The following is a 115343-nucleotide window of genomic DNA, read 5'->3' on the forward strand; positions in this document are numbered from 1 at the left end:
CCCACGAAAAAGGTGCGGCGTTGTGGATAAGCGGATGGCGATTGCGGAAAGCACCGGAAAACGAAACGAAAAAACCGGAAAACGCCTTTCCCAATTTCTGTGGATAACCTGTTCTTAAAAATATGGAGCGATCATGACACCGCATGTGATGAAACGAGACGGCTGCAAAGTGCCGTTTAAATCAGAGCGCATCAAAGAAGCGATTCTGCGTGCAGCTAAAGCAGCGGAAGTCGATGATGCCGATTATTGCGCCACTGTTGCCGCGGTTGTCAGCGAGCAGATGCAGGGCCGCAACCAGGTGGATATCAATGAGATCCAGACCGCAGTTGAAAACCAGCTGATGTCGGGTCCATACAAACAACTGGCTCGTGCTTACATCGAGTACCGTCACGATCGCGACATTGAACGTGAAAAACGCGGTCGCCTGAACCAGGAGATCCGTGGTCTGGTCGAGCAGACCAACGCCTCGTTACTCAACGAAAACGCCAACAAAGACAGCAAGGTGATTCCAACCCAGCGCGACCTGCTGGCCGGGATCGTGGCTAAACACTATGCACGTCAGCACCTGCTGCCGCGTGACGTGGTGCAGGCACATGAGCGTGGCGATATTCACTATCACGATCTCGATTACTCACCGTTTTTCCCGATGTTCAACTGCATGTTGATCGACCTGAAAGGCATGCTGACCCAGGGCTTTAAAATGGGGAACGCCGAGATTGAACCGCCGAAGTCGATCTCAACGGCAACCGCGGTAACTGCGCAGATTATTGCTCAGGTTGCCAGCCATATTTATGGCGGCACCACCATTAACCGTATCGATGAAGTGCTGGCACCGTTTGTCACCGCCAGCTACAACAAACATCGCAAGACCGCAGAAGAGTGGAGCATCCCGGACGCAGAAGGCTACGCTAACTCTCGTACCATTAAAGAGTGCTACGATGCCTTCCAGTCGCTGGAGTACGAAGTAAACACCCTGCATACCGCCAACGGTCAAACGCCGTTTGTAACTTTTGGTTTTGGTCTGGGCACCAGCTGGGAATCGCGCCTGATTCAGGAATCTATCCTGCGTAACCGTATCGCAGGTCTCGGTAAAAACCGTAAAACTGCGGTGTTCCCGAAACTGGTGTTTGCGATTCGCGATGGTCTGAACCATAAAAAAGGCGATCCGAACTACGACATCAAACAGCTGGCGCTGGAGTGCGCAAGCAAGCGCATGTATCCGGATATCCTGAACTACGATCAGGTAGTGAAAGTCACCGGTTCGTTTAAAACCCCGATGGGCTGCCGCAGCTTCCTCGGCGTGTGGGAAAATGAAAACGGCGAGCAGATCCACGATGGTCGTAACAACCTCGGCGTGATCAGCCTGAACCTGCCGCGTATTGCTCTGGAAGCAAAAGGCGATGAAGCCACCTTCTGGAAGCTGCTGGATGAACGTCTGGTGCTGGCACGTAAGGCGCTGATGACCCGTATCGCTCGTCTCGAAGGCGTGAAAGCGCGCGTGGCCCCGATCCTCTATATGGAAGGTGCTTGTGGCGTGCGTCTCAATGCTGACGATGATGTTTCTGAAATCTTCAAAAACGGTCGTGCGTCTATTTCGCTGGGTTACATCGGCATCCACGAAACCATTAACGCGCTGTTCGGCGGCGAGCATGTTTACGACAACGAGCAGCTTCGCGCGAAAGGTATCGCCATTGTTGAACGTCTGCGTCAGGCAGTGGATCAGTGGAAAGAAGAAACGGGTTATGGTTTCAGTCTCTACAGCACGCCGAGTGAAAACCTGTGCGACCGCTTCTGCCGTCTCGATACTGCTGAGTTTGGCGTGGTGCCGGGCGTGACCGATAAAGGTTACTACACCAACAGTTTCCACCTCGATGTGGAGAAGAAGGTGAACCCGTACGACAAGATCGACTTTGAAGCGCCTTACCCGCCGCTGGCGAACGGTGGTTTCATTTGCTACGGCGAGTATCCAAACATTCAGCACAACCTGAAGGCGCTGGAAGATGTCTGGGATTACAGCTATCAGCATGTACCGTATTACGGCACCAATACACCGATTGATGAGTGCTACGAGTGTGGCTTTACCGGTGAGTTCGAGTGCACCAGCAAAGGCTTCACTTGCCCGAAATGTGGTAACCATGACGCCTCCCGTGTGTCGGTAACTCGCCGCGTGTGCGGATATTTAGGTAGCCCGGATGCACGTCCATTTAACGCCGGTAAGCAGGAAGAAGTTAAGCGCCGCGTTAAACATTTGGGAAATGGGCAGATAGGTTAATCTTCACTCTACGTTAAGCAAATGCCGGATGCGGCGTAAACGCCTTATCCGGCCTACATTTGGCAACTGCTCCAGGCCTGATAAGACGCGACAGCGTCGCATCAGGCATTGATTACCGGATGCAGCCTACACGCGGACTGATAAGCCAGGCGAAATAATGAATTATCATCAGTACTATCCTGTCGACATCGTCAACGGCCCCGGCACTCGCTGCACCCTGTTTGTCTCCGGGTGTGTTCATGAATGCCCCGGTTGCTATAACAAAAGCACATGGCGGGTAAATTCTGGTCAGCCATTTACCAAAGCAATGGAAGACCAGATCATTAACGATCTGAATGACACTCGTATCAAACGCCAGGGGATTTCCCTCTCCGGCGGCGATCCGCTGCATCCGCAAAACGTGCCGGATATTCTGAAACTGGTAAAACGCATCCGCGCCGAGTGTCCGGATAAAGACATCTGGGTGTGGACAGGCTATAAACTCGACGATCTCAACGCTGCGCAAATGCAGGTTGTTGATTTGATTAACGTACTGGTCGACGGCAAATTTGTGCAGGATTTAAAAGACCCTTCCCTGATCTGGCGCGGCAGCAGCAATCAGGTGGTGCATCATTTGCGATGATAAGTTCCCTGTTACCTGAGTGCAGGCAACAGGGAAATGAGGAATTAACGATACTTCTGGTGATAGGCGTTGCGGGTCGTTTTCAGTTGCTCTGCGGCAGCCTGCGCTTCTTTTACTTTACCTTCATTTGCCAGCTTCAGCGCGTCGTCAATCTGACCAACCAGAATATCGAAACCGTGACGGAAGTCTTTCATTTCCGGGCTGTCCGGTGATTTATCTTCGAGCTTCGGCGGCGTTGCTTTTTGCGCATCCAGCGCTGCGGCGCGCATCTTCGTTAACGCGTCTTTGACTTGCGCCGCGTTATCGGCTTTTTCGACCACTTTTAAAGTGTCGTTGAGGGTTTCCATATTGTCTTCAAGATCAGCGGCAAACGACGCCGAACTGAATACCAACGAGGAGACTGCAAGAATAGCTAACAGGCTTTTACGCATTGCTCACTTCCTTTTTTATTTACACTTCATCCTTCACACTGCCTCATCGACGGCTACGCTCATTCGCCCGGGTCACGTACTGCGAGTACGCTCCCCGGCCCTCATTCACTTTCCGTCTCGATGCAGTGCGAATGATTTTGTGTAATTTTTTAGTTTATAGCGCGGCAGGTCGCGCCAGTTTTTTACTGCCCGGCGATTTTCATCTCCGGCAACAGCACAGAACCACACTGTATATTACTGCGTGTTTCAATATCGTTACCGACGGTGACAATATTGCGCCACATATCTTTTAAATTACCTGCGATGGTGATTTCGCTAACCGGATACTGAATTTCGCCATTCTCTACCCAGAAGCCCGCTGCACCACGGGAATAATCACCGGTAATGGCACTCACGCCCTGGCCCATCAGCTCCGTCACCACCAGCCCGGTACCCATCTCTTTGAGCATTTGTTCGAAGCTTAGCCCTTGTCCGGCAATCCGCCAGTTGTGAATACCGCCCGCATGTCCGGTGCTTTTCAGCCCCAGTTTCCGCGCCGAGTAGCTGGTCAGCAGCCACTGAGTCAGGATGCCATCTTTAATAATATCGCGACGCTCGGTGCGCACACCTTCGCTGTCAAATGGCGTCGATGCCAGCCCTTTCAGCAGATGCGGATGCTCTTCAATGGTCAGCCAGTCCGGCAGAATTTGTTTACCCAGCGAATCCAGCAGGAAGGTGGATTTACGGTAAACCGATCCACCCGCTATCGCCCCCACCAGATGGCCAAAAAGCCCGGTTGCCACTTCATTGGCAAAAATGACCGGCGCTTTCATGGTGGAGAGTTTACGCGGTGACAGGCGCGATAAAGTACGGCGAGCACAGTCGGCCCCAACCCACTCTGGCGTTTGCAGATCGCTCATCGCACGACCAATGGTGTAGGCGTAATCACGCTCCATATCGCCATTTTCTTCGGCAATTACACAGCTGGAGAGCGAATGACGCGTTGAGCAGTAACCCTGCAACATGCCGTGGCTGTTGCCAAAAACTTTGACACCGTAGTGGCTGTTAAAGCTGCCACCTTCGGTATTGGTGATGCGTTTGTCCGCCTGCAATGCCGCCTGTTCTGCGCGGGCCGCCAGTTCAATGGCTTCATCCGGGGAAACTTCCGCAGGGTGGAACAAGTCGAGATCTGGTGCGTCAAAGGCCAGCAGCTCTTTGTCTGCCACGCCGGCACAGGGATCTGGCGAGGTATAACGGGCAATATCCAGCGCCGCCTGTACAGTACGGGCAATGGCCTGCGGGCTTAAATCGGTGGATGATGCGCTACCTTTGCGGTTCTGGTGATAAACAGTGATCCCCAGCGCGCCATCGCTATTGAATTCAACATTCTCCACTTCACCATAACGCGTGCTTACGCTAATGCCGGTGGTCTTGCTGACGGCAACTTCCGCACCGTCCGATTTGCCTGAGGCCAACTCCAGCGCAGTGGAAACTGCTTCTTCCAGAATCTTGCGCTGCGCTTCAACTTGAGAGATTACTTTCATTGCAAGTGCCATAATGTAGAGAGTTTCTCTGAAGTCTAACAGAGAACCGTTTTTCAGTGCGCATCTTAACTGGTAACATTAGCCTCTTTTTTTTAAGGAGCCTGAGATGACTAAGCAGCCCGAAGACTGGCTCGACGACGTTCCCGGTGATGACATCGAAGACGAAGACGATGAAATTATCTGGGTCAGTAAAAGTGAAATTAAACGTGATGCCGAGGAGCTAAAACGCCTTGGCGCGGAAATTGTTGATCTGGGGAAAAACGCGCTGGATAAGATCCCGTTAGATGCGGATCTGCGCGCGGCTATTGAGCTCGCCCAGCGTATTAAGATGGAAGGTCGCCGCCGCCAGTTGCAGCTCATCGGTAAGATGCTGCGCCAGCGCGACGTAGAGCCTATTCGTCAGGCGCTGGATAAGCTGAAAAACCGTCACAACCAGCAGGTGGTGCTGTTCCATAAACTGGAAAACCTGCGCGATCGTCTGATCGATCAAGGTGATGACGCCATCGCTGAGGTATTAAATCTGTGGCCCGATGCCGATCGTCAGCAACTGCGTACTCTGATCCGCAACGCGAAGAAAGAGAAAGAAGGGAATAAGCCGCCGAAATCCGCACGCCAGATTTTCCAGTATCTGCGCGAACTGGCGGAGAATGAAGGGTAATTTTCGTTGTTGATGTGAGTATGGTTTGCCGGATGCGGTGCACCTGTAGGCCTGATAAGACGCATCAAGCGTCGCATCAGGCACTATGCTCAAATGCCGGATGCGGCGTGAACGCCTTATCCGGCCTACGCACACTATATCAGGCTAAGGCCGAATTACTGCGCGGCTTCCGCCTTCTTCGCCAGACCATCCAGCAGTTTCTGATGGATCCCACCAAAACCGCCGTTGCTCATCACCAGAATATGGTCGCCAGGCTGAGCGGTTTTCACCACCATATCTGCCAGCGTATCCACATCGCCACTCCAGTGTGCAGGCTGAACGCAGGCTTCTGCCACTTCTGCCACCTGCCACGGAATATGCGCCGGTTGCAGCAGGAAGACTTCATCGGCACGACCTAATGAAGGTGCCAGATCGTCTTTGCAGATCCCCATTTTCATGGTATTCGAGCGCGGTTCCAGCACGGCAATAATGCGCGCCGTACCGCCAACTTTGCCACGCAGCGCCGCAAGCGTTGCCAGAATCGCCGTTGGGTGATGGGCAAAATCGTCATATACCGTGACGCCATTCGCTTCACCACGCAACTCCAGACGGCGACGAGCGTTAATAAACGAACCCAGCGCGTTAGCGGCATCTGCCGGCGCTACACCAACATGGCGAGCCGCCGCAATCGCCATCAGGCCATTGTGCATATTATGTTCGCCTACCAGCGACCATTTCACTTCGCCCACTTTTTCGCCATCCAGCAAAACTTCCCATTCGGAAGCATCGGTGGTCAGCTTTTTCGCCTGCCAGTGCCCCTGCTCACCCACCAGCTCCTGCTCGCTCCAGCAGCCCATCGCCATGGTCTGTTTCAGGTTGATGTCGTTTTCTGGCCAGATAATACGGCCCTGCCCCGGAACGATACGCACCAGATGGTGGAACTGTTTCTGGATCGCTTTCAGGTCGTCAAAGATATCGGCGTGATCGAACTCAAGGTTGTTGAGGATCAGCGTACGTGGGCAGTAATGGACAAATTTAGAGCGTTTGTCGAAGAAGGCGCAGTCATACTCATCCGCTTCGATAACAAAGAAGTCGCTTTCGCCCAGACGCGCCGAAACCTCAAAGTTCCCCGGCACACCGCCGATCACAAATCCCGGTTTGTAACCGCACTGTTCCAGAATCCAGGTTGCCATTCCCGCGGTGGTGGTTTTGCCATGTGTACCGGCAACGGCCAGCACCCAGCGGTCGCGCAGCACAAAATCGTGCAGCCACTGTGGACCTGACATATAAGGGATGTTTTTTTCCAGTACCGCTTCCACACACGGATTTCCACGGGTCATGGCGTTGCCAATAATCACCAGATCCGGCTGCGGATCGAGCTGGCTGGCATCGTAACCCTGAATCAGTTCAATGCCTTGCTTCTCAAGTAAGGTGCTCATCGGCGGATACACATTGGCGTCCGAACCCGTTACTTCATGGCCTAACTGGCGCGCCAGCATCGCCAGACCGCCCATAAACGTGCCACAAATTCCTAAAATATGAATGCGCATACGTCACTATCCTTTTTTAATCTGCCGCTCATTTTACGCATATGTCGGGCAAGTGAGAAACGCATTTCAGGATAATCCGCAATTTGCTGGCGCGATTCACCTGAGCGCAACATTGAGATTATTTGTTAAGATTGTTGCGGTCGCTTTACTCCATAAACATTGCAGGGAAAGTTTTATGAAAACGTTAGGTGAATTTATTGTCGAAAAGCAGCACGAGTTTTCTCATGCTACCGGTGAGCTCACTGCTTTGCTGTCGGCAATAAAACTGGGCGCCAAGATTATCCATCGCGATATCAACAAAGCAGGACTGGTTGATATCCTGGGTGCCAGCGGTGCTGAGAACGTGCAGGGCGAGGTTCAGCAGAAACTCGACTTGTTCGCTAATGAAAAACTGAAAGCCGCACTGAAAGCACGCGATATCGTTGCGGGCATTGCCTCTGAAGAAGAAGATGAGATTGTCGTCTTTGAAGGCTGTGAACACGCAAAATACGTGGTGCTGATGGACCCACTGGATGGCTCGTCCAACATCGATGTTAACGTCTCTGTCGGTACCATTTTCTCCATCTACCGCCGCGTTACGCCTGTTGGCACGCCGGTAACGGAAGAAGATTTCCTCCAGCCTGGTAACAAACAGGTTGCGGCAGGTTACGTGGTATACGGCTCCTCTACCATGCTGGTTTACACCACCGGATGCGGTGTTCACGCCTTTACTTACGATCCTTCGCTGGGCGTTTTCTGTCTGTGCCAGGAACGGATGCGCTTCCCGGAGAAAGGCAAAACCTACTCCATCAACGAAGGAAACTACATTAAGTTTCCGAACGGGGTGAAGAAGTACATTAAATTCTGCCAGGAAGAAGATAAGTCCACCAACCGCCCTTATACCTCACGTTATATCGGTTCACTGGTCGCGGATTTCCACCGTAACCTGCTGAAAGGCGGTATTTATCTCTACCCAAGCACCGCCAGCCACCCGGACGGCAAACTGCGTTTGCTGTATGAGTGCAACCCGATGGCATTCCTGGCGGAACAAGCGGGCGGTAAAGCGAGCGATGGCAAAGAGCGTATTCTGGATATCATCCCGGAAACTCTGCACCAGCGCCGTTCGTTCTTTGTCGGCAACGACCATATGGTTGAAGATGTCGAACGCTTTATCCGTGAGTTCCCGGACGCGTAATCTCCTGCGCCTCTCCACACGGAGAGGCGTTTTTATCGCTGCGCAATGTTGACTCTTGTCACAGGCGAACTCTGACGATTCTCCCACAGCACCGTTAATCCACGCTGTAATGCTATAAAAATAAATAACAAAATACCGATGGCGATTTTCGTCCACCATGAGCTCAGCGTGCCATCAAAGTTGATATAAGTCTGTATTAGCCCCTGAATCGCCACGCCAAAAAGCGTCCCTAATACCGTTCCAACGCCACCGCTCAGAAGCGTACCGCCAATTACCACTGAGGCGATAGCATCCAGTTCCACACCTACGCCCGCCAGCGCATATCCGGCCTGGGTATAAATCGAGAAGACAATCCCCGCCAGCGTTGCCAGTCCGGTGGAGAGCATATAAATGCGAATAGTGGTGCTGCGAGTGGAAATCCCCATCAGGTTCGCCGACGTTGCGTTGCCGCCAATGGCGTATACCTGATTACCAAAACGGGTACGATGCGCGAGGAAAATACCGATAACCACCACCGCCAACATCAGCAGTCCCATCGCACTTAAGCGACCGCCGCCAGGGATTTTCCACGCAAGGCTTGAGAGCGTGTCATAAATGGGATGGTTTATCGGAATCGACTCTTCCGAAACGAGATAGCTGACACCGCGCAAAAAGAACATCCCCGCCAGGGTAATGATAAATGCCGGGATCTTCAGGGCGTCGATCAAAAGCCCCATAAATGCGCCGAAGGCACAGCCCATCACCAGCACTAGCGGAAACGCCAGTAGCGGCGAGAGGCCGAAATCGCCAATCACTTTTGCCAGAAACACGCCAGTAAAGGCGATCACCGAACCGACGGAGAGATCGATCCCACCGGAGAGGATCACAAAGGTCATGCCAACGGCAATGATCCCAAGAAAGGCGTTATCGGTCAGGATATTGCAGATCACTCTTGTGGAAGCAAAACCGGGAAACTGGGTCAGGCAGTAAAGATAACCCAACACAAAGACGCCGATGGTGATCATCAGTGGCAAATTACGTTTTATCACGGCTACGTACTCCTTTAATCAGACTGATAAAGCGTTGCGACTGGACAATCAGCACGCAAAGAACCACCACCGCTTTTACAACCTGGTTCATCTCTGGCGGAAAGCCCGAAAGCAAAATTCCGGTGTTCATCCCCTGAATAATCAGCGCCCCCACCACCGAAAGCAGTAGGTTAAAACGTCCGCCCATCAGCGATCCGCCGCCAATAACCACCGCGAGAATGGCGTCCAGCTCCAGCCATAACCCGGCGTTATTGGCATCGGCACCGCGAATATCCGCCGCCACGATAATGCCCGCAATCGCCGCACACAGCCCGCTCAACACGTAGGTAAGCATGACGATGATCCGCGTGTTTACCCCGGCATTTTTTGCCGCCCGAATGTTGATACCAACGGCTTCGATAAACATCCCCAGCGCCGTTTTGCGGGTCAACAGCCAGAACAGGATAAGCGTCAGCACCGCGATAATGACCGGCGTTGGCAGGAACAACAGCGATCCACTGCCAAACCATGAGAGATCCGGCGAGTTAAACGTGACGATCTGTCCGGAGGTGATCAGTTGCGCCACGCCGCGCCCGGCGACCATCAGGATCAGGGTGGCAACAAACGGCTGAATTTTGAGGATCGCTACCAGTATGCCGTTCCACAATCCCGCCAGGATGCCAGTGCCCAGGGCGCTTAACAAAACAATCGGCAGGCTGAATCCCGCGACCGTCATCGCAGCCGTTGTGGCTCCGGCGATAGCCATCACCGCCCCCACGGAGAGATCAATCCCACCTGTTGCGATCACCAGCGTCATTCCGATAGCCAACAGCGCAACGGGGGCCGCACGGTTAAGAATGTCTATGGGGCTACCGAATAAACGCCCATCCTGGAGCACCACCTGCCAGAAATGCGGGGCCACCAGGCTATCGACCAGCAGCACCAGCAACAGTGCCGCCAGCTGCGGCATTCCCGTTGGCCAGCGAAAGCGCCTTTTCGGCGGCGTAGTGTCCGGGAGAGATTGAGGCATCACACTGTTCTCCTTACGCCGCAATGGCGTTCATGATCGCCGGAACGGAAAGCTCTGCCAGCGGGATCTCCGCCACCTGTTTGCGATCGCGCATGATGATCACCCGGTCGGCATAGCCCACCAGTTCTTCCAGTTCGGAGGAGATCACCAGCAGCGCCAGACCATCGGCGCATAGCGTTTCAATCAGGCGGATGATCTCGGCGTGGGCACCAACATCAATGCCGCGAGTTGGCTCATCAAGGATCAGAAATTGCGGTCGGGTCAGTAGCCAACGTGAAAGCAACACTTTTTGCTGATTGCCGCCAGAGAGAAATTCAATCGGTTGTTCAGTTGAAGGTGTGCGAATGCCAAGCTGGCGGATAAAGCGTTCGGCAATCTCTTGCTGTTCTTTGCGGGAAATGGGACGTAGCCAGCCGCGCTGGGCCTGGAGAGCGAGGATGATATTTTCCCGCACCGAGGCGGCAGCGATGATGCCATCGGTTTTCCTGTCTTCCGGGCAGAAGCCAATGCCCAGTACCGAAGCCTGATGTGGCGATCGCAGGTTTTGCGGTTTGCCTTTGATCAACGCCGTGCCGCTGTCAGCAGGTTTGATACCGAAGATCACTTCGGCGGTTTCGGTACGTCCTGATCCCAGCAATCCAGCCAGACCGACGATCTCGCCGGGGCGTACTTCGAGATCAAACGGTGCGATCGTTCCTTTTTTGCCGTAATTTTTGAACGCGGCAACGGGTTTGTCGCTCAACAATGTTCGCCCGGCACGCTGTAGCGCGTGGGTATCCAGCTCGCGCCCCAGCATCATTTTTACCAGTTCGATCTGCGGTAGCTCGCACGTTTCCCGACAGCCTACGAAACTGCCGTTGCGTAAGACGGTGATCCGATCGCTGACCTGATAGACCTGATCGAGAAAGTGAGTGACAAAAATCAGGCTGACGCCGCGATCGCGCAACTGACGCATCAGGTCAAACAGTAACTCCACTTCCTGGGTGTCGAGACTGGCGGTGGGTTCATCGAGGATCAGCACTTTGGCAGAGAGATCGATAGCCCGGCAAATAGCGACGATTTGCTGCATCGCGACTGAAAAGCGGTTGAGCGGTTCGCGCACGTCGAGGGAGAAACCGTAAGATGCCATCAGTTCGGTGGCGCGCTTTTCCATCTCTTTGCGGCGTAGAAGGCCGAAGCGTTTGGGTTCGCGGCCTATAAATAGATTATCAGCGACCGACATATTGGGTAGCAGGTTTACTTCCTGATAGACGGTGCCGATACCGAGTTGTTGTGCATGGGCGGTATTTTTCGGTGAGATAGCCTGGCCTTCCAGCCAGATGGTGCCGCGATCGGCGTGGTATACACCAGTTAATGCTTTGATTAGCGTTGATTTTCCTGCCCCGTTTTCACCGAGCAGCGCCATGATTTCGCCGCGGCGCAGGCTGAAATCAACGTTGTCTAACGCTTTGACGCCGGGGAAAAATTTACTTAATCCTTCGGTGCGGAGGATCTCCTGGTGTTGGTTAGTCGTCATGGTTTCCCCCGGTGTAAAGCGTGCTCCCAGTAGGCATGATAAGACGCGGTAAGCGTCGCATCAGGCTTCAGCGCACCACCGCCGGATGCGGCGCGAGCGCCTTATCCGGCCTACGAATCGGCATCAGGCATAGCAACCCTCAATACCCCATATTTTTCTTCTTCTCTAACTCTTCTTTTGCGGTATCAGGCAGATAAAGGGTGGATTTGGTCAGCGTCAGCTTTTCAGGCATGGTGCCGTCTTTTTTGTATTTCTCCAGCGCGTCGAAGGCGGGACCTGCCATATTCGGCGTCAGTTCAACACTGGCGTTCGCTTCGCCATCAATCATCGCTTTGTAGATATCCGGTACGCCGTCGATAGAACCTGTCAGAATATCTTTGCCTGGTTTCAGGCCCGCTTCTTTAATTGCCTGAATTGCACCAATCACCATGTCGTCGTTATGGGCGTAAACCATGCAGATGTTTTTGCCGTTGTTTTCCGCTTTGATAAAGCTCTCCATGACTTCTTTGCCTTTACTGCGGGTGAAGTCACCTGACTGCGAGCGGATAATTTTGATATTTGGCGCATTCTTAATGGCTTCGGCAAAGCCTTTCTTACGGTCAATGGCGACGCTGGCCCCAACAGTGCCCTGCAGCTCCACCACGTTGCATGGTTTGCCATTCACTTCTTTTACCAGCCAGTCACCAATCAACTTGCCTTCGAGAATGTTGTCGGCAGTGACGGTGGTCATATAGAGAGATTTGTCTTTCACATCAATAGAACGATCGAGCAAGAAGACCGGGATTTCGGCATCTTTCGCCTCTTTTAATACCGGTTCCCAACCAGTCGCAACCACCGGAGCGATAAAGATCGCATCCACCCCTTGCGCGACGAAGGAACGTACCGCTTTAATCTGGTTTTCCTGCTTTTGCTGACCATCGGCAATTTTCAGCGTAATTCCGCGTTTTTCGGCCTCACTTTTCGCCACATTGGTTTCTGCGGCGCGCCAGCCAGATTCCGATCCGACCTGCGAAAATCCTACGGTTAATGGAGCGGCCAACGCCATAGACGACATGGCTGCCGAGACTGCAGAGACTACAAGTAAGCGTTTCCACATAGGGTTGTCCTCGTCGGGGTAATTATTATTGGTGAAAAGATGTTCGCGAAAAAACTATAGACAATTCGTTATGTAACGGATTGCGTTACATCACACTTCAAAGAAGTAAATAAAACGTTAATCACAAGTTTGTAATCGCTTTCATCTCACTATGAAAAATGCGGCTACGGTTATGGATTTTCCTGCTCTGTATACCGTCTTAAAATTGGCGAAAAAGGAAAATGAAGACGAAAACAAGCGAAGACATTCGGCGCGAGTTGGCTATAATACTCGGCACTTGTTTGCCACATATTTTTAAAGGAAACAGACATGAGCTTACTCAACGTCCCTGCGGGTAAAGATCTGCCGGAAGACATCTACGTTGTTATTGAGATCCCGGCTAACGCAGATCCGATCAAATACGAAATCGACAAAGAGAGCGGCGCACTGTTCGTTGACCGCTTCATGTCCACCGCGATGTTCTATCCGTGCAACTACGGTTACATCAACCACACCCTGTCTCTGGACGGTGACCCGGTTGACGTACTGGTCCCGACTCCGTACCCGCTGCAGCCGGGTTCTGTGATCCGTTGCCGTCCGGTTGGCGTTCTGAAAATGACCGACGAAGCCGGTGAAGATGCGAAACTGATTGCTGTTCCGCACACAAAGCTGAGCAAAGAATACGATCACATTAAAGACGTTAACGATCTGCCAGAGCTGCTGAAAGCGCAGATCGCTCACTTCTTCGAGCACTACAAAGACCTCGAAAAAGGCAAGTGGGTGAAAGTTGAAGGTTGGGAAAACGCAGAAGCCGCTAAAGCTGAAATCGTTGCTTCCTTCGAGCGCGCAAAGAATAAATAAGTTCTTCTAGCGCAATAACCCTGAACGCCGGGCTTCGGTTAGTAAGGGTTTTTTTATGCCCGCGATAAATAAACTCTCTATTCCACCATCATTATTCTCAGCGGTTGCAAGGCTTGAACGGTAAGAACAAGCAAACCCGACCACCATTTTGCTGTTCATAGCCACTTGCTGGAAGTTAGCCGACCTCACTCATACTCACCGTTCAAAGCGTGCCCCCGTTTTACCCCTGCACATTTGTGAACGCCAGCAGAGTTTTTTATGCGATTGCAGATATGGAAAGCGGCTCGGAGAGAAAAGCAAAAGATGGAAAAGTTACAAAAAAAAATCGCGAGATACATCGCATAAAACAACGCCACCCGAAGGTGGCGTGCTTTTATTATTACTTATCCCTGTCTAACCAGTCGCCGCTTTCAATTAGCTTTAATCCATCGACGGGTCGTTGATAAACGTACATCCATGCACTCCCGTACGGCGTCTGAATCAACTGGCGCGCGTATTCACCGCCCCTGGTGCGCAAGGCATCAAGTTCGGCCAGCGTGGCGTTGTCAATACGATAAACTTCACCGTGTACTGTTCCGTTCCCCGGAACTGCGCCTGGATAGTGGCCCAGGCTATACAACTGGTAGTTATCGATACTGAAATCGCCCAGTAACTGGGCATTGGTCATCCAGTGACTGTTGCCTTGTTTGTGGCGTAAACTGCCGTAGACAAATATTCGCATTGCTAAAACTCGAACTGATAGAGCAAATCCAGTGCCTGGTCTACACCAGACACGGCTTCCAGATATAGCTTAGGCATCAGGCGATAACGTAACGTGAGTGTTGCTATAGAGTCAAATATACCCACGCCGTATTTCACTTGCAGACCTGGCAATACATAGCCGCTGACCACTACCTGGGAGGAGTCGCCTACTCCCTGGGTGTCGAGCGCTAAATTGCTTACGCCAAACGTCTCGCCGATTTTACCCACAATCTGGCCACTTTGCGCAACCCCCAGACCAATCAGCATCGAGGTCATTGCCGCACTGTCGCTCTGATCGCTCTCCAGCCCTTGTCCACGTAGCAAATAAGACAATGCAGCTTGTTGCGACATCGCCGGGTCAGAGAAGATCTCCGCTTTCGGTTCGTCCGCCAGACCAGTGACGCGAACTCCGGCGATTACGTCGTCTTCTGTAGCATCCGGGTTACGAATAGCTTCAATATTAAGATACGGTTGATCCGGCGGACCAGAGAACAGTAACTCACCTTTACGCACAATCAGATCCTGACCATAGGCATGGAAGCGCCCTTCAGGGATGTTGATCTGCCCGTTCAGGCCCAGCCCTTGTTTGTCCTGAACGACGTTAAGATCGCCCGTCAGCCGCGCTTTCAGGCCAAAGGCGTCAATGCGCACATTGTTGCCAACGTGGACAATCAGGTTACTGTTAATCGGAATCGACGCCGTTTTCGGCTCTTCCGGTTGCAGGTTATCGTTAAGCATCACCACATCGCTGGAGACGCCTACTGCGCTTTCCGGCAGATCGTGCACCACGATGCGCGCCCACGGGACATCCACGCGACCATCGAGGGTAAACAGGTTTGGTGTAGCCTCGAAGACAACATCTGGCGATACATCCATTCGTACCATCGGCGGCACGGTGATCCGCACTTTACTGCCTTTCGCCGTTACCCGCGCCCGCCAGTTTTCAATTTGGCTCCAGTCGGCATCACCGTTCAGGTAGATTTCACCCTGCTGGGTCCGTACTGTACCGGCAAGCGTCGAGCGCATACCATTAAAGTTGACCGCAAGCTGGCTCGGTTGCATATCAAACGGCATAAAGTTGCCGTCGATATCCACACCCGTAACCTGAAGCTGACCAAACAACTGCGGGCTTTGCACATCACCACCCAGACGCAAGTTGGCACTCACCATCCCCGCTGCTTTTTCCCCACGGGTAAAGATGGGGTTTATCATCGCAAGGTTGAAGTTACGGATATTGACGTTGCCACCAAGATTACGGCGGCCTTGCGGATCGGTCACCTGCACCTGTCCATCAAACTGGCCGTTATTGGTCAGGCGGATGGTCCAGCCCAATTCGGCACGGTTGTTACGCAATTCCGCCGTCAGATTCAGTGTCTGAAACGCCACGGGCAGCGCCGCATCGTTGACGGTTTGCGTTACCTGCACGTTACGCCCCGAAAGGGTGATACTGCCCTGCGGCAGCCCCTCTTTGGTGGTGTCCCAGGCAACGTCCGCTTTACCCGTGAAGATACCGCTGGCCTGAGTGGTTTCTGGCATAAATGGTTTCAGCATGGCCAGGTCGAAGCGGTTGAGATTCACCACCGCACGCCCTTCGGCACCCGCATCGATAGTTTGCGGCACGCACAGTTCCGCATTCGGGTTAAGCCAGCAGTGTGGCCCGATGCTGATTTTTTGCTCCTTATTGCGGTAATCCAGCGCAATATCGCGGGTCAGCGACCACGGGCCGACCGGCGTCTGGAAGCGGGTATTGCTAAGAGTTCCCTTCCAGCGTTCTTCTTTGCGATCAAAACTTCCTGCCAGATTAAGCTGCCCGGAGACAGGCTCGCCCTGAATCCGCAACTGTAACTCGTGCTGTTTTTCGCTGCCTTTGGCATTCAGGGTGACGAGGTTGATATTTACATCCGGCTGCGAAATTTGCTCAACGCGTACGTCGAGTTTCCCGGCGATCTGATCGGTGGATTTAATGTCGCCTTCCACGCGAACCTGCGCCACGGAAAGTTCCTGCCAGCGCAGGCCGCGCGCGGTGATATCTGCCAGTAGTTGTGGCGCTTCCACCGTGCCGCGTACTTTCACCAGCCCTTTCGCTGTACCGCCAAGCCCCGGCAGCGCGTTATCCAGCCCCGGCGCGTTGATGGTGGCATCAAGATTGAGATCTTTTACCCCCAGCTCGCCTTTCACTTCGGCACTGTTTGGCCCCAGTTCCAGATGAAGCCCTGGGATCATCCACTGCATATAACTGTTGCCTTTCAGCGTGCCGTCAACGTTCACTTTGTTCTGTTTGACGTTACCGGTCAGCTTCAGTTCTGGCACCTCCATCTGCCAGGTGCCGCCGTACAGGCTACCGCGGGTTTTAATCAAGCCATTGAGTTTCGACGGCCACTCTGGGATCTCTTTGGCGGTGTTAATGCCGTTAAGCGTTAGCTCACCGCGCCAACTAATGGCCTGCTGCCAGTCGAGCAACGCCTTGAGTTCAGTTTTCCCTTCCAGCGCCGCGACGGTGAGTTTGTCGAGATTGACCTGCTGTTCATTACCTTTGGCATCAAGGGTAATGGTGGCTGGCGGGATCTCCAGTCCCTTCACTGCCGTACGCATAGAGAGCGTGTAATCGGTCATTTTGCCGGTAAGTTTCAGTTTCAGATCATCCGCCTGATACTGCTTCTCACCAGTGAACGGCCAGTAAATCTGTTTGCTGTTCACTTCCACGTTGAGCGGCAATCCGGCTTCCGCCAGTCGCGTCTGGGCGCGTAAATCCATATCCACCGGACCGGAAAGATTAACGCCAATCTCCAGCTGTTCGCGCAGCGCGCCGCCCACTTTCAGCTTCACCTTTTCACCTTTCAACGGCTCCACGTTCAGTGTACTATTGAGAGTGATGTCCACCGGCCAGTTGTCTGACAGCTGCGCCGTGCCGCTGGCGTTGACGATCCCTTGACTGGAATCGATATCCAGGGCGTCCAGTTTAGTATTGCCGTCAATGCTGCTCACTTTCAGCAGCATGGTGCGCACGGTGATGTCCGTGTCGCCCGTCACGCGTAACTGCTCGCCTTTAAACTCTTCAATGTTCAGGTTAAGCGGCAAATGCACGTCGGTCATTTCCGGCAATACCGGGCGAGAAAAGAGATCTTTCAGCGTTTCGCCGAGCGGCTTTTCCTCCGGCTGCGGATTTTCAATTTTCGGTTCGACAACTTCTTCCTGCGCCACTTCCGCCACTTTCGGCAAAGCAATCAACAGGCCTTTCAGCGACGTCGGTTTCAGAGTCAGGGTTTTCTCCTGCCAGTTCAGGCCGGAGGTGAAGTCCATCACCGATACCGTGGTGTCATCAATCTTGATGTTGACGTTATCCAGCGCCACCCGTGTCAGGGTGATGGGATACGGCGTAGAGAGATCCAGCGGACCGCTATCTTCCTCTTCTTCAACCTGTTCAGAAGGAGGCATTTTTTTACTGTCGATGTTGACCTGAATGTCTTTCAGCGCCAGGTCATTAATACAAACGCTACTGTTCCACAGGCACTCAAGCCCGACCGCCAGATGCAGATTGCCCGCTTTTACCGCCACGCCTGGCTGCTCATAACGAACGTCAGACAAGGTGAGATCGCGCCAGCCGCCGGTGACTTTGCCAATATCCAGTCCTGGTACCCAGCGATCCGCCGCTTTAAATACCAGATGCAGGCCGCTGGTGGTGCCCACCAGAAACGCCACCGATCCCAGCAACAGTAAGATAACGATAACCACGCCGAGGCTGATTTTTTTCCATAAACTCATAATTCTGGCCCCAGACCGATGTAAAACTGTAACCCGTGTTCGTCTTTATCCGCGACCGGTACGGCAAAATCGAGTTTGATTGGCCCGACCGGCGATTCCCAGCGCACGCCGACCCCGGTACCGGTTTTAAAGTCGCTGCGGCGAATATCGCTTACCGCTTCGCCACTATCGACAAACACCGCGCCCCACCATTTTCCGGTCACGTTGTACTGGTACTCCAGCGATCCGGTTATCAACTTCGAGGCCCCTTTCAGGTCACCGTTGGCGTATTTCGGGGCGATAGATTTGTATTTGTAGCCGCGAATACTGCGATCGCCCCCGGCGAAGAAACGCAGATCCGGCGGTACTTTGTCGAAATCACCCGTTTCAATCCAGCCCAGCGTGCCGCGTGTCACAAAGCGATGGCGGTCGTACAGTGTGCGGATCCAGACGTTTTGTGCCTGGAAAACGGAGAAATCGACATCTGAGCCCCAGGCCGTGTTGGAGTAGTCGATAGAGTAACGTTGCGAGTCGCCCCAGGTTGGCATCAGGCCACCACGAGAACGCGTGCGGCTAATCATCACCCCCGGATAAAACAGCATCGTGGTGTTGGTAATTTCACCCTGGGTAAAGTGGTCGAGACTCCAGCGCAGGTTAATGGCACGCTGCCAGCCGCTGGAAAGATCCCAGTAGCGAGAAGCCACCAGCGTAGTGGAGTCAGACTCGGTATCGTTCAGGTCAGTGCGCTTAAAACCGCCCTGCACCAAATAATATTGTTCCAGTGGATTCTTCAGCAGCGGCATTTTATAGCTGAAGTCGAGGGTCTGTTCCGGCGCGGAAATACTGGTACTGGTGGTCAGACTGTGACCGTATGAGTTCATCCACGGCTTTTTCCACGTCGCTTTCACGCGCGGTCCCACGTCCGTAGAGTAACCGACACCGGTTTCGATGGTGTTTTCTGTGCGCGGCGAAACCACGCCCGTCAACGGTAATACTTTCGTTTCGCGCGCTTTATCAAATTGTGGTGCCACCACCACCGAATTAAACCAGCCGGTGGCAGAGAGTCGGCGGTTTAGTTCCGCCAGATCTTTCGATTCGTACTCATCGCCCTCTTTGAACGGCACCAGATTTTGCAGGTATTCATCGCGGATTTGTGATCCTTCAAAGGTCACATGCCCAAAGCGGTAGCGTTCGCCACTGTTATAATCAATATCCCAGAAGGCTTTATGCAGGCCGAGCGCGATGCCCAGCTGCGCTTTGGTAAATTCGCTATCGAAATAACCTTTACGCAACGCAATGCTGGTTAAGGACTTTTTGAAATTTTCATAATCGCCCTGGTTCAGTACCGTACCAATAGCCGGGCGAGTATCGAGCAATTTCAAATAGTCTTTATCGGTCCGCGCGCCGCCGCGCAATACCACATCTGTGCCGCCAATTAACACCGGCACGCCTGGCGTGACTTTGGCGATCAATACCTGCCGCCCTTTCTTTGGCGGTGGACGGAGATCAAATTCAATGGTCGGCTGGTAATAACCCAGCGCTTTCAGACCTTCGCGGATGGCATCATCGACGCGTGCGCGAAAGCGACGGTCTGGCGTCACTTCATCACTTTCAATCGTAGAAAGCTGCGCGCGAACGTTCTTTTCCAGCTGTCCCGATAACCCCTCGACCTGTAGACGGACGTTCGCGGCGACGGCAGATCCGCTTAAGCAGAGTAAGCTTACACAGCATAACTGTCGGATATAGCGCACATTTTCTCCTGAATATCCTTTTTTCCTGCCCCTGGAACGCCGTTAAACGGCTTAACAAAAATCCAGTAATATGGATTAAAAAGCAGACTAAACCCCAAATATTTCTTATGTTTTACTTTAGACCTATTCACGGTGGTTATTGTGTGCAAATACGCCTCTTGTTACAACCTTAACCCCAATGACCGATTTTCGGGAGAGCGACACCATGAGTTTATTCGATAAAAAGCATCTGGTTTCCCCCGCCGATGCCCTGCCTGGACGTAACACCCCGATGCCCGTAGCCACACTGCATGCGGTCAACGGTCACTCAATGACCAATGTACCTGACGGAATGGAGATTGCCATTTTTGCGATGGGTTGTTTCTGGGGTGTGGAGCGTCTGTTCTGGCAGTTACCCGGCGTTTACAGCACCGCCGCAGGCTATACCGGCGGCTATACGCCAAATCCGACTTATCGGGAAGTGTGCTCCGGTGATACGGGTCATGCCGAAGCGGTACGCATTGTTTACGATCCTTCCGTCATCAGCTATGAACAGTTGCTACAAGTATTTTGGGAGAATCACGATCCCGCCCAGGGAATGCGTCAGGGCAATGACCACGGCACGCAGTATCGTTCAGCGATTTATCCGCTGACCCCAGAACAGGATGCCGCAGCTCGCGCCAGTCTGGAACGTTTTCAGGCGGCAATGCTTGCCGCCGATGACGATCGTCGCATCACCACGGAAATCGCTAACGCCACACCGTTTTATTATGCCGAAGATGACCACCAGCAATATCTGCATAAAAACCCGTATGGTTACTGTGGAATTGGCGGAATTGGCGTCTGTCTGCCGCCGGAAGCATAGCGTTACGGGTACAAATGTAGATTGTTGATAAAGTGCGTTTTGTTTATGCCGGATGCGGCGTAAACGCCTTACCAGGTCTACAAAATCGTCCAAATTCAATATATTGCATGGACTGCGTAGGCCTGATTGGCATAGCGCATCAGGCAGTTTTGCATTTATCAGCAGTCTGAATTTTAACCCTCTGGCGGCTTTACAGTACCTTACGCTATACTAGCCACTGAAAATGCCGGTTCACTTTCTTCGAATCGGCTTTCAATGTGTATTTCACACAAATTAATCAACTTCCCCTTCCGAGGATCTGGCCTGAAAGGTCGGATAAGATATGTTAAACAGTATTTTAGTCATACTCTGCTTGATCGCTGTAAGTGCGTTCTTCTCGATGTCTGAGATCTCGCTTGCCGCTTCACGCAAAATCAAACTTAAACTGCTGGCTGATGAAGGCAATATAAATGCCCAACGCGTTCTGAATATGCAGGAAAATCCCGGCATGTTCTTTACCGTGGTCCAAATCGGTCTGAACGCAGTGGCGATTCTCGGCGGTATCGTCGGTGATGCGGCATTTTCTCCAGCTTTTCACAGCCTGTTCTCCCGCTATATGTCGGCAGAACTCTCTGAGCAACTGAGCTTTATTCTCTCTTTCTCGTTAGTGACTGGCATGTTTATCCTGTTTGCGGATTTAACCCCGAAACGCATCGGTATGATTGCGCCAGAAGCTGTGGCTTTGCGTATCATCAACCCGATGCGCTTCTGCCTGTACGTTTGCACCCCGCTGGTGTGGTTCTTCAACGGCCTGGCGAACATGATCTTCCGTATTTTCAAACTGCCAATGGTACGTAAAGATGACATCACTTCTGATGATATCTACGCGGTAGTGGAAGCCGGTGCGCTGGCGGGCGTGTTACGTAAACAGGAACACGAGCTGATTGAAAACGTCTTTGAGCTGGAATCTCGTACCGTTCCGTCTTCAATGACACCGCGTGAAAACGTGATTTGGTTTGATCTCCACGAAGATGAGCAAAGTCTGAAGAATAAGGTGGCGGAACATCCGCACTCTAAGTTCCTCGTCTGTAATGAAGATATTGACCACATCATCGGCTATGTCGATTCTAAAGACCTGCTGAACCGCGTGCTGGCTAACCAAAGCCTGGCACTGAACAGCGGCGTACAAATTCGCAACACGCTGATTGTGCCGGATACGTTAACCCTTTCAGAGGCGTTGGAAAGTTTTAAAACCGCAGGTGAAGACTTCGCGGTGATCATGAACGAGTACGCGCTGGTGGTGGGGATCATCACCCTCAACGACGTGATGACCACGCTGATGGGCGATCTGGTCGGTCAGGGGCTGGAAGAGCAGATTGTCGCCCGTGATGAGAACTCATGGCTGATTGACGGCGGCACTCCGATTGACGACGTCATGCGTGTGCTGGATATTGACGAGTTCCCGCAGTCGGGCAACTACGAAACCATTGGCGGCTTTATGATGTTTATGCTGCGTAAGATCCCGAAACGCACCGATTCGGTGAAATTCGCCGGCTACAAATTTGAAGTGGTGGATATCGATAACTACCGCATCGACCAGCTGCTGGTGACCCGGATCGACAGCAAGGCCACCGCCCTTTCGCCAAAACTGCCTGACGCTAAAGATAAAGAAGAAAGCGTCGCGTAACCCCCAGAAACATCAACGGCTCCTGAATCAGGAGCCGTCTTATTACTGCATAGCACTTTGGTTAAGCCATCTCTGTTTGCAGACGCATAACCTGACGGTTAACTTCGGACATCACTGACAAATGCAGCTTATCCTTCACTTTTGGGATAAGAATCTTACCCTTATCAAATTCAAAAGCGCCAACGTCCTTGATGTATAACCGTCCACGGAACAGGATCTTTACGTACTTCGCCACCTGAAGTGGGTTGTACCGTTGGAAAATTTTCATTGTTATCTCCTGCTGAGTATTACGCCTGTGCGGTGCCACAATCGGCCCAACTATTATGAGGCGCAAATTTTAATGCTTAGTGACTATAGACTATCCGGGCAATGTTTCCACCGCGTATAACTTTTTTTACCTAAAGGTTACAATTATTCAGAATTATCTTTTTACCGAAGCGCGGTCTTCAGTATAAGCATTCATTTTTCATATGATTTGTGCGCTTGACCGCAAACTGGCATCACACTTGCGGGAAATTCGATAAATAGCACATATGATTAAAACTCAGACCCAAGTGGTCGGATCACCTGCATATCATAAGAAGGAAACACCATGACCCTACGCAAGATTCTGGCACTCACCTGCCTGCTGTTGCCGATGATGGCTTCCGCACATCAGTTCGAAACCGGTCAGCGAGTGCCGCCGATTGGCATTACCGATCGTGGCGAGTTGGTGCTTGATAAAGATCAGTTTAGCTACAAAACCTGGAACAGCGCGCAGTTAGTGGGAAAAGTGCGAGTACTGCAACATATTGCTGGTCGCACCTCTGCAAAAGAGAAAAACGCGACGCTGATTGAAGCGATTAAATCAGCAAAGTTACCGCACGATCGTTACCAGACCACCACCATTGTTAACACCGACGACGCAATTCCGGGTTCCGGCATGTTTGTGCGCAGCAGTCTGGAAAGTAATAAAAAGCTTTATCCCTGGTCGCAGTTTATTGTCGATAGCAATGGCGTCGCGCGCGGTGCCTGGCAGCTGGATGAAGAAAGTTCCGCTGTAGTGGTGCTGGATAAAGACGGTCGCGTGCAATGGGCCAAAGACGGGGCGCTCACACAGGAAGAGGTGCAGCAAGTGATGGACCTGCTGCAAAAGTTGCTCAAATAATGGCAATAACATAAATTCTGCAAAATAATTTTCCCCTATCGTTATCTATGGGATAGGGGAATTAAGCCTCTGAGTTCTTACGCTGAACTCATACTGGTAACGCTAGTTGCTTTTTTTTAAACGCCTCAATGGTCGATTTATATTTCTCGCAAATCTTTTCTTCGGTAATATCACTATCTGCGGCCAGATTCGCACTTACTATCGCATCCACTTGTTCGGCTAATTCGACTTGTTGGCAACCTGCATTAACCAGAAAATTATAAATAAGAGAGTAATCTTCATCCTCCAAAACAACAGAGGAACCATTACGAAAACGTTCATCCCCTCCATAGATTTTAAGCGCAAAGCCCAAAGATTCTATGACTATGGCAAAATTATCATCAATTATTTTTTCGTAAATATACCATCCATCGCATTCTTTAATTCCACCTCCTGGTATTTGGATGTCAAATTTACCCCGTTTTAATTTACTTACTATATCATCCAATACAGCATAACCTAAAGACACGTCACCAAACGCCTGGCGAATATAACCTTTAATCCTTTCCGGTATGTCAGACTGTTTTTTCTGCAGAATATCCCAGGCATACAATCTTCTGTTTTGTTCTAACGGAAACTCGCGGTTTTTGAAATCCATGAATGAGTTATACTCATTTATTGTTATGGGAATTTCTTCGTATTCAAATCCACTGCCTCGCAATGTCATTATATATTCGGTACCGTTATCTTTAAGGCTGAAACTGATAAGAAACTTATCCATGGCGTTAACAGTTTCATTTTTTGATGAAAGTACCTGATAACTATTTTTATCAATCTGAGTTGCGCAACGAAAGAACTCCCTCAAAGTTAACAGGCTATCATAATTTGAAATCCAATCTTTTTTATTAAATGCATGCTGGATATTGTTAAAAAAATTGTTTGAATGTGTTTTTGTATGCGATGATTTTACGAATAACTCCACCGCACCAATAAAATTATTGTGTCTGATCCTGGGTAACATATGGCTACCTTATTTTATTTGGTTATTTTATGTCGCCATTAAATATCTCATTATAGAAGTAAACTATCAAAAAACGCTCATTATTAAAATATAACTTATTAGCAATTGAATTTTTGCACTTTAAATACAATCTCTTTTTATTTATAACTTTTTAGGTTGGGAGAAATCAGGATGGCAGAATCAGGAAATACACTGTTTCTGCCATCTGAATTTAGTAAATAGACACTCTGAACCCCGGATTCAGGAACGACTCGCGCGGAGTGTAATCCAGCGGTTTACCCTGCCAGTCGTGAACGTGCGCTCCGGCAGCTGCGGCCACAGCATGTCCAGCGGCGGTGTCCCAAATATTCGTTGGTCCGAAGCGCGGGTACAGCTGCGCCTGCCCTTCCGCCACAAGGCAGAATTTCAGCGAAGAGCCGATGGACGTGGTCTGATGTTCGCCAAGCTGTTGCAGATACTCTTTCAGCTCCGCATCTGCATGGGAACGGCTGATAACCACCAGCGGCGGGCGCGCATCACGGACCTGAATCTGCTTGCGCACGCCGCACTCTTCTTTCCACGCTTTGCCTTCTGCCGCGCTGTACATTACGTTCATTACCGGCGCATACACCACACCTAAAATCGGTTTGCCGTGGTCGATGAGCGCAATGTTAACGGTAAATTCGCCATTACGTTTAATAAACTCTTTAGTACCATCCAGCGGGTCTACCAGCCAGTAACGCTGCCAGTGCTGACGGACTTCCCAACCGGGAGGATCTTCTTCAGAAAGCACCGGAATATCCGGTGTCAGCGTACGTAAACCGTCCATGATAACGGTGTGTGCGGCAATATCCGCTGCCGTTACCGGAGAATTGTCCGCTTTGCTGACGACGTCCATCGGTTTCGTCCCGTCGTAGACCTGCATAATGGCATCGCCTGCATTCCGTGCAAGCTGGCATACTTGATCTAACATTTCTCCACCTCGTCTCTGTGAGCGGTGTTAACTTATTGTTTTACTTATACCCTATCGTTAATGAATGCGCCAACTGTGATAGTGTCATCATTTTCAAAGCGTAAAATTGTGGCATTCTTCACTGTTCTATAAGTAAGACGTTTATTCTCCCTTTTCTTTCGTATTCCCGATGATAAAAGGATGTCCCTGATGATTAAGTTTAGCGCAACGCTCCTGGCCACGCTGATTGCCGCCAGTGTGAATGCAGCGACGGTCGATCTGCGTATCATGGAAACCACTGATCTGCATAGCAACATGATGGATTTCGATTATTACAAAGACACCGCCACGGAAAAATTCGGACTGGTACGTACCGCAAGCCTGATTAACGATGCCCGCAATGAAGTGAAAAACAGCGTACTGGTCGATAACGGCGATTTGATTCAGGGGAGTCCGCTTGCAGATTACATGTCGGCGAAAGGTTTAAAAGCAGGCGATATTCATCCGGTCTATAAGGCATTAAATACGCTGGACTATACCGTCGGCACGCTTGGCAACCACGAGTTTAACTACGGTCTGGATTACCTGAAAAATGCGCTGGCGGGAGCGAAATTCCCTTATGTAAATGCCAACGTCATTGACGCCAGAACCAAACAGCCAATGTTTACACCGTATTTAATTAAAGACACCGAAGTGGTCGATAAAGACGGAAAAAAACAGACGCTGAAGATTGGCTATATTGGCGTCGTGCCGCCGCAAATCATGGGCTGGGATAAAGCTAATTTATCCGGGAAAGTGACGGTGAATGATATTACCGAAACCGTGCGCAAATACGTGCCTGAAATGCGCGAGAAAGGTGCCGATGTCGTTGTCGTTCTGGCGCATTCCGGGCTGTCTGCCGATCCGTATAAAGTGATGGCGGAAAACTCAGTTTATTACCTCAGTGAAATTCCGGGCGTTAACGCCATTATGTTTGGCCATGCTCACGCCGTTTTCCCAGGTAAAGATTTTGCTGATATCGAAGGGGCTGATATCGCGAAAGGCACGCTGAATGGTGTTCCGGCGGTAATGCCAGGCATGTGGGGCGATCATCTTGGTGTGGTCGACTTACAACTCAGTAATGACAGCGGTAAATGGCAGGTGACGCAGGCGAAAGCGGAAGCACGGCCGATTTACGACATCGCGAATAAAAAATCCCTCGCGGCGGAAGACAGCAAGCTGGTAGAAACACTCAAAGCCGATCACGATGCCACACGCCAGTTCGTCAGCAAGCCAATCGGTAAATCTGCCGACAATATCTATAGCTATCTGGCACTGGTGCAGGACGATCCGACCGTGCAGGTGGTGAACAACGCGCAAAAAGCGTATGTCGAGCATTACATTCAGGGCGATCCGGATCTGGCAAAACTGCCAGTGCTTTCAGCTGCCGCACCGTTTAAAGTTGGTGGTCGCAAAAATGACCCGGCAAGCTATGTGGAGGTGGAAAAAGGTCAGTTGACCTTCCGTAATGCCGCCGATCTTTATCTCTATCCCAATACGCTGATTGTGGTGAAAGCCAGCGGTAAAGAGGTGAAAGAGTGGCTGGAGTGCTCCGCCGGACAGTTTAACCAGATTGATCCTAACAGCACGAAACCACAGTCACTCATCAACTGGGATGGTTTCCGCACCTATAACTTTGATGTGATTGATGGTGTGAATTATCAGATTGATGTTACCCAGCCTGCCCGTTATGACGGCGAGTGCCAGATGGTTAATGCCAATGCGGAAAGGATTAAGAACCTGACCTTTAATGGCAAGCCAATTGATCCGAACGCCATGTTCCTCGTTGCCACCAATAACTATCGCGCTTACGGCGGCAAATTTGCCGGTACGGGCGACAGCCATATCGCTTTTGCTTCACCGGATGAGAACCGCTCGGTGCTGGCAGCGTGGATTGCTGATGAGTCGAAACGTGCGGGGGAAATTCACCCGGCGGCAGATAACAACTGGCGTTTAGCACCAATAGCTGGCGATAAGAAACTGGATATCCGTTTCGAAACCTCTCCATCAGATAAAGCCGCGGCGTTTATTAAAGAGAAAGGGCAATATCCGATGAATAAAGTCGCGACCGATGATATCGGGTTTGCGATTTATCAGGTGGATTTGAGTAAGTAATACACTTCTTTTTCGGCCTACAAATCATCAACCGCATCCGACACTTTTGTCGGATGCGATGCTGGCGCATCTTATCCGTCCTACAAGTCATACACCGTAGGCCGCGCATCCTGCAGTTACGCCGCACGTTCATCCCGCACCGCCAACACCTCGGGCAAATTCAACTCAATCCAGTCCGCCAGTGCAGCAACCTTTTCGCTCACCTGCTCGCCCAGCGGCGTGAGGCTATATTCCACATGCGGCGGCACCACCGGATACGCGATACGGTTAAGAAAACCATCCTGCTCTAGCGCCTGTAACGACTGCGCAAGCATCTTTTCACTCACCCCGCCCATTTTGCGCCGCAGGTCGCTAAAGCGATGAGTACCTTCGCGTAGCGCCACCAGAATCAACACCCCCCAACGGCTGGTGACGTGTTTCAAAACCTCGCGCGACGGACACTGTTCAGCGAAGAGATTTCCCTCTTTCAGTTGTTGCGACAGGCTAACCTGACTCATCTCATACTTACCTTTTTGTATGTACTTACTAAAAGTAAGTTTAGGTGTTAGCGTATTTAAACACAAGACAAAACGATGGAGACTTCCCATGATCGCTATTACTGGTGCCACTGGCCAACTTGGTCACTATGTTATTGAATCCTTGATGAAAACGGTTCCTGCCAGCCAAATAGTGGCTATTGTTCGTAATCCGGCAAAAGCCCAGGCCCTGGCAGCACAAGGCATTACCGTGCGTCAGGCTGACTACGGCGATGAAGCCGCACTGACATCTGCACTTCAGGGAGTGGAAAAACTACTGCTGATCTCTTCCAGCGAAGTGGGTCAACGTGCCCCGCAGCATCGTAATGTTATTAATGCCGCAAAGGCGGCTGGCGTGAAATTTATCGCTTATACCAGCCTGCTACATGCAGATACCTCCCCGCTCGGCCTCGCCGATGAGCACATCGAGACGGAGAAAATGCTGGCTGATTCTGGCATCGTTTACACCCTGCTGCGCAACGGCTGGTACACCGAAAACTACCTCGCCAGCGCCCCGGCAGCACTGGAACACGGCGTATTTATCGGTGCGGCGGGCGATGGCAAAATCGCCTCAGCAACGCGGGCAGATTATGCGGCAGCTGCGGCACGCGTGATTAGCGAAGCCGGTCACGAAGGCAAGGTTTACGAACTGGCGGGCGATAGTGCCTGGACGTTGACACAGTTAGCGGCAGAGCTGACCAAACAGAGCGGAAAATCCGTTACCTATCAAAATCTGAGCGAAGCCGATTTCGCCGCGGCACTGAAAAGCGTCGGACTGCCCGACGGACTGGCGGATATGCTGGCGGATTCTGACGTTGGCGCATCGAAAGGTGGTCTGTTTGATAACAGCAAAACGCTTAGCAAATTGATTGGCCGCCCAACGACAACGTTAGCCGAAAGCGTAAGCCATCTTTTTAATGTTAATAACTAGTTAATTAAAGTGGCATCCTCCCGCATCCTCTCTGATAATGACGGGATGCCGGGAGCAATCATATCTGCTTCCTGAACGTTTCTTCTGACAGACCAATGGATGCCAGTAATGATTAGCGGCGTGCTGTACGCCCTGTTAGCAGGGTTGATGTGGGGGCTTATTTTTGTCGGGCCGTTGATCGTGCCGGAATACCCGGCGATGTTGCAGTCTATGGGGCGTTATCTGGCGTTAGGGTTAATTGCGCTGCCCATTGCCTGGCTGGGGCGCGTGCGTCTGCGTCAGTTGGCGCGTCGCGACTGGCTTACCGCCTTGATGCTCACTATGATGGGCAACCTCATTTATTACTTCTGCCTTGCCAGTGCCATTCAACGTACTGGCGCGCCTGTTTCCACGATGATTATCGGCACCCTGCCGGTGGTCATTCCTGTCTTTGCCAATCTGCTTTATAGCCAGCGCGACGGCAAACTCGCGTGGGGAAAACTCGCCCCGGCACTGATTTGTATTGGCATCGGCCTGGCGAGTGTGAATATTGCTGAGTTAAACCACGGACTCCCCGATTTTGACTGGGCACGTTATACCTCTGGCATCGTGCTGGCGTTAGTTTCCGTGGTCTGCTGGGCATGGTATGCCCTGCGCAACGCCCGCTGGCTGCGGGAAAATCCCGACAAACATCCGATGATGTGGGCGACGGCGCAGGCGCTGGTCACGCTGCCGGTTTCGCTTATCGGCTATCTCGTCGCTTGTTACTGGCTGAATACGCAAACGCCGGACTTCTCCCTACCTTTTGGCCCCCGTCCGCTGGTGTTTATTAGTCTGATGATTGCAATAGCCGTGCTTTGCTCATGGGTTGGCGCACTCTGCTGGAACGTCGCCAGCCAGCGATTACCGACAGTGATTCTCGGGCCGCTGATTGTTTTCGAAACGCTGGCAGGTTTGCTGTACACCTTTTTGTTACGCCAGCAAATGCCGCCACTAATGACGCTGAGCGGTATCGCACTGTTAGTGGTTGGCGTGATCATTGCGGTCAGAGCAAAACCAGAAAAACCTTTAACTGAATCTGTCTCAGAAAGTTGACACGCTGGCAGTGAGTTAAATAAGCCTCTGCTACGTAAGGGTTATAGCTTTTGCCTTAAAGATGCATTTAAAATGCATCTTATCTTATTAAGAATGAGGTATCAGCTATGGCTTATCGCGACCAACCTTTAGGTGAACTGGCGCTCTCTATTCCTCGCGCTTCGGCTCTGTTTCGTAAATATGATATGGATTACTGCTGCGGCGGTAAGCAAACGCTGGCGCGTGCGGCGGCACGTAAAGAGCTGGATGTTGAGGTCATTGAAGCTGAGCTGGCAAAGCTCGCTGAACAACCGATTGAGAAAGACTGGCGTAGCGCCCCGCTGGCAGAAATCATCGACCATATCATCGTGCGCTACCACGATCGTCACCGCGAGCAACTGCCGGAGCTGATTCTGCAAGCCAGCAAAGTCGAACGCGTTCACGCCGACAAACCGAGCGTGCCAAAAGGGCTGACAAAATACCTGACTATGCTGCATGAAGAGCTTTCCAGCCACATGATGAAAGAAGAGCAGATCCTCTTCCCGATGATCAAACAAGGCATGGGCAGGCAGGCAATGGGGCCAATCAGCGTAATGGAAAGCGAGCACGATGAAGCGGGTGAACTGCTGGAAGTAATCAAACACACTACCAATAACGTCACACCGCCGCCGGAAGCCTGCACCACCTGGAAAGCGATGTATAACGGCATTAATGAACTGATTGATGACCTGATGGAGCACATCAGCCTGGAAAATAATGTGCTGTTCCCGCGCGCACTGGCGGGTGAGTGAACTAAAAGCTGGATGGCATTGCGCCATCCAGCATGATAATGCGGTTATTTCCGCAGTTCAGCAGCCCGCTTCTTACCAATAAACAACCAGCCCAGCCCCAGTGCGATAAACCACAGCGGGGTAACCAGCAGCGCCTGGCGGGTATCATCTTCCAGTGTCAGCAGCACGACCACGAACACAAAGAATGCCATACATACCCAGCACATCAGCTTGCCGAGCGGCATCTTGTAGATTGATTTCTCATGCAGGTGCGGACGCTGTTTGCGATACACCAGGTACGAGCAAAGGATAATCGTCCAGACGAACATAAACAGAATCGCGGAAACGGTCGTGATCATCGTGAACGCACCAATCACGCTGGGATTCACATACAGCATCACCACGCCGCCGAGCAGGCAGATGCAGGAGAAGGTCAGCCCTTTCGCAGGTACGGCGCGCTTAGAGAGTTTAGCGAACGCTTTCGGTGCCACACCTTCCTGCGCCAGACCAAACAGCATACGACTGGTAGAGAAGACGCCGCTGTTAGCGGAAGAAGCGGCAGAGGTCAGCACCACAAAGTTAATCACGCTGGCGGCAGCAGGCAGACCCACCAACACGAACAGTTCAACAAACGGGCTTTTCTCCGGGACTACCGAACTCCACGGCGTCACGGACATAATCACAATCAGCGCGAAGACGTAGAACATAATGATACGGATCGGAATGGAGTTAATCGCGCGTGGCAGTGATTTCTCTGGATCTTTGGTTTCCGCAGCTGTTGTACCTACCAGCTCAATCCCTACGAAAGCGAAAACCGCTATCTGGAATCCGGCAAAGAAGCCACTTAAACCTTTCGGGAACCAGCCGCCATCATTCCACAAATGCGCGAATGACGCTTCCACACCGGTCGGTGACTGAAAGTGCATCGCCACCATGACCAGGCCGACGACAATCAGCGACACAATGGCGACGATTTTGATCATCGCAAACCAGAACTCCATCTCACCGAACATTTTCACGGTGGCGAGGTTGAGCGTCAGCAGCAGCACTATCACCGCCAGCGAGGCGACCCAGTCGGAGAGATCGGGGAACCAGAACTGAGCATAAGCCGTGATCGCCACCACGTCTGCCATACCGGTTACAACCCAGCAGAACCAGTAAGTCCAGCCAGTGAAATATCCTGCCCACGGCCCGAGTAAATCGGAAGCGAAGTCACTAAAAGATTTGTATTCCAGATTCGAAAGCAGCAATTCCCCCATTGCCCGCATCACGAAAAAGAGCATAAAACCGATGATCATATAAACGAAAATGATCGACGGCCCGGCAAGGCTAATCGTTTTGCCGGACCCCATAAACAACCCTGTACCAATGGCACCGCCAATGGCAATAAGCTGAATATGTCGGTTTGTGAGATTGCGCCGTAGCGACTGTTCAGCCGGAGCCTGATCATCGGCAACGACTTTTACCTGATCTACCATGTTTTTTTCTTCCTGTACCTGTCTGTGTTGTTCAGGCTCTACGGCCTTTAGTCAGTCTATGATACGACGAATCTGTATCGGGACTCATCGATATTAGGTAACAATACGCGGGATGAATACTAAGATTTAGATCTAATGTTAATTTTATGTTTAAAATGAGTGTCATATCACGGTGATAACGCGAAACAGCTCACAAAAATACACGCTTACAGGGTCTTTGCAACATAAAATAGCGCCGTTTGGCAAACTGAAGGGTTTATTGCTGAATGCCTGCTCCCCTCTGGCTCGAGGGGAACAGAATGCGCTGCTTAGAGGATTTCCAGCAGTTCGACTTCAAACACCAGGGTGCTGAACGGAGGGATGGACGCGCCAGCGCCGCGCTCGCCATATGCCAGTTCCTGCGGGATAGTCAGTTCCCATTTAGAACCTACCGGCATCAGAGTCAGTGCTTCAATCCAGCCAGGGATCACGCCGTTAACCGGGAATTCAGCTGGCTCGCCGCGAGCAACGGAGCTGTCAAACACGGTGCCGTCGATCAGTTTTCCGGTGTAATGAACACGAACGCGGTCGGTACGTGCCGGAATTGCGCCTTCGCCCTGGTTGATCACGCGGAATTGCAGGCCAGATTCGGTGCTATTTACACCTTCTTTTTTGGCGTTTTCTTCCAGGTATTTCACACCTTCAGCAGCCATCGCCTGGAAACGCTGACGACGAACGGCATCGGCGCGTTCGTGGATTTCACGCAGCGCGCGGTGCACCACATCAACCGGAACAGCCGGATGTTTGCCTTCCAGCGCATCAGCAATGCCTGCAACCAGTGCTTCTGGCAGCAGCCCTTCCAGGCCAGATTCACTTAGTTGTTGCCCTACCTGCAAACCAATGCCGTAGCTTGCTTGCGCTTCGATGGTGTCAAAAGTTGGGGTGGTCATCGTATTTCCTTTCTTAGGGTATAAAGTAGCGGGCAGCATATCAGCCACACTTCTTTGGGTAAAACTTTGTCGCGGGAATGATGACAAATCCCGGGGAAAAAGAAACAATAGCAATATCCCGTATGAATATAATAAAGGCGGGTTTACCACGGACATCATAGCGTTAGCTTATTCATAGGCTATGATTGAGGAACAAGACGCGGAGCAGGAGGAAACCATGCCCGGGCGCTTTGAACTAAAACCAACCCTGGAGAAAGTCTGGCACGCGCCGGACAATTTTCGCTTCATGGACCCGCTGCCGCCGATGCATCGTCGGGGGATCATTATTGCCGCCATTGTATTGGTGGTCGGATTTCTGCTTCCATCTGATGATACGCCCAACGCGCCGGTGGTGACGCGTGAAGCACAGTTAGATATTCAGTCGCAATCACAACCACCGACAGAAGAACAGCTGCGGGCGCAGCTAGTTACGCCACAAAATGATCCTGATCAGGTGGCCCCGGTCGCTCCAGAACCAATACAGGAAGGCCAGCCAGAAGAGCAGCCGCAAACCACCCAAACGCAACCATTCCAGCCAGATAGCGGAATTGATAATCAATGGCGCTCTTACCGTGTCGAACCCGGTAAAACGATGGCGCAGCTGTTCCGCGACCACGGACTGCCCGCTACCGATGTCTATGCAATGGCGCAGGTTGAAGGCGCGGGTAAGCCGCTGAGTAATTTGCAAAACGGGCAGATGGTGAAAATCCGCCAGAACGCCAGCGGCGTGGTGACGGGCTTAACCATTGATACGGGGAATAATCAACAGGTCTTGTTTACCCGCCAGCCGGATGGCAGTTTTATTCGTGCGCGGTAGATGAAGGGTCAACCAAAAGCCAGCTAAGGATTGTCTCTTTGATGACCTTACGTCTGGCTTCCAGTGCCTGGGGTGAAACCATACTGATGTGTTGACATCCTCCACGCCCTGAAGGACGTGGTTCCCTGCTACGTTCAGGCTGTCGCCTGAATTATTTCGGTGGGTTCCTGCTTCAACGAGCGGCCTGACTGCACCATCTCTCCACAGGCAAGAACGGCGTGTCCCGCCGCTAAAATGTTACGAGCGCCGTTTACATCGGCGTTCGCTGTATATCCACATACCTGGCATCTGAATTGACTTTGTGACAGGCGATTTTCTTTCGCTGTATGACCACAGCACGCGCAACGCTGGCTTGTGTACGCTGGCGGAACAGCAAGCACCTGACCGCCACTCCAGAGCTGCTTGTACTCAAGCTGGCGGCGCATTTCATACCAGCCCTGATCCAGTATCGTACGGTTTAAACCTGATTTTGCCCGGACATTGCGCCCCGGCTGGCTGACCGTACCCGCTGCTGACTTTGACATGTTGCTGACCTTCAAATCCTCAATGACTATCATTGCGTGGTTTTTGCTGACGGTCGTTGTGACTTTGTGAAGGTAGTCCCTGCGGATATTTGCGATACGGGAATGCAGTCGCTGTATTTTGCATTTCTGCTTCTGCCAGTTGTTGCTGAATTTGACCTTGCGGCTTAACTGCCGCTGAAGTCTCGCCAGCGTCTTCTGGTTTTTCTGAAAACTGTTTACAGGCCCAAAGACTGTGCCATCTGACAGCGTGGCGAGTTTAGCCACGCCAGCATCCAGCCCGACCATTGATGCTGAAGGGTGAACCGGAGTTGATACTTCATTTTCAGTCTGAATACTGATGTACCACTTACCGCAGGACTGGCTGACCGTGACATTTTTCACAACACCCGTGACCTGACGGCTATTCCGGTAGCGCATCCAGCCAAGTTTCGGCAGAAAAATACGGCTGTTTTCCTGATCGAGCTTAACGCCCTGCGGGTAGCGGAATGCATCATTCTGTCCCCGCTTTTTGAATCGGGGAAAAGCAGCCCGCTTCTGGAAGAAGTTTTTGTAAGCCCGCTCAAGGTCTTTCAGTGACTGTTGCAATGGCTGTGACGGGGCATCTTTAAGCCATTGCGTTTCAGTGGCATTTTTCCACTCAACCAGCCAGGAAGCCATTTTCCCGTAAGGGATGTATTTATTACCGGCCTCATGATTCTCATTCTGAAGCGCCAGAGCACGATTGAAAACGAAACGACATGCGCCTGCGAAGCGCCTCATTTCACACTCCTGTTGACCACTTGGTCTTAACTGGAATTTAAATGCCTGTAATCGTTTCACAGGTCAAATGATACTTTGGTCTATGAAAAAAGAAACCGATATCCGGCGTGGAAAGCATTGTGTTTTCCTGATGCATGTTCACCTGGTCTTTGTCACCAGATACCGACGCCAGATTTTTGACCATGACGCGAAAGAAAAACTACGCACTTACTTTTCAAAGGTATGTGCTGATTTTGAAGCTGAACTGGTTGAAATGGATGGCGAACCAGATCACGTCCATTTGTTAATTAACTATCCTCCCAAACTGGCGATATCCAGTCTGGTAAACAGCCTCAAAGGCGTATTGGGTAGGTGACTGCGACGAGATCGACCAGATATTGCAGTCAGGTATTACTACAAAGGCGTTTTGTGGAGTCCTGGCTATTTTGCCAGTAGCTGCGGAGGTGCGCCAATATCCGTCATCCGCCAATACATTGAACAACAGCAAACACCTGGTCAGGTGGAAAACCGCGCCTTATATCCCCGCCCTGAAGGACGGGGTTTTACGGCGCACCGGATAAACCAGGCCAAGCGTATGCTGGTTGATCAAATAATATCCCCCAAGCGCAGCAATATTAATATACACCTGCAATGGGTCGATATCTGGCTTAAAAATATTGTGTTTCTTCCCTTCATCCAATAAGGATTCCATTAACTGCAAGTGCGCATGATTAATTTCTAAGAGACGCTGTGATTTTGCATAATGCACACCTTTACTTTGGTTTTCACTATGCACAATTTTTAAAAACCAGGGATTAGCAATATAATAACCCCAGGTAAAATCGATGATTTTTTCAATGGATTTTTGTGGCTGGTTAACCTGCTGATTAACGAACGCACCGATACCGACAGCGTAGAATAATTACATACCGCACAACAAGAATGTATGGTGTAAGGCGTTGTCAGTCATCTCCCTCCCTGGGTGCATCATTATATCCGTGATGAGCGATTTTTGATATTAATATCTTTTACTATCCGCTATTTTCACCACTTCAGAAAACAAACTTATTTTTATTAATATCAACTCTTTTTCTTTGAACATTCAACTGCGATATTTGTAAAAATATTAAACAGGCAACAATAAAATGACATTACCAACAACTATTTATTCATTTCCTGCATATTCACCCCGTTTTTCGTCCACCGACAAACCAGTAAAATTAAAATTTCATCAATACGCACGCGCTACATTACTTTCAAATCGTGGAAGAGACCATAATTGCGATGGCAGACATACTGTTGAGATCCACAAACTAGATCTCTCAGACTGGCAAGCATTCAATAAGTTAGCGACGAGGTGTAATACTTACGATGGAATAACAATGAATGGTGATAATTCTTTTGGATGGAACCATGAAGCTACATTAGATAATATTCACGCCCAGAAATACAATAAAGCTTACGCGGGTGCGAGGTTAACCGCAGAACTGAAATATTTATTGCAAGATGTCGAATCCTTCGAACCCAACAGTAAATACACAATACACGAGGTTGTTTTGGGTCCAGGTTATGGTACTCCAGACTATACCGGCCAAACGATAGGATACGTTGTAACCCTTCCTGCCCAAATGCCTAATTGCTGGTCATCTGAACTACCAACAATCGATCTTTATATCGACCAACTTCGCACTGTTACAGGCGTTTCTAATGCCCTCGGATTCATCATTGCTGCATTGCTAAACGCGTATTCTGATTTACCCCATGATTTGAAAATTGGTCTGCGTTCCTTATCAAGTTCAGCAGCAATCTACTCGGGTTTGGGTTTCGAGCGAGTGCCGCAGGGCCGAGACATAAGGTGCGATCATATGCATCTAACGCCAGCAAACCATCCTGAATTATGGACACAAGAGAATGGTGAATGGATCTACTTGCGAAACTAATACCTGACGAAAAATAGAAAGCAAAACGCCGACCAGTAGTCGGCGTTTTTACGTCTCGTTGAATAACGAATTATTCAGCTACTACGTTTACGATCACTTTCGCGAATACTTCGCTGTGAACCTGGAAGCTCACTTCGTGTTCGCCAGTGGTACGCAGAACGCCGTTCGGCAGACGAACTTCGCTCTTAGCCACTTCAACGCCAGCTGCAGTTACAGCGTCAGCGATGTCGCGAGTACCGATGGAACCGAACAGTTTACCTTCGTCGCCAGCTTTAGACGCGATGGTAACAGTTTCCAGTGCATTGATTTTCTCAGCGCGAGCATTAGCAGCTGCCAGAACTTCAGCCAGTTTAGCTTCCAGTTCAGCGCGACGTGCTTCGAAGAATTCAATGTTTTTCTTGGTAGCTGGAACAGCTTTACCCTGCGGTACCAGGAAGTTACGAGCATAGCCCGCTTTAACGTTTACCTGATCACCCAGGCTACCCAGGTTTGCTACTTTATCAAGCAGAATAACTTGCATTACCTTATCCTCTCAAAGTCGTATTAATGGACCGTGACCGATTACTGATGGCGATCAGTGTACGGCAGCAGGGACAGGTAGCGAGCGCGTTTGATAGCGCGAGCCAGCTGACGCTGGTATTTTGCACGGGTACCGGTGATACGGCTTGGGACAATCTTACCGCTTTCGGTGATGTAGTTTTTCAGCGTAGCGATATCTTTATAGTCGATCTCTTGAACGCCTTCCGCGGTGAAACGGCAGAACTTGCGACGACGGAAATAACGTGCCATATGGCTAGTCTCCAGAATCTATCAATTCAATCTGCTCGGCATGCAAAACCATTTTGCTCAGTCCGTTCTTTGCCTTGTGGCATGAAATGAACCCCTGAACGGTTATGCGACTGCCGACCGTTATACTGTGAGTAATGGCCTGGTTTTCGTGTCCGCTAACAATAACGGGCATTTGGCACCACGCCTGCCGGTGAAAACCGGCTTCCTCCTGCACAGAACGATGCTCAAGCACGAACTGGCAGTGAGGAATTCCTGATGGACTGACCTTTCGAAGGGGAGTCCTGCACACGGTGCCGGACAACACCAGACGGTTGGTCATCAGAAATTACTCTTCAGAATCCCCAGCTTCAGCATCATCAGCGGTTTCGTTTGCGAAATCATCGCGACGCTCACGGCGCTCGTCTTTCGCTTTAACCATCGGAGATGCTTCGGTAACAGCGTGCTTGGTACGCATAACCATGCTGCGGATAACGGCATCGTTGAAGCGGAAGGTAGTTTCCAGCTCATCGATCACTTCCTGCGGAGCTTCAACGTTCATCAGAACGTAGTGTGCTTTGTGCAGTTTGTTGATCGGGTAAGCCAGCTGACGGCGGCCCCAGTCTTCCAGACGGTGGATCTTGCCTTCTGCACCAGTGATGGCAGCAGTGTAGCGCTCGATCATGCCCGGAACCTGTTCGCTCTGGTCAGGATGGACCATAAAAACGATTTCGTAATGACGCATCGAATTGCTCCTTACGGATTATTCAGCCTCCTGTCTGGGTCAGCCGAATCCCGGGGAGGCAAGGAACGTGTTAAAGGTCGGCTGAAAAATGACGCGTTATAGTACTGACATACCCCGCTAAACTCAAGGCCAGCCGACAAATAAATCTCATCTTTCACCAAATCGTACTAACACGCTGATTTGAAGTTCATCACACTTCATCATGGTGTTTTTTTGAACAACTGCATCAGAAATGGTCACCATCAACTTCTTTATCATTGATTAAAATTAAATCAGAAGATCATCACAGAGGAGAGCACACAAAGTCAGCCGTTGAGGAGGTATCTATGTTCAGTCGTGTTTTAGCCCTTCTGGCTGTGCTTTTGCTAAGTGCAAATACATGGGCAGCCATTGAAATTAATAACCACCAGGCCAGAAATATGGACGATGTGCAAAGCTTAGGCGTGATTTATATCAACCATAACTTCGCCACTGAAAGTGAAGCACGTCAGGCATTAAATGAAGAGACAGATGCGCAGGGCGCAACGTACTACCATCCGATCCTGATACGGGAACCGGGAAGTAACGGCAATATGCACGCCAGCGCGGATATTTATCGCTAGCACCAGGTATAACCAACGAAACATTGCCATAGTTTGCTTTGCCCCCTTCGCAGGGGGCTTTTTTTGAAAAACGGCTGCGGAATTAGACCAGTTATCTCCCGAAGAAGGAAATTTCCGCAGCGCGTGTTTTACTTCTGCCCGTAATAAGCGTTGGGACCGTGCTTACGCATGAAGTGTTTATTCATGAGGTAGCTGTCGATGTGATTCAATTGTGGGTTAATGCCGCGGGCAATCCACGCCATTTTTGCCACTTCTTCCATCACCACCGCGTTATGCACCGCATCGTGAGCATCTTTCCCCCAGGCGAACGGCCCGTGCTGGTACACCACAATCCCCGGTGTATGCAGAGGCTCGGCGTTGCCCAGCGTTTCGATAATCACTTTGCCGGTGTTCAGTTCGTACTCACCCTGCACCTCTTCTTCGCTTAATCCGCGCGTACACGGGATATCACCAAAGAAGTAGTCGGCGTGCGTAGTGCCTAACGCCGGGATCGCCAGCCCCGCCTGCGCCCATGCGGTAGCATGAGTGGAGTGGGTATGGACAATGCCGCCAAGCGACGGATAACGACGGTAGAGTTCGAGATGCGTCGCGGTGTCGGAAGACGGGCGATATTCCCCTTCCACCACCTTGCCGCTCATATCAACCACCACCATATCGGCCGCTTTCATGGTTTCGTAGGCAACGCCGCTGGGCTTGATCACCACCAGCCCGCGTTCGCGGTCAATGGCGCTGACGTTGCCCCAGGTAAAGGTCACCAGCCCGTAGCGCGGCAGATCCATGTTGGCTTCAAATACCTGCTGTTTTAGCTTTTGCATTATGCCGCCTCCACCATGCCCGCTTTCGCCATGCGCGCTTTCACCCAATCACGCGCTTTCGCCACTTCTGCCGCCGGGTCTTCCGCCGTTTCGCTCCACATCTCAATCAGGTACGGCCCGCAATAGCCACTCTGTTTGAGCGTTTCGAAGCAACGTTCGAAATCCACCACACCTTCGCCAAACGGCACGTTTTTGAAGACGCCTGGTTTGGTGTCTTTCACATGCACCGCGACGATATGCCCAATTCCGGCCTGCAATTCCATCTGCACGTCGTTGTCCCACGCCGACAGGTTGCCGATATCCGGGTAGAGCTGGAACCACGGGTTGTTGAGATAGTGCGCGTAACCCAACGCCTTACTGATGGAGTTCATCAACGGGTAATCCATGATCTCCATCGCCAGCGTCACCTGCGCGCGGCTTGCCATCTCAACGCTCTCTTTCAGGCCGTCACGGAAACGACGACGCGTTTCGTTATTGGCTTCCTGATAGTAAACGTCATAGCCCGCCAGTTGGATTACGCGAATGCCAACGTCCTGGGCGAACTGGATAGCTTTACGCATAATCTCCAGCCCCTGCGCCCGTACCGCGTCATCTTCGCTGCCCAGCGGGAAACGACGATGAGCAGAAAGGCACATGGACGGCACGCGCACGCCGGTTTCAACAATCGCATTCACCAGCGCCAGACGCTGCTCGCGGCTCCAGTCGAGGCGCGACAGGCGATCGTCTGTTTCATCTACCGACATCTCGACAAAATCGAAGCCTAACGTTTTTGCCAGTTGCAGCCGTTCCAGCCAGCACTCCCCGGCGGGGAGCGCTTTTTCATAGATGCCAAGCGGGATTTGTTTGGACAACATATCCGCTCCTTAGCCCCACAGTTCGGCGATGGAACGTTTGAACTGACGCGCGGCTTCAACCGGAGAAGCGGCATCACGGATACTACGGCCCGCGATAAAGACGTGAATCGGAATGCCTTTGAACAGCGGCAGATCTTCCAGCGCCAGGCCACCGGTGACGGTGACTTTGAAGCCCATATCGGAAAGACGTTTGATCGCGGTGATATCTGCTTCGCCCCATGCCACGCCTGCGGCCTGCGCGTCACGGCTGCGGTGATAAACCACCTGCTGAATGCCTGCGTCACGCCACTGTTGCGCCTGTTCCCAGGTCCAGTAACCGGTCAGTTCGATCTGCACGTCGCCGTTAAACTCTTTTGCTACGTCCAGCGCACCTTTGGCGGTGTTGATATCCGCACAGCAAATCACGGTCACCCAGTCAGCGTTGGCTTCGAAGCACATACGAGAAAGAATTTTGCCCGCATCGGCAATTTTGGCGTCTGCCAGCACGATTTTGTGCGGGTAGAGTGCTTTGAGGTCACGAACCGCACGCACGCCTTCGCCCACACACAGAATGGTGCCCACTTCGATAATGTCGACTTCTTCGGCAATCAGGCGAGTGGTTTCGTAAGCGCTATCCATAGTCTGGTTGTCCAGCGCGACTTGCAACATCGGTAATGACATGTTCAATTCCTTCTTAAGCTGCCGCGTTGGTGCGGTCAATTAAATCCAGTACTTCCTGCTCGGTACGGCAGGCACGTAAACGGTCGAAATTCTCTTCATCTTCAAACAGGTTGACGATCTGCATGATGCCCACTTCCTGGTGGGTGTTGGCATCAACCGCCGCCATGGTGATGAGGATATCCACCGGATCGTTATCTTCGTGGTTGAACTCCAGCGGCTTTTTCAGCGTCACCAGCGCAAAACCGGTTTTCTTAACGCCCTCTTCCGGGCGACCGTGCGGCATTGCCAGGCCTGGTGCGAGCACAAAGTACGGACCGTGCTGTTCAACCGCATCCAGAATCGCCTGGTAGTAACGCGGCTCGACAACATCCGCCGCCACCAGCAGGTCAACGCCGATTTTTACTGCGTCCTGCCATGTCTCAGCTTCAGCCTGCAGGCGGATGGATTTATTCTCCGCCAGCGAATCACGTAATTTCATGGCGCGTCCTTACTTCACATCCTGCGGGAAATGCTCTTTGATCACTTCCAGCAGTTTCGGGCCAAAGTCAGCAGGAGAGAGCATGTTGCGCACGCCAACCACATATTTGTTGCCGGTCACGGTGATTTCGCCCGCAATGTGCGTAGAAGCGATGATGATATCCGCGCCGCTCAACTCGCTTTTGTATTCGCCAACCGCGCAGCTGTTTACCGTGTGGTCAATGTTTGATTGGGTTAAAAACTGGTCCACTTTCATTTTCATGATCATGGAACTGCCTTGTCCGTTGCCACACACAGCCAGAATACGTACGGTCATAATCAAAACTCCTTATTAAGCAGACTGTTCTGCCAGTTGTTTTTCTGCATCTTCTTCTGCGCGCAGCGCGCGGCCAGCGAAGAACATATAAGCCAGTGCAATTACAATGATGACGGCCATAAAGGCGATACCGATGGAGAAGAAGCCCTGCATCATCGGTGGTGCCAGAATCGACCAGTCCGCCATGCCCATCCAGGCACTCATACCGGTGAGTTTCACCGCCCAGACGCAACCAAAGATTTCGATCATCCCCATCACCAGACAAATCTTCAGTGCCGCACGCCAGCCGCCGAAGTGGTTAGCGAACACGCCGATGGTGGCGTTGGAGAAGAACATCGGGATAAAGCCGGGAATAATCAGGATCGAGGAACCGCAGGCGACCAGGATGCCAACTGCAATCAGCTGACCGATGGTGCCCCACATAAAGCCCCAGACCACGGCGTTCGGCGCGAAGCTATAGATAGCCGCACAGTCAATCGCCAGGACCGCACCTGGGATCAGGCGCTGGGAGATACCGTTAAACGCTTCAGAGAGTTCCGCCACAAACATGCGCACGCCCTGAGTGATGATGAAGATCGCCACCGCAAAGGAGAAACCGGTTTGCAGGATGTACACCGTCCAGTTCACTTTGCCTGCCATCGCCTGCACGGTGTCGATACCGAAGGAGAGCAGAATGGCACCAAAGAAGATGGTCATGACAATCGCCGTGGAGACAATGTTGTCGTGGAAAATATTCAGCCAGCCTGGCAGTTTGAGGTCTTCAACGCTCTCCTCTTTTTTGCCCAGGAACGGCGCGACTTTATAAGCAATCCATGATGCAAACTGTTGCTGGTGACCGATGGAGAAACCACAGCCGTCCGTCACTTCCTGAGTCGGCTTGTACATCATGTTGGAGGTAATGCCCCAGTAGAGCGAAACCAGAATCGCCGTGCAGATAATGGTCGTCCACATGGAGTAGCCGAAAATAAACAACGTAACGGCAATCAGCCCCGCCTGCTGGAACATGATATGACCAGTCAGCATGATGGTACGAATACCGGTAATGCGACGCAGCAGCACGTAACAAATGTTCAGCGCCAGTGCCAGCAGCACCGCGTACCCTACCCAGCTATAGGCATCGCCCATGCGGTCGATGGTTGCCATCATCGACGCGTAAGTATCGGAAATTGCGCCGTTAATGCCGTAGACTTCGGACATTTTCGCCACCACCGGTTTGAAGGTGCTGGTGAGGATGCCGGACCCTGCCTGCAACAACATGAAACCAATTATGGTTTTAATCGTGCCTTTAATAATAACGCTGACACTTTTACGCAGTAGGATGTAGCCCAGACAGGTCACAATACCCAGCAACAACGGGGCATTGGTCATAACCTGGTTAAAAAACACGGTAAAGATGTTGTAGAGGATCTCCATAACGATCTCCTGAAGAAGAGGTAACCGGGTATTCCACACACCCGGAATGTTGTGCACTCACTCTAATTTTCAAAAGTAATCACAACAAGATTATTTATGATTAAATGTGACGCGACCCGCAAATAATTCCACATGGATAGAGTGGGATTCACACAACGAAATAATTATTCATTTAAATTCATTTAGTTAATTGAATTACACATTCCATTAAATCTTTCCACACTCAAAATCAACAACAACTTCCCTGGCAAAAAGTCAAAAAATGGTCATTGCCTTCCTGAAAAAATAGTGTCAGGATTAATCAAAACCAATCACGTGTTGATTCGAATTGAACTATCATGAAGGTAAATGGCGATGAGTAAAGTGAAAAGTATCACCCGAGAATCCTGGATCCTGAGCACTTTCCCGGAGTGGGGTAGCTGGCTGAATGAAGAAATTGAACAAGAGCAGGTCGCCCCTGGCACATTTGCGATGTGGTGGCTAGGCTGCACCGGGATCTGGCTGAAATCAGAAGGTGGCACCAACGTTTGCGTTGATTTCTGGTGCGGCACTGGCAAACAAAGTCACGGTAACCCGTTAATGAAACAGGGTCACCAGATGCAGCGCATGGCTGGCGTGAAAAAACTGCAGCCAAACCTGCGCACCACCCCGTTTGTTCTTGATCCGTTTGCGATTCGCCAGATCGACGCGGTACTGGCGACTCACGATCACAACGATCATATCGACGTTAACGTCGCTGCTGCCGTGATGCAGAACTGTGCTGATGACGTACCGTTCATTGGACCGAAAACCTGCGTTGATTTGTGGATTGGCTGGGGCGTACCGAAAGAGCGTTGCATCGTGGTCAAACCGGGCGATGTTGTAAAAGTGAAAGACATTGAAATTCATGCGCTTGACGCTTTCGACCGTACTGCACTGATCACCCTACCTGCCGATCAAAAAGCGGCTGGCGTACTGCCAGATGGCATGGACGATCGCGCAGTAAACTACCTGTTCAAAACCCCTGGCGGTTCCCTGTATCACAGTGGCGATTCCCACTACTCTAACTATTATGCGAAGCACGGTAACGAACATCAGATCGATGTGGCGTTAGGATCGTATGGTGAGAACCCGCGCGGTATTACCGACAAAATGACCAGCGCCGATATGCTGCGTATGGGTGAAGCCCTGAATGCGAAAGTGGTTATCCCGTTCCACCACGACATCTGGTCAAACTTCCAGGCCGATCCGCAAGAAATCCGCGTGCTGTGGGAGATGAAAAAAGATCGTCTGAAGTATGGCTTCAAGCCGTTTATCTGGCAGGTGGGCGGCAAATTTACCTGGCCGTTGGATAAAGACAACTTCGAGTACCACTATCCGCGTGGTTTCGATGATTGCTTCACTATTGAACCGGATCTGCCGTTCAAGTCATTCCTGTAATCTGTCGTTTATACCGGATAGCGTGGAGTAGTTCGCGCTATCCGGCGTAGTATTTCCTGGCTATTTCAAATATCATCTAAAAAAATCAAATTTTATCGGAATAGCTCATGACTGAAGCACAAAGACATCAAATCCTCCTGGAAATGCTCGCACAATTGGGCTTTGTGACCGTTGAGAAAGTCGTTGAGCGTCTGGGAATTTCGCCTGCCACTGCGCGACGCGATATCAATAAACTTGACGAAAGCGGCAAACTGAAAAAAGTGCGCAATGGCGCAGAAGCTATTACCCAGCAGCGCCCACGCTGGACGCCGATGAATCTGCATCAGGCGCAGAATCACGATGAAAAAGTACGTATTGCTAAAGCGGCCTCGCAGCTGGTTAATCCGGGCGAAAGCGTAGTCATCAACTGCGGCTCCACTGCGTTTCTGCTTGGGCGGGAAATGTGTGGCAAGCCTGTGCAAATCATCACTAATTATCTACCGCTGGCAAATTACCTGATCGATCAGGAGCATGACAGCGTGATCATTATGGGCGGACAGTACAACAAAAGTCAGTCCATCACTTTAAGCCCGCAAGGCAGCGAAAACAGTCTCTATGCCGGGCACTGGATGTTTACCAGCGGCAAAGGGCTGACAGCAGAAGGGTTGTATAAAACCGATATGTTGACGGCAATGGCAGAGCAGAAGATGCTGAGCGTGGTAGGGAAACTGGTGGTACTGGTTGATAGCAGTAAGATTGGCGAACGCGCGGGAATGCTTTTTAGCCGTGCCGATCAAATCGATATGCTGATCACCGGCAAAAATGCTAACCCGGAAATCCTGCAACAACTGGAAGCGCAAGGGGTCAGCATTCTGCGTGTTTAAAGATGCTGGCGGAAAAATGTCACGGCAGCATCTAACGCCTCAGGCGTAATGCGGTGACGCACGCCTGGCTGCCATGAACAGGTTAGCAGTTTATCCCGTCCCGTCTCGCTTAAGGCCTGCTGCAAACGTAGTGATTCGTCGGCAGGCACGACGTCATCGTCAAGGCCATGCCACAGCAGTAGAGGTCTGTCAGCAAGTTGTTCCAGGTGGTTTGTCGCTTCCCACTCTGCCAGCGGCGCGACAATGTTATTGAATTCATTCTGCTGTGCTGCCGTTTCAGGTATCAGCGGTGGAAACAGTGAACGGGCGAGCGATGTAAAATAGCCCGATCCCATCATGCTGGCGGTACATCTCACCGTGGGGTGGCGAGCGGTAATTCCCAATGCCGTCATCGAGCCCATCGACGCGCCACCGACTGCCAGACGGTCAGCAAGCAGCCAGTTTTCTTCGGCTATTGCCGCACGTAACGTAGTGAATTCCTGCATACTTTGTAGCAAGATTTGCCAGAATTGATTTAACCGCCGCGCTGCGTCACCACTAAAACGGCTACCATGATCGGGCGCATCCGGCATGATCACCCGCAAACCAGCCTGCGCCAGCGCAACGGCAAAATAGCTATACACCAGACTGGACGAAGTAAAGCCGTGATAAAAAATCACGCACGGTAATGGGGTATCTTTTTGCCCGACAGGATAAGCATGAAGAACGGGAATATCTGCCAGCTCGCGTGATTCTATTTCAATCATCTGTCTCTCCTTTTTGTCTGGTATGACATGAAGAAATCCTTAGCACAAGTTTCTGCTGGCGGTATTAGTTCATAATGTTGAGATGTGGGTTACGCTTTCATCACGTTTTCATTCGAAAATCGCGTACCAGGTAACAATTCGGGAACATTCCCCCAAAGTTAAATTAATAAGGCACTACACTATGGTTAGCAGGAAACGTAATAGCGTTATTTACCGGTTTGCCAGTTTATTATTGGTGTTGATGTTAAGTGCCTGTAGCGCACTGCAAGGTACGCCACAGCCAGCACCGCCAGTAACGGACCATCCGCAAGAGATTCGCCGCGACCAGACGCAAGGGTTACAGCGAATAGGTAGCGTAAGCACGATGGTTCGGGGTTCTCCGGATGACGCATTAGCAGAAATCAGAGCGAAAGCTGTCGCTGCAAAAGCTGATTATTACGTTGTCGTCATGGTGGACGAAACCATCGTGACAGGACAGTGGTATTCACAAGCCATTTTGTACCGTAAATAAATCAGACAACTTACATAGTCAGCTTTACATTGCTTTGCGTCCCTATGCGTCTACCTGTGCACAATAAATTACCGGCTGGAAGCTCGGGCGTTTATTACCGCGATGGAATGCCCTGCAACATGTGGGGAAACGAAAAATGGAGCTGACGATGAAACAATTACTTGCCTCACCCTCGCTGCAATTAGTGACTTATCCTGCGAGCGCCACGGCACAGTCTGCAGAATTCGCCAGTGCTGACTGCGTGACGGGCCTGAATGAAATAGGTCAGATCTCAGTTAGCAATATTTCAGGGGATCCGCAGGACGTGGAACGTATCGTGGCGTTAAAGGCCGATGAACAAGGTGCGTCATGGTACCGCATTATTACCATGTACGAAGACCAGCAGCCTGATAACTGGCGCGTACAGGCGATACTGTATGCATGAGTATCATCTACAGCAAATGAACAATGCCGGATGCGGCGCGAGCGCCTTGTCCGGCCTACAATTTTCACATATTTCATTGAGTTAATTGAAACCAGCGTCGCATCAGTCGTATACGCTTACACACACACTCCCCCCGTCGCCCGCAGCAATAAATCATTCTGGATCTGCTCTGACAACCGTACGCCGCCGCGCGTATCTAACATCACCTGACACCACGCCTGCGCCATTGGCGGAGAGGCATATTTCAACATTTGCGCACCGCAGCCCAGCAGGAATAGCTGATGAGTAATCTCTCGCCCCAGTTCTTCAGCAGGCTTACGCAGCTGCTGCTGTAAACGACGAACCGCGCGATCAAAATAGCGATCCTGCCCTTTCACTTCCACAAATGCTTCCGACAATAAGTCGTATACACCCGCTTGCTTATTGAGAACGCGCAGCACATCCAGGCACATAATATTACCGGAACCTTCCCAAATACTGTTTACCGGCATCTCCCGGTAAAGCCGCGGCAGCTCGCTCTCCTCGCAATAACCAATGCCGCCCAGCACCTCCATCGCTTCGGCCACAAACGGCATACCTCGTTTGCAGATCACAAATTTCGCCGCAGGCGTAAATAAACGCGCCCACAGGGCTTCTTTGGCATCGGCACGCCGGTCCCACGCTCGCGCAAGACGAAACAGCAACGCCGTTTGCCCTTCAAGCAGAAGTGCCATGCGACTTAAGACATGACGCATAAGGGGCTGTTGGATCAATGGATTACCAAAAACATGGCGTTGATGTGCATGATAAATCGCCAGCGAAAATGCACGGCGCATCATGGCATGGCTACCCAGGGCGCAATCAAAACGCGTCATCCCCCCCATTTTCAGGATCAGACGAATTCCTTCCCCTTCCTGCCCCAACAACCAGCCAATGGCATCCTGAAACTCCACTTCGCAGCTGGCGTTAGAGCGATTACCCAGCTTATCTTTCAGCCGCTCGAGGCGAATCGCGTTGCGTTGCCCGTCAGGCAAAAAGCGCGGCACAAAAAAGCAGGACAAACCGCCCGTAGTCTGCGCCAGCACCAGATGCGCATCGCTTTGCGGCACCGAGAAAAACCATTTATGCCCCACCAGCCGATAAGAGCCATCTTCCAGACGCTCTGCGCGGGTGGTGTTGCTCATGACATCGGAACCGCCCTGCTTTTCCGTCATTCCCATGCCAATCAACAAACCGCGTTTTTGCCCACCTGGCAATAAGTGAGAATCGTAGCGATCGCTCAACAGCGGCGTGGTCCAGTCCTGAAACGGCGTGGGTAACATCTGTAACAACAATGGCGTGGCGGCAAAGGTCATGGTTATCGGACATAACGACCCTGCCTCAACCTGTGCGTGCAACATAAAACGCGCTGCGCGCGCCACAAATGCGCCGGAGCGAGCGTCTTCTTCCCAGGCAAGATTGTGCACCCGGTTGGTACATAGCGCCTGCATCAGCAAGTGCCAGGCGGGGTGAAAACGCACATCGTCCAGATGGCGTCCTTGCGCATCGTAGCGCAATAATTCAGGCGGATTCACATTCGCCAGCCGCCCCAGTTCAAGAGATTCAGCCGTTCCTAACTGCTGACCAATACTGGCTAGAAAATCGCTATCCCAGCCAGCACCTTCACGCGTTACCGCTTCACAGAGCGCGCCATCAGACAGGTATAAGTTACTGTTATTTAATGGTATAGGTTGATTAAAAACGGTGTGAGTTTGCCAGTGCACTGTGTCTCCCTCCATCAATGGCAGTCACCCTTAGTATGGTCACTGCCATGGATTCCTGACAGAAAGAGATTGCTAAAACATTCTTATCCAGCAATGTAATGCGGAACGAAACGTGAGGTGTCTTTGGTGATCAGCGTGTTATCTTCACGGATCCCCATTCCGCACGCTTCATCATCGACAATCCAGCTACCGATGAGTGTGTAGCTATCGCCAAATCGCGGCAGAGGTTGAAACGCCTGGTAGATCATCGGTTCATCGGCGTAATCACCATCAGCGTGGTCAACGACGTTATTCTGACCGTCGAAAATGGTGACATTGCCGCCTTCGCGCGAGTAGATCGGTTTACGCACATAGCTTTCGCCAGCGGCAATCTGCGATTTTTCACCCTCAAACCAGGATGCAAGAAGGTTAGGATGACCAGGGAAGAAGCGCCAAAGCAGTGGCATTAGCCCTTTATTACTCAAGATACTTTTCCATAACGGCTCCACCCATTGCTCGCGACGCTTGCGCAGCAGCGGACCGTTATCGTCACGCATCATCCACTCTAGCGGATACAGCTTAAATGCACGCTGGATGACATTATCATCAAGATCGGTCAGTACGCCGCCGACGCCCAAACCGAGATCTTCAATGTAGATAAACCGCGACTCCTGCCCTGCCTGCTGGGCGCAGTCCTGCAAGTACAGCACGGTACTCCTGTCTTCATCGGTGTCCTGACAGCAGCAAAAATAAAACGGTTCCCGACTGTAAAGCTCACTAAAGCGCGAAATCAGGCGTTCCTGAATAGCATTGTACTGATCGGCATCACGCGGAATAATGCCGCTGCGCCGGGCATCCTCCAGCCACAGCCACTGGAAATAAGCCGATTCATACAACGAGGTTGGCGTATCGGCGTTGTACTCCAGCAGCTTCACCGGCGCATTGCCACACCAGGCAAAATCCATCCGGCCATAGAGCGAAGGATCGCGTGCGCGCCAGCTTTCGGCGATCACATCCCAGTACAACGGCGGGATCGCCAGTTGCGTCAGGATCTCTTCGTCTTTAACCGCGCGGTCCACCACCTCAAGGCACATCTGATGCAGTTCCGCAGTTGGTTTTTCGATCTGCTCTTCAATCTGACGCAGGGTAAAGCGGTAAGCCCGACTCTCATCCCAATAGATTTCATTGTCGATGATATGAAAGTCGAAACCGTTGTCAGCGGCGATCTGGTCCAGATCCCACCGTACAGGAACGTTGTGTCTCAGCATGATTAGCCTCCCCAATGCCCACGGGCGCGGGAAGAACGACCATAGCCGCCGCGAGAAACGGTTGACGCTTTTTTGGTGGTAAAGCCGCCCGAAGAATAGGACTCTTTTTTGCCAGAACCGGAGCGCCAGGAGTAATCACCGGAAGTGTTGCGCCAGACGGGGCGCGAAGCAAAAGAGGAACCGCCGCTGTTATACACAAACTGCTCATCGCGATCTTTACGAATAACCCGGCTTAACAAAAATCCAGAAACGACCGGGATCCAACTCTGTTCAACGTTGTCGTAGTAACAATTTTCATACTTAGACTGGCAATTCTGCTGAGTCATATTCTTCGGAACATCGGCATAAAACGCCGCTTTGGCGTTGTTCCAGCCATGAGCACAGATATCTGAATTATTACCGTCATCAATACAATCCTGCACAGTCGAGTAAAACGTTCCGTCGCCGTCGTTATCGACATCGCCACTATCGCCACAACCTTTCAATACGAAAAAAGCGGCACCGCCCATTAGCGCCAACGTTAAGTATTTTTGTGCGTAACGATTGCGACGCGGTTCAAAAGGATTATTCGGTCTACCAATGCGACTGATCGCTCCGTGACCAATTTTACTGTTATTTCTTGATTTGCGTTTTCTGGCCATGATCGTCCATTACCATGTCATACAAGCTGCGTTAAAAATACCGCCAGCCAGTGCGGCGGTTCCCATAAACATTCCTGCTGCGGTATTGTGATTAATAATTTTTTCGCTTAATGCGGGCATATAAAGTCTGACGCCAGCAAAAACGAGTAACTGAATCACCAGTGCGATCCCGCCCCAGGCGAAATAGTCTGGAATACTCACCGCATTGATTGCCGCACTGGATAACGGGATCACGTAACCCAACAATGTACCGCTGAACGCCAGGGACGCCGCGGTATTATTGTTTTTGATTAACTGCCATTCGTTGTGCGGTGTAATTTTAGAATAGATAAACAGAAAAATAATCACCATAGCCACGCCAATAAAAAAATAGGCACTAAAGGCAAGAATTGAATCCAGTATATGCATTGTAAACGTCCTTGTAATTAACCAATAATATGAAGTGATGTCAGCGGGATATCGACACCCAACGCGCGCGAAAATAACCACTCTGGCTCGCCGAGATCGTTAAAAGATTCCTCACCATTTAGCAGCAAATATTCGTAAGTATCTTCGGTTACTTGCCGTTGGTAGCCCATGGTAAAATTATGTACTTCCCATTTGGCATGATTTTGATTTTCTACTTTTTCCAGCATGTAGACGGGTTCGATATTTCCCGGTTCTTCGCTGTTAAAAAATCGCTGCCAGCGTTTTTCCTGCCAGTTTAAGGTCATTGCCCCCATCGCTTTGGCATTGATCGTCTCGCGCCAGTGACTCTCTTTACTGATACCGTAGCTCTCTTCATAGACAAAGAGCTTAATATCATCAATGTCATCAATATTTTCGCCGCCGGTGGTATTGATTTGCAGAAATTCATCGCCCGAAGTGTAGTAGCGGAAAATCTGGCTACCGCCGCCCAGATCGATGTGACTGACGGCGGCTACCGTAAATTCCTCACCCGGCAGCGCAATCAGCAATTCATCTTCCAGCAAACGAAACGCTAACGTGTCGAGCGTAAAACCACTATTGAGATGCAGACCCAGCGGACCGCGAGCGATAGCAGGCTTATTATCCTTGCCAAACAGACGCTGGAAAAAACCAGACATATTTTATCCTTAAAATAGTTGCCAGCCTTGCAGTGAGGCTGGCAAAAAAATTACTCGCCCTGTTGGCGTTGCAGTCTTGCTAATACATCCTGGGCGCTACTTTTATTGCTACCGCCTATTCCGGCTTCCGCCAGCTTTTCATCAAGATCGCGACCGTCTGCGACTTTTTCCAACTGTGCAGCAGCATCCAGACGAGCCTGACGTTCGGCCTGACGCGTTTGCAGGCGTTTTAAGGATTCTGCCGCTGTCGAAACGCTGGAAGATGCGCCAACGGTAGAGGTCGTTACAGCCTGTTGTGCACGCTGCATGGCTTCAGTGGCTTTAACGACTTCCATTTGCTGCTCAAACTGAGCGATACGCTGCGCTGTCGCTGTAACTGCTTTTTCCACGCCATCACGAGAGACTTCCAGATTCGACAACACTTGCTCTTCAGCGGTAATGAGATTCTCAAGGCGCGCGATTTCTTCAGCAACTTCGTTAATCAACGACGGATTAACGTTCTTGCTTAACGCTTTCAGCGCACGAGCTTCCAGACTGGCTTTGCGCTCACGTAAATCTTTCAGCTTATCGTGACTTAATTTCACCCGCGCCAGCAGATCAACGCGAGATTTTCCGGCTTTATCGAGTTCAGCTTTAGCGTCACGAATATGCTGTTCCAGCATGCGCACGCCCTGGGTTTCTTCAATGGATTCTTCCGCCTGGGAGATAAACGATTTCCCCAGCGTAAATAAACTTTTTAAAATTCCCATAAATACCCGTCCTTGTAATTAGTGTGAATATTCTTCTGTAATTTCAGCCAGATCCAATGCGTTATCTACCAGCGAGGTTATCTCAAGCAGGATATCTTCAAGAGAAGATTTAAGCGATAACGCCCCGAAAACAATGTAATACTCTTCCTGTTGTACGCTGGAGATCCCTACCGATGACAACGGCATCATCTTCTGATTTCTTAATAAGAAGGTATTAAATTCATCTGGATTGCTGATACTACTCACCGGACAAATAAAGGTTTCGATAATCATTTGGCGGGAAGTAAAAAGAATATTGATTTGCAAATCGCCATAATCATTCATTTTAATAATTAATGCGTTCTCGCTATTTGTTACATCAATATTTTGTTCAGGTACAGTTTGCAGCGCCGTCGCCAGCGCCAACGGATTCCATGTCATATATTATTCCATATAGATTTAGTTTAAATATTAACAAAATGAATATTTGCAGTACGTAATTATCTTACCAGCTAAACACAAAAAAAAACCATCCAAATCTGGATGGCTTTTCATAATTCAGAGGAACTAGCTGCGCTGTCGCACCGCTTCAAATAAGCAAATCCCTGTCGCAACCGAAACGTTCAGGGAAGAAACGCTTCCTGCCATTGGGATGCTGATCAACTCGTCGCAATGTTCACGAGTCAGGCGACGCATACCTTCACCTTCCGCGCCCATCACCAGTGCCAGCCGTCCGGTCATTTTGCTCTGATAAAGTGTATGATCCGCCTCACCTGCCGTACCGACGATCCAGATATTCTCTTCCTGCAACATACGCATGGTGCGCGCCAGATTAGTCACCCGAATCAGCGGAACGCTTTCTGCCGCACCACAGGCCACTTTTTTCGCCGTGGCGTTGAGCTGTGCGGAGCGATCTTTTGGCACAATCACCGCATGAACACCAGCGGCGTCCGCGCTACGCAGGCACGCGCCGAGGTTGTGCGGATCGGTTACGCCGTCGAGGATCAGCAGGAACGGTTGATTGAGCGAAGCGATCAGATCCGGCAGATCGTTTTCCTGATACTGCCGTCCTGGCTTCACACGGGCGATAATGCCCTGATGCACGGCACCGTCGCTTTTCTCGTCGAGATACTGACGGTTCGCCAACTGGATAACCACGCCCTGGGACTCAAGGGCGTGAATCAGCGGTAACAGACGTTTATCTTCACGGCCTTTTAAAATAAAGACTTCCTGAAAACGTTCAGGGGCGCGCTCCAGCAGGGCCTGCACTGCGTGGATGCCGTAAATCATTTCGCTCATTAATGTACTCGTTGTTTACGTTTTGCCGGGAGCGCCACGCTTGCCCGGCCTACGGATAATTCACCCTCTTCTGTTTGAAGAGGGTTATGATCACTCTGCCACTTTTTTCTTCGCCGCACGCTTCGCTTTGGTCGCTGCGGCTATTTTCTGCGTTTTAGCCGATGGCTTTTTCGCTTTTCTCGCGTCTTTCTTCGCCGCTTTCGGCTTCGGTTTTTTCTCGCCGCGGAAGGCACTGTCTGGCTCAAAGTTTACCTTTTTACCGACCTGACGACGCTTGCCGCCTTTTTTGCCAGCATCGCCTTTTTTCGCTTTCTCGCGCGCCGTTTTACCGACGTTGCGCGGTGCGCGTTCGCTGGAGATCAGGCTAAAGTCGATTTTACGCTCGTCCATATTAACCGCTTCGACGCGAACTTCCACGCGATCGCCCAGGCGATAAGTCTGGCCGCTGGATTCACCCATCAGGCGTTGCCCTACCTGGTCAAAGCGATAGTAGTCATTGTCCAGCGAAGAGACATGGACCAGACCATCAATGAACAAGTCGTCCAGACGGACGAAGAAGCCAAAGCCAGTGACGCTGGAAATTACGCCTTTAAAGACGTTACCTACCTGGTCGAGCATGAAGTCACACTTCAGCCAGTCAGCTACATCGCGTGTTGCTTCGTCGGCACGACGTTCCGCCATCGAACAGTGCTGACCCAGTTGCAGCATCTCTTCCATCGAATAATGGTAACCACCGGTTTCAGTGGTATTGCCCTGATGCCCCTGCTCTTTCGCCAGCAGATACTTAATGGCGCGGTGCAGCGTCAGGTCAGGATAACGACGAATCGGCGAAGTGAAGTGCGCATAGGACTGCAATGCCAGACCGAAGTGACCACGGTTTTCCGGATCGTAAATCGCCTGTTTCATCGAGCGCAGCAGCATGGTTTGCAGCATTTCTGCATCAGGACGATCGGCAACCGACTCCAGCAGCTCCGCGTAGTCACGCGGTTCCGGCTTGTTACCGCCCGGCAATTCCAGCCCCAGCTCCGCCAGCACTGAACGGAAAGAGGTAATCGCTTCGGTGCTCGGCTTGTCGTGAATACGGAACAGTGCTGGTTCTTTGGCTTTCTCAACGAAACGCGCCGCCGAGATATTCGCCAGAATCATGCACTCTTCAATTAACTTGTGTGCGTCGTTACGCTGAGTCTGTTCGATACGCTCAATACGGCGTTCGGCGTTGAAAATGAACTTCGCTTCTTCGCTCTCAAATGAGATCCCGCCACGTTCTTCACGGGCTTTATCCAGCACTTTATAGAGGTTATGCAACTCTTCGAGATGCTTAACCAGCGGGGCGTACTGCTCGCGCAGATCCTGATCGCCCTGCAGAATATGCCAGACTTTGGTGTAGGTCAGACGTGCGTGAGAGCTCATTACCGCTTCATAGAATTTGTAGCCAGTCAGGCGGCCTTTCGACGAAACCGTCATCTCGCACACCATACACAGGCGGTCTACCTGCGGGTTAAGCGAACACAGACCGTTAGAGAGCACTTCCGGCAGCATCGGGATAACCTGCGAAGGGAAGTACACCGACGTACCACGGTTACGCGCTTCTCTGTCCAGCGGTGTTGGCGGACGCACATAGTAGCTGACGTCGGCAATCGCGACCCATAAACGCCAGCCGCCGCCGCGTTTTTTCTCGCAGTAAACTGCATCGTCAAAGTCACGGGCGTCTTCGCCATCAATGGTGACCAGCGGTAAATCGCGCAGATCAACACGGCCCGCTTTTGCTTCTTCCGGCACTTCTTCTTTCAGCCCGGCAACCTGTTGCTCAACAGCCTGCGGCCAGATGTACGGAATTTCATGGGTACGCAGAGCGATATCAACCGCCATGCCGGTGCCCATATTGTCGCCAAGTACTTCGACGATTTTACCCACCGCTTTGGTACGGCGAGTCGGGCGTTGGGTCAGTTCAACCACCACCACAAAGCCCATCCGCGCGCCCATGATCTGATCGGGCGGGATTAAGATATCGAAGCTCAAACGACTGTCGTCAGGAACCACAAAGCCGACGCCCGCTTCGGTAAAGTAGCGACCAACAATCTGGCTGGTTTTTGGCACCAGTACGCGGACAATACGCGCTTCACGACGACCTTTACGGTCAGCGCCCAGCGGTTGCGCCAGCACCTGATCGCCATGAATGCAGGTTTTCATCTGCTCGCTGGAGAGATACAAATCATCTTTACGTCCTTCAACCCGTAGAAAGCCGTAGCCATCACGGTGGCCAATAACGGTACCTTTCACCAGGTCGAGGCGTTCCGGCAGCGCATAGCACTGACGACGAGTGAAGACCAGTTGACCATCGCGCTCCATCGCGCGCAGGCGGCGACGCAGGCCTTCAAGCTGCTCTTCGCCTTCAATGTGCAGTTCTACCGCCAGCTCATCACGGCTGGCCGGTTTTTCACGTTTGGTTAAATGTTCGAGGATAAATTCCCGACTAGGGATGGGATTCGCGTATTTTTCAGCTTCGCGTTCCTGGAAAGGATCTTGTGACATCTCGGTTCCTCCGTTGTCATCTCTGATGAAGATTTTCGTCACTCCACCAGCAATAATTTATAAAGCGGTTGATTCTCTTCAACCAAATCGGCAAGCGTGTAGTTATCCAGTTCCGTAAGAAAACTTTGCACGGCCTTAGAAAGTGCCTGTTTCAACCGACAGGCAGGTGTAATGTGGCAAAACTCACTGCTGCAATTCACCAGCGATAAGGGCTCCAGCTCGCGCACCACATCACCAATACGTATCGCACTCGCCGGTTTACCCAGACGAATGCCGCCATTTTTTCCACGAACAGCAGTCACGTAGCCGGCACGACTAAGTTGATTGATTATTTTGACCATATGATTACGGGAGACGCCGTAGACGTCAGTCACTTCAGAAATACTGGTCATCCGCCCTTCTGGCAATGACGCCATGTAGATCAGCGCACGTAATCCGTAATCAGTGAAACTCGTTAACTGCACATCAACCTCAAAAGGGAAATCGGGAAAAAATACATTTATATTGATGATAAACCAGCCACAAGCTGTGTCGCTAATTTATTTCAGTTCGGGAAGGAAAAAAGCGAGGATTTAACACTGTGTCGGATAGCGTAATGGCTTACCCGACACAGCAATGTATCACACTGTTAGCCCGGCAGGCAAAATATCTGCCAGGCGTACCAGAATTACGCGTCGAACGGGTCGCGCAGAATCATGGTTTCAGTACGATCCGGACCGGTAGAGATGATATCGATCGGCACACCGGTCAGCTCTTCAATACGCTTGATGTAGTTCAGCGCCGCCTGCGGCAGGCCGCTACGATCTTTCACGCCGAAGGTGGATTCAGACCAGCCCGGCATGGTTTCGTAAATCGGCTCTACACCTTTCCAGTCGTCAGCTGCCAGCGGAGTGGTAGTCACTTCACGACCATCCGGCATACGGTAAGCCACGCAGAGTTTCACCTCTTTCAGGCCATCCAGAACGTCCAGCTTGGTCAGGCAGAAGCCAGACAGGGAGTTCAGCTGTACCGCACGACGAACGGCAACGGTGTCCAGCCAGCCGGTACGACGACGACGCCCCGTAGTTGCGCCGAATTCGTTACCCTGCTTGCAGAGGAACTCGCCAGTTTCATCAAACAGTTCAGTCGGGAACGGACCTGCACCCACACGAGTGGAGTAAGCTTTGAGGATACCCAGAACGTAATCAACATAACGCGGGCCCAGGCCGGAACCGGTCGCCACGCCACCAGCAGTGGTGTTGGAAGATGTTACGTACGGATAAGTACCGTGGTCGATATCCAGCAGCGTACCCTGAGCACCTTCGAACATGACGAAATCGCCACGCTGACGCGCCTGGTCGAGCAGGTCAGAAACGTCAACCACCATAGAAGTCAGGATGTCGGCAACAGCCATCGTATCATCCAGAACTTTCTGGTAATCAACCGCTTCAGCTTTGTAGTAGTTAACCAACTGGAAGTTGTGATATTCCATCACTTCTTTCAGTTTTTCAGCGAAGGTTTCTTTGTCGAAAAGGTCGCCAACACGCAGACCGCGACGTGCCACTTTATCTTCATAAGCAGGCCCGATACCACGACCGGTGGTGCCGATCGCTTTCGCGCCACGCGCTTTCTCACGCGCGTTATCCAGCGCAACGTGATAATCAAGGATCAGCGGACATGCTTCAGACAGCAGCAGACGCTCACGAACGGGGATGCCACGGTCTTCCAGTTCTTTCATCTCTTTCATCAGCGCGGCTGGAGACAGCACAACACCGTTACCGATGATGCTGGTTACATTCTCGCGGAGAATACCTGATGGAATAAGATGGAGAACGGTTTTTTCACCGTTGATTACGAGAGTATGGCCTGCGTTGTGACCGCCCTGGTAGCGTACAACATATTTAGCCCGTTCAGTCAGAAGATCGACGATCTTACCTTTACCTTCGTCACCCCATTGGGTGCCCAGTACGACGACGTTGTTACCCATTTTTCAAAATCACCGTTTGCTTAAAAATGGATTCTACCATCGCTTTTTCAGAGTTACAGCACTTTTTGCACTCAAAAATGACCTCGATCAGTCTGTTTTTTGTTCAGCCAATCGTTTTCCTCAACATGTAGTAGACCACAACGCCCGCAACCACAAGTCCACCGCCAAAACGACGTAAAATATTATCGGGCAAATTGGTCATCGCAGAGATCATCTTCTTCCATGCCTTCGGGTAAAGCATCGGCCCTAAACCTTCCAGTACCAAAACCAGGGCAAGCGCCAGCCAGATTGTCGAATTCATTCATTATCCTTATAGAAAAAGAAAACCACCGACATCCCTGAGGATGCGGTGGCTTTATTGACCTGTACCGCAGTCGTTATATTAACGCGTTGCGGAAGTCGGCGTCTTCATGTAGCGGAAGAAATCGCTATCCGGGCTCATGACCATCACGTCCTGATTGCCAGAGAAGCTGTTCTCATAAGCACGCAGGCTACGGATAAATGCGTAGAAGTCCGGATCTTTACTGAATGCATCAGCAAACAGTTTGGCTGCTTCTGCATCGCCTTCACCACGCATGATGCGGCCCTGACGCTCAGCTTCTGCCAGCGTTCTGGTCACTTCATAGTCGGCAGTCGCACGCAGTTTTTCCGCTTCTTCCTGACCTTGTGAACGGTGACGACGCGCTACCGCTTCACGCTCGGCGCGCATACGGTTGTAGATCGCTTCAGACACTTCGGTCGGCAGGTTGATCTGCTTAATACGCACATCGACAACTTCAATACCCAGCGCCGCCATACTGTTCGGGTTGATGACCGGAACTTTACCCTTCGTCTCAGCCGTTACGCGCTCTGCCGCTTCGGCAATGGCGTTATCTGCTGCCGGGGTAGTAACTTCATCTTCTGTACCCGCAGAACCGGAGTTCAGCGCGTCACGTACTTCGAGGGTCAGACGACCACGGGAATCGGTGACGATGTCTTTCACGTCCAGGCGACCAATTTCAGAACGCAGACGGTCAGAGAACTTACGTTTCAACAGCACTTCCGCTTGCGAAATGTCGCCACCACCCGTTGCCAGGTAGTAACGGCTGAAATCGCTGATGCGCCATTTGATGTAAGAGTCGACGATCAGGTCTTTCTTCTCTTTGGTCACAAAGCGGTCGGCCTGGTTGTCCATGGTCTGAATACGTGCGTCGAGCATTTTCACCGTTTCAATGAACGGTATCTTGAAATGCAGACCCGGCTCATAAACCAGAGGTTTGTTGTCATCGTCACGCAGTACCTTACCAAAACGCAGCGTAATACCGCGTTCACCTTCTTTGACGACAAAGACAGACATGTAAAGCACTACCAGCACGATGATGATAATCGCGATAACTGACTTACGCATCGTTATTCCCCCTGACGCTGGTAGTCGTTACGCTGCGCGTTGGCGCGGCGTTGGTCCATAATATCGCCCTGACTGGTGGACGACGTGTTGCTTGCTCCACTGGTTGTGGTGGAAGAGGCTGGCGGCAGACGCAGCAGATTGCTGGCACCGTTATCGCTCTTCGCCGCAGGGGCGTTACCACCTTTCAGCATCTGGTCTAATGGCAGAACCATCAGGTTGCCACCTTTATCGTTAACCAGCACTTTGCGGGTGTTGCCCAACACTTTTTCCATCGTCTCGATATACAGACGCTCGCGAGTAATTTCCGGCGCGGCTTTATATTCCGGCAGAAGTTTAGCAAAGCGCGCCACTTCACCCTGAGCTTCCAGGATGGTCTGGGCCTTGTACGCACGCGCCTCTTCGAGGATACGTTGCGCCTGACCGTTCGCACGCGGCTGAACTTCGTTGGTATACGCTTCTGCTTCACGAATGTATTGCTGTTCGTTTTCACGCGCGGCAATCGCATCGTCAAACGCCGCTTTTACTTCTTCCGGCGGACGAGCAGCCTGGAAGTTGACGTCCAGCAGCGTGATACCCATGTCATACGGACGAATCGTCTCTTCCAGTTCGCGCTGAGTATCGCTACGAATCACGGTACGACCTTCCGTCAGAATGCGGTCCATGGTGTATTTACCGATAACCCCGCGTAGGGCGCTGTCGGTAGCCTGACGCAGGCTGTCATCCGGGCTGGTCACGCTATACAGATATTTTTCCGGATCGGTGACGCGGTACTGCACGTTCATCTCAACGCGCACTACGTTCTCGTCCGACGTCAGCATCACACCAGAAGCTGCCAGTTCACGCACGGCTTCCACGTTCACCGGTTTGACTTCGTCAATAAACGTCGGTTTCCAGTTCAGACCCGGCTCAACCAGATGGCTGAATTTACCAAAGCGTGTTACCACGCCACGTTCGGCTTCTTTAATGGTATAGAAACCACTGGCCGCCCAGATAATGACAATCGCTGCCGCTGCGATGGTAACGACACGACCGCCAAGCTGCGGGCGCGGGCCTTGCGATGAACTGCCACCGCCAGATCCGGTGCCTTTACCGCCGCCCAGACCACCGAGCTTTTTGCTCAGCTTGCGGAAGATATCATCTAAATCAGGTGGCCCTTGATCGCGACCGCCTTTGTTTCCATTTCCCTCAGAGTTGCCGCCAGGTTTGCTGCTTCCCCACGGGTCGCGGTCTTGTCCGTTATTACCGGGCTGATTCCACGCCATGTTTGTGCTCCATATTTGTTATGCGGTGATCCCTGTTGTCTTTCGACGCCAGAGGATATGACTCCACGCTTCAGACGCTACGCCGTTAGATCAGGTAATCGATCAACGCCGGTTCTTGTTTACAGAGGCGACGCCAGTCAACGATCGGCATACGAACTTGCAGACTTACGCTGCCGTCCTCCTCCATCCACTCTTTTTCTATTGCCTGAAGCTGATAAAAACGACTTCTCAGACGCCCTTCCTGCGGTGGCAGACGCAATGTATGCTGCGCCACCTCGCCGGAAAGCCGCTCCGTCAAAGCCTGAAAAAGCTGTGGTATCCCCGCTCCGGTCTGTGCGGAAAGCCAGACACGGATCGGTTTGTTCTCTTCGTCCCGATCAATACGCGGTTCGAAATCTTCCAGCATATCGATCTTGTTCATCACCAGCAGGGTTGGGATCTCGTGAGCGTCGATCTCTTCAAGAACCGTATTCACCGCTTCGATGTTTTCTTGTACACGTACATCCGCCGCATCAATGACGTGCAGCAGCAATGTGGCTTGCCGCGTCTCTTGTAACGTGGCTTTAAATGCCGCCACCAGATCGTGCGGCAGGTGGCGAATAAACCCTACGGTATCTGCCAACACGGTTTCACCGACATCTGCGACGTCAATACGCCGCAACGTCGGGTCGAGGGTGGCAAACAACTGGTCTGCCGCGTAGACCCGCGCTTCGGTGATGCGATTGAAAAGGGTAGATTTACCGGCGTTGGTATATCCCACCAGCGAAACAGTAGGAACGTCGGCTTTGATACGCGATTGCCGCCCCTGCTCACGCTGCTTTTCAACTCTTTCCAGGCGCGACTGTATCTGCACGATGCGATTACGCAACAAACGACGGTCGGTTTCGAGCTGGGTTTCACCCGGACCACGCAAACCTATCCCGCCTTTCTGTCTTTCAAGGTGGGTCCAGCCACGCACCAGGCGCGTAGCCAGATGGCGCAGCTGCGCCAGCTCAACCTGCAACTTACCCTCATGGGTACGGGCACGTTGGGCGAAAATATCTAAAATAAGGCCGGTGCGGTCGATGACACGACACTCGCACAAACGCTCCAGGTTACGCTCTTGCGCCGGGCTCAGGGCATGGTCAAAAAGAACGACCGAAGCACCCGTCGCTTTGACAGCTTCCGCAATTTCAACTGCTTTACCTTCACCTACAAAATACTTTGGGTGCGGCGCTTTACGGCTACCGGTAATCACCTGCAATGCTTCGACACCGGCGGAAGAGACCAGAGATTCAAACTCCTGGAGGTCTTCCATATCTTTGTCTTGCGTAAAATAGATGTGTACCAGTACCGCCTGCTCACCAGCATCATAACGGTCAAACAAGCGTATAACCCTCTAAATAGATCAGCGGGGAACGCAGGATCGCTGGCTCCCCGTGTAAAAAAACAGCCCGAAACCTTATTCGGTTTCTTCGCTGTCCTGTTGCGCGGAAGTATTCTGCGCGCTGCTACCATGATGGTAGTTACTGCTGGTACCGCCACCGGCGTTGTTACTGTGATGAGAAACCGGGCGAGACGGGACAACAGTAGAAATCGCGTGCTTATAAACCATCTGGCTGACCGTGTTTTTCAACAGGATCACGAACTGATCAAAAGACTCGATTTGTCCTTGCAGCTTAATACCATTCACCAAATAAATAGAAACTGGAACACGTTCCCGACGCAGTGCGTTCAGGAACGGATCTTGTAAAGATTGCCCCTTAGCCATTCTCTCTTTTCCTTATATGCTTATTTGTACTTTGAACCTTTCGATTCTGAAAAAATTGCGCACGATACGTCTCAATTGTACACATTCAGCCTGCGATAGCACCAACAACCTGTAATACTTCGTCACGCGCTTGTTCTGGTTTTTCACTGTCAAGCCAGTGAACCCCTTCCCAACCACGCAGCCAGGTTATCTGCCGCTTCGCCAACTGTCTCGTGGCGCAAACACCTCGATAAACCATTTCATCGTATGAGATTTCGCCTTCAAGGTAAGACCACATCTGGCGATAACCCACGCAACGAATGGAAGGCAAGTCCGTATGCAAATCTCCTCGGGCAAAAAGCGCCCGGACTTCTGCTTCAAAACCTGAAGCCAACATCTGATGAAAACGCTGCTCAATTCGTTGATGGAGCAGTTCACGGCTCGCCGGGGCGATGGCGAACTGATGCACCTGATACGGTAGAGCGTCTCCTGACGTTTGCGTCAGTTCCGTTAAAGTTTTACCCGAAATGAAAAAAACTTCCAGTGCCCGGGAAAGCCTTTGTGGATCATTTGGATGAATCCTTGCTGCCGCAACCGGATCGATCTCCTGAAGTTGACGATGCAATGACTCCCAACCTTGCTCTGCCGCCTGTTGCTCAATTCTGGCCCGCACTTCCGGGTCTGCCGACGGTAGCGGCGACAACCCTTCCAGCAATGCCTTGAAATACAACATAGTACCGCCCACTAACAGTGGGATCCGCCCCGCCGCGGTGATATCGGCCATTTCCGCCAGCGCATCGCGGCGAAAATCAGCAGCCGAGTAAGCCTGCGACGGATCGCGAATATCCAGCAATCGGTGCGGCGCGGCGAGTAACTCTTCAGCGTTCGGCTTCGCCGTCCCGATATCCATCCCTTTGTAAATAAGGGCAGAATCAACGCTTATCAACTCTACTGGTAAAATTTTACGCAGCTCAATGGCTAACGCCGTTTTACCGGAGGCCGTCGGCCCCATCAAAAAAATCGCCTTAGGCAGGCTCGCCTTACTGATATCACTCATCTTTCAGGGCTTTTATCGCCGGATGTAAATCAACAGATTGTAACAGACCACCCGGCGGCGTTTTCACAAGTTGCGGACATAACCGTTCCACGTCCGCCAGCAGGGTTATGGCCTGTGCCATTGACCACTGCGCATGTTCGCTCATCAGATTTCGTGCAATCCACTGCGCAATATTGCCAGGTTCGAATACGGACTGCTTCGCCAGGTAGCCTATCAGTTCAGGAATCAAGATTTGTAAATTTTGTTGGCGTAAGGGTAAAGGCACGGCCCTGATGGTCACATGCTGCGCATCGGACTGGAAATCAATACCCAATTCCGCCAGGGCAGACTGCGCTTTTTCTAATGCCGATTTTTCTTCACCAGAAACTTTTAGCCGCAGCGGAATCAGCAACGGCTGGGCGCAAACTGGCGCTTCACCCGGCGTCAGTTGCGCCTGACGCAGCCAACGTTCTGCCACTGGCAAGGCTAAAAGTGAAATGTTGCCGTCGCGCTCCAGCAACGCACAGTCGGAATGGACGATAGTCAGTACCCGACCAAAACTCTGACTGTTCGCCGCAAGTGCAGGTTCCTGCGGTTCTGGCGCTTTTGGTTTTTGCATCGGCGCGGGCGTTTGCAAAAGCTGGCGATACACTTCACCTTGCTGTTTCTGGTAACCTGGCTGCGCATTCGGCCAAGGGGCAGCCGGACGACTGCCTGAGGCGGGCGCAGGAGTGTAACGCGGAGCTACTGGCTCACGAACTGCCGGTTCAGCAAAATGATTGCGCCCCGCCGCCACGCGGTTTTCCGGGATGGCGCGCGGTGCAGGTTGTGGTTCATCGTCCAGCGGTAGCGGCGTTTCCAGTTGCTGTTGTAGCACGCTCAGCACGCCCTGATAGATAAAATCATGCACCAGACGCGACTGATGGAAACGCACTTCGTGTTTGGCAGGGTGCACGTTGACGTCCACCTGATGTGGGTCGATCTCCAGATACAGCACAAATGCCGGTTGCTGATCGGCCCCCAGTTTGTCTTCACAGGCCTGGCGGATCGCGTGATTGATCAGGCGATCGCGCATCATGCGACCATTCACATAGCAATACTGAATTTCCGCCAGTGCGGGCGTGGTGTGATTCGGATCTGCCACCCAGCCGCGCAGCGTAAGATCGCCGTGTTGCCATTCAATCGCCAGCGCTTGTTCGAGAAAAGCGGTGCCGCAAATCGCGCCTAAGCGCCGTTCTTTTTGCCCGCCTTCCGGCACTGCGCGGTACTGACGCACAATTTTACCGTTATGCGACAGGTTGATCGTGACGTCGAAACGCGCCAGCGCAATGCGGCGAATAATTTCATCGATATGGTTAAATTCGGTTTTCTCGGTGCGCAGGAATTTGCGCCGCGCCGGGGTGTTGTAGAACAGATCCAGCACCTCCAGCGTCGTTCCCACCGGATGCGCCGCCGGTTTAACCGTTACGTCCATATCGCGCCCTTCGGCATAGGCCTGCCAGGCTTCCTGCTGTTCTGCGATGCGTGAAGTGAGCGTCAGGCGCGAAACCGAACTGATACTCGCCAGCGCCTCACCGCGAAAGCCAAGGCTGATAATGGCTTCGAGATCGTCCAGAGAGGCGATTTTACTGGTGGCATGACGAGCCAGCGCCAGCGCCAGCTCATCTTTTTTGATACCGCAGCCGTTATCACGAATGCGGATAAGTTTCGCCCCACCGCGTTCGATATCAATATCGATACGCGTCGCACCTGCATCGAGGCTGTTTTCCACCAGTTCTTTGACTACCGACGCAGGTCGCTCGACCACCTCACCTGCGGCAATCTGGTTCGCCAGTTGTGGCGGTAAGACCTGAATTGGCATCAATAATCCTTAGTTTGGCAGCGTGCGATCTGGCGTCGTCACCGTACTGGCCGTTTGTGCCGCTGCACCCTGCGGCGCAGATTGCATCGGATGCGCAAGGAAATAATTGCGCAGGCCTTTGTAAATGGCTTCTGCCAGCTGTTGTTGGTAATCGTCGCTCGCCAGCAAACGTTCTTCGCTGTTGTTGCTGATAAAACCGGTTTCGACCAGTACTGACGGGATATCCGGCGAACGCAGAACACCAAGGCTGGCATGTTCTGGCCGACGTTTATGTATTTCGCCAATGCGTTGCAACTGACTGATCATACTGGTCGCTACATCATACCCTACCCGCTGGGAATGACCGAACTGTAAATCCAGCACCGCCTGGCTTAAATAGGGGTCAGACTGACTGTTCGCCAGCACATCGCCCGCTCCGCCCAATAGCTCCGACTGTTTCTCATGCTGTTCCAGCCAGCTTGCCATCTCGCTGTTTGCACGACGGTTAGAGAGCACCCATACGGAAGCGCCAGTCGCACTGCGGTTTGGTGCGGCATCAGCGTGAATCGACACGAGGAAATTGGCGTTTTGCTTACGTGCCACATCGCTGCGCCCCATCACCGAAATAAAGTAATCCCCATCACGAGTTAAAACGCCTTTAAACATCGGATCGTCATTGAGCAAAGTACGCAATTTACGCGCGATGGCGATGGTGACATTTTTCTCCCGCGTACCACCGGGGCCGATAGCGCCAGGATCCTGACCGCCGTGTCCGGCATCAATAGCGATGATAATTTTATCGCCTGTGTTAGCCGTCGCACGCGCTGCCGGACGCGTTACCGTATTACTGCTGATAACACCCGTAGTGCGGTTACTTTCCGTTTTAAACGGATTGCGCGCCGGTTCGCTGACGCGCGGTGCGACAACCGCAGGCGTTTCAACGCGTTTCGCAACCACAGGCGGCGGAGGAGGCGGTGGCGGCGCATCGGCGTTAATCGTAAAGACGACAGTGTAATTGCTGCCATTCTGCCGCTTCACCGCTTCGGTTTTACCATTTTCGGTAAGATCGACCACCAGCCGTAGCGTTTGTGCATCTTTAGGCGTTCCAGAGCGAATCGCCTTCACCAGATTATTGCCGCTGAACAACAACGGCAGTCCCTGAATCACGCCCGTTTGTTTGATATCGAGCGCCACGGTGCGTTTGCTTTGATGGCTAAACGCATAATCAGGATCGCCAATAAAACTCAACGTTATCCGCGCCTGTTGGTTGCCGTTAGAAACCTGAATATCAGAGAGCGTCGCGGCACCCACCGGCGCGCACAGCAGCAGCAACGTCGCTACCAACCAATTTCTGATGCGATACATCATCCCGCCACCTTTCAAAGGTTAACCGGCTAAACGCGCCAGCAACAATTCACCCGCAGAGGAAACCGCACTCACGCGCGCCTCACGGCCTTGTGCCTGATAATCAATGTGTATTTCGACATCCGGGTCAGGAAGAACACCTGTACCTTGTTGTGGCCACTCCACCAGGCAGATGGCATCGTTGGCAAAATAATCGCGGATCCCCATAAACTCCAGCTCCTCGGGATCGGCAAGGCGGTACAAATCAAAGTGATAAACCATTAAGTTGTCGAGCGTATAGGGTTCGACCAGCGTATAAGTGGGGCTTTTGACATTACCCTGATGGCCCAAAGCCTGCAAAAAGCCCCGGCTAAAGGTGGTTTTACCTGCGCCTAAATCGCCATACAGATAGATTACGGTTGCGCCATCGCAGGCTTTCGCTACCCGCTCGCCCAGGTCTAATGTTGCCTGCTCATCAGGGAGCGGAATTACTCGATTCATCATGGTTTTTATCAGTCACTTCCGGGTTAACAATACGCTGTAGCGTGGAAAAGAGATCGGTTGCCAGCATCCCGCGCGTTCCAAAACGCGCCGCCAGTACGTCAGCTGCCGCACCGTGCGCGACACAGCCCGCACAGGCTGCATCATACGGCGACAGTTTTTGCCCAAGCAATGCGCCAATAATACCAGAGAGCACATCGCCCATGCCGCCGCTCGCCATGCCTGCATTCCCGGCATCAATAATGCCTAAAGCGTCAGGATGGGCGGCGACCACGGTTCCGGCACCTTTCAGCACCGCTACGCCGCCATAACGTTGTACCAGACGTTTGGCGCAATGTAAGCGGTCACTTTCAATTTCAGCGACGGAACAGCCTAACAACCGTGCGGCCTCGCCAGGATGTGGCGTGATCACGCGATTGTGACGCTTATCGGGATTGATTGCCAGCAGGTTCAATGCATCGGCATCCCACAACATCGGTTTGCGAAAATTCTCAACTTTTTGCAGGGCTTTTTTCCCCCACTCTTGCTGGCCCAGACCGGGACCAATCACCACCACATCGGCCCATCCCAGGCTTTCGGTAAGAGAGTCCATAGTCAGTTCATGCACCATCAATTCCGGTCGTGCAGTCAGTAGCGGCGCAATGTTTTCACTGCGGGTCAATACTCGAACTAAACCAGCACCAGCACGCAGTGCCGCTTCCCCCGTCATACGAATAGCCCCCGCCGTGCCGTGATCGCCACCGATAATCACCAGCCGCCCGTGATCGCCTTTATGCGATGTCGGGCGACGCGGTTTCAGCCAGTGAGAAAGTTGTTCTGCCGAAAACCGCTGAATTTTCGTCTCCTGACCTGCCAGCCAGCTATCCAGCCCCAGTGAGTCAAAATGCAGTTGTCCGGTAACATCCCGCGCTTTTCCAGTGAGCAAGCCTGGTTTCAGCGCAATAAAAGTGATGGTGTGATCGGCGTTGATCACCGCGCCTGGCGTAGCGCCAGTTTCAGCCAGCAGGCCGGAAGGGATATCAACCGCCACAATCGGCGCAGGATGGGAATTAGCGTGGTCGATTAACTGGCTAATGGATTCGCGGGGTGCTTGCTGCAAGCCGGTACCGAGCAGCGCATCAACAATCAGATCTACCGATTCGGGCCAGACAATATTCGAAGCATGGATCTCGCCTCCCGCGTTTAACCATGCTTCGCGTGCCAGCGCGGCCTCTTCCGGCAACGGTTTGTCACTTTCCTGGGCCAGCAGCGTGACCTCAATACCGACCGCTTTGGCCAGTCGCGCGACCACGTAGCCATCGCCGCCGTTATTACCATGACCGCACAGCACCAGCCAGTGGCGGGCGTCAGGATAAGCCGTGCGACACACCTGGAATGCGGCTTCGCCAGCGCGAAGCATCAGCTCATAGAGTGTGAGTCCCAGCGCATCTGCCGCCTCGCGTTCTCCGCGGCGGATATCGTCGGCGTACCAGACGGTGTGTGGTATACTTACGGGGTTTTTCTTCATTGTATGGTCCGTCATGTCAGAGCCCCTCGATCTCAATCAGTTAGCGCAAAAAATTAAACAGTGGGGGCTGGAACTGGGCTTTCAGCAGGTAGGTATTACCGATACCGATCTCAGCGCGTCCGAGCCCAAACTGCAAGCATGGCTGGACAAACAATACCACGGCGAAATGGACTGGATGGCGCGTCACGGTATGCTGCGTGCTCGTCCTCACGAATTATTGCCCGGTACGCTGCGCGTGATCAGCGTGCGGATGAATTACCTTCCTGCTAACGCCGCATTTGCCAGCACGCTGAAAAATCCCAAACTCGGCTATGTTAGCCGTTATGCGCTGGGCCGTGACTATCACAAGCTTCTGCGCAACCGACTCAAAAAGCTGGGCGAGATGATTCAGCAACATTGTGTTTCGCTGAATTTTAGACCGTTTGTCGATTCTGCGCCTATTCTCGAGCGCCCGTTAGCTGAAAAAGCAGGACTTGGCTGGACAGGTAAGCACTCACTTATCCTCAATCGCGAGGCCGGTTCATTCTTCTTTTTAGGCGAATTGCTGGTCGATATTCCTCTGCCCGTGGATCAACCAGTCGAGGAAGGATGCGGTAAATGCGTGGCCTGTATGACGATTTGCCCGACCGGAGCCATCGTCGAGCCATATACCGTCGATGCTCGCCGCTGTATCTCTTATCTCACCATCGAACTGGAGGGGGCGATCCCGGAAGAGTTGCGACCGTTAATGGGAAACCGTATTTACGGTTGCGATGACTGCCAGCTTATCTGCCCGTGGAATCGCTATTCGCAACTCACTACAGAAGACGATTTCAGCCCGCGTAAGCCGCTACACGCACCGGAACTCATTGAGTTATTCGCCTGGAGTGAAGAGAAGTTTTTAAAAGTCACGGAAGGTTCGGCGATTCGCCGTATAGGTCACCTGCGTTGGCTGCGTAATATCGCCGTAGCATTAGGCAATGCCCCCTGGGATGAAACGATTTTGACAGCGCTGGAAAGTCGTAAAGGTGAGCACCCACTTCTCGATGAGCACATAGCGTGGGCGATTGCGCAGCAAATCGAGAGGCGAAATGCGTGCGTGGTCGAAGTGCAATTACCGAAAAAACAGCGTCTGGTTCGGGTGATTGAAAAAGGGTTACCGCGTGACGCCTGATTCATCCACAGCTTGTGAATAAAAATAAAAACGCATTGCAATTCAAGCCGGAAAAAATCGTCAAGTGATCGATACGACAAAACGAAATCTTAATTTTTAACTTATCTATCAATAGGTTAAAAAAATACTATTCACCGTGCGAAGTTTCTTTGAAATTAAGATTACAGCCTGAGACTGTGGATAACTCTGTTTACAAGAGTTTGTCAGAGACAACAAAAACCAGCAATAACGCATCGCGTCGCTGTGGATATTTTATTGAGAGAAGAATTTGGAGCGGGAAACGAGACTCGAACTCGCGACCCCGACCTTGGCAAGGTCGTGCTCTACCAACTGAGCTATTCCCGCTTGGGTGGTCTGTGCTTTACAGCACTTTCAAATTTTGGAGCGGGAAACGAGACTCGAACTCGCGACCCCGACCTTGGCAAGGTCGTGCTCTACCAACTGAGCTATTCCCGCTTAATCTTCGTCTTTCGAACCGCTACTGCCTTGGCTGCCTTCACTCACCTTAGTCACTTACTTTTGTAAGCTCCCAAGGATTCGTTCAGTTGCCGCCTTGTCGCAATTCGAAATACTGCGATTGGGTGGTCTGTGCTTTGCAGCACTTTTCAAATTTTGGAGCGGGAAACGAGACTCGAACTCGCGACCCCGACCTTGGCAAGGTCGTGCTCTACCAACTGAGCTATTCCCGCGTACTACTTAATTTTGCTTTCGTAATTTTCGCATTTCTGCGTCGTTACGGGAGGCGCATTATACGAGAAATCTTTCCCTCTGCAACCCCCCTAAAAAATTTTTTTTGAGTTTTTATCTCAAGTGCTGAAATTATCAGCAAGGCGTTCAATTTAGCGTCAAAATCACGCCACCGCAAGTGGATTCCGACGCTTACGTGACCAGGAAATAATTTACAGCTTGATAAAATGCTCGCGGTAGTAAGCCAGCTCCGCCACCGATTCACGAATATCATCCATCGCCTGATGCGTCCCCTGCTTGGTAAAACCATCAAGAATTTCCGGCTTCCAGCGGCGCGCCAGCTCTTTCAGGGTGCTGACATCAAGATAACGGTAGTGGAAGTAGGCTTCCAGCTCCGGCATGTATTTAAACAGGAAGCGACGATCCTGGCCGATGCTGTTACCGCAAATCGGCGATTTTCCCGCAGGCACCCACTGTTTTAAAAATTCGAGTGTTGCCAGTTCAGCTTCACGATCGCCCATCGTGCTCGCTTTCACGCGCTCTACCAGCCCGCTGGCGGTATGGGTGCGCACGTTCCAGTCATCCATCAGCGCCAGCTGTTCATCAGACTGGTGTACTGCAATGGTCGGCCCTTCTGCCAGAATATTCAGGTTGGCATCGGTCACCAGCGTGGCAATCTCAATAATGCGATCGCGCTCGGGATCCAGACCGGTCATCTCAAGATCGATCCAAATCAGGTTGTTTTCATTGGCACTCATGCTATTTTCCACCCATTCACAGTGACTATATTGATCCACAATTGCGTGTATCATAGATGTTTTGCCCATCAGGGGCGACCAGGAGTCTGTACGATTGAGTAAAAATAAACTCTCCAAAGGCCAGCAGCGCCGCGTGAACGCCAATCACCAGCGTCGTCTTAAAACGTCTAAGGAGAAGCCCGACTACGACGACAATCTGTTTGGCGAGCCTGATGAAGGTATCGTCATCAGCCGCTTTGGTATGCACGCTGATGTGGAATCCGCAGATGGCGACGTTCACCGCTGCAATATTCGCCGTACCATCCGTTCGCTGGTGACCGGCGACCGCGTAGTCTGGCGTCCGGGTAAACCGGCGGCGGAAGGCGTAAATGTCAAAGGGATCGTGGAAGCGGTGCATGAGCGTACCTCGGTGTTGACGCGTCCGGATTTCTACGACGGCGTGAAACCTATTGCCGCCAACATCGATCAGATTGTCATTGTCTCCGCCATTTTGCCGGAGCTGTCGCTCAATATTATCGACCGTTACCTGGTGGCCTGCGAAACCTTACAGATTGAGCCGATTATTGTGCTCAACAAGATAGACCTGCTGGACGACGAAGGTATGGAGTTCGTCAACGAGCAGATGGATATCTACCGCAATATCGGTTATCGCGTATTGATGGTTTCCAGCCATACTCAGGATGGGCTGAAACCGCTGGAAGAGGCGTTGACCGGGCGCATCAGCATTTTTGCCGGCCAGTCTGGCGTTGGTAAATCCAGCCTGCTGAACGCGTTGCTGGGGCTGCAAAAAGAGATCCTGACCAACGATGTCTCTGACAACTCGGGGCTCGGTCAGCACACCACGACCGCCGCTCGGCTGTATCACTTCCCGCACGGCGGTGATGTGATTGACTCCCCAGGAGTGCGTGAGTTCGGCCTCTGGCACCTGGAGCCGGAACAAATCACTCAGGGCTTTGTCGAATTCCATGACTACTTAGGTCTGTGTAAATATCGCGATTGCAAACACGATACCGATCCGGGCTGCGCTATCCGGGAAGCGGTTGAGGAAGGAAAAATCGCGGAAACCCGTTTCGAAAACTATCACCGTATTCTGGAAAGCATGGCGCAGGTAAAAACGCGTAAAAACTTTTCTGATACGGATGACTGACAATTAAGCTAACCGTCGTTAGAATCGTCCCCTTTTTTTCAGGATCCGGCATGTAGGCCGGATCAGGAACGACAAAACAATGGCCTGGAGGCTACCTTGTTAAATTCATTTAAACTTTCGCTACAGTACATTCTGCCGAAACTATGGCTTACTCGCCTGGCGGGTTGGGGCGCAAGCAAGCGGGCAGGATGGCTGACAAAACTGGTTATCGATCTGTTCGTTAAATACTACAAGGTCGACATGAAAGAGGCGCAAAAGCCGGATACCGCCAGCTACCGCACCTTTAACGAATTCTTTGTCCGTCCGCTGCGTGACGAAGTACGCCCAATCGATACCGATCCGAATGTCCTGGTTATGCCTGCCGATGGCGTTATCAGCCAGTTGGGTAAAATCGAAGAAGATAAAATCCTGCAAGCCAAAGGCCACAACTACAGCCTCGAAGCCCTGCTGGCAGGCAACTATCTGATGGCGGACCTGTTCCGCAACGGTACGTTTGTGACCACTTACCTCTCCCCGCGTGACTACCACCGCGTACACATGCCGTGCAACGGTATTCTGCGTGAGATGATCTACGTGCCAGGCGATCTCTTCTCCGTTAACCATCTCACCGCTCAGAACGTGCCGAATCTGTTTGCCCGTAACGAACGCGTGATCTGCCTGTTCGATACCGAATTTGGCCCAATGGCGCAGATTCTGGTCGGGGCGACGATTGTTGGCAGCATTGAGACGGTCTGGGCGGGCACCATTACGCCGCCGCGCGAAGGCATCATCAAGCGCTGGACCTGGCCTGCCGGGGAAAACGACGGTTCTGTGGCACTGCTGAAAGGCCAAGAAATGGGCCGCTTTAAACTTGGCTCTACCGTTATCAACCTGTTTGCACCAGGTAAAGTGAATCTGGTTGAGCAACTGGAAAGCCTGTCTGTTACGAAAATTGGTCAGCCGCTGGCAGTATCTACCGAAACCTTTGTTACGCCAGACGCTGAACCCGCCCCGCTTCCTGCTGAAGAGATCGAAGCAGAACACGACGCCAGCCCATTGGTTGACGACAAAAAAGACCAGGTCTAATCCATCAAAGGAAACGCTGACGTGCGCCTGATTATCACTTTTCTGATGGCCTGGTGCCTCAGTTGGGGGGCGTACGCCGCGACGGCCCCCGATAGCAAACAAATCTCACAAGAACTGGAGCAGGCAAAAGCGGCGAAACCCGCGCAACCGGAAGTCGTAGAGGCGCTCCAGTCTGCCTTAAATGCGCTTGAGGAACGGAAAGGTTCCCTTGAGCGCATCAAGCAATATCAAGAAGTCATTGATAATTATCCGAAACTCTCCGCTACTCTGCGCGCGCAATTAAACAACATGCGTGACGAGCCGCGCAGCGTGTCACCGGGAATGTCTACCGACGCGCTGAATCAGGAAATTCTCCAGGTCAGCAGCCAGTTGCTGGATAAAAGCCGTCAGGCCCAGCAAGAGCAGGAACGCGCCCGCGAGATTGCCGATTCGCTGAATCAACTGCCGCAACAGCAAACCGATGCCCGCCGTCAGTTAAATGAAATCGAGCGCCGCCTGGGGACGCTTACCGGCAATTCCCCGCTCAATCAGGCACAAAATTTCGCGTTGCAGTCTGACTCCGCACGCCTGAAAGCGCTCGTCGATGAACTGGAACTGGCGCAGCTGTCCGCCAATAACCGCCAGGAATTAGCGCGCTTACGCTCAGAGCTGGCGGAAAAAGAGAGCCAGCAACTGGATGCGTATTTGCAGGCCTTACGTAATCAGTTGAACAGCCAACGTCAGCTTGAGGCGGAGCGGGCGCTGGAAAGTACCGAATTGCTGGCAGAAAACAGCGCCGATTTGCCGAAAGATATCGTCGCGCAATTCAAAATTAACCGCGAACTATCGGCGGCGCTGAATCAACAGGCGCAGCGGATGGATCTCGTTGCCTCGCAACAGCGTCAGGCTGCCAGCCAGACGTTACAGGTCCGGCAGGCGTTGAATACGCTGCGTGAACAGTCGCAATGGCTGGGATCGTCCAACCTGCTCGGTGAAGCGTTGCGGGCGCAGGTGGCACGGCTACCGGAAATGCCAAAACCACAACAGCTTGATACCGAAATGGCGCAGTTGCGTGTGCAACGGTTACGTTATGAGGATCTGCTAAATAAACAGCCGCTGCTAAGGCAAATCCATCAGGCCGACGGTCAGCCGCTGACCGCCGAGCAAAACCGTATTCTGGAAGCACAGCTACGCACTCAGCGTGAGTTGCTGAACTCATTGTTGCAGGGTGGCGACACGCTACTGCTGGAACTAACCAAGCTGAAAGTCTCCAACGGGCAACTGGAGGATGCGCTGAAAGAGGTGAACGAAGCGACGCACCGCTATCTGTTCTGGACCTCTGACGTGCGCCCGATGACCATCGCCTGGCCGCTGGAGATCGCCCAGGATCTGCGTCGTCTCATTTCGCTGGACACCTTCAGTCAGTTGGGCAAAGCCAGTGTGATGATGCTGACCAGCAAAGAGACAATTTTGCCGCTGTTTGGCGCGTTGATTCTGGTCGGTTGCAGTATTTACTCGCGCCGCTATTTCACCCGTTTTCTTGAACGTTCGGCGGCGAAAGTCGGCAAAGTGACTCAGGATCACTTTTGGCTGACGTTGCGCACTCTTTTCTGGTCGATTCTCGTCGCGTCACCGCTCCCGGTGCTGTGGATGACGCTGGGTTACGGCTTGCGCGAGGCGTGGCCTTATCCGCTGGCGGTAGCGATTGGTGATGGCGTAACAGCCACCGTACCGCTGCTATGGGTAGTGATGATTTGCGCTACCTTTGCCCGCCCGAACGGCTTGTTTATCGCTCATTTTGGCTGGCCGCGCGAACGGGTTTCCCGTGGGATGCGCTACTACCTGATGAGCATTGGGCTTATCGTGCCGCTGATTATGGCGCTGATGATGTTCGATAATCTCGACGACCGTGAATTCTCCGGTTCGCTGGGACGGCTTTGCTTTATCCTCATTTGCGGTGCACTGGCAGTAGTCACCCTCAGTCTGAAAAAGGCCGGGATCCCGCTGTATCTCAACAAAGAAGGCAGCGGCGACAACATTACCAACCATATGCTGTGGAACATGATGATTGGCGCACCGCTGGTTGCCATTCTGGCGTCGGCGGTGGGTTATCTGGCAACGGCGCAGGCGCTGTTAGCGAGGCTTGAAACCTCGGTTGCCATCTGGTTCCTGCTACTGGTGGTTTATCACGTTATCCGCCGCTGGATGCTGATCCAGCGACGCAGACTGGCGTTTGACCGGGCGAAGCATCGCCGGGCAGAGATGTTAGCGCAACGTGCGCGTGGCGAAGAGGAAGCGCATCATCACAGTAGCCCCGAAGGGGCAATTGAAGTCGATGAAAGCGAAGTCGATCTCGATGCCATCAGTGCGCAATCCTTGCGGCTGGTGCGCTCAATTTTGATGTTGATCGCCCTGCTTTCGGTCATTGTGCTGTGGTCAGAAATCCATTCCGCTTTCGGCTTCCTTGAAAATATTTCGCTGTGGGATGTCACTTCCACGGTACAGGGCGTGGAAAGTCTGGAGCCGATTACCCTCGGTGCGGTGCTGATTGCCATTCTGGTATTTATCATCACCACGCAGCTGGTGCGCAACCTGCCCGCGCTGCTGGAACTGGCGATTTTGCAGCACCTGGATTTAACGCCGGGTACGGGCTACGCCATCACCACCATCACCAAATATCTGCTGATGCTGATTGGCGGGCTGGTCGGCTTCTCAATGATTGGTATTGAGTGGTCGAAATTGCAGTGGTTGGTTGCCGCGCTCGGTGTTGGTCTCGGTTTTGGTTTGCAGGAAATTTTCGCCAACTTTATCTCTGGCCTGATCATCCTGTTCGAAAAACCGATTCGCATTGGCGATACGGTAACGATCCGCGATCTTACTGGTAGCGTGACGAAAATTAACACCCGTGCCACCACCATCAGCGACTGGGACCGTAAAGAGATAATCGTGCCGAACAAGGCATTTATTACCGAGCAGTTTATCAACTGGTCGCTCTCTGACTCGGTCACGCGCGTGGTGTTGACGATTCCGGCCCCTGCCGATGCCAACAGTGAAGAAGTGACGGAAATCCTGCTCACCGCAGCGCGTCGCTGCTCGCTGGTGATCGACAACCCGGCACCGGAAGTCTTCCTGGTGGATCTGCAACAGGGGATTCAGATTTTCGAGCTGCGTATTTACGCCGCTGAGATGGGTCACCGTATGCCGCTACGCCATGAGATCCACCAGCTAATTCTGGCAGGCTTCCACGCCCACGGTATCGATATGCCATTCCCGCCCTTCCAGATGCGTCTGGAAAGCCTCAACGGTAAACAAACGGGGAGAACGCTGACGTCTGCGGGCAAAGGTCGTCAGGCGGGAAGTTTGTAATGCATGAAGCTGCCAAATGATGTCAACGTGGCTCATTTAGCAGCTTAACATCATCTTCAGTTATCACCGGCCCTGGAGAGTATCATCCATACGCATTACTTCCTGACAACTCATCGTCGGAGAGACGATGAGTTGCAGGATTTCATAGGATCAGTCGAGAGCTAACTCAGGTTTATTCGCCATGCGACTGCAATAGTTCTGGTAAATCGCCATCGCTAACAGCGAGAAGAAGACAGGGCCGCCAATCATCCACAATGTGCTGTCCCAGTCTCCGGCTTCAACCACAGGCTGAATAATGGTGAAGACGTTCGCAAATGTCACCACCAGAACGACAACCACCGTCGCAATCATTGCCGACATACGCGTTTTGAAAATCACAAACGGTCTGTCGAGATCCTGACGTGCTTTAAAGAATGGGAAAGCCAGCGCGAGGAACAAGTAAGGAAGCGTCATAGACACGTTCGCCATCAGCGTCAGCTTGTTAAAGAACGCCGATGCGGTACCGCCACCAAACGAAACCAGCAGGATGAAGACAGTAACCAGCCCGCACTGCATCCACATGGCGATAGACGGCATCCCCATCGCATTCAGGCGCGTCATCGGTTCCGGCCACAATGCTTTCGGCGTTCCCTGGATGATGGCTTTCAGCGGTGAATAGCAAAGCGTAAAGAACGCACCGGTATAAGCGAGGAACATCGAAAGTCCGGTAATACGCGCAAACCATACGCCCAGCGACAATGACGCTTCTGGTGACAAATGCAGTGCGTTACCCAGCGTCACCCCGAGGCTCTTCATCAGCACATAGGTAATATTGCCGAGGTTAACGGAACCATTACTTAATACCTGCTGCCAGTTTGTGCTGACGCCCCATAAAAATATTGCCAGCGAATAACCGATTGAAATAACAATAGCGGCAAAAACAATACCTTTGGCAAAGTTCTTTTCTGGATTTTCCGTTTTATCGACCAGACCACCAACCGCTTCAATTCCGCCATAGGCAAAAATAGCAAATACCACAAACGATAGCATTGCCAGACCGGACTGATAACCTGGGTTCGGTGATGCAAGGAAATTAATATCCTGCGCGAAATGCCCACCATTTAATAACAAAATAGTAATGCTTACTAACAGCAATACTAAATTCAGACACATTACTGCAATACCGCCCACCGCAGTAATGCGGGCAATTTTATTAATCCCCTTTGAAGCAACGACGGTGACCAGAATCATCCATGCCACTGCCAGCAGACCAACCACCTGCGTAGGCTCCAGTCCGGCAATACGCCAGTGCTGGGTCATGTCGCTACCATAGAGGAATGTTGAGAACGGTACCCAAACTTTCGCGGAGGTACTCACCATCCAGATGATATAAGAGGAAAACCACATAAATGTGCCAATGAAGGCAAAACGTGGTCCGACACTATTATTCATCCAGGAATAGATACCGCCTTCTTCTTTGCGATAAGCAGCTCCCATTTCAGCCATCATTAAGGCGAATGGAATAAAGAATAACAATGCAGAAAATATATAAAAGGGAATCGCACTATAACCCATTAAGTAATAAGCCGATGGGCTATTGGCAAATCCAAATACGGAAGTAAAGATCATCAATATGAGTCCTATCAGACTCATCTTTTTTATCGTGTGAGGCATGAAACCATCCTTCATTTCAGCGCGTGTATAAAACGCGCCCACTGAACTGCACTGCCCAACATTGAGCGGGCAGCGTAAAAACCAATACAGAATTGATACCTGGATGATATCAAATATCCAGTCTTAAATTGTGGCCTTTAGCGGAAAAATGAAAACATATGCTACAGAATGGCGCTTATCACGCCATTCTTCGCGGTTAATTCAGTAATTTTTCAGAATTATGCCCGGTCAACGCTAAAGGCGATGACTTCAGCCAGTGTCTCCGCGCCCAGCGCCAACATCACCAGACGATCAACACCTAATGCCACGCCGGAACAGTCAGGCATACCGACTTTCAAGGCTTCAATCAGATTCTGGTCAATGGGGTGCTGCGGCAAACCGCGCGCCGCGCGCTTACGGTTATCTTGTTCAAAGCGTTGTTGCTGCTCACGGGCATCCGTCAATTCATGGAAACCATTCGCCAGCTCAATACCTTTATAATAAACCTCAAAGCGTTCAGCGACCCGATGATCTTCGGTACTGATTTGCGCCAGTGATGCCTGGCTGGCTGGAAAGTGGTACACAAAGGTCGGTTTTTCTTTGCCAATATTTGGCTCTACGCCAAAGGTAAACAGCAATTGTAGCAACGTGTCGCGGTCTTCTTCGGTATCAGCAACGTTGCTTAAATCCAGTTTCGCTGCCACTTCCCGCAGTTGCGTTTTGTCGGCAGAGAGCGGGTCAATTTCCAGATAACGCAAGAAAGCTTGTTGATAAGAAAGGCTTTCTGCTGCCGGGCAGTCCAGCACTTGTTGTAAGAGATCGTCCACCTCGTTCATCAACCGGTACATATCATAGTGCGGTCGATACCACTCAAGCATAGTGAACTCAGGGTTGTGATAACGCCCCATCTCTTCATTACGGAAGCTGCGGCACAGCTGGAATACCGGCCCACAACCGGCAACCAGCAGGCGCTTCATATGGTATTCCGGGCTGGTCATTAACCAGAGATTCATCCCCTGCGAATGCCCAGGGCCAACGAAACGTGTCTCAAACGGGACCAAATGAATATCGGTTACCGTCGCCTGGCTCATACAAGGCGTCTCCACCTCCAGCACTCCACGATCGGCAAAGAAACGACGGATCTCCGCCATAATCGCCGCGCGTTTTAATAAGTTAGGAATGGATGCGCTCGGCTGCCAGGATGCCGTTTCGCTCATAGTTAAATCTCCAGTTTTTGACAAGGGCACGAAGTCTACTCGCAACGCGACGGCGAGACAAATTTTACGCAGGAATCAAACAAGGGTGGGCAGTGACTAAAAAAAGCACGATCTGATGGTTTAGTAATTAAATTAATCATCTTCAGTGATAATTTAGCCCTCTTGCGCACTAAAAAAATCGATCTCGTCAAATTTCAGACTTATCCATCAGACTATACTGTTGTACCTATAAAGGAGCAGTGGAATAGCGTTCGCAGACCGTAACTTTCAGGCACTTACCCTGAAGTACGGGGCTGTGGGATAAAAACAATCTGGAGGAATGTCGTGCAAACCTTTCAAGCCGATCTTGCCATTGTAGGCGCCGGTGGCGCGGGATTACGTGCTGCAATTGCTGCCGCGCAGGCAAATCCAAATGCAAAAATCGCACTAATCTCAAAAGTATACCCGATGCGTAGCCATACCGTTGCTGCAGAAGGGGGCTCCGCCGCTGTCGCGCAGGATCATGACAGCTTCGAATATCACTTTCACGATACAGTAGCGGGTGGCGACTGGTTGTGTGAGCAGGATGTCGTGGATTATTTCGTCCACCACTGCCCAACCGAAATGACCCAACTGGAACTGTGGGGATGCCCATGGAGCCGTCGCCCGGATGGTAGCGTCAACGTACGTCGCTTCGGCGGCATGAAAATCGAGCGTACCTGGTTCGCCGCCGATAAGACCGGCTTCCATATGCTGCACACGCTGTTCCAGACCTCTCTGCAATTCCCGCAGATCCAGCGTTTTGACGAACATTTCGTGCTGGATATTCTGGTTGATGATGGTCATGTTCGCGGCCTGGTAGCAATGAACATGATGGAAGGCACGCTGGTGCAGATCCGTGCTAACGCGGTCGTTATGGCTACCGGCGGTGCGGGTCGCGTTTATCGTTACAACACCAACGGCGGCATCGTTACCGGTGACGGTATGGGTATGGCGCTAAGCCACGGCGTTCCGCTGCGTGACATGGAATTCGTTCAGTATCACCCAACCGGTCTGCCAGGTTCCGGTATCCTGATGACAGAAGGCTGCCGCGGTGAAGGTGGTATTCTGGTCAACAAAAATGGCTACCGTTATCTGCAAGATTACGGCATGGGCCCGGAAACTCCGCTGGGCGAGCCGAAAAACAAATATATGGAACTGGGTCCACGCGACAAAGTTTCTCAGGCCTTCTGGCACGAATGGCGTAAAGGCAACACCATCTCCACGCCGCGTGGCGATGTGGTTTATCTCGACCTGCGTCACCTCGGCGAGAAAAAACTGCATGAACGTCTGCCGTTCATCTGCGAACTGGCGAAAGCGTACGTTGGCGTCGATCCGGTTAAAGAACCGATTCCGGTACGTCCGACCGCACACTACACCATGGGCGGTATCGAAACCGATCAGAACTGTGAAACCCGCATTAAAGGTCTGTTCGCCGTGGGTGAATGTTCCTCTGTTGGTCTGCACGGTGCAAACCGTCTGGGCTCCAACTCCCTGGCGGAACTGGTGGTCTTCGGCCGTCTGGCCGGTGAACAAGCGACAGAGCGTGCAGCAACTGCCGGTAATGGCAACGAAGCGGCAATTGAAGCGCAGGCAGCTGGCGTTGAACAACGTCTGAAAGATCTGGTTAACCAGGATGGCGGCGAAAACTGGGCGAAGATCCGCGACGAAATGGGCCTGGCTATGGAAGAAGGTTGCGGTATCTACCGTACGCCGGAACTGATGCAGAAAACCATCGACAAGCTGGCTGAGCTGCAGGAACGCTTCAAGCGCGTGCGCATCACCGACACCTCCAGCGTGTTCAACACCGACCTGCTCTACACCATTGAACTGGGTCACGGTCTGAACGTTGCTGAATGTATGGCGCACTCCGCAATGGCACGTAAAGAGTCCCGCGGCGCGCACCAGCGTCTGGACGAAGGTTGCACCGAGCGTGACGACGTCAACTTCCTCAAACACACCCTCGCCTTCCGCGATGCTGATGGCACAACTCGCCTGGAGTACAGCGACGTGAAGATTACTACGCTGCCGCCAGCTAAACGCGTCTACGGTGGCGAAGCGGATGCAGCCGATAAGGCGGAAGCAGCCAATAAGAAGGAGAAGGCGAATGGCTGAGATGAAAAACCTGAAAATTGAGGTGGTGCGCTATAACCCGGAAGTCGATACCGCACCGCATAGCGCATTCTATGAAGTGCCTTATGACGCAACTACCTCATTACTGGATGCGCTGGGCTACATCAAAGACAACCTGGCACCGGACCTGAGCTACCGCTGGTCCTGCCGTATGGCGATTTGTGGTTCCTGCGGCATGATGGTTAACAACGTGCCAAAACTGGCATGTAAAACCTTCCTGCGTGATTACACCGACGGTATGAAGGTTGAAGCGTTAGCTAACTTCCCGATTGAACGCGATCTGGTGGTCGATATGACCCATTTCATCGAAAGTCTGGAAGCGATCAAACCGTACATCATCGGCAACTCCCGCACCGCGGATCAGGGTACTAACATCCAGACCCCGGCGCAGATGGCCAAGTATCACCAGTTCTCCGGTTGCATCAACTGTGGTCTGTGCTACGCCGCGTGCCCGCAGTTTGGCCTGAACCCAGAGTTCATCGGTCCGGCTGCCATTACGCTGGCGCATCGTTACAACGAAGATAGCCGCGACCACGGTAAGAAGGAGCGTATGGCGCAGTTGAACAGCCAGAACGGCGTATGGAGCTGTACTTTCGTGGGCTACTGCTCCGAAGTCTGCCCGAAACACGTCGATCCGGCTGCGGCCATTCAGCAGGGCAAAGTAGAAAGTTCGAAAGACTTTCTTATCGCGACCCTGAAACCACGCTAAGGAGTGCAACATGACGACTAAACGTAAACCGTATGTACGGCCAATGACGTCCACCTGGTGGAAAAAATTGCCGTTTTATCGCTTTTACATGCTGCGCGAAGGCACGGCGGTTCCGGCTGTGTGGTTCAGCATTGAACTGATTTTCGGGCTGTTCGCCCTGAAAAATGGCCCGGAAAGCTGGGCGGGATTCGTCGACTTTTTACAAAACCCGGTTATTGTGATCATTAACCTGATCACTCTGGCTGCAGCTCTGCTGCACACCAAAACCTGGTTTGAACTGGCACCGAAAGCGGCCAATATCATTGTAAAAGACGAAAAAATGGGACCAGAGCCAATTATCAAAAGTCTCTGGGCGGTAACTGTGGTTGCCACCATCGTAATCCTGTTTGTTGCCCTGTACTGGTAAGGAGCCTGAGATGATTAATCCAAATCCAAAGCGTTCTGACGAACCGGTATTCTGGGGCCTCTTCGGGGCCGGTGGTATGTGGAGCGCAATTATTGCGCCGGTGATGATCCTGCTGGTGGGTATTCTGCTGCCGCTGGGGCTGTTTCCGGGTGATGCACTGAGCTACGAGCGCGTTCTGGCGTTCGCGCAGAGCTTCATTGGTCGCGTATTCCTGTTCCTGATGATCGTTCTGCCGCTGTGGTGTGGTTTACACCGTATGCACCACGCGATGCACGATCTGAAAATCCACGTACCTGCAGGCAAATGGGTTTTCTACGGTCTGGCTGCTATCCTGACAGTTGTCACGCTGATTGGTGTCGTTACAATCTAACGCATCGCCAATGTAAATCCGGCCTGCCGTTGGCAGGCCGTTTTGTATGGAAACCAGACCCTATGTTCAAAATGACGCTCTGCGCCTTATTAATTACCGCCTCTTGCTCCACATTTGCTGCCCCTCAACAAATCAACGATATTGTGCATCGCACAATTACCCCGCTTATAGAGCAACAAAAGATCCCCGGTATGGCGGTGGCGGTAATTTATCAGGGTAAACCTTATTACTTTACCTGGGGCTATGCGGACATCGCCAAAAAGCAGCCCGTCACACAGCAAACGTTGTTTGAGTTAGGTTCGGTCAGCAAAACATTTACGGGCGTACTTGGTGGCGACGCTATTGCTCGAGGGGAAATCAAGTTAATCGATCCCGCGACAAAATACTGGCCTGAACTTACCGCTAAACAGTGGAATGGGATCACACTATTACATCTTGCGACCTACACCGCTGGCGGCCTGCCATTGCAGGTGCCGGATGACGTTAAATCCTCAAGCGACTTGCTGCGCTTCTATCAAAACTGGCAGCCTGCATGGGCTCCAGGAACACAACGTCTGTATGCCAACTCCAGTATCGGTTTGTTCGGCGCACTGGCTGTGAAGCCGTCTGGTTTGAGTTTTGAGCAGGCGATGCAAACTCGTGTCTTCCACCCACTCAAACTCACTCATACGTGGATTAATGTGCCGTCCGCAGAAGAAAAGAATTACGCCTGGGGATATCGCGAAGGTAAGGCAGTGCATGTTTCGCCAGGGGCGTTAGATGCTGAAGCTTATGGTGTGAAGTCGACCATTGAAGATATGGCCCGCTGGGTGCAAAGCAATTTAAAACCCCTTGATATCACTGAGAAAACGCTTCAACAAGGGATACAACTGGCACAATCTCGCTACTGGCAAACCGGCGATATGTATCAGGGCCTGGGCTGGGAAATGCTGGACTGGCCGGTAAATCCTGACATCATCATTAACGGCAGTGACAATAAAATTGCACTGGCAGCACGCCCCGTAAAAGCGATTACGCCCCCAACTCCTGCAGTACGCGCATCATGGGTACATAAAACAGGGGCGACCGGCGGATTTGGTAGCTATGTCGCGTTTATTCCAGAAAAAGAGCTGGGTATCGTGATGCTGGCTAACAAAAACTATCCCAATCCAGCGAGAGTCGCCGCCGCCTGGCAGATTCTCAACGCTCTACAGTAAAATTTCATCGGGTCCGAATTTTCGGACCTTTTCTGCGCTTTTCCTTGCTGTCATCTACACTTAGAAAAAACCAGTAAGGAAACATTTATGCGCCTGCTCCCTCTCGTTGCCGCAGCGACAGCTGCATTTCTGGTCGTTGCCTGCAGTTCTCCTACGCCGCCCCGTGGCGTGACCGTAGTGAATAATTTCGATGCTAAACGCTATCTCGGTACCTGGTATGAGATTGCCCGTTTTGATCACCGCTTTGAACGTGGACTGGAAAAAGTCACCGCAACATACAGCCTGCGGGATGACGGCGGCCTGAATGTCATTAATAAAGGCTATAACCCTGACAGAGAAATGTGGCAGCAGAGTGAAGGGAAAGCGTACTTTACCGGCGCACCAACTCGCGCTGCGCTGAAAGTGTCATTCTTTGGTCCTTTCTATGGCGGTTATAACGTTATTGCACTCGATCGGGAATACCGCCATGCGCTGGTTTGCGGCCCGGACCGCGACTACCTGTGGATACTCTCCCGCACACCAACCATTTCTGACGAAGTGAAACAGGAGATGCTGGCAGTCGCGACCCAGGAAGGGTTTGATGTCAGTAAGTTTATTTGGGTACAGCAGCCCGGTAGTTAGTGAGTGCTGAGTTTCAGACCAATAATCCCCAATACGATTAACGCCAGACTCGCCAGGCGCATCGGGTTAGCGGACTCGCCGAGCAGCACAATACCGGTGATGGCCGCGCCGACTGCGCCAATACCCGTCCACACGGCATAAGCCGTCCCTACTGGTAACGATTTCATCGCCCAGGCAAGTAGCGCCATACTGACAATCATCGCCGTCACGGTAATAACACTTGGCGTCAAACGACTAAAGCCGTGGGTATATTTCAGGCCAACGGCCCATACCACTTCCAGCAGACCAGCAATAACTAAGATAATCCAGGACATATCAGGCTCCGGAGAATTGGGGCCGTCCCCGGTGAAAAGAGGCGTTTGCAGGTCGTCCTGCAAAGCTGATGGTTGAACGGATATTTTGCCAGGTGGCAGGGGAATTTCAACTATTACCTTTGTGACTATCGCAAAAAAACAAACGGCACGACATAACTGTCGTACCGTTATTGCTTACTGCTGCGCTTTCGTTGCTGCGCCAGAAATCGCGTTACCGCCATCAGAAATGTCTTCACCAACGCCACGCGTGGTGTTGCAGGCAGTTAATACTGTTGAAAGCACCAGAACAGAAAAGATCGCTGCAATTGTCTTCTTCACCATAACGTCTTCCTTTTAGGTAATGTTATTTATGTTTGCCTATAGCAAATTAATAATAGACAACATCACCAAAAATGATGGAAATCTGATGATTTTTCGGAAGAGAAGAAAAATTAGCTGGCAGCGCGGGAGATGGAATTACCGAGATGTTTAATGTCTTCACCAAAACCGCGAGCGGTGTTACAGCCCGTGAGCAGCGCACTGGCAAGCAAAACAAGAACGATAAGGCGTTTCATCATCTCTGACCTGAATAAGTGATGGTGCAGCCTGCAGGCCGCACCACAACCGCATTACTTCACGCGAGAGACGTATTCACCAGAGCGGGTATCCACTTTGATGACTTCGCCGATTTGTACAAACAGCGGAACTTTAACCACAGCGCCAGTAGACAGGGTAGCCGGTTTGCCGCCAGTACCTGCGGTATCACCTTTCAGGCCCGGATCGGTATCCACGATTTCCAGTTCAACGAAGTTCGGCGGAGTAACGGAGATCGGCTGACCATTCCACAGAGTTACGATACACTCTGCCTGATCCAGCAACCATTTGGCGTTGTCGCCAATTGCTTTTGCATCAGCAGACAGCTGCTCGAAAGTTTCGTTGTTCATGAAGTGCCAGAACTCACCGTCGTTGTACAGGTAAGTCAGGTTCATATCGACAACATCAGCACCTTCAGCGGAATCAGTAGATTTGAAGGTTTTTTCTACGCGAGTACCGGTCAGCAGACGACGCAGTTTAACGCGAGCAAATGCCTGGCCTTTACCCGGTTTTACGAATTCACTCGCTTCAACCGCGTAAGGTTCGCCGTCTAACATGATTTTAAGACCAGCACGAAAATCGTTGCTATAGTACGTTGCCATAAGGCCCTCTGAAATTTGTTAATTGGTAGCTAAGCCACAAAATGGCGCATATTGTAACCCTAAATACCCCATCCAGAGAAGATTGGTTAACGCAACTTGCCGATGTTGTGACCGATCCTGATGAACTTCTGCGTCTTTTGAATATAGACGCGGACGAAAAACTGTTGGCCGGATGCAGCGCCAAAAAGCTGTTTGCCCTGCGTGTGCCCCGCTCATTTATCGATCGCATGGAGAAAGGCAATCCGAACGATCCGCTTTTGCGTCAGGTAATTACCTCGCAAGATGAGTTTGTCGTCGCGCCCGGATTCTCCACCGACCCGCTGGAAGAACAGCACAGCGTAGTGCCAGGTTTGTTGCATAAATACCACAACCGGGCGCTTTTGCTGGTCAAAGGCGGCTGCGCGGTAAATTGCCGCTATTGCTTCCGTCGCCACTTCCCCTATGCCGAAAATCAGGGCAACAAGCGTAACTGGCAGACTGCACTTGAGTATGTTGCTGCGCATCCGGAACTGGACGAGATGATTTTCTCCGGCGGCGATCCGCTGATGGCGAAAGATCACGAGCTGGACTGGTTGCTCACACAACTGGAAGCCATCCCGCATATCAAACGTCTGCGGATTCACAGCCGTCTGCCGATTGTGATCCCGGCACGCATCACAGATGCGCTGGTTGAACGCTTTTCACATTCTACGCTGCAAATCTTGCTGGTGAATCACATCAACCATGCCAATGAGATAGATGAAACATTCCGTCAGGCGATGGCTAAGTTGCGCCGGGTAGGCGTTACTTTGCTCAACCAGAGCGTTCTGTTACGTGGCGTGAACGATAACGCACAAACGCTGGCAAACCTGAGTAATGCGTTGTTCGATGCCGGCGTGATGCCGTATTACCTGCATGTGCTCGATAAAGTACAGGGCGCGGCGCATTTTATGGTGAGTGATGACGAAGCACGGCAGATTATGCGTGAGTTGCTGACACTGGTGTCGGGATATCTGGTGCCTAAACTGGCGCGAGAAATTGGCGGCGAACCCAGCAAAACGCCGCTGGATCTCCAGCTACGCCAGCAGTAACTGATTAAACAGGGAAGTTTAATCTTTGCACGTTGCATAACCTTTAATTATTCATATACATTGCTGTTATTACTTTTTATATAACCAACACCAATAATTAACCTTTCTTTTCTGTTTATATAGAGTGAGCACGGCTATTTATGTTATTTTAACAACTATTACTACCAAGCCCATTTATCTGGCTTATAAATTAAAATTAATTATTGAATTGAGAAATGGTTAGGGAGAACCTACATGGCCATAAGCATCAAGGGTGTTAATACCGGTGTTATTCGCAAGAGTAATAATTTCATTGCACTGGCGCTGAAAATTAAAGAGCCTCGCAATAAAGAATCGTTGTTCTTTCTGTCTGTCATGGAACTGCGCGACCTTCTGATTGCGCTGGAAAGCCGTCTGCATCAAAAGCATAAACTGGATGCTGCTGCACGCCTTCAGTATGAGCAAGCTCGCGATAAAGTCATTAAGAAAATGGCAGAAAATATACCAGAAATTCTGGTTGATGAGCTTAAAAATGCCGATATTAATCGTCGGGTTAACACGCTGGAACTTACCGATAATCAGGGTGAAAATCTTACCTTCGTATTAACGCTACATGACAGTAGCAAATGTGAGTTAGTCATCAATGAATTGCAGATTGAAATGCTGGCGCGAGCAATCATTCATGCAATTAATAATGCGGAAATGCGTGAACTGGCATTACGTATTACTTCACTGTTAGATTTCCTGCCGTTATACGACGTTGACTGCCAGGACAATGGCAATCTGGAATATGACACCTATTCCCAACCGGAATGGAAACATAACTTGTTCAACCATTATCTGGCGGTGCTTTACCGCTTTAAAGATGAAAGTGGCAAAGAACAATTTAGCGGCGCAGTGGTGAAAACGCGTGAAGCAACGCCGGGTAAAGAAGTGGAGGCGATCACTCGCCGAATGCTTGATTTCAGCCCACGACTGAAAAAACTCGCGGGTGTACCATGTCAGGTCTATGTTCGCACCGTAGCGGCAAATAACGCCCAACCGCTAACCCAGGATCAATGCTTACGCGCGCTGCATCACTTACGTGTTCAATCCACCAGCAAAACTGCACCACAGGCGAAATAATCCCATCTGTTTTACTACGAGGCTGGAAGTATCCAGCCTCTGGATCCCATCAGTTCGGGCACTTATATACCTGGCCGATAATCTGGCTATCCGTCGGGACAAAACTGGACAACATCCCCTGCGACGGGCTGCTGATGCCATAAATCACGTTACCGCCCATTGCAGCCGCCTGGTTGCGCAGATCGTTTGCTGCGCCGCGCATAGAACCGCCCTCTTCACCGTGTTGCCCGGAAAGCCAGTTGCTTTGCTTACCTGTCGCAGTACCAATCAGCTGGCACTCTGCGCCTGGCTGCTCGTCCACAATGCGTACACTCTGACCGGCAGCACTCAATTCGTTGCTGGAGCTACAACCCGCCATCAGTAGCGCGGCACCGACAATCCCTGCTAAGTATTTTACGTGCATGTTATTCCCCATAATCAATGAGCTGGACGCCACTCGCGTCGTCCGTGTCTGAATCTTATACTAGAAAGATGACCAAAAGAAAAACCCCCAGACATTTCTGCCCGGGGGTTTGTTTATTTCTGCGAGGTGCAGGGCAATTACATCATGCCGCCCATGCCACCCATGCCGCCCATACCGCCAGCAGCGCCTAAGTCAGCTGCATCGTTTTTCGGCAGGTCGGTAACCATGCACTCGGTGGTGATCATCAGGCCAGCCACAGAAGCCGCGTACTGCAGAGCAGAACGGGTTACTTTGGTTGGATCCAGGATACCCATGTCGATCATGTTGCCGTATTCTTCGGTTGCTGCGTTGTAACCGTAGTTACCGTCGCCGCCTTTAACGGTGTTAGCAACAACAGACGGTTCTTCGCCGCAGTTCAGGACGATCTGACGCAGCGGAGCTTCCATTGCACGCAGTGCAACTTTGATACCCACGTTCTGGTCTTCGTTCTGACCACGCAGGTCAGCCAGTTTAGACGCTACGCGGATCAGCGCAACACCACCACCAGCAACCACGCCTTCTTCTACCGCAGCACGGGTCGCGTGCAGGGCGTCTTCAACGCGTGCTTTTTTCTCTTTCATTTCAACTTCGGTAGCAGCACCTACTTTGATAACTGCAACGCCGCCTGCCAGTTTCGCTACGCGCTCCTGCAGTTTTTCACGGTCGTAGTCAGAAGTTGCTTCTTCAATCTGCTGACGGATCTGAGCAACACGGCCCTGGATTGCAGCTTCTTCACCCACGCCATCGATGATGGTGGTAGTGTCTTTGTTGATCACAACACGTTTAGCCTGACCCAGGTCTTCCAGGGTTGCTTTTTCCAGCTCCATACCGATCTCTTCAGAGATTACGGTACCGCCAGTCAGGGTTGCGATATCCTGCAGCATAGCTTTACGACGATCGCCGAAGCCCGGAGCTTTAACCGCAGCAACTTTCACGATGCCACGCATGGTGTTAACAACCAGAGTTGCCAGCGCTTCGCCTTCTACATCTTCAGCGATGATCAGCAGCGGTTTGCCTGCTTTGGCAACAGCTTCCAGAACCGGCAGCATTTCGCGGATGTTGGAGATTTTCTTGTCAGCCAGCAGGATGAACGGGCTTTCCAGTTCTACTGCGCCAGTTTCCGGCTTGTTGATGAAGTAAGGAGACAGGTAGCCACGGTCGAACTGCATACCTTCAACCACGTCCAGTTCGTCCTGCAGACCGGTACCGTCTTCAACGGTGATAACGCCTTCTTTACCGACTTTGTCCATCGCTTCAGCGATCAGTTTACCTACGGTTTCGTCGGAGTTAGCGGAGATGGTACCAACCTGAGCAATCGCTTTAGAGTCAGAGCACGGTACGGACAGCGCTTTCAGTTCTTCAACTGCAGCGGTAACAGCTTTGTCGATACCACGTTTCAGGTCCATCGGGTTCATGCCCGCAGCAACAGCTTTCAGACCTTCAGTGATGATAGCCTGAGCCAGTACGGTTGCAGTGGTGGTACCGTCGCCTGCAGCGTCGTTCGCTTTAGAGGCAACTTCTTTCACCATCTGCGCACCCATGTTTTCGAACTTATCTTCCAGTTCGATTTCACGAGCAACGGAAACACCATCTTTGGTGATGGTCGGTGCACCGAAAGATTTATCCAGAACTACGTTACGGCCTTTCGGACCGAGGGTAACTTTCACTGCATCTGCCAGTACGTTTACGCCGCGCAGCATTTTCACACGAGCGTCGTTACCGAATTTTACGTCTTTAGCTGCCATTATCTTTATTCCTTAAATTCGTATGTTCAGTGTCGTGCGCGGATTACGCTTCAACAATTGCCAGAATGTCGCTTTCGGACATGATCAACACTTCTTCATTGTCGATCTTCTCAGATTTCACACCGTAGCCATCGTTGAAAATAACGATGTCGCCAACTTTCACATCCAGCGGCTTCACTTCGCCATTTTCAAGGATACGGCCATTGCCGACAGCCAGCACTTCGCCGCGGGTGGATTTAGCCGCTGCAGAGCCGGTCAGAACGATGCCGCCAGCAGATTTAGTTTCAACTTCTTTACGCTTGACGATCACGCGATCATGCAATGGACGAATATTCATTGATAACTCTCCTTTGAGAAAGTCCGTATCTGTTATGGGTGACGCCGGAGCTTACGTGGTTTCCCGGCTGGTGACCAGAGAAATGGGGATGAGGCTTCGCCCCTTCAAGGGGGAAAAAGAAAAAAAATTCTGATCAGCACAAAATCGGGTGAAAACCCTGATTCACCTCACATTTCATCGCAATTTCTTCATCACCGTCATAAGCGAATCTGATTGTGCTACCATCGAAAATCTACGCAGTTGCCCATAATTTGGGCGCAATCGGACATCAACCCATGAGTAGACTCAAACAAGAACTGGGGCTGGCCCAGGGCATTGGCCTGCTATCGACGTCATTATTAGGCACTGGCGTGTTTGCCGTTCCTGCGTTAGCTGCGCTGGTAGCGGGCAATAACAGCCTGTGGGCGTGGCCCGTTTTGATTATCTTAGTGTTCCCGATTGCGATTGTGTTTGCGATTCTGGGTCGCCACTATCCCAGCGCAGGCGGTGTCGCGCACTTCGTCGGTATGGCGTTTGGTTCGCGGCTTGAGCGAGTCACCGGCTGGTTGTTTTTATCGGTCATTCCCGTGGGTTTGCCTGCCGCGCTACAAATTGCCGCCGGGTTCGGCCAGGCAATGTTTGGCTGGCATAGCTGGCAACTGTTGTTGGCAGAACTCGGTACGCTGGCGCTGGTGTGGTATATCGGTACTCGCGGTGCTAGTTCCAGTGCTAATCTACAAACAGTTATTGCCGGACTTATCGTCGCGCTGATTGTCGCTATCTGGTGGGCGGGCGATATCAAACCTGCGAATATCCCCTTCCCTGCACCTGGTAATATCGAACTTACCGGGTTATTTGCTGCGTTATCAGTGATGTTCTGGTGCTTTGTCGGTCTGGAAGCATTTGCCCATCTTGCCTCGGAATTTAAAAATCCAGAGCGTGATTTTCCTCGTGCTTTGATGATTGGTCTGCTGCTGGCAGGATTAGTCTACTGGGGCTGTACGGTAGTCGTCTTACACTTCGACGCCTATGGTGAACAAATGGCGGCAGCAGCATCGCTTCCAAAAATTGTAGTGCAGTTGTTCGGTGTAGGAGCGTTATGGATTGCCTGCGTGATTGGCTATCTGGCCTGCTTTGCCAGCCTCAACATTTATATACAGAGCTTCGCCCGCCTGGTCTGGTCGCAGGCGCAACATAATCCTGACCACTACCTGGCACGCCTCTCTTCTCGTCATATCCCGAATAATGCCCTCAATGCGGTGCTCGGCTGCTGCGTGGTGAGCACGTTGGTGATTCATGCTTTAGAGATCAATCTGGACGCACTTATCATCTATGCCAATGGCATCTTTATTATGATTTATCTGTTATGCATGCTGGCAGGCTGTAAATTATTGCAAGGACGTTATCGACTACTGGCGGTGGTTGGCGGGCTGTTATGCGTTCTGTTACTGGCAATGGTCGGCTGGAAAAGTCTCTATGCGCTGATCATGCTGGCGGGGTTATGGCTGTTTCTGCCAAAACGAAAAACGCCGGAAAATGGCATAACCACATAATCCGGCGTTTCGACATTAATCCTGGCGATCGTCTTTATGATCAAGGCGGTCGCGGTCATCATCCTTTCGCTGGTACTCACCATCAAAAGTATTACCGCCACCGGTCCCGGCGCTAAAACCGCCGCCTGGCATGCGAGAAAAGCGCAAATGTGGCATCAACTTCACTGTCAGATGCTTTTGCACCGGCGGTAATAAAAGCAGAAGACCAAGGAAGTCGGTGAAAAAGCCCGGTAATAAAAGCAGCAAACCGGCAATGATCAGCGAAACACTTTTAATCATCTCCGCCGCTGGGTTTTCACCCGCCGCCATTTTTTGCTGCATCAGCACGAAATTCTTAAAGCCCTGGTTACGTACCAGTGACATACCGATAACTGACGTGAATATAACCAGCACGAGGGTCAGCAATACCCCCAATACATGGGCAACCTGAATAAAGATTGAAATCTCAATATAGACATAAAGGAAAATGGCAATAAAAGGTAACCAGCGCAAAGGTTTCTCCTGTAATAGCAGCCGGTTAACCCCGGCTACCTGAATGGGTTGCGAATCGCGTTCAGCTTATATTGTGGTCATTAGCAAAATTTCAAGATGTTTGCGCAACTATTTTTGGTAGTAATCCCAAAGCGGTGATCTATTTCACAAATTAATAATTAAGGGGTAAAAACCGACACTTAAAGTGATCCAGATTACGGTAGAAATCCTCAAGCAGCATATGATCTCGGGTATTCGGTCGATGCAGGGGATAATCGTCGGTCGAAAAACATTCGAAACCACATATATTCTGTGTGTTTAAAGCAAATCATTGGCAGCTTGAAAAAGAAGGTTCACATGTCAAACAACATTCGTATCGAAGAAGATCTGTTGGGTACCAGGGAAGTTCCAGCTGATGCCTACTATGGTGTTCACACTCTGAGAGCGATTGAAAACTTCTATATCAGCAACAACAAAATCAGTGATATTCCTGAATTTGTTCGCGGTATGGTAATGGTTAAAAAAGCCGCAGCTATGGCAAACAAAGAGCTGCAAACCATTCCTAAAAGTGTAGCGAATGCCATCATTGCCGCATGTGATGAAGTCCTGAACAACGGAAAATGCATGGATCAGTTCCCGGTAGACGTCTACCAGGGCGGCGCAGGTACTTCCGTAAACATGAACACCAACGAAGTGCTGGCCAATATCGGTCTGGAACTGATGGGTCACCAGAAAGGTGAATATCAGTACCTGAACCCGAACGACCATGTTAACAAATGTCAGTCCACTAACGACGCCTACCCGACCGGTTTCCGTATCGCAGTTTACTCTTCCCTGATTAAGCTGGTAGATGCGATTAACCAACTGCGTGAAGGCTTTGAACGTAAAGCTGTCGAATTCCAGGACATCCTGAAAATGGGTCGTACCCAGCTGCAGGACGCAGTACCGATGACCCTCGGTCAGGAATTCCGCGCTTTCAGCATCCTGCTGAAAGAAGAAGTGAAAAATATCCAACGTACCGCTGAACTGCTGCTGGAAGTTAACCTTGGCGCAACAGCAATCGGTACTGGTCTGAACACGCCGAAAGAGTACTCTCCGCTGGCAGTGAAAAAACTGGCTGAAGTCACTGGCTTCCCATGCGTACCGGCTGAAGACCTGATCGAAGCGACCTCTGACTGCGGCGCTTATGTAATGGTTCACGGCGCGCTGAAACGCCTGGCTGTGAAGATGTCCAAAATCTGTAACGACCTGCGCTTGCTCTCTTCTGGTCCACGTGCCGGCCTGAACGAGATCAACCTGCCGGAACTGCAGGCGGGCTCTTCCATCATGCCAGCTAAAGTAAACCCGGTTGTTCCGGAAGTGGTTAACCAGGTATGCTTCAAAGTCATCGGTAACGACACCACTGTTACCATGGCAGCAGAAGCAGGTCAGCTGCAGTTGAACGTTATGGAGCCGGTCATTGGCCAGGCTATGTTCGAATCCGTTCACATTCTGACCAACGCTTGCTACAACCTGCTGGAAAAATGCATTAACGGCATCACTGCTAACAAAGAAGTGTGCGAAGGTTACGTTTACAACTCTATCGGTATCGTTACTTACCTGAACCCGTTCATCGGTCACCACAACGGTGACATCGTGGGTAAAATCTGTGCCGAAACCGGTAAGAGTGTACGTGAAGTCGTTCTGGAACGCGGTCTGTTGACTGAAGCGGAACTTGACGATATTTTCTCCGTACAGAATCTGATGCACCCGGCTTACAAAGCAAAACGCTATACTGATGAAAGCGAACAGTAATCGTACAGGGTAGTACAAATAAAAAAGGCACGTCAGATGACGTGCCTTTTTTCTTGTGAGCAGTAACTTAAAAATAACAATCTAATATCAACTTGTTAAAAAACAAGGAAGGCTAATATGCTAGTTGTAGAACTCATCATAGTTTTGCTGGCGATCTTCTTGGGCGCCAGATTGGGGGGAATAGGTATTGGTTTTGCAGGCGGATTGGGGGTGCTGGTTCTTGCCGCTATTGGCGTTAAACCCGGTAACATCCCGTTCGATGTCATTTCCATTATCATGGCGGTTATCGCCGCTATTTCTGCCATGCAGGTTGCTGGCGGTCTGGACTATCTGGTTCATCAGACAGAAAAGCTGCTGCGCCGTAACCCGAAATACATCACGATCCTCGCACCGATCGTGACCTATTTCCTGACTATCTTTGCTGGTACTGGCAACATCTCTCTGGCGACACTGCCAGTTATCGCTGAAGTTGCGAAGGAACAAGGCGTTAAACCTTGCCGTCCGCTGTCTACTGCAGTGGTATCCGCGCAGATTGCGATCACCGCATCGCCAATCTCAGCGGCAGTGGTTTACATGTCTTCCGTAATGGAAGGTCATGGCATCAGCTACCTCCATCTGCTCTCCGTGGTCATCCCGTCCACCCTGCTGGCGGTTCTGGTGATGTCCTTCCTGGTCACTATGCTGTTCAACTCCAAACTCTCTGACGATCCGATTTATCGCAAGCGTCTGGAAGAAGGCCTGGTTGAACTGCGCGGTGAAAAGCAGATTGAAATCAAATCCGGTGCAAAAACGTCCGTCTGGCTGTTCCTGCTGGGCGTAGTTGGCGTTGTTATCTATGCAATCATCAACAGCCCAAGCATGGGTCTGGTTGAAAAACCGCTGATGAACACCACCAACGCAATCCTGATCATCATGCTCAGCGTTGCAACTCTGACCACCGTTATCTGTAAAGTCGATACCGACAACATCCTCAACTCCAGCACCTTCAAAGCAGGTATGAGCGCCTGTATTTGTATCCTGGGTGTTGCATGGCTGGGCGATACTTTCGTTTCCAACAACATCGACTGGATCAAAGATACCGCTGGTGAAGTGATTCAGGGTCATCCGTGGCTGCTGGCCGTCATCTTCTTCTTTGCTTCTGCTCTGCTGTACTCTCAGGCTGCAACCGCAAAAGCACTGATGCCGATGGCTCTGGCACTGAACGTTTCTCCGCTGACCGCTGTTGCTTCTTTCGCTGCGGTGTCTGGTCTGTTCATTCTGCCGACCTACCCGACGCTGGTTGCTGCGGTACAGATGGATGACACGGGTACTACCCGTATCGGTAAATTCGTCTTCAACCATCCGTTCTTCATCCCGGGTACTCTGGGTGTTGCCCTTGCCGTTTGCTTCGGCTTCGTGCTGGGTAGCTTCATGCTGTAATGACCAATCGCGGGGCTTCAGGCCCCGCTTTCTTTCCCGCCGACTAACATCCTTCCCCCGTCCGTTGTATAGTGACCTCTCTCTTGCGGTTCCATCTGTTCTTGCGAGGTGTTTATGCTTGATGAAAAAAGTTCGAATACCGCGTCTGTCGTGGTGCTATGTACGGCACCGGATGAAGCGACAGCCCAGGATTTAGCCGCCAAAGTGCTGGCGGAAAAACTGGCGGCCTGCGCGACCTTGATCCCCGGCGCTACCTCTCTCTATTACTGGGAAGGTAAGCTGGAGCAAGAATACGAAGTGCAGATGATTTTAAAAACTACCGTATCTCACCAGCAGGCACTGCAGGAATGCCTGAAGTCTCATCATCCATATCAAACCCCGGAACTTCTGGTTTTACCTGTTACACACGGAGACACAGATTACCTCTCATGGCTCAACGCATCTTTACGCTGATCCTGCTACTTTGCAGCACTTCCGTTTTTGCCGGATTATTCGACGCGCCGGGACGTTCACAATTTGTCCCCGCGGATCAAGCCTTTGCTTTTGATTTTCAGCAAAACCAACATGACCTGAATCTGACCTGGCAGATCAAAGACGGTTACTACCTCTACCGTAAACAGATCCGCATTACGCCGGAACACGCGAAAATTGCCGACGTGCAGCTGCCGCAAGGCGTCTGGCATGAAGATGAGTTTTACGGCAAAAGCGAGATTTACCGCGATCGGCTGACGCTTCCCGTCACCATCAACCAGGCGAGTGCGGGAGCGACGTTAACTATCACCTACCAGGGCTGTGCTGATGCCGGTTTCTGTTATCCGCCAGAAACCAAAACCGTTCCGTTAAGCGAAGTGGTCGCCAACAACGCAGCGTCACAGCCTGTGTCTGTTCCGCAGCAAGAGCAGCCCACCGCGCAATTGCCCTTTTCCGCGCTCTGGGCGTTGTTGATCGGTATTGGTATCGCCTTTACGCCATGCGTGCTGCCAATGTACCCACTGATTTCTGGTATCGTGCTGGGCGGTAAACAGCGGCTCTCCACTGCCAGAGCATTGTTGCTGACCTTTATTTATGTGCAGGGGATGGCGCTGACTTACACGGCACTGGGTCTGGTGGTTGCCGCCGCAGGGTTACAGTTCCAGGCGGCGCTACAGCACCCATACGTGCTCATTGGCCTCGCTATCGTCTTTACCTTGCTGGCGATGTCAATGTTTGGCTTGTTTACTCTGCAACTCCCCTCTTCGCTGCAAACACGTCTCACGCTGATGAGCAATCGCCAACAGGGCGGCTCACCTGGCGGTGTGTTTGTTATGGGGGCGATTGCCGGACTGATCTGTTCACCATGCACCACCGCACCGCTTAGCGCGATTCTGCTGTATATCGCCCAAAGCGGGAACATGTGGCTGGGGGGCGGCACGCTTTATCTCTATGCGTTGGGCATGGGCCTGCCGCTGATGCTAATTACCGTCTTTGGTAACCGCTTGCTGCCGAAAAGCGGCCCGTGGATGGAACAAGTCAAAACCGCGTTTGGTTTTGTGATCCTCGCACTGCCGGTCTTCCTGCTGGAGCGAGTGATTGGTGATATATGGGGATTACGCTTGTGGTCGGCGCTTGGTGTCGCATTCTTTGGCTGGGCCTTTATCACCAGCCTACAGGCCAAACGCGGCTGGATGCGCGTGGTGCAAATAATCCTGCTGGCAGCGGCATTGGTTAGCGTGCGCCCACTTCAGGATTGGGCATTTGGTGCGACGCATACCGCGCAAACTCAGACGCATCTCAACTTTACACAAATCAAAACGGTAGATGAGTTAAATCAGGCGCTCGTTGAAGCCAAAGGCAAACCAGTGATGTTAGATCTCTATGCCGACTGGTGCGTCGCCTGTAAAGAGTTTGAGAAATACACCTTCAGCGACCCGCAGGTGCAAAAAGCGTTAGCAGACACGGTATTACTTCAGGCCAACGTCACTGCCAACGACGCACAAGATGTGGCGCTGTTAAAGCATCTTAATGTCCTTGGCCTACCGACAATTCTCTTTTTTGACGGACAAGGCCAGGAGCATCCACAAGCACGCGTCACGGGCTTTATGGATGCTGAAACCTTCAGCGCACATTTGCGCGATCGCCAACCGTGAACGACACTTGCAGTGGGAAAGACGGAGGAAAATAGCGTGCAACGTGAAGATGTACTGGGAGAAGCCCTGAAATTATTAGAATTACAAGGGATTGCCAACACCACGCTGGAGATGGTTGCTGAACGTGTGGATTATCCACTGGACGAGCTACGCCGCTTCTGGCCAGACAAAGAGGCAATCCTCTACGATGCGCTGCGTTATCTTAGCCAACAGATAGATGTCTGGCGTCGTCAGCTGATGCTGGACGAAACGCAAACCGCCGAACAAAAGTTGCTGGCACGTTATCAGGCGTTATCGGAGTGCGTTAAAAACAACCGCTATCCGGGCTGTCTGTTTATCGCTGCCTGTACGTTTTATCCCGATCCTGGCCACCCTATTCATCAACTGGCCGATCAGCAAAAAAGCGCGGCCTACGATTTCACCCACGAACTGTTAACCACACTGGAAGTTGACGATCCGGCGATGGTAGCAAAGCAGATGGAACTGGTGCTGGAAGGCTGTTTAAGCCGAATGCTGGTGAATCGTAGCCAGGCGGATGTCGACACCGCACATCGGCTGGCGGAAGATATCCTGCGCTTCGCCCGCTGCCGCCAGGGTGGTGCTTTGACCTGACAGAAACACAGAAAAGAAGCGATTTGCCGCAATCTTAAGCAGTTGAATCGCTTTTACTGAAATTAGGTTGACGAGATGTGCAGATTACGGTTTAATGCGCCCCGTTGCCCGGATAGCTCAGTCGGTAGAGCAGGGGATTGAAAATCCCCGTGTCCTTGGTTCGATTCCGAGTCCGGGCACCAAATTCATATAAACGGACCTCCACGGAGGTCCGTTTTTCGTTTCAGGACGCCACAATTTAAGCGTTCTGCCTAAAAATCATTTCTACCGAACTCAACCAAATTCTCCCCACAACACCAGCATTTTGCGGGTATATCCCAATTCGGGAAAATTTGTTCCTGAGCTATAGCGCTGACTGACGTGAAATGTCGTGCGACCCCGTGATGCTGTTGAATGTCAAATGACGTCATCAGGAGCGTAACGCATCCATAAAGCACAACACCGGTCTGAACGCCGACTGATGAGATTTTCTGAATGAGAACAAAGAGAAATGTATCAGTCCGCTTGCTCATGCAAAGACTAACAATCCATAAAAATAGTAAGCGCGCCGGGCAATTTCCCATGGATTATTTTCTGAACATTTTTCTTTGGCAAAGATGATGAATTTTGATGATAAGGAATATTACTTCTGGTTCTCAGTAAAATCCTTTCGTAATACTATGTAATCAAGAAGTTTATGGCTGGTAAAAATAACGTCTTGCATTCACCAATAATATGTAAATAAAACCATCTATAGATGGTAAAAATAGGTTGTGGCAATTATCATTGCATCATTCCCTTTTCGAATGAGTTTCTATTATGCAACAACCTGTAGTTCGCGTTGGCGAATGGCTTGTTACTCCGTCCATAAACCAAATTAGCCGCAATGGGCGTCAACTTACCCTTGAGCCGAGATTAATCGATCTTCTGGTTTTCTTTGCTCAACACAGTGGCGAAGTACTTAGCAGGGATGAACTTATCGATAATGTCTGGAAGAGAAGTATTGTCACCAATCACGTTGTGACGCAGAGTATCTCAGAACTACGTAAGTCATTAAAAGATAATGATGAAGATAGTCCTGTCTATATCGCTACTGTACCAAAGCGCGGCTATAAATTAATGGTGCCGGTTATCTGGTACAGCGAAGAAGAGGGAGAGGAAATAATGCTATCTTCGCCTCCCCCTATACCAGAGGCGGTTCCTGACACAGATTCTCCCTCCCACAGTCTTAACATTCAAAACACCGCAACGCCACCTGAACAATCCCCAGTTAAAAGCAAACGATTCACTACCTTTTGGGTATGGTTTTTTTTCCTGTTGTCGTTAGGTATCTGTGTAGCACTGGTAGCGTTTTCAAGTCTTGATACACGTCTTCCGATGAGCAAATCGCGTATTTTGCTCAATCCACGCGATATTGACATTAATATGGTAAATAAAAGTTGTAACAGCTGGAGTTCCCCGTATCAGCTCTCTTACGCGATAGGCGTGGGTGATTTGGTGGCGACATCACTTAACACCTTCTCCACCTTTATGGTGCATGACAAAATCAACTACAACATTGATGAACCGAGCAGTTCCGGTAAAACATTATCTATTGCGTTTGTTAATCAGCGCCAATACCGTGCTCAACAATGCTTTATGTCGGTAAAATTGGTAGACAATGCAGATGGTTCAACCATGCTGGATAAACGTTATGTCATCACTAACGGTAATCAGCTGGCGATTCAAAATGATTTACTGGAGAGTTTATCAAAAGCGTTAAACCAACCGTGGCCACAACGAATGCAGGAGATGCTCCAGCAAATTTTGCCTCATCGTGGTGCGTTATTAACTAATTTTTATCAGGCACATGATTATTTACTGCATGGCGATGATAAATCATTGAACCGTGCCAGTGAATTATTAGGTGAGATTGTTCAATCATCCCCAGAATTTACCTACGCGAGAGCAGAAAAAGCATTAGTTGATATCGTGCGCCATTCTCAACATCCTTTAGATGAAAAACAATTAGCAGCACTGAACACAGAAATAGATAACATTGTTACACTACCGGAATTGAATAACCTGTCCATTATATATCAAATAAAAGCGGTCAGTGCTCTGGTAAAAGGTAAAACAGATGAGTCTTATCAGGCGATAAATACTGGCATTGATCTTGAAATGTCCTGGCTAAATTATGTATTGCTTGGCAAGGTTTATGAAATGAAGGGGATGAACCGGGAAGCAGCTGATGCATATCTCACCGCCTTTAATTTACGCCCAGGGGCAAACACCCTTTACTGGATTGAAAATGGTATATTCCAGACTTCTGTTCCTTATGTTGTACCTTATCTCGACAAATTTCTCGCTTCAGAATAAGTAACTCCCGGGTTGATTTATGCTCGGCAATATTTGTTGTTGAGTTTTTGTATGTTCCTGTTGGTATAATATGTTGCGGCAATTTATTTGCCGCATAATTTTTATTACATAAATTTAACCAGAAAATGTCCCGCAATCCATTGTAAACATTGAATGTTTATCTTTTCATGATATCAACTTGCGATCCTGATGTGTTAATAAAAAACCTCAAGTTCTCACTTACAGAAACTTTTGTGTTATTTCACCTAATCTTTAGGATTAATCCTTTTTTTGTGAGTATTCTTAGCGCCAGTTTGGTCTGGTCAGGAAATAGTTATACATCATGACCCGGACTCCAAATTCAAAAATGAAATTAGGAGAAGAGCATGAGTTCTGCCAAGAAGATCGGGCTATTTGCCTGTACCGGTGTTGTTGCCGGTAATATGATGGGGAGCGGTATTGCATTATTACCTGCGAACCTAGCAAGTATCGGTGGTATTGCTATCTGGGGTTGGATTATCTCTATTATTGGTGCAATGTCGCTGGCGTATGTATATGCCCGACTGGCAACAAAAAACCCGCAACAAGGTGGCCCAATTGCTTATGCCGGAGAAATTTCCCCTGCATTTGGTTTTCAGACAGGTGTTCTTTATTACCATGCTAACTGGATTGGTAACCTGGCGATTGGTATTACCGCTGTATCTTATCTTTCCACCTTCTTCCCAGTATTAAATGATCCTGTTCCGGCGGGTATCGCCTGTATTGCTATCGTCTGGGTATTTACCTTTGTAAATATGCTCGGCGGTACCTGGGTAAGCCGTTTAACCACTATTGGTCTGGTGCTGGTTCTTATTCCTGTGGTAATGACAGCTATTGTTGGCTGGCATTGGTTTGATGCTGCGACTTATGCTGCTAACTGGAATACTGCGGATACCACCGATGGTCATGCGATCATTAAAAGTATTCTGCTCTGCCTGTGGGCCTTCGTGGGTGTTGAATCCGCAGCTGTAAGTACTGGTATGGTTAAAAACCCGAAACGTACCGTTCCGCTGGCAACCATGCTGGGTACTGGTTTAGCAGGTATTGTTTATATCGCTGCGACTCAGGTGCTTTCCGGTATGTATCCGTCTTCTGTAATGGCAGCTTCCGGTGCTCCATTTGCAATCAGTGCTTCAACTATCCTCGGTAACTGGGCTGCGCCGCTGGTTTCTGCATTCACCGCCTTTGCGTGCCTGACTTCTCTGGGCTCCTGGATGATGTTGGTAGGCCAGGCAGGTGTACGTGCCGCTAACGACGGTAACTTCCCGAAAGTTTATGGTGAAGTCGACAGCAACGGTATTCCGAAAAAAGGTCTGCTGCTGGCTGCAGTGAAAATGACTGCCCTGATGATCCTCATCACTCTAATGAACTCTGCCGGTGGTAAAGCATCTGACCTGTTCGGTGAACTGACCGGTATCGCAGTACTGCTGACTATGCTGCCGTACTTCTACTCTTGCGTTGACCTGATTCGTTTTGAAGGCGTTAACATCCGCAACTTTGTCAGCCTGATCTGCTCTGTACTGGGTTGCGTGTTCTGCTTCATCGCGCTGATGGGCGCAAGCTCCTTCGAGCTGGCAGGTACCTTCATCGTCAGCCTGATTATCCTGATGTTCTACGCTCGCAAAATGCACGAGCGCCAGAGCCACTCAATGGATAACCACACAGCGTCTAACGCACATTAATTAAAAGTATTTTCCGAGGCTCCTCCTTTCATTTTGTCCCATGTGTTGGGAGGGGCCTTTTTTACCTGGAGATATGACTATGAACGTTATTGCAATATTGAATCACATGGGGGTTTATTTTAAAGAAGAACCCATCCGTGAACTTCATCGCGCGCTTGAACGTCTGAACTTCCAGATTGTTTACCCGAACGACCGTGACGACTTATTAAAACTGATCGAAAACAATGCGCGTCTGTGCGGCGTTATTTTTGACTGGGATAAATATAATCTCGAGCTGTGCGAAGAAATTAGCAAAATGAACGAGAACCTGCCGTTGTACGCGTTCGCTAATACGTATTCCACTCTCGATGTAAGCCTGAATGACCTGCGTTTACAGATTAGCTTCTTTGAATATGCGCTGGGTGCTGCTGAAGATATTGCTAATAAGATCAAGCAGACCACTGACGAATATATCAACACTATTCTGCCTCCGCTGACCAAAGCACTGTTTAAATATGTTCGTGAAGGTAAATATACTTTCTGTACTCCTGGTCACATGGGCGGTACTGCATTCCAGAAAAGCCCGGTAGGTAGCCTGTTCTATGATTTCTTTGGTCCGAACACCATGAAATCTGATATTTCCATTTCAGTATCTGAACTGGGTTCTCTGCTGGATCACAGTGGTCCACACAAAGAAGCAGAACAGTATATCGCTCGCGTCTTTAACGCAGACCGCAGCTACATGGTAACCAACGGTACTTCCACTGCGAACAAAATTGTTGGTATGTACTCTGCTCCGGCAGGCAGCACCATTCTGATTGACCGTAACTGCCACAAATCGCTGACCCACCTGATGATGATGAGCGATGTTACGCCAATCTATTTCCGCCCGACCCGTAACGCTTACGGTATTCTTGGTGGTATCCCACAGAGTGAATTCCAGCACGCTACCATTGCTAAGCGCGTGAAAGAAACACCAAACGCAACCTGGCCGGTACATGCTGTAATTACCAACTCTACCTATGATGGTCTGCTGTACAACACCGACTTCATCAAGAAAACACTGGATGTGAAATCCATCCACTTTGACTCCGCGTGGGTGCCTTACACCAACTTCTCACCGATTTACGAAGGTAAATGCGGTATGAGCGGTGGCCGTGTAGAAGGGAAAGTGATTTACGAAACCCAGTCTACTCACAAACTGCTGGCGGCGTTCTCTCAGGCTTCCATGATCCACGTTAAAGGTGACGTAAACGAAGAAACCTTTAACGAAGCCTACATGATGCACACCACCACTTCTCCGCACTACGGTATCGTGGCGTCTACTGAAACCGCTGCGGCGATGATGAAAGGCAATGCAGGTAAGCGTCTGATCAACGGTTCCATTGAACGTGCGATCAAATTCCGTAAAGAGATCAAACGTCTGAGAACGGAATCTGATGGCTGGTTCTTTGATGTATGGCAGCCGGATCATATCGATACCACTGAATGCTGGCCGCTGCGTTCTGACAGCACCTGGCACGGCTTCAAAAACATCGATAACGAGCACATGTATCTTGACCCGATCAAAGTCACCCTGCTGACTCCGGGGATGGAAAAAGACGGCACCATGAGCGACTTCGGTATTCCGGCCAGCATCGTGGCGAAATACCTCGACGAACATGGCATCGTTGTTGAGAAAACCGGTCCGTATAACCTGCTGTTCCTGTTCAGCATCGGTATCGATAAGACCAAAGCACTGAGCCTGCTGCGTGCTCTGACTGACTTCAAACGTGCGTTCGACCTGAACCTGCGTGTGAAAAACATGCTGCCGTCTCTGTATCGTGAAGATCCTGAATTCTATGAAAACATGCGTATTCAGGAACTGGCTCAGAATATCCACAAACTGATTGTTCACCACAATCTGCCGGATCTGATGTATCGCGCATTTGAAGTGCTGCCGACCATGGTAATGACTCCGTATGCTGCGTTCCAGAAAGAGCTGCACGGTATGACCGAAGAAGTTTACCTCGACGAAATGGTCGGTCGTATTAACGCCAATATGATCCTTCCATATCCGCCGGGAGTTCCTCTGGTAATGCCGGGTGAAATGATCACCGAAGAAAGCCGTCCGGTTCTGGAGTTCCTGCAGATGCTGTGTGAAATCGGCGCTCACTATCCGGGCTTTGAAACTGATATTCACGGTGCATACCGTCAGGCTGATGGCCGCTATACCGTTAAGGTATTGAAAGAAGAAAGCAAAAAATAATTAGCTCGTACAAGGGAAGTGGCTTGCCACTTCCCTTTTTTGCTCATAAGGAGAACACATGAAAACACCCTCACAGCCGCGCGCGATATACTATATCGTGGCGATCCAAATCTGGGAGTACTTCAGTTTTTACGGCATGCGTGCCTTACTCATTCTCTATCTCACCCATCAGCTTGGTTTTGATGATAACCATGCCATCAGCCTGTTCAGCGCATATGCTTCTCTGGTTTACGTTACCCCTATTCTCGGCGGCTGGCTTGCCGACCGCCTGCTCGGCAACCGCACTGCAGTGATTGCCGGCGCGCTGTTAATGACCCTTGGCCATGTGGTGCTGGGCATTGATACAAATTCAACCTTTAGCCTGTATCTGGCGCTGGCAATCATTATTTGTGGCTACGGTTTATTCAAATCAAACATCAGCTGTTTGCTTGGCGAGCTCTACGACGAGAACGATCATCGACGTGATGGCGGTTTTTCGCTGCTGTATGCTGCAGGCAATATCGGTTCTATCGCCGCCCCCATCGCCTGCGGCCTGGCTGCTCAGTGGTATGGATGGCATGTTGGCTTTGCCCTTGCGGGTGGCGGCATGTTTATCGGTTTGTTGATTTTCTTAAGCGGTCATCGTCATTTCCAGTCCACGCGTAGTATGGATAAGAAAGCGCTCACTAGCGTCAAATTTGCCTTACCAGTATGGAGCTGGTTAGTGGTGATGCTCTGTTTAGCCCCAGTATTTTTTACCCTGCTGCTGGAGAACGACTGGTCCGGATATTTGCTGGCGATCGTTTGCCTCATTGCAGCACAAATCATTGCCCGCATGATGATCAAATTCCCCGAACACCGCCGTGCTCTTTGGCAAATTGTATTGTTGATGTTTGTCGGGACGTTGTTCTGGGTACTGGCACAACAGGGCGGCAGTACCATCAGCTTGTTTATCGATCGCTTTGTGAATCGTCAGGCATTCAATATTGAAGTACCTACAGCACTATTCCAGTCGGTGAATGCCATTGCGGTGATGCTCGCTGGGGTTGTTCTGGCCTGGCTGGCGTCGCCAGAAAGCCGCGGCAATTCAGCATTGCGCGTCTGGCTGAAGTTTGCCTTTGGCTTACTGCTGATGGCTTGTGGCTTTATGTTGCTGGCATTTGATGCCCGACATGCAGCGGCTGGCGGTCAAGCGTCAATGGGCGTGATGGTATCCGGGCTGGCGCTAATGGGCTTTGCTGAACTCTTTATTGACCCGGTGGCGATTGCGCAAATCACGCGTCTGAAAATGTCTGGCGTATTAACCGGTATTTATATGCTGGCAACAGGCGCGGTCGCCAACTGGCTGGCAGGCGTCGTGGCACAGCAGACGACAGAGTCGCAAATTAGCGGTATGGCAATTGCCGCTTACCAGCGATTCTTTTCTCAGATGGGAGAGTGGACGTTGGCTTGTGTCGCGATCATCGTGGTATTGGCCTTTGCTACCCGTTTTCTGTTTAGCACGCCGACGAATATGATACAGGAGAGCAACGATTAACTGTCGTAAAAACAATTGGTTATGAATAAATTAACTTTCAGTTTATCACACTAGCAAATCGAGATTAATAAGTCATTTAAACCATTTTTATGGTTATTTATTAGTGATATCAACTTGAGGTAAGCGTTAGTTTCGATAAGATAAACTGAGTTATTAATAGTCGAGGCAGATAATACAGTGTACCGATCTGTCTCTTTATCTACGCTAAATTGAAAGCTGGATTTAGAGGAACCAAAATGTCTGAACGAGAAACACGGGGAGCCAATGAGGCTATTGATTTTAACGATGAACTGAGAAATCGCCGCGAAAAACTGGCGGCACTACGTCAGCAAGGTGTGGCGTTTCCCAATGATTTTCGCCGCGACCATACCTCTGACCAGTTGCACGAAGAGTTTGATGCGAAGGATAACCAGGAACTGGAATCCTTAAACATTGAAGTCTCGGTTGCTGGCCGAATGATGACCCGTCGTATCATGGGGAAAGCCTCCTTTGTAACGTTGCAGGATGTCGGTGGCCGTATTCAACTGTACGTTGCAAGAGATAGCCTGCCAGAAGGTGTTTATAACGATCAGTTTAAAAAATGGGATCTGGGTGACATTATCGGTGCCCGCGGTACGCTGTTTAAGACGCAAACGGGTGAGCTTTCCATTCACTGTACTGAGCTGCGCCTGCTGACTAAAGCACTACGTCCTTTACCAGATAAATTCCATGGTCTGCAGGATCAGGAAGTCCGTTATCGTCAACGTTATCTGGACCTCATCGCTAACGATAAATCCCGTCAAACGTTTGTTGTCCGTTCAAAAATTCTGGCCGCTATCCGTCAGTTCATGGTCGCGCGCGGCTTTATGGAAGTAGAAACCCCGATGATGCAGGTAATTCCAGGTGGGGCATCTGCTCGCCCGTTTATTACCCATCATAACGCTCTGGATTTAGATATGTACCTGCGTATCGCGCCAGAGCTGTATCTGAAACGTCTGGTTGTAGGCGGCTTTGAACGGGTATTCGAAATCAACCGTAACTTCCGTAATGAAGGTATTTCTGTTCGCCATAATCCTGAGTTCACAATGATGGAACTCTACATGGCGTATGCGGATTACCACGATTTGATTGAACTGACAGAGTCACTGTTCCGCACCCTGGCACAAGAGGTTCTGGGTACCACTAAAGTCACTTATGGCGAGCATGTGTTTGATTTCGGCAAACCGTTTGAAAAACTCACCATGCGCGAAGCAATCAAAAAATATCGTCCAGAAACCGATATGGCCGACCTGGATAATTTTGATGCCGCTAAAGCATTAGCTGAATCTATTGGTATTACGGTAGAGAAAAGCTGGGGGCTGGGACGTATTGTCACGGAGATCTTTGATGAAGTGGCAGAAGCACATCTGATTCAGCCAACCTTTATTACGGAATATCCCGCAGAAGTGTCACCGCTGGCGCGCCGTAATGATGTTAACCCGGAAATCACCGACCGATTTGAATTCTTCATCGGTGGTCGTGAAATCGGTAATGGTTTTAGCGAATTAAACGACGCAGAAGATCAGGCTGAACGTTTCCAGGAACAGGTTAACGCTAAAGCTGCAGGTGACGACGAAGCCATGTTCTATGACGAAGATTACGTGACTGCGCTGGAATATGGTTTGCCACCAACCGCTGGTCTGGGTATTGGTATCGACCGAATGATTATGCTGTTTACTAACAGCCATACTATTCGCGACGTTATTCTCTTCCCGGCGATGCGCCCACAGAAATAAATTTCACTTAAATGAACGAAGCAGTCAGGCGACTGCTTCGTTCGTCGTTCCGCAAATCCAGTTTTGAGGAGAGACGCTTCGTTTCAAGATAACCAGCGGGTCCACTCAACTACAGCTCCTAAAAGAGAGAAAAAAGTAATGCCACAGGCAGACTCATTGGCCAGGTTATTCCGACCAGGAATGCACTAAGTAAACGAATATGTGTTTTCTCATGTGAGATAAACCAGATAATGACAAAGGATATGTTCACACCAATCACATAAAAAATTAATATTTTAGAGAATAGTGCCATTTTTTATGTTCTTCTTATCCTTCCTGGCTACTTGTAAAACTGACGGAAATAGTCATCAACTGTCATAATGTTGAGGTCAAAATCAATATCCGGTAAGTCTAAGCATTTGAGCCTGATTAAATCTTCGATTTCACTTGCGGCTAATGATGTCGTTATTGCGAAGGAATTTTCATTCAATTGTCGTGGTATCCCATATTCATCAGCCACGATAGAGGAGAAATTCATATCATACATCAATGATCTTAACCTTAAGAACACTGAGGAATAAGATGATGGATAATCAAAAGAAACAACATAAGTATTGAACTTGTTTTTACCTTCCATAATATGACTCCTATCAATTTTAAACGCTCTGGGGACGCAAAACTTATTAACCCCAATCGATGATTCTCATATAGGAGATATTCTTTTTTTTTTGCTCAGTAAAGGGGATGACTTGGGACAAAAAAACGCTCTCTCTGACCATTCTTTGTGCATCCCCCTACCCTTCAGATGCTCTCCTGCATCACCCCACGGAGAGCATGAAAAATATCGTGAATCTGTACTCTCCCATCAACTGCGAATATCATCATACTCCCGCGTTTTATCAAATTCGTGTTTCGCAAATGGGCATAGTGGGATAATTTTTCGTTTTTCCCGACGCATTTTTTCCACGACTTTCGCAACCAGCTGTTTACCAATCCCCTGCCCTTTCAGGCTTTCATCGACATCGGTATGTTCGATAATCGCTAAATTCTCTCCGGTCGGCACAAAGACAATTTCAGCGATTTGCTTGCCTTGTTCGTCATTAATGTAAAATTTATTGTGGCCTTCGCGTATTTCCATTTTACCCTCGCTTATTTATGACGGTATTTCAGCGCGCCGCTCGGGCACGTATCAATCACTTTAACCACAGTGGCAACGTCGACTTCATCCGGCATGATCCACGGCTTTCGTTTGAGATTAAATAACTTGCCGTTGCCACGTACGCAATTGCCAGAATGCTGACATATCGCAGTATTGAAATAGACATCGATCTTTTCGCCGGTATAACAGCGATAACCCCCGTCCAGTAGCGCCCGATCCATGACCTTCCCTCTCTCATCAGTATGATTATCGCTATAAGCATAGCCCCGGAATCTTCATACAGCACTGGCAGTTTCCGTTGCCAGAATCTCTTCCCCTATATAGCCAATCATTCTTACTCCCTTTGAATTACCCGCCTCATCAGAGATAATGCTTAAGAAATTTGTCACACAAGGAAGCTGATGAGACATTCATTGCCCTACCGCATGTTACGCAAACGTCCGATGAAATTGAGTACCACAGTGATCTTAATGGTCAGCGCGGTACTGTTCTCGGTGCTATTGGTGGTGCATCTGATTTACTTCTCGCAAATCAGTGATATGACGCGAGACGGGCTAGCCAACAAGGCACTGGCAGTGGCGCGTACTCTCGCCGACTCGCCGGAAATCCGTCAGGGCTTGCAGAAAAAACCGCAGGAGAGCGGCATCCAGGCCATCGCGGAAGCCGTGCGCAAACGCAACGATCTGCTGTTTATTGTCGTTACCGATATGCAAAGTCTTCGCTACTCGCATCCTGAAGCCCAGCGTATTGGTCAGCCATTTAAAGGTGATGACATCCTTAAAGCGCTGAATGGCGAAGAAAATGTCGCTATCAATCGCGGTTTTCTGGCGCAGGCTTTACGCGTATTTACCCCCATCTACGATGAAAATCATAAGCAAATTGGCGTGGTGGCGATCGGCCTTGAGTTAAGCCGCGTGACCCAACAGATCAATGACAGTCGCTGGAGCATTATCTGGTCGGTATTATTTGGCATGCTGGTCGGACTGATTGGCACCTGCATTCTGGTTAAAGTACTGAAAAAAATCCTTTTTGGCCTGGAACCCTACGAAATCTCCACGCTGTTTGAGCAGCGCCAGGCCATGTTGCAGTCTATCAAAGAAGGCGTCGTTGCCGTGGACGATCGCGGTGAAGTCACGCTGATCAACGATGCCGCACAAGAATTGCTGAATTACCGTAAGTCGCAGGACGATGAGAAACTGTCGACGCTAAGCCACTCGTGGTCACAGGTGGTAGATGTCTCGGAAGTGTTACGCGACGGTACCCCGCGCCGCGACGAAGAGATTACGATTAAAGATCGGCTATTACTGATCAACACCGTTCCGGTGCGCAGTAATGGCGTTATCATCGGTGCAATTTCAACCTTCAGGGACAAAACTGAAGTACGTAAACTGATGCAGCGACTCGATGGTCTGGTCAACTATGCTGACGCACTTCGTGAACGATCCCACGAATTTATGAATAAATTGCACGTGATTCTCGGATTATTGCATCTGAAGAGTTATAAGCAGTTGGAAGATTACATTCTCAAAACAGCCAATAACTATCAGGAAGAGATTGGCTCTCTGCTGGGTAAGATCAAATCTCCGGTTATCGCTGGTTTTTTAATCAGCAAGATTAACCGCGCGACCGATTTAGGCCATACGCTGATTTTAAACAGTGAAAGCCAGCTACCAGACAGCGGCAGTGAGGACCAGGTCGCGACGCTGATTACCACGTTGGGAAATCTGATAGAAAACGCGCTGGAAGCATTAGGGCCGGAACCCGGTGGTGAAATTAGCGTAACATTGCACTACCGTCACGGCTGGCTGCACTGTGAAGTTAATGATGATGGACCGGGGATCGCACCCGATAAAATCGATCACATTTTTGACAAAGGTGTCTCGACAAAAGGAAGCGAGCGAGGCGTCGGTTTAGCACTTGTCAAACAACAGGTAGAAAATCTCGGCGGCAGCATCGCCGTGGAATCGGAACCCGGGATTTTCACACAATTTTTTGTCCAGATACCCTGGGACGGGGAGAGGTCGAACAGATGATCAATGTATTAATTATCGATGACGACGCAATGGTCGCGGAGCTGAATCGCCGATACGTAGCACAAATCCCAGGCTTTCAATGCTGTGGAACAGCCTCGACGCTGGAGAAAGCCAAAGAGATTATCTTCAATAGCGATACGCCTATCGACCTGATATTGCTCGATATCTATATGCAAAAAGAGAACGGGCTCGATTTACTGCCTGTCCTGCATAACGCGCGTTGCAAAAGTGATGTGATTGTCATCTCCTCCGCAGCCGATGCGGCAACCATTAAAGATTCGCTGCATTACGGTGTCGTGGATTACCTGATCAAACCCTTCCAGGCTTCCCGCTTTGAAGAGGCGCTCACCGGCTGGCGGCAAAAGAAAATGGCGCTGGAAAAACATCAGTATTATGACCAGGCCGAGCTTGATCAGCTAATCCACGGCAGCAGCTCCAACGAGCAGGATCCTCGTCGCTTGCCAAAAGGCTTAACGCCGCAGACGTTACGCACGCTGTGCCAGTGGATTGACGCGCATCAGGACTATGAGTTTTCAACCGACGAGCTGGCTAACGAGGTTAACATTTCGCGTGTTTCCTGCCGTAAATACCTCATCTGGCTGGTCAACTGCCACATCTTGTTCACCAGTATCCATTATGGCGTCACGGGGCGTCCGGTTTACCGTTACCGTATTCAGGCAGAACACTACTCACTGCTGAAACAATATTGCCAATAACGGATCGCTGGTTATCTGTAAGTAATAATTATTACCGTAATGCAAAATACCCCTGGCACAAGTTACATCCTTCATCAGTAAAACTTGTGCCAGATCAAATATAATTATCCCTCCATCATCGCTAAAAATTAATATCTCTTCAGGTGAACGGTGTTTTTAATTTCAAAACGCTAACAAAAGTTAATTAACTATTATGTCACCCGCATTATGTGTATTTTTACCCACAAATGGGTAGATCAGATTAATCTATAAACCTAATGACATCCGCCCTGAGAACAAAAAATAGACCGATAAATATCAATAAGATAACAGCAAACAAAACATTAACATCTGCGCAGTACAAACTATAAACCCATCGCCAGAGAGTTTTTCTCTCTGAAAAAGCCGCTTATCACAGTGCATAAATTTGCCGCTGCTTTAATCAGCCAATATTCACTGTGAGGTATTTGCTAAAGCCGGTAACGACCAAACGGATATTTAGTCAGGCTCTGAAAACAGTTCATACAAAACAGAACGTGACTGTGATCTATTCAGCAAAAATTTAAATAGGATTATCGCGAGGGTTCACACATGTTATTTACTATCCAACTTATCATAATACTGATATGTCTGTTTTATGGTGCCAGAAAGGGTGGTATCGCGCTGGGTTTATTAGGCGGTATCGGTCTGGTCATTCTGGTCTTCGTCTTCCACCTTCAGCCAGGTAAACCACCGGTTGATGTCATGCTGGTTATCATTGCGGTGGTGGCGGCATCGGCGACCTTGCAAGCTTCGGGCGGTCTTGATGTCATGCTGCAAATTGCCGAGAAGCTGCTGCGCCGCAACCCGAAATATGTCTCAATTGTCGCGCCGTTTGTGACCTGTACGCTGACCATTCTTTGCGGTACGGGTCATGTGGTTTACACCATTCTGCCGATCATCTACGACGTCGCCATTAAGAACAACATCCGTCCGGAACGCCCGATGGCGGCAAGTTCTATCGGTGCACAGATGGGGATTATCGCCAGTCCGGTGTCGGTTGCAGTCGTGTCTCTGGTTGCGATGCTGGGTAATGTCACCTTTGATGGTCGCCATCTTGAGTTCCTCGACCTGCTGGCAATCACCATTCCATCGACGTTAATCGGTATCCTGGCGATCGGTATCTTCAGCTGGTTCCGCGGTAAAGATCTGGATAAAGACGAAGAGTTCCAGAAATTCATCTCCGTACCGGAAAACCGTGAGTATGTTTACGGTGATACTGCGACGCTGCTGGATAAAAAACTGCCGAAAAGCAACTGGCTGGCAATGTGGATCTTCCTCGGGGCAATCGCTGTAGTCGCCCTTCTTGGTGCTGATTCGGACCTGCGTCCATCCTTCGGTGGCAAACCGCTGTCGATGGTACTGGTTATTCAGATGTTTATGCTGCTGACCGGGGCGCTGATTATTATCCTGACCAAAACCAATCCCGCGTCTATCTCAAAA

The 115343-nt window shown here is 50.9% G+C and carries 110 protein-coding genes, 4 tRNA genes and 3 pseudogenes (1 of these 117 only partly in view); 47 read left to right on the plus strand and 70 right to left on the minus strand.

The features are described 5' to 3' along the window. Window positions 1-133: 133 nt before the first annotated feature. A complete protein-coding gene (nrdD, locus tag ACJHWK_RS02685) occupies window positions 134-2272 on the plus strand; it encodes an anaerobic ribonucleoside-triphosphate reductase (RefSeq protein WP_000187791.1) in 2139 nt (712 codons plus the stop codon). Between the two features lie 157 nt (window positions 2273-2429). Continuing rightward, window positions 2430-2894, plus strand: coding sequence for an anaerobic ribonucleoside-triphosphate reductase-activating protein (gene nrdG, locus ACJHWK_RS02690; RefSeq protein ID WP_001106226.1), 465 nt, complete (start codon window positions 2430-2432; stop codon window positions 2892-2894). Between the two features lie 44 nt (window positions 2895-2938). Here the strand turns inward: nrdG and cybC are convergent, their stop codons facing one another. Together cybC and pmbA are read right to left on the minus strand one after the other, a co-directional pair. Next, a complete protein-coding gene (cybC, locus tag ACJHWK_RS02695; RefSeq protein WP_001232255.1) occupies window positions 2939-3325 on the minus strand; it encodes a cytochrome b562 in 387 nt (128 codons plus the stop codon). A 182-nt stretch (window positions 3326-3507) separates the two neighbouring features. Beyond that, window positions 3508-4860 carry a metalloprotease PmbA gene (gene pmbA, locus ACJHWK_RS02700; protein WP_001162171.1) on the minus strand — a complete coding sequence of 451 codons (1353 nt, stop codon included), beginning with the start codon at window positions 4858-4860 and terminating at the stop codon, window positions 3508-3510. A 94-nt stretch (window positions 4861-4954) separates the two neighbouring features. Between pmbA and yjgA the strand changes: the two genes are divergently transcribed. Then, window positions 4955-5506: a ribosome biogenesis factor YjgA gene (gene yjgA, locus ACJHWK_RS02705; RefSeq protein WP_000166270.1), complete on the plus strand. Its 552-nt coding sequence runs from the start codon at window positions 4955-4957 to the stop codon at window positions 5504-5506. A gap of 155 nt (window positions 5507-5661) precedes the next feature. On the opposite strand, the gene mpl is transcribed toward yjgA, so the two are convergent. Continuing rightward, window positions 5662-7035, minus strand: coding sequence for a UDP-N-acetylmuramate:L-alanyl-gamma-D-glutamyl-meso-diaminopimelate ligase (gene mpl, locus ACJHWK_RS02710; RefSeq protein ID WP_001219792.1), 1374 nt, complete (start codon window positions 7033-7035; stop codon window positions 5662-5664). A 175-nt stretch (window positions 7036-7210) separates the two neighbouring features. On the opposite strand from mpl, the gene fbp reads away from it, so the two are divergent. Next, the gene (gene fbp / locus ACJHWK_RS02715; RefSeq protein ID WP_000853753.1) at window positions 7211-8209 is read left to right on the plus strand and encodes a class 1 fructose-bisphosphatase; all 999 of its coding nucleotides are present in this window, start codon (window positions 7211-7213) and stop codon (window positions 8207-8209) included. A 32-nt stretch (window positions 8210-8241) separates the two neighbouring features. Here the strand turns inward: fbp and yjfF are convergent, their stop codons facing one another. The 4 genes from yjfF to ytfQ form a co-directional block, all read right to left on the minus strand. Next, window positions 8242-9237, minus strand: coding sequence for a galactofuranose ABC transporter, permease protein YjfF (gene yjfF, locus ACJHWK_RS02720; RefSeq protein ID WP_000596015.1), 996 nt, complete (start codon window positions 9235-9237; stop codon window positions 8242-8244). Then, window positions 9224-10246 (minus strand): galactofuranose ABC transporter, ATP-binding protein YtfT, encoded by a 1023-nt coding sequence (gene ytfT, locus ACJHWK_RS02725; protein WP_001297255.1) that lies wholly within the window; start codon window positions 10244-10246, stop codon window positions 9224-9226. The genes yjfF and ytfT overlap by 14 nt, the downstream gene beginning before the upstream one ends. A 13-nt stretch (window positions 10247-10259) precedes the next feature. Beyond that, window positions 10260-11762: a galactofuranose ABC transporter, ATP-binding protein YtfR gene (ytfR, locus tag ACJHWK_RS02730; RefSeq protein ID WP_000210557.1), complete on the minus strand. Its 1503-nt coding sequence runs from the start codon at window positions 11760-11762 to the stop codon at window positions 10260-10262. A 139-nt stretch (window positions 11763-11901) separates the two neighbouring features. Continuing rightward, window positions 11902-12858 carry a galactofuranose ABC transporter substrate-binding protein YtfQ gene (gene ytfQ / locus ACJHWK_RS02735; RefSeq protein WP_000265933.1) on the minus strand — a complete coding sequence of 319 codons (957 nt, stop codon included), beginning with the start codon at window positions 12856-12858 and terminating at the stop codon, window positions 11902-11904. Between the two features lie 309 nt (window positions 12859-13167). Between ytfQ and ppa the strand changes: the two genes are divergently transcribed. Continuing rightward, window positions 13168-13698, plus strand: coding sequence for an inorganic diphosphatase (gene ppa / locus ACJHWK_RS02740; RefSeq protein ID WP_000055072.1), 531 nt, complete (start codon window positions 13168-13170; stop codon window positions 13696-13698). Between the two features lie 379 nt (window positions 13699-14077). Here ppa and ACJHWK_RS02745 read toward each other — a convergent pair whose 3' ends face one another. Genes ACJHWK_RS02745 through tamA form a run of 3 tightly spaced genes read right to left on the minus strand, consistent with a single transcriptional unit; the run spans window position 14078 to window position 19931 of the window. Then, a complete protein-coding gene (locus ACJHWK_RS02745) occupies window positions 14078-14419 on the minus strand; it encodes a gamma-glutamylcyclotransferase (protein WP_001219160.1) in 342 nt (113 codons plus the stop codon). A gap of 2 nt (window positions 14420-14421) precedes the next feature. Further along, window positions 14422-18201 carry an autotransporter assembly complex protein TamB gene (tamB, locus tag ACJHWK_RS02750; protein ID WP_126764314.1) on the minus strand — a complete coding sequence of 1260 codons (3780 nt, stop codon included), beginning with the start codon at window positions 18199-18201 and terminating at the stop codon, window positions 14422-14424. Then, entirely contained in the window at window positions 18198-19931 is a 1734-nt protein-coding gene (gene tamA / locus ACJHWK_RS02755) for an autotransporter assembly complex protein TamA (protein WP_001269327.1), read from the minus strand. Before tamA ends, tamB begins: the two co-directional genes overlap by 4 nt. A 205-nt stretch (window positions 19932-20136) precedes the next feature. On the opposite strand from tamA, the gene msrA reads away from it, so the two are divergent. Both msrA and ACJHWK_RS02765 read left to right on the plus strand, forming a co-directional pair. Further along, window positions 20137-20775, plus strand: coding sequence for a peptide-methionine (S)-S-oxide reductase MsrA (msrA, locus tag ACJHWK_RS02760; protein ID WP_001305659.1), 639 nt, complete (start codon window positions 20137-20139; stop codon window positions 20773-20775). A gap of 322 nt (window positions 20776-21097) precedes the next feature. After that, the gene (locus tag ACJHWK_RS02765) at window positions 21098-22441 is read left to right on the plus strand and encodes a hemolysin family protein (protein ID WP_000935042.1); all 1344 of its coding nucleotides are present in this window, start codon (window positions 21098-21100) and stop codon (window positions 22439-22441) included. A 61-nt stretch (window positions 22442-22502) separates the two neighbouring features. Here ACJHWK_RS02765 and ACJHWK_RS02770 read toward each other — a convergent pair whose 3' ends face one another. Then, window positions 22503-22709 carry a DUF1107 domain-containing protein gene (locus tag ACJHWK_RS02770; protein ID WP_000689228.1) on the minus strand — a complete coding sequence of 69 codons (207 nt, stop codon included), beginning with the start codon at window positions 22707-22709 and terminating at the stop codon, window positions 22503-22505. A gap of 324 nt (window positions 22710-23033) precedes the next feature. On the opposite strand from ACJHWK_RS02770, the gene ACJHWK_RS02775 reads away from it, so the two are divergent. Then, window positions 23034-23588 (plus strand): YtfJ family protein, encoded by a 555-nt coding sequence (locus ACJHWK_RS02775; protein ID WP_000175287.1) that lies wholly within the window; start codon window positions 23034-23036, stop codon window positions 23586-23588. Window positions 23589-23676: 88 nt separating this feature from the next. Here the strand turns inward: ACJHWK_RS02775 and ACJHWK_RS02780 are convergent, their stop codons facing one another. Both ACJHWK_RS02780 and cysQ read right to left on the minus strand, forming a co-directional pair. Beyond that, window positions 23677-24588, minus strand: a complete 912-nt coding sequence (locus tag ACJHWK_RS02780) for a hypothetical protein (protein WP_001522390.1) — start codon at window positions 24586-24588, stop codon at window positions 23677-23679. Window positions 24589-24799: 211 nt separating this feature from the next. Beyond that, on the minus strand, window positions 24800-25540 hold the full coding sequence (gene cysQ / locus ACJHWK_RS02785) for a 3'(2'),5'-bisphosphate nucleotidase CysQ (RefSeq protein WP_000886909.1): 741 nt from the start codon (window positions 25538-25540) through the stop codon (window positions 24800-24802). Between the two features lie 189 nt (window positions 25541-25729). Between cysQ and cpdB the strand changes: the two genes are divergently transcribed. Next, entirely contained in the window at window positions 25730-27673 is a 1944-nt protein-coding gene (gene cpdB, locus ACJHWK_RS02790; protein ID WP_001522389.1) for a 2',3'-cyclic-nucleotide 2'-phosphodiesterase, read from the plus strand. 116 nt (window positions 27674-27789) lie between these two features. Here cpdB and ACJHWK_RS02795 read toward each other — a convergent pair whose 3' ends face one another. Next, a complete protein-coding gene (locus tag ACJHWK_RS02795) occupies window positions 27790-28170 on the minus strand; it encodes a winged helix-turn-helix transcriptional regulator (RefSeq protein ID WP_001317588.1) in 381 nt (126 codons plus the stop codon). A gap of 88 nt (window positions 28171-28258) precedes the next feature. On the opposite strand from ACJHWK_RS02795, the gene qorB reads away from it, so the two are divergent. From qorB to ytfE, 3 genes are all read left to right on the plus strand, one after another. Continuing rightward, a complete protein-coding gene (qorB, locus tag ACJHWK_RS02800) occupies window positions 28259-29119 on the plus strand; it encodes an NAD(P)H:quinone oxidoreductase (RefSeq protein ID WP_000560563.1) in 861 nt (286 codons plus the stop codon). A 108-nt stretch (window positions 29120-29227) separates the two neighbouring features. Beyond that, window positions 29228-30193, plus strand: a complete 966-nt coding sequence (locus tag ACJHWK_RS02805; RefSeq protein ID WP_020233409.1) for a DMT family transporter — start codon at window positions 29228-29230, stop codon at window positions 30191-30193. 107 nt (window positions 30194-30300) lie between these two features. Then, window positions 30301-30963, plus strand: coding sequence for an iron-sulfur cluster repair protein YtfE (gene ytfE / locus ACJHWK_RS02810; protein WP_001522384.1), 663 nt, complete (start codon window positions 30301-30303; stop codon window positions 30961-30963). A 44-nt stretch (window positions 30964-31007) separates the two neighbouring features. On the opposite strand, the gene cycA is transcribed toward ytfE, so the two are convergent. Both cycA and fklB read right to left on the minus strand, forming a co-directional pair. After that, entirely contained in the window at window positions 31008-32420 is a 1413-nt protein-coding gene (gene cycA, locus ACJHWK_RS02815; RefSeq protein ID WP_000228346.1) for a D-serine/D-alanine/glycine transporter, read from the minus strand. Window positions 32421-32728: 308 nt separating this feature from the next. Continuing rightward, the gene (fklB, locus tag ACJHWK_RS02820) at window positions 32729-33349 is read right to left on the minus strand and encodes an FKBP-type peptidyl-prolyl cis-trans isomerase (protein WP_000211225.1); all 621 of its coding nucleotides are present in this window, start codon (window positions 33347-33349) and stop codon (window positions 32729-32731) included. A 217-nt stretch (window positions 33350-33566) separates the two neighbouring features. Here fklB and ytfB point away from each other — a divergent pair, with 217 nt between their 5' ends. Then, window positions 33567-34205 (plus strand): cell division protein YtfB, encoded by a 639-nt coding sequence (gene ytfB, locus ACJHWK_RS02825; protein WP_001119478.1) that lies wholly within the window; start codon window positions 33567-33569, stop codon window positions 34203-34205. On the opposite strand, the pseudogene ACJHWK_RS02830 reads toward ytfB, so the two are convergent. Beyond that, window positions 34189-34296, minus strand: a pseudogene (locus ACJHWK_RS02830) (TetR/AcrR family transcriptional regulator); the annotation flags it as partial. The gene ytfB and the pseudogene ACJHWK_RS02830 overlap by 17 nt on opposite strands. A gap of 43 nt (window positions 34297-34339) precedes the next feature. Next, window positions 34340-35548 (minus strand): RNA-guided endonuclease InsQ/TnpB family protein, encoded by a 1209-nt coding sequence (locus ACJHWK_RS02835; RefSeq protein ID WP_410234793.1) that lies wholly within the window; start codon window positions 35546-35548, stop codon window positions 34340-34342. A 7-nt stretch (window positions 35549-35555) separates the two neighbouring features. Here ACJHWK_RS02835 and tnpA point away from each other — a divergent pair. After that, window positions 35556-35981, plus strand: a pseudogene (gene tnpA / locus ACJHWK_RS02840) (IS200/IS605 family transposase); the annotation flags it as partial. A 42-nt stretch (window positions 35982-36023) separates the two neighbouring features. Here the strand turns inward: tnpA and ACJHWK_RS02845 are convergent. Beyond that, window positions 36024-36338 (minus strand): annotated as a pseudogene (locus ACJHWK_RS02845) (TetR/AcrR family transcriptional regulator); the annotation flags it as partial. Between the two features lie 274 nt (window positions 36339-36612). On the opposite strand from ACJHWK_RS02845, the gene ACJHWK_RS02850 reads away from it, so the two are divergent. Continuing rightward, entirely contained in the window at window positions 36613-37407 is a 795-nt protein-coding gene (locus ACJHWK_RS02850) for a DUF2686 family protein (protein WP_001522380.1), read from the plus strand. A gap of 70 nt (window positions 37408-37477) precedes the next feature. On the opposite strand, the gene rplI is transcribed toward ACJHWK_RS02850, so the two are convergent. From rplI to rpsF, 4 genes are read right to left on the minus strand one after another with little or no spacing between them, the layout of a single operon-like run. Continuing rightward, window positions 37478-37927: a 50S ribosomal protein L9 gene (gene rplI, locus ACJHWK_RS02855; RefSeq protein ID WP_001196062.1), complete on the minus strand. Its 450-nt coding sequence runs from the start codon at window positions 37925-37927 to the stop codon at window positions 37478-37480. Window positions 37928-37968: 41 nt separating this feature from the next. Continuing rightward, the gene (gene rpsR, locus ACJHWK_RS02860) at window positions 37969-38196 is read right to left on the minus strand and encodes a 30S ribosomal protein S18 (protein ID WP_000135199.1); all 228 of its coding nucleotides are present in this window, start codon (window positions 38194-38196) and stop codon (window positions 37969-37971) included. A 4-nt stretch (window positions 38197-38200) separates the two neighbouring features. Beyond that, complete coding sequence (gene priB / locus ACJHWK_RS02865; protein WP_001296681.1) at window positions 38201-38515, minus strand: primosomal replication protein N; 315 nt, start codon at window positions 38513-38515, stop codon at window positions 38201-38203. Between the two features lie 6 nt (window positions 38516-38521). Beyond that, window positions 38522-38917, minus strand: coding sequence for a 30S ribosomal protein S6 (rpsF, locus tag ACJHWK_RS02870; protein ID WP_001216676.1), 396 nt, complete (start codon window positions 38915-38917; stop codon window positions 38522-38524). A gap of 326 nt (window positions 38918-39243) precedes the next feature. On the opposite strand from rpsF, the gene yjfY reads away from it, so the two are divergent. Next, complete coding sequence (gene yjfY / locus ACJHWK_RS02875; RefSeq protein WP_000492913.1) at window positions 39244-39519, plus strand: DUF1471 family protein YjfY; 276 nt, start codon at window positions 39244-39246, stop codon at window positions 39517-39519. 128 nt (window positions 39520-39647) lie between these two features. Here yjfY and ulaF read toward each other — a convergent pair whose 3' ends face one another. Genes ulaF through ulaA form a run of 6 tightly spaced genes read right to left on the minus strand, consistent with a single transcriptional unit; the run spans window position 39648 to window position 44054 of the window. After that, window positions 39648-40334, minus strand: a complete 687-nt coding sequence (ulaF, locus tag ACJHWK_RS02880) for an L-ribulose-5-phosphate 4-epimerase UlaF (protein ID WP_001170791.1) — start codon at window positions 40332-40334, stop codon at window positions 39648-39650. Beyond that, window positions 40334-41188: an L-ribulose-5-phosphate 3-epimerase UlaE gene (ulaE, locus tag ACJHWK_RS02885; protein ID WP_000949498.1), complete on the minus strand. Its 855-nt coding sequence runs from the start codon at window positions 41186-41188 to the stop codon at window positions 40334-40336. Before ulaE ends, ulaF begins: the two co-directional genes overlap by 1 nt. Before the next feature lie 9 nt (window positions 41189-41197). After that, on the minus strand, window positions 41198-41848 hold the full coding sequence (ulaD, locus tag ACJHWK_RS02890) for a 3-keto-L-gulonate-6-phosphate decarboxylase UlaD (RefSeq protein WP_000056760.1): 651 nt from the start codon (window positions 41846-41848) through the stop codon (window positions 41198-41200). 13 nt (window positions 41849-41861) lie between these two features. Further along, window positions 41862-42326, minus strand: a complete 465-nt coding sequence (gene ulaC, locus ACJHWK_RS02895; protein ID WP_000776505.1) for a PTS ascorbate transporter subunit IIA — start codon at window positions 42324-42326, stop codon at window positions 41862-41864. 9 nt (window positions 42327-42335) lie between these two features. Then, window positions 42336-42641, minus strand: coding sequence for a PTS ascorbate transporter subunit IIB (gene ulaB / locus ACJHWK_RS02900; RefSeq protein WP_000218362.1), 306 nt, complete (start codon window positions 42639-42641; stop codon window positions 42336-42338). Between the two features lie 15 nt (window positions 42642-42656). Next, the gene (gene ulaA, locus ACJHWK_RS02905) at window positions 42657-44054 is read right to left on the minus strand and encodes a PTS ascorbate transporter subunit IIC (RefSeq protein ID WP_001300695.1); all 1398 of its coding nucleotides are present in this window, start codon (window positions 44052-44054) and stop codon (window positions 42657-42659) included. A gap of 354 nt (window positions 44055-44408) precedes the next feature. Here ulaA and ulaG point away from each other — a divergent pair, with 354 nt between their 5' ends. Together ulaG and ulaR are read left to right on the plus strand one after the other, a co-directional pair. Continuing rightward, the gene (gene ulaG, locus ACJHWK_RS02910) at window positions 44409-45473 is read left to right on the plus strand and encodes an L-ascorbate 6-phosphate lactonase (protein WP_001295191.1); all 1065 of its coding nucleotides are present in this window, start codon (window positions 44409-44411) and stop codon (window positions 45471-45473) included. A gap of 107 nt (window positions 45474-45580) precedes the next feature. Next, complete coding sequence (gene ulaR / locus ACJHWK_RS02915; RefSeq protein WP_000133631.1) at window positions 45581-46336, plus strand: HTH-type transcriptional regulator UlaR; 756 nt, start codon at window positions 45581-45583, stop codon at window positions 46334-46336. Here the strand turns inward: ulaR and yjfP are convergent. Then, a complete protein-coding gene (gene yjfP / locus ACJHWK_RS02920) occupies window positions 46333-47082 on the minus strand; it encodes an esterase (protein WP_001522374.1) in 750 nt (249 codons plus the stop codon). The two genes, ulaR and yjfP, sit on opposite strands and share 4 nt — an antisense overlap. Window positions 47083-47263: 181 nt before the next feature. Between yjfP and bsmA the strand changes: the two genes are divergently transcribed. Together bsmA and yjfN are read left to right on the plus strand one after the other, a co-directional pair. Then, entirely contained in the window at window positions 47264-47593 is a 330-nt protein-coding gene (gene bsmA, locus ACJHWK_RS02925) for a biofilm peroxide resistance protein BsmA (protein WP_000254636.1), read from the plus strand. A gap of 148 nt (window positions 47594-47741) precedes the next feature. Continuing rightward, window positions 47742-48017 carry a DUF1471 family protease activator YjfN gene (yjfN, locus tag ACJHWK_RS02930; protein ID WP_000811566.1) on the plus strand — a complete coding sequence of 92 codons (276 nt, stop codon included), beginning with the start codon at window positions 47742-47744 and terminating at the stop codon, window positions 48015-48017. A 116-nt stretch (window positions 48018-48133) separates the two neighbouring features. On the opposite strand, the gene ACJHWK_RS02935 is transcribed toward yjfN, so the two are convergent. The 21 genes from ACJHWK_RS02935 to nnr all read right to left on the minus strand — a co-directional run bounded on the left by ACJHWK_RS02935 (window position 48134) and on the right by nnr (window position 69878). Continuing rightward, window positions 48134-49759 (minus strand): isovaleryl-CoA dehydrogenase, encoded by a 1626-nt coding sequence (locus ACJHWK_RS02935; RefSeq protein ID WP_170886396.1) that lies wholly within the window; start codon window positions 49757-49759, stop codon window positions 48134-48136. A gap of 83 nt (window positions 49760-49842) precedes the next feature. Next, entirely contained in the window at window positions 49843-51006 is a 1164-nt protein-coding gene (locus tag ACJHWK_RS02940) for a glutathionylspermidine synthase family protein (protein WP_000944019.1), read from the minus strand. 2 nt (window positions 51007-51008) lie between these two features. Continuing rightward, window positions 51009-51647 carry a DUF1190 domain-containing protein gene (locus ACJHWK_RS02945; RefSeq protein ID WP_001522370.1) on the minus strand — a complete coding sequence of 213 codons (639 nt, stop codon included), beginning with the start codon at window positions 51645-51647 and terminating at the stop codon, window positions 51009-51011. A 9-nt stretch (window positions 51648-51656) separates the two neighbouring features. After that, window positions 51657-52055 carry a DUF350 domain-containing protein gene (locus ACJHWK_RS02950; protein WP_001522368.1) on the minus strand — a complete coding sequence of 133 codons (399 nt, stop codon included), beginning with the start codon at window positions 52053-52055 and terminating at the stop codon, window positions 51657-51659. 17 nt (window positions 52056-52072) lie between these two features. Next, a complete protein-coding gene (locus tag ACJHWK_RS02955; RefSeq protein ID WP_000012561.1) occupies window positions 52073-52732 on the minus strand; it encodes a YjfK family protein in 660 nt (219 codons plus the stop codon). A 50-nt stretch (window positions 52733-52782) separates the two neighbouring features. Further along, the gene (locus ACJHWK_RS02960; protein WP_001522365.1) at window positions 52783-53481 is read right to left on the minus strand and encodes a PspA/IM30 family protein; all 699 of its coding nucleotides are present in this window, start codon (window positions 53479-53481) and stop codon (window positions 52783-52785) included. 18 nt (window positions 53482-53499) lie between these two features. Next, entirely contained in the window at window positions 53500-53901 is a 402-nt protein-coding gene (locus ACJHWK_RS02965) for a YjfI family protein (protein WP_000220128.1), read from the minus strand. Between the two features lie 126 nt (window positions 53902-54027). Continuing rightward, on the minus strand, window positions 54028-54759 hold the full coding sequence (gene rlmB / locus ACJHWK_RS02970) for a 23S rRNA (guanosine(2251)-2'-O)-methyltransferase RlmB (RefSeq protein ID WP_001522363.1): 732 nt from the start codon (window positions 54757-54759) through the stop codon (window positions 54028-54030). A gap of 90 nt (window positions 54760-54849) precedes the next feature. Beyond that, window positions 54850-57291: a ribonuclease R gene (rnr, locus tag ACJHWK_RS02975; protein ID WP_000076315.1), complete on the minus strand. Its 2442-nt coding sequence runs from the start codon at window positions 57289-57291 to the stop codon at window positions 54850-54852. 38 nt (window positions 57292-57329) lie between these two features. Then, window positions 57330-57755, minus strand: coding sequence for a nitric oxide-sensing transcriptional repressor NsrR (gene nsrR / locus ACJHWK_RS02980; RefSeq protein ID WP_001177639.1), 426 nt, complete (start codon window positions 57753-57755; stop codon window positions 57330-57332). 203 nt (window positions 57756-57958) lie between these two features. Continuing rightward, the gene (gene purA, locus ACJHWK_RS02985; RefSeq protein ID WP_000527955.1) at window positions 57959-59257 is read right to left on the minus strand and encodes an adenylosuccinate synthase; all 1299 of its coding nucleotides are present in this window, start codon (window positions 59255-59257) and stop codon (window positions 57959-57961) included. A 103-nt stretch (window positions 59258-59360) separates the two neighbouring features. Next, entirely contained in the window at window positions 59361-59558 is a 198-nt protein-coding gene (locus ACJHWK_RS02990; RefSeq protein WP_001089295.1) for a DUF2065 domain-containing protein, read from the minus strand. Window positions 59559-59639: 81 nt separating this feature from the next. Continuing rightward, window positions 59640-60644: a protease modulator HflC gene (gene hflC / locus ACJHWK_RS02995; protein ID WP_001232412.1), complete on the minus strand. Its 1005-nt coding sequence runs from the start codon at window positions 60642-60644 to the stop codon at window positions 59640-59642. 2 nt (window positions 60645-60646) lie between these two features. After that, a complete protein-coding gene (hflK, locus tag ACJHWK_RS03000) occupies window positions 60647-61906 on the minus strand; it encodes an FtsH protease activity modulator HflK (protein WP_000312481.1) in 1260 nt (419 codons plus the stop codon). An 85-nt stretch (window positions 61907-61991) separates the two neighbouring features. Beyond that, window positions 61992-63272: a ribosome rescue GTPase HflX gene (gene hflX / locus ACJHWK_RS03005; protein ID WP_000460360.1), complete on the minus strand. Its 1281-nt coding sequence runs from the start codon at window positions 63270-63272 to the stop codon at window positions 61992-61994. Window positions 63273-63347: 75 nt separating this feature from the next. Beyond that, a complete protein-coding gene (gene hfq / locus ACJHWK_RS03010; RefSeq protein WP_001051883.1) occupies window positions 63348-63656 on the minus strand; it encodes an RNA chaperone Hfq in 309 nt (102 codons plus the stop codon). 85 nt (window positions 63657-63741) lie between these two features. After that, a complete protein-coding gene (miaA, locus tag ACJHWK_RS03015) occupies window positions 63742-64692 on the minus strand; it encodes a tRNA (adenosine(37)-N6)-dimethylallyltransferase MiaA (RefSeq protein WP_001280339.1) in 951 nt (316 codons plus the stop codon). Next, window positions 64685-66532 (minus strand): DNA mismatch repair endonuclease MutL, encoded by a 1848-nt coding sequence (mutL, locus tag ACJHWK_RS03020; protein ID WP_001122460.1) that lies wholly within the window; start codon window positions 66530-66532, stop codon window positions 64685-64687. Before mutL ends, miaA begins: the two co-directional genes overlap by 8 nt. A gap of 9 nt (window positions 66533-66541) precedes the next feature. Continuing rightward, window positions 66542-67879, minus strand: a complete 1338-nt coding sequence (amiB, locus tag ACJHWK_RS03025) for an N-acetylmuramoyl-L-alanine amidase AmiB (RefSeq protein ID WP_020233522.1) — start codon at window positions 67877-67879, stop codon at window positions 66542-66544. An 18-nt stretch (window positions 67880-67897) separates the two neighbouring features. Next, a complete protein-coding gene (tsaE, locus tag ACJHWK_RS03030; RefSeq protein WP_000981977.1) occupies window positions 67898-68359 on the minus strand; it encodes a tRNA (adenosine(37)-N6)-threonylcarbamoyltransferase complex ATPase subunit type 1 TsaE in 462 nt (153 codons plus the stop codon). Next, on the minus strand, window positions 68331-69878 hold the full coding sequence (nnr, locus tag ACJHWK_RS03035; protein ID WP_001315155.1) for a bifunctional ADP-dependent NAD(P)H-hydrate dehydratase/NAD(P)H-hydrate epimerase: 1548 nt from the start codon (window positions 69876-69878) through the stop codon (window positions 68331-68333). Before nnr ends, tsaE begins: the two co-directional genes overlap by 29 nt. On the opposite strand from nnr, the gene queG reads away from it, so the two are divergent. Next, window positions 69877-71016, plus strand: a complete 1140-nt coding sequence (gene queG, locus ACJHWK_RS03040; protein ID WP_001294198.1) for a tRNA epoxyqueuosine(34) reductase QueG — start codon at window positions 69877-69879, stop codon at window positions 71014-71016. The two genes, nnr and queG, sit on opposite strands and share 2 nt — an antisense overlap. Here the strand turns inward: queG and ACJHWK_RS03045 are convergent. From ACJHWK_RS03045 to orn, 5 genes are all read right to left on the minus strand, one after another. Then, on the minus strand, window positions 70999-71052 hold the full coding sequence (locus tag ACJHWK_RS03045) for a hypothetical protein (protein WP_010723271.1): 54 nt from the start codon (window positions 71050-71052) through the stop codon (window positions 70999-71001). The genes queG and ACJHWK_RS03045 overlap by 18 nt on opposite strands. A gap of 233 nt (window positions 71053-71285) precedes the next feature. After that, window positions 71286-71361: transfer RNA gene (locus ACJHWK_RS03050), tRNA-Gly, on the minus strand. A 35-nt stretch (window positions 71362-71396) separates the two neighbouring features. After that, a tRNA-Gly gene (locus ACJHWK_RS03055) sits at window positions 71397-71472 on the minus strand. 157 nt (window positions 71473-71629) lie between these two features. Next, window positions 71630-71705 (minus strand) — tRNA-Gly (locus tag ACJHWK_RS03060). Between the two features lie 210 nt (window positions 71706-71915). Further along, the gene (gene orn / locus ACJHWK_RS03065; protein ID WP_001295188.1) at window positions 71916-72461 is read right to left on the minus strand and encodes an oligoribonuclease; all 546 of its coding nucleotides are present in this window, start codon (window positions 72459-72461) and stop codon (window positions 71916-71918) included. A gap of 94 nt (window positions 72462-72555) precedes the next feature. On the opposite strand from orn, the gene rsgA reads away from it, so the two are divergent. From rsgA to mscM, 3 genes are all read left to right on the plus strand, one after another. Beyond that, window positions 72556-73608, plus strand: coding sequence for a small ribosomal subunit biogenesis GTPase RsgA (gene rsgA / locus ACJHWK_RS03070; protein WP_000041976.1), 1053 nt, complete (start codon window positions 72556-72558; stop codon window positions 73606-73608). Window positions 73609-73704: 96 nt separating this feature from the next. Next, window positions 73705-74673, plus strand: a complete 969-nt coding sequence (gene asd, locus ACJHWK_RS03075) for an archaetidylserine decarboxylase (RefSeq protein WP_000934920.1) — start codon at window positions 73705-73707, stop codon at window positions 74671-74673. Window positions 74674-74694: 21 nt separating this feature from the next. Then, entirely contained in the window at window positions 74695-78018 is a 3324-nt protein-coding gene (gene mscM / locus ACJHWK_RS03080; RefSeq protein WP_001236793.1) for a miniconductance mechanosensitive channel MscM, read from the plus strand. A 150-nt stretch (window positions 78019-78168) separates the two neighbouring features. Here mscM and yjeM read toward each other — a convergent pair whose 3' ends face one another. Further along, complete coding sequence (gene yjeM, locus ACJHWK_RS03085) at window positions 78169-79671, minus strand: glutamate/gamma-aminobutyrate family transporter YjeM (RefSeq protein WP_001300174.1); 1503 nt, start codon at window positions 79669-79671, stop codon at window positions 78169-78171. 218 nt (window positions 79672-79889) lie between these two features. Beyond that, window positions 79890-80867, minus strand: coding sequence for an elongation factor P--(R)-beta-lysine ligase (epmA, locus tag ACJHWK_RS03090; protein WP_000004771.1), 978 nt, complete (start codon window positions 80865-80867; stop codon window positions 79890-79892). Window positions 80868-81191: 324 nt separating this feature from the next. Here epmA and frdA point away from each other — a divergent pair, with 324 nt between their 5' ends. From frdA to blc, 6 genes are all read left to right on the plus strand, one after another. Beyond that, complete coding sequence (gene frdA / locus ACJHWK_RS03095) at window positions 81192-83000, plus strand: fumarate reductase (quinol) flavoprotein subunit (RefSeq protein ID WP_001192973.1); 1809 nt, start codon at window positions 81192-81194, stop codon at window positions 82998-83000. After that, a complete protein-coding gene (frdB, locus tag ACJHWK_RS03100) occupies window positions 82993-83727 on the plus strand; it encodes a fumarate reductase iron-sulfur protein (RefSeq protein WP_000829498.1) in 735 nt (244 codons plus the stop codon). The genes frdA and frdB overlap by 8 nt, the downstream gene beginning before the upstream one ends. A gap of 10 nt (window positions 83728-83737) precedes the next feature. Continuing rightward, on the plus strand, window positions 83738-84133 hold the full coding sequence (gene frdC, locus ACJHWK_RS03105; RefSeq protein WP_000208763.1) for a fumarate reductase subunit FrdC: 396 nt from the start codon (window positions 83738-83740) through the stop codon (window positions 84131-84133). Window positions 84134-84143: 10 nt separating this feature from the next. Further along, on the plus strand, window positions 84144-84503 hold the full coding sequence (frdD, locus tag ACJHWK_RS03110) for a fumarate reductase subunit FrdD (protein ID WP_000609663.1): 360 nt from the start codon (window positions 84144-84146) through the stop codon (window positions 84501-84503). 62 nt (window positions 84504-84565) lie between these two features. Continuing rightward, entirely contained in the window at window positions 84566-85699 is a 1134-nt protein-coding gene (locus tag ACJHWK_RS03115; RefSeq protein ID WP_001522354.1) for a BlaEC family class C beta-lactamase, read from the plus strand. A gap of 87 nt (window positions 85700-85786) precedes the next feature. Next, window positions 85787-86320, plus strand: coding sequence for a lipocalin Blc (gene blc / locus ACJHWK_RS03120; RefSeq protein ID WP_001522351.1), 534 nt, complete (start codon window positions 85787-85789; stop codon window positions 86318-86320). Here blc and sugE read toward each other — a convergent pair. The 4 genes from sugE to efp form a co-directional block, all read right to left on the minus strand. Continuing rightward, complete coding sequence (gene sugE / locus ACJHWK_RS03125; RefSeq protein ID WP_000118482.1) at window positions 86317-86634, minus strand: quaternary ammonium compound efflux SMR transporter SugE; 318 nt, start codon at window positions 86632-86634, stop codon at window positions 86317-86319. The genes blc and sugE overlap by 4 nt on opposite strands. 174 nt (window positions 86635-86808) lie before the next feature. Next, on the minus strand, window positions 86809-86955 hold the full coding sequence (ecnB, locus tag ACJHWK_RS03130; protein WP_000239596.1) for a lipoprotein toxin entericidin B: 147 nt from the start codon (window positions 86953-86955) through the stop codon (window positions 86809-86811). A gap of 110 nt (window positions 86956-87065) precedes the next feature. After that, on the minus strand, window positions 87066-87191 hold the full coding sequence (gene ecnA / locus ACJHWK_RS03135) for a lipoprotein antitoxin entericidin A (RefSeq protein ID WP_000977754.1): 126 nt from the start codon (window positions 87189-87191) through the stop codon (window positions 87066-87068). Between the two features lie 51 nt (window positions 87192-87242). After that, the gene (efp, locus tag ACJHWK_RS03140) at window positions 87243-87809 is read right to left on the minus strand and encodes an elongation factor P (protein ID WP_000257278.1); all 567 of its coding nucleotides are present in this window, start codon (window positions 87807-87809) and stop codon (window positions 87243-87245) included. A gap of 41 nt (window positions 87810-87850) precedes the next feature. Here efp and epmB point away from each other — a divergent pair, with 41 nt between their 5' ends. Continuing rightward, window positions 87851-88879, plus strand: coding sequence for an EF-P beta-lysylation protein EpmB (gene epmB / locus ACJHWK_RS03145; protein ID WP_001522349.1), 1029 nt, complete (start codon window positions 87851-87853; stop codon window positions 88877-88879). Between the two features lie 234 nt (window positions 88880-89113). Further along, on the plus strand, window positions 89114-89983 hold the full coding sequence (locus tag ACJHWK_RS03150) for a YjeJ family protein (protein ID WP_001522346.1): 870 nt from the start codon (window positions 89114-89116) through the stop codon (window positions 89981-89983). A gap of 49 nt (window positions 89984-90032) precedes the next feature. Here the strand turns inward: ACJHWK_RS03150 and ACJHWK_RS03155 are convergent, their stop codons facing one another. The 3 genes from ACJHWK_RS03155 to ACJHWK_RS03165 form a co-directional block, all read right to left on the minus strand. Beyond that, a complete protein-coding gene (locus tag ACJHWK_RS03155) occupies window positions 90033-90386 on the minus strand; it encodes a DUF4156 domain-containing protein (RefSeq protein ID WP_000558209.1) in 354 nt (117 codons plus the stop codon). Window positions 90387-90523: 137 nt separating this feature from the next. Continuing rightward, on the minus strand, window positions 90524-92170 hold the full coding sequence (gene groL / locus ACJHWK_RS03160; protein ID WP_000729117.1) for a chaperonin GroEL: 1647 nt from the start codon (window positions 92168-92170) through the stop codon (window positions 90524-90526). Between the two features lie 43 nt (window positions 92171-92213). Beyond that, the gene (locus ACJHWK_RS03165; protein ID WP_001026276.1) at window positions 92214-92507 is read right to left on the minus strand and encodes a co-chaperone GroES; all 294 of its coding nucleotides are present in this window, start codon (window positions 92505-92507) and stop codon (window positions 92214-92216) included. 275 nt (window positions 92508-92782) lie between these two features. Between ACJHWK_RS03165 and yjeH the strand changes: the two genes are divergently transcribed. Beyond that, a complete protein-coding gene (yjeH, locus tag ACJHWK_RS03170) occupies window positions 92783-94039 on the plus strand; it encodes an L-methionine/branched-chain amino acid transporter (RefSeq protein WP_001522339.1) in 1257 nt (418 codons plus the stop codon). A gap of 15 nt (window positions 94040-94054) precedes the next feature. Here yjeH and ACJHWK_RS03175 read toward each other — a convergent pair whose 3' ends face one another. Next, window positions 94055-94531, minus strand: a complete 477-nt coding sequence (locus ACJHWK_RS03175; RefSeq protein ID WP_001267445.1) for an FxsA family protein — start codon at window positions 94529-94531, stop codon at window positions 94055-94057. A gap of 336 nt (window positions 94532-94867) precedes the next feature. Between ACJHWK_RS03175 and aspA the strand changes: the two genes are divergently transcribed. The 11 genes from aspA (at window position 94868) to lysS (ending at window position 109995) form a co-directional block, all read left to right on the plus strand. Continuing rightward, a complete protein-coding gene (aspA, locus tag ACJHWK_RS03180) occupies window positions 94868-96304 on the plus strand; it encodes an aspartate ammonia-lyase (protein WP_000069437.1) in 1437 nt (478 codons plus the stop codon). A 117-nt stretch (window positions 96305-96421) separates the two neighbouring features. Then, entirely contained in the window at window positions 96422-97723 is a 1302-nt protein-coding gene (dcuA, locus tag ACJHWK_RS03185; protein WP_000961959.1) for an anaerobic C4-dicarboxylate transporter DcuA, read from the plus strand. A gap of 114 nt (window positions 97724-97837) precedes the next feature. Next, on the plus strand, window positions 97838-98176 hold the full coding sequence (cutA, locus tag ACJHWK_RS03190; RefSeq protein ID WP_170886395.1) for a divalent cation tolerance protein CutA: 339 nt from the start codon (window positions 97838-97840) through the stop codon (window positions 98174-98176). After that, window positions 98152-99849 (plus strand): protein-disulfide reductase DsbD, encoded by a 1698-nt coding sequence (dsbD, locus tag ACJHWK_RS03195; RefSeq protein WP_000068919.1) that lies wholly within the window; start codon window positions 98152-98154, stop codon window positions 99847-99849. Before cutA ends, dsbD begins: the two co-directional genes overlap by 25 nt. 36 nt (window positions 99850-99885) lie before the next feature. Then, the gene (locus ACJHWK_RS03200) at window positions 99886-100461 is read left to right on the plus strand and encodes a transcriptional regulator (RefSeq protein ID WP_001188520.1); all 576 of its coding nucleotides are present in this window, start codon (window positions 99886-99888) and stop codon (window positions 100459-100461) included. 106 nt (window positions 100462-100567) lie between these two features. Next, window positions 100568-100643: transfer RNA gene (locus tag ACJHWK_RS03205), tRNA-Phe, on the plus strand. Window positions 100644-101259: 616 nt separating this feature from the next. Next, window positions 101260-102798 carry a lysine decarboxylation/transport transcriptional activator CadC gene (gene cadC / locus ACJHWK_RS03210; RefSeq protein WP_001187196.1) on the plus strand — a complete coding sequence of 513 codons (1539 nt, stop codon included), beginning with the start codon at window positions 101260-101262 and terminating at the stop codon, window positions 102796-102798. A gap of 365 nt (window positions 102799-103163) precedes the next feature. Further along, window positions 103164-104498, plus strand: coding sequence for a cadaverine/lysine antiporter (gene cadB, locus ACJHWK_RS03215; RefSeq protein WP_000092909.1), 1335 nt, complete (start codon window positions 103164-103166; stop codon window positions 104496-104498). Between the two features lie 79 nt (window positions 104499-104577). Beyond that, window positions 104578-106725, plus strand: a complete 2148-nt coding sequence (gene cadA / locus ACJHWK_RS03220) for a lysine decarboxylase CadA (RefSeq protein ID WP_001295383.1) — start codon at window positions 104578-104580, stop codon at window positions 106723-106725. Window positions 106726-106783: 58 nt separating this feature from the next. After that, window positions 106784-108241 (plus strand): dipeptide/tripeptide permease DtpC, encoded by a 1458-nt coding sequence (gene dtpC / locus ACJHWK_RS03225; protein ID WP_000856827.1) that lies wholly within the window; start codon window positions 106784-106786, stop codon window positions 108239-108241. Window positions 108242-108477: 236 nt separating this feature from the next. After that, complete coding sequence (gene lysS / locus ACJHWK_RS03230; protein ID WP_000003806.1) at window positions 108478-109995, plus strand: lysine--tRNA ligase; 1518 nt, start codon at window positions 108478-108480, stop codon at window positions 109993-109995. A gap of 118 nt (window positions 109996-110113) precedes the next feature. Here the strand turns inward: lysS and ghoT are convergent, their stop codons facing one another. The 4 genes from ghoT to yjdI form a co-directional block, all read right to left on the minus strand. After that, window positions 110114-110287 carry a type V toxin-antitoxin system toxin GhoT gene (gene ghoT, locus ACJHWK_RS03235; RefSeq protein WP_001173343.1) on the minus strand — a complete coding sequence of 58 codons (174 nt, stop codon included), beginning with the start codon at window positions 110285-110287 and terminating at the stop codon, window positions 110114-110116. A 27-nt stretch (window positions 110288-110314) separates the two neighbouring features. Next, entirely contained in the window at window positions 110315-110611 is a 297-nt protein-coding gene (gene ghoS, locus ACJHWK_RS03240) for a type V toxin-antitoxin system endoribonuclease antitoxin GhoS (RefSeq protein WP_000398619.1), read from the minus strand. A gap of 228 nt (window positions 110612-110839) precedes the next feature. Beyond that, on the minus strand, window positions 110840-111112 hold the full coding sequence (locus ACJHWK_RS03245; protein ID WP_000405647.1) for a GNAT family N-acetyltransferase: 273 nt from the start codon (window positions 111110-111112) through the stop codon (window positions 110840-110842). A gap of 11 nt (window positions 111113-111123) precedes the next feature. After that, on the minus strand, window positions 111124-111354 hold the full coding sequence (gene yjdI / locus ACJHWK_RS03250) for a 4Fe-4S mono-cluster protein YjdI (protein WP_000373291.1): 231 nt from the start codon (window positions 111352-111354) through the stop codon (window positions 111124-111126). A gap of 180 nt (window positions 111355-111534) precedes the next feature. Between yjdI and ACJHWK_RS03255 the strand changes: the two genes are divergently transcribed. From ACJHWK_RS03255 to dcuB, 3 genes are all read left to right on the plus strand, one after another. Beyond that, a complete protein-coding gene (locus ACJHWK_RS03255; RefSeq protein ID WP_001216477.1) occupies window positions 111535-113166 on the plus strand; it encodes a sensor histidine kinase in 1632 nt (543 codons plus the stop codon). Beyond that, entirely contained in the window at window positions 113163-113882 is a 720-nt protein-coding gene (gene dcuR / locus ACJHWK_RS03260) for a two-component system response regulator DcuR (RefSeq protein ID WP_000611288.1), read from the plus strand. Before ACJHWK_RS03255 ends, dcuR begins: the two co-directional genes overlap by 4 nt. A gap of 570 nt (window positions 113883-114452) precedes the next feature. Continuing rightward, window positions 114453-115343, plus strand: partial view of an anaerobic C4-dicarboxylate transporter DcuB gene (dcuB, locus tag ACJHWK_RS03265; RefSeq protein WP_000899522.1) — the 5' portion only. The gene runs 450 nt beyond the window's last position; only the first 891 of its 1341 coding nucleotides appear in the window; its start codon is at window positions 114453-114455; its stop codon lies beyond the right edge, outside the window.

It is taken from the genome of Escherichia sp. WS547 (genome assembly GCF_046486065.1).
GTDB lineage: Bacteria > Pseudomonadota > Gammaproteobacteria > Enterobacterales > Enterobacteriaceae > Escherichia > Escherichia coli.

Bases quoted from the DNA above. Each gene is read 5' to 3' on its own strand.
- ghoT (WP_001173343.1), bottom strand. From the start codon at position 110,287: ATGGCACTATTCTCTAAAATATTAATTTTTTATGTGATTGGTGTGAAC.
- dtpC (WP_000856827.1), top strand. From the start codon at position 106,784: ATGAAAACACCCTCACAGCCGCGCGCGATATACTATATCGTGGCGATC.
- rplI (WP_001196062.1), bottom strand. From the start codon at position 37,927: ATGCAAGTTATTCTGCTTGATAAAGTAGCAAACCTGGGTAGCCTGGGT.
- cadC (WP_001187196.1), top strand. From the start codon at position 101,260: ATGCAACAACCTGTAGTTCGCGTTGGCGAATGGCTTGTTACTCCGTCC.
- ecnB (WP_000239596.1), bottom strand. From the start codon at position 86,955: ATGGTGAAGAAGACAATTGCAGCGATCTTTTCTGTTCTGGTGCTTTCA.
- tamB (WP_126764314.1), bottom strand. From the start codon at position 18,201: ATGAGTTTATGGAAAAAAATCAGCCTCGGCGTGGTTATCGTTATCTTA.
- ulaR (WP_000133631.1), top strand. From the start codon at position 45,581: ATGACTGAAGCACAAAGACATCAAATCCTCCTGGAAATGCTCGCACAA.
- dsbD (WP_000068919.1), top strand. From the start codon at position 98,152: ATGGCTCAACGCATCTTTACGCTGATCCTGCTACTTTGCAGCACTTCC.
- frdD (WP_000609663.1), top strand. From the start codon at position 84,144: ATGATTAATCCAAATCCAAAGCGTTCTGACGAACCGGTATTCTGGGGC.
- ACJHWK_RS02945 (WP_001522370.1), bottom strand. From the start codon at position 51,647: ATGGCCAGAAAACGCAAATCAAGAAATAACAGTAAAATTGGTCACGGA.
- ACJHWK_RS03165 (WP_001026276.1), bottom strand. From the start codon at position 92,507: ATGAATATTCGTCCATTGCATGATCGCGTGATCGTCAAGCGTAAAGAA.
- pmbA (WP_001162171.1), bottom strand. From the start codon at position 4,860: ATGGCACTTGCAATGAAAGTAATCTCTCAAGTTGAAGCGCAGCGCAAG.
- yjeH (WP_001522339.1), top strand. From the start codon at position 92,783: ATGAGTAGACTCAAACAAGAACTGGGGCTGGCCCAGGGCATTGGCCTG.
- cadB (WP_000092909.1), top strand. From the start codon at position 103,164: ATGAGTTCTGCCAAGAAGATCGGGCTATTTGCCTGTACCGGTGTTGTT.
- ACJHWK_RS02805 (WP_020233409.1), top strand. From the start codon at position 29,228: ATGATTAGCGGCGTGCTGTACGCCCTGTTAGCAGGGTTGATGTGGGGG.
- hfq (WP_001051883.1), bottom strand. From the start codon at position 63,656: ATGGCTAAGGGGCAATCTTTACAAGATCCGTTCCTGAACGCACTGCGT.
- ACJHWK_RS02950 (WP_001522368.1), bottom strand. From the start codon at position 52,055: ATGCATATACTGGATTCAATTCTTGCCTTTAGTGCCTATTTTTTTATT.
- ulaG (WP_001295191.1), top strand. From the start codon at position 44,409: ATGAGTAAAGTGAAAAGTATCACCCGAGAATCCTGGATCCTGAGCACT.
- yjdI (WP_000373291.1), bottom strand. From the start codon at position 111,354: ATGGATCGGGCGCTACTGGACGGGGGTTATCGCTGTTATACCGGCGAA.
- mutL (WP_001122460.1), bottom strand. From the start codon at position 66,532: ATGCCAATTCAGGTCTTACCGCCACAACTGGCGAACCAGATTGCCGCA.
- cysQ (WP_000886909.1), bottom strand. From the start codon at position 25,540: ATGTTAGATCAAGTATGCCAGCTTGCACGGAATGCAGGCGATGCCATT.
- ulaF (WP_001170791.1), bottom strand. From the start codon at position 40,334: ATGCAAAAGCTAAAACAGCAGGTATTTGAAGCCAACATGGATCTGCCG.
- ACJHWK_RS02795 (WP_001317588.1), bottom strand. From the start codon at position 28,170: ATGAGTCAGGTTAGCCTGTCGCAACAACTGAAAGAGGGAAATCTCTTC.
- ACJHWK_RS02955 (WP_000012561.1), bottom strand. From the start codon at position 52,732: ATGTCTGGTTTTTTCCAGCGTCTGTTTGGCAAGGATAATAAGCCTGCT.
- purA (WP_000527955.1), bottom strand. From the start codon at position 59,257: ATGGGTAACAACGTCGTCGTACTGGGCACCCAATGGGGTGACGAAGGT.
- blc (WP_001522351.1), top strand. From the start codon at position 85,787: ATGCGCCTGCTCCCTCTCGTTGCCGCAGCGACAGCTGCATTTCTGGTC.
- ACJHWK_RS02940 (WP_000944019.1), bottom strand. From the start codon at position 51,006: ATGCTGAGACACAACGTTCCTGTACGGTGGGATCTGGACCAGATCGCC.
- ACJHWK_RS03155 (WP_000558209.1), bottom strand. From the start codon at position 90,386: ATGCACGTAAAATACTTAGCAGGGATTGTCGGTGCCGCGCTACTGATG.
- ulaC (WP_000776505.1), bottom strand. From the start codon at position 42,326: ATGAAATTACGTGATTCGCTGGCGGAGAATAAATCCATCCGCCTGCAG.
- efp (WP_000257278.1), bottom strand. From the start codon at position 87,809: ATGGCAACGTACTATAGCAACGATTTTCGTGCTGGTCTTAAAATCATG.
- ACJHWK_RS02965 (WP_000220128.1), bottom strand. From the start codon at position 53,901: ATGACATGGAATCCGTTGGCGCTGGCGACGGCGCTGCAAACTGTACCT.
- ghoS (WP_000398619.1), bottom strand. From the start codon at position 110,611: ATGGAAGGTAAAAACAAGTTCAATACTTATGTTGTTTCTTTTGATTAT.
- cycA (WP_000228346.1), bottom strand. From the start codon at position 32,420: ATGGTAGATCAGGTAAAAGTCGTTGCCGATGATCAGGCTCCGGCTGAA.
- nrdD (WP_000187791.1), top strand. From the start codon at position 134: ATGACACCGCATGTGATGAAACGAGACGGCTGCAAAGTGCCGTTTAAA.
- rpsR (WP_000135199.1), bottom strand. From the start codon at position 38,196: ATGGCACGTTATTTCCGTCGTCGCAAGTTCTGCCGTTTCACCGCGGAA.
- sugE (WP_000118482.1), bottom strand. From the start codon at position 86,634: ATGTCCTGGATTATCTTAGTTATTGCTGGTCTGCTGGAAGTGGTATGG.
- qorB (WP_000560563.1), top strand. From the start codon at position 28,259: ATGATCGCTATTACTGGTGCCACTGGCCAACTTGGTCACTATGTTATT.
- dcuA (WP_000961959.1), top strand. From the start codon at position 96,422: ATGCTAGTTGTAGAACTCATCATAGTTTTGCTGGCGATCTTCTTGGGC.
- bsmA (WP_000254636.1), top strand. From the start codon at position 47,264: ATGGTTAGCAGGAAACGTAATAGCGTTATTTACCGGTTTGCCAGTTTA.
- ulaD (WP_000056760.1), bottom strand. From the start codon at position 41,848: ATGTCATTACCGATGTTGCAAGTCGCGCTGGACAACCAGACTATGGAT.
- ytfQ (WP_000265933.1), bottom strand. From the start codon at position 12,858: ATGTGGAAACGCTTACTTGTAGTCTCTGCAGTCTCGGCAGCCATGTCG.
- cadA (WP_001295383.1), top strand. From the start codon at position 104,578: ATGAACGTTATTGCAATATTGAATCACATGGGGGTTTATTTTAAAGAA.
- yjfP (WP_001522374.1), bottom strand. From the start codon at position 47,082: ATGATTGAAATAGAATCACGCGAGCTGGCAGATATTCCCGTTCTTCAT.
- hflC (WP_001232412.1), bottom strand. From the start codon at position 60,644: ATGCGTAAGTCAGTTATCGCGATTATCATCATCGTGCTGGTAGTGCTT.
- fklB (WP_000211225.1), bottom strand. From the start codon at position 33,349: ATGACCACCCCAACTTTTGACACCATCGAAGCGCAAGCAAGCTACGGC.
- ACJHWK_RS02770 (WP_000689228.1), bottom strand. From the start codon at position 22,709: ATGAAAATTTTCCAACGGTACAACCCACTTCAGGTGGCGAAGTACGTA.
- ppa (WP_000055072.1), top strand. From the start codon at position 13,168: ATGAGCTTACTCAACGTCCCTGCGGGTAAAGATCTGCCGGAAGACATC.
- ytfR (WP_000210557.1), bottom strand. From the start codon at position 11,762: ATGACGACTAACCAACACCAGGAGATCCTCCGCACCGAAGGATTAAGT.
- ecnA (WP_000977754.1), bottom strand. From the start codon at position 87,191: ATGATGAAACGCCTTATCGTTCTTGTTTTGCTTGCCAGTGCGCTGCTC.
- frdB (WP_000829498.1), top strand. From the start codon at position 82,993: ATGGCTGAGATGAAAAACCTGAAAATTGAGGTGGTGCGCTATAACCCG.
- ytfE (WP_001522384.1), top strand. From the start codon at position 30,301: ATGGCTTATCGCGACCAACCTTTAGGTGAACTGGCGCTCTCTATTCCT.
- rpsF (WP_001216676.1), bottom strand. From the start codon at position 38,917: ATGCGTCATTACGAAATCGTTTTTATGGTCCATCCTGACCAGAGCGAA.
- mpl (WP_001219792.1), bottom strand. From the start codon at position 7,035: ATGCGCATTCATATTTTAGGAATTTGTGGCACGTTTATGGGCGGTCTG.
- fbp (WP_000853753.1), top strand. From the start codon at position 7,211: ATGAAAACGTTAGGTGAATTTATTGTCGAAAAGCAGCACGAGTTTTCT.
- ACJHWK_RS02990 (WP_001089295.1), bottom strand. From the start codon at position 59,558: ATGAATTCGACAATCTGGCTGGCGCTTGCCCTGGTTTTGGTACTGGAA.
- ACJHWK_RS03150 (WP_001522346.1), top strand. From the start codon at position 89,114: ATGGCCATAAGCATCAAGGGTGTTAATACCGGTGTTATTCGCAAGAGT.
- ACJHWK_RS03255 (WP_001216477.1), top strand. From the start codon at position 111,535: ATGAGACATTCATTGCCCTACCGCATGTTACGCAAACGTCCGATGAAA.
- ytfT (WP_001297255.1), bottom strand. From the start codon at position 10,246: ATGCCTCAATCTCTCCCGGACACTACGCCGCCGAAAAGGCGCTTTCGC.
- frdC (WP_000208763.1), top strand. From the start codon at position 83,738: ATGACGACTAAACGTAAACCGTATGTACGGCCAATGACGTCCACCTGG.
- ACJHWK_RS02745 (WP_001219160.1), bottom strand. From the start codon at position 14,419: ATGCGAATATTTGTCTACGGCAGTTTACGCCACAAACAAGGCAACAGT.
- ACJHWK_RS02765 (WP_000935042.1), top strand. From the start codon at position 21,098: ATGTTAAACAGTATTTTAGTCATACTCTGCTTGATCGCTGTAAGTGCG.
- ACJHWK_RS02775 (WP_000175287.1), top strand. From the start codon at position 23,034: ATGACCCTACGCAAGATTCTGGCACTCACCTGCCTGCTGTTGCCGATG.
- ACJHWK_RS02960 (WP_001522365.1), bottom strand. From the start codon at position 53,481: ATGGGAATTTTAAAAAGTTTATTTACGCTGGGGAAATCGTTTATCTCC.
- groL (WP_000729117.1), bottom strand. From the start codon at position 92,170: ATGGCAGCTAAAGACGTAAAATTCGGTAACGACGCTCGTGTGAAAATG.
- cpdB (WP_001522389.1), top strand. From the start codon at position 25,730: ATGATTAAGTTTAGCGCAACGCTCCTGGCCACGCTGATTGCCGCCAGT.
- epmB (WP_001522349.1), top strand. From the start codon at position 87,851: ATGGCGCATATTGTAACCCTAAATACCCCATCCAGAGAAGATTGGTTA.
- ulaB (WP_000218362.1), bottom strand. From the start codon at position 42,641: ATGACCGTACGTATTCTGGCTGTGTGTGGCAACGGACAAGGCAGTTCC.
- lysS (WP_000003806.1), top strand. From the start codon at position 108,478: ATGTCTGAACGAGAAACACGGGGAGCCAATGAGGCTATTGATTTTAAC.
- miaA (WP_001280339.1), bottom strand. From the start codon at position 64,692: ATGAGTGATATCAGTAAGGCGAGCCTGCCTAAGGCGATTTTTTTGATG.
- cutA (WP_170886395.1), top strand. From the start codon at position 97,838: ATGCTTGATGAAAAAAGTTCGAATACCGCGTCTGTCGTGGTGCTATGT.
- queG (WP_001294198.1), top strand. From the start codon at position 69,877: ATGTCAGAGCCCCTCGATCTCAATCAGTTAGCGCAAAAAATTAAACAG.
- yjeM (WP_001300174.1), bottom strand. From the start codon at position 79,671: ATGCCTCACACGATAAAAAAGATGAGTCTGATAGGACTCATATTGATG.
- yjfN (WP_000811566.1), top strand. From the start codon at position 47,742: ATGAAACAATTACTTGCCTCACCCTCGCTGCAATTAGTGACTTATCCT.
- yjfY (WP_000492913.1), top strand. From the start codon at position 39,244: ATGTTCAGTCGTGTTTTAGCCCTTCTGGCTGTGCTTTTGCTAAGTGCA.
- cybC (WP_001232255.1), bottom strand. From the start codon at position 3,325: ATGCGTAAAAGCCTGTTAGCTATTCTTGCAGTCTCCTCGTTGGTATTC.
- amiB (WP_020233522.1), bottom strand. From the start codon at position 67,879: ATGATGTATCGCATCAGAAATTGGTTGGTAGCGACGTTGCTGCTGCTG.
- msrA (WP_001305659.1), top strand. From the start codon at position 20,137: ATGAGTTTATTCGATAAAAAGCATCTGGTTTCCCCCGCCGATGCCCTG.
- tsaE (WP_000981977.1), bottom strand. From the start codon at position 68,359: ATGATGAATCGAGTAATTCCGCTCCCTGATGAGCAGGCAACATTAGAC.
- ACJHWK_RS03115 (WP_001522354.1), top strand. From the start codon at position 84,566: ATGTTCAAAATGACGCTCTGCGCCTTATTAATTACCGCCTCTTGCTCC.
- priB (WP_001296681.1), bottom strand. From the start codon at position 38,515: ATGACCAACCGTCTGGTGTTGTCCGGCACCGTGTGCAGGACTCCCCTT.
- hflK (WP_000312481.1), bottom strand. From the start codon at position 61,906: ATGGCGTGGAATCAGCCCGGTAATAACGGACAAGACCGCGACCCGTGG.
- ACJHWK_RS02780 (WP_001522390.1), bottom strand. From the start codon at position 24,588: ATGTTACCCAGGATCAGACACAATAATTTTATTGGTGCGGTGGAGTTA.
- epmA (WP_000004771.1), bottom strand. From the start codon at position 80,867: ATGAGCGAAACGGCATCCTGGCAGCCGAGCGCATCCATTCCTAACTTA.
- dcuR (WP_000611288.1), top strand. From the start codon at position 113,163: ATGATCAATGTATTAATTATCGATGACGACGCAATGGTCGCGGAGCTG.
- rnr (WP_000076315.1), bottom strand. From the start codon at position 57,291: ATGTCACAAGATCCTTTCCAGGAACGCGAAGCTGAAAAATACGCGAAT.
- nrdG (WP_001106226.1), top strand. From the start codon at position 2,430: ATGAATTATCATCAGTACTATCCTGTCGACATCGTCAACGGCCCCGGC.
- ACJHWK_RS03245 (WP_000405647.1), bottom strand. From the start codon at position 111,112: ATGGAAATACGCGAAGGCCACAATAAATTTTACATTAATGACGAACAA.
- yjgA (WP_000166270.1), top strand. From the start codon at position 4,955: ATGACTAAGCAGCCCGAAGACTGGCTCGACGACGTTCCCGGTGATGAC.
- ytfB (WP_001119478.1), top strand. From the start codon at position 33,567: ATGCCCGGGCGCTTTGAACTAAAACCAACCCTGGAGAAAGTCTGGCAC.
- ulaA (WP_001300695.1), bottom strand. From the start codon at position 44,054: ATGGAGATCCTCTACAACATCTTTACCGTGTTTTTTAACCAGGTTATG.
- ulaE (WP_000949498.1), bottom strand. From the start codon at position 41,188: ATGTTGTCCAAACAAATCCCGCTTGGCATCTATGAAAAAGCGCTCCCC.
- rlmB (WP_001522363.1), bottom strand. From the start codon at position 54,759: ATGAGCGAAATGATTTACGGCATCCACGCAGTGCAGGCCCTGCTGGAG.
- nnr (WP_001315155.1), bottom strand. From the start codon at position 69,878: ATGACGGACCATACAATGAAGAAAAACCCCGTAAGTATACCACACACC.
- orn (WP_001295188.1), bottom strand. From the start codon at position 72,461: ATGAGTGCCAATGAAAACAACCTGATTTGGATCGATCTTGAGATGACC.
- aspA (WP_000069437.1), top strand. From the start codon at position 94,868: ATGTCAAACAACATTCGTATCGAAGAAGATCTGTTGGGTACCAGGGAA.
- ACJHWK_RS02850 (WP_001522380.1), top strand. From the start codon at position 36,613: ATGACATTACCAACAACTATTTATTCATTTCCTGCATATTCACCCCGT.